This is a genomic window from Nocardiopsis suaedae (genome assembly GCF_027706745.1).
Lineage (GTDB): Bacteria > Actinomycetota > Actinomycetes > Streptosporangiales > Streptosporangiaceae > Nocardiopsis_A > Nocardiopsis_A suaedae.
In genome coordinates, this window is sequence record NZ_JAQFWP010000024.1 from 1 (window position 1) to 86,578 (window position 86,578).

An 86,578-nucleotide genomic window follows, 5' to 3' on the forward strand; every position below is an offset into this window, starting at 1 on the left:
GATTGTACTGCCTCGATGGTGTGGGGTGGGAGAGTAGGGTGCCGCCGCATTTTTTGTGGAGGGCGGGCCCCTGTGTGGGGTCCGCCCTTTTTTGTGCCCGGGCTTGTGAACATGTGAAATTCCGATGCGGATGCTTACCGACCGCACCGGGCCCTCAGGGGGCGTCGGCCGACTTCCGCGCCCGGAGGGCGCGGACCTTGGTCCGGTTCCCGCATCTCTCCATCGAGCACCAGCGGCGCTTCCCCGGTCGGGACAGGTCGACGAAGACGAGCATGCAGTTGTCGGCACCGCATTCCCTGATCCTCCCCGACCAAGGGCCGGTGAGCAGGTCGATGGCGCTCCTGGCGATATGCGAGGTGACCTGTGCGGCCTCGATGGGGGTCGCCCAGGCCGCCCGCGCCGCGTGGCCGGCCGCGGCGTCCGCGGTCTCCTCGGGGTCCCCGGGGACCCCGGTGGATTCCATGCGGGGAACGAGCGACGGCCGCGATGCGGCCTCGTTGACCGCTTCCAGGTCCCCTGGCTCGGCACGTCCGCGTCCAAGGCGCTCGTGGACGAGCCGCCATAGGGCGTCGCGCATGCGCCGTGCGTCCTCCACGTCGGCGGGGCCCGCCCGGATGTCGGCGGGCTCCAGGCGCAGACGCGTGCGGGAGAACCACGAGCGAAGGTCCTCAGGGGTGTTCAAGGACTCCCAGCGGGCGATGGGCCCCGGCCCTCCGGACAGCAGGAAGTCCAGGAACAGGGCCCCGGGGTCGAATCGGTAGGCGTGCCCGTCCCGGGGGACGAGGGTGACCCCGTTGGCGTTCTCGCTTGTGCCGCTGCTCATGTAACCACTATAACTGGTGACATCGAGGGTGGTCGGGCCGCCCTCCCCGATGCAGGCCGAGGGAGACGGACATGGACGGCGCGATGCCGATCAACTGGCAGCTCACGGTGGACAGCGCGGACCCGCACGCGCAGGCGGACTTCTGGGCGGAGGCGCTCGGGTACGTCGTCGAGGACCACGACGCGTTCATCGGGAGCCTGATCGACCAGGGCCTCGTGGCCGAGTCGGACTACAAGGTCAGGAACGGTCGACGGGTCTTCTGCAAGGGCGAGGGGATCCACCATCCCGCGGACCCGCCGGAGCGCGGAGCGCCCAAGCGCCGGATCCTGTTCGTGCGGGTCCCCGAGGCCAAGCAGGTGAAGAACCGGCTGCACATGGACCTCTCCGTCGGGCCGGAGCGCCGCGAGGCGGAGGTGAAGCGGATCGAAGGCCTCGGTGCGGCCATCCTCGCGAGGGTCGAGGAGCCCGAAGGCATCCACGTGACGATGGCCGACCCCGAGGGCAACGAGTTCTGCGTCCAGTGATGGCCCCCCGGGTAGGGGTGATGGCGGAGGTCGGCGGCAGGAGGTGCGCCGGACCCCGCGCCTCCCCGCTCGTTGCCGTCAGGCGGCCCAGGGTGGGCGGATGAGGGAGCCGTCCGCCATGACGGCGGCCAAGCCCGCGGACGCGGTCACCCACATCCGGGCGGGGGCGTCGCCCGGGTTGTCGAGCCGGATCCTCGACAGGGCGGGAACCAGGGCCACGTCGCCGGGCGCGAGCCGCTCGGCGCGGCCGTCGATGGTCAGGGCCGGCTCCCCGTCGAGGATGAGGAACACCTCCTCCCGTGTGACGGTGTGCTCGGCGCCTTCGGTGCCTCCGGGGACGTCGAGCTGCCAGGCGCGCAGTTCGGCGGCGCCGGTGGCGGAGTTCGCGAAGCCGGTGAATTCGGCGCCGTGGAGGCGGTGGACGCGCGCGTCGCCGGGGCGGATGAGGGGCATGGCGTCTCCAGATCGTGTCGTCGCCTCGTCGTGCGGGGGCGTGTGACCGTGTGTCGTGCACCCCTTTGGTCAAGTAGCTTGACCTAATGTCCCCCTCGTGGTCAAGAGTCTTGACCATTGCGCCAAGATGGACGCATGGACCCTTCTACGAACGAGGACGGCGTCGGCCTGGCCTTCGCGCTGCTGGCGTCGGCGGCCCGGATGGCCGAGCGGATCGACGAAGGGGTCGTGCGCCGCGGCTTCACCGGCCTGCGTCCCACCCACGGGTTCGCGTTCGCCTTCCTGGCCCCGGCCGGGGGGACGGTCACCGGGCTGGCCGCTCACCTGGGTGTGACCAAGCAGGCGGCGGCCCAGCTCGTGGACGAGCTGGAGGCCAAGGGGTACGTGCGGCGCGGCCCGCATCCGCACGACGCGCGCGCCCGGCTGGTCGAGCTGACCGAGGCCGGGCGCGCGTGCACGCGGGCGGCGGAGGCGGCGGCGGCCGAGGCGGCCGGGGCGTGGTCCGAGGCCATCGGGGCCGACCGGATGGGGCAGCTCCGGCGGGACTTGGAGCGGATGGCCGAAGGGGGCCCTATCCGTCCGACGTGGTGACCTGCGGCGCTTCTGGGGCGGTCCCCACGACGACGGTGCAGTCCCACTCCTCGCACGACTCCACGGCGGCCTCCAGTCCCGCGTCGGTGACCGCTGCGGCCGTCGTCTCCGCTTGGCGTCCGCTGGTCTCGATCAGCAGGCGGCCTCCTGGCGCGAGCCAGGCGGGCGCGCAGGCGGCGACGCGGCGCTGGACGTCGACGCCGTCGGGGCCTCCGTCGAGCGTGGGCAGGGGCTCGTGCAGCCGGGCCTCCGGAGGGAGGAGGGGGATCTCCGCCGACGGGACGTACGGGGCGTTGACCACGAGGAGGTCCACCCGCCCCCGGAGGCCGCCGGGAAGTGCGGAGTAGAGGTCGCCGGTGTGCACCCGACCGCCGTAGGGGGCGGTGTTCCGGCGTGCGTAGGCGACCGCGGCCGGGTCGGAGTCGGCCGCGTGCAGTTCGGCTCCGGGGAGCAGGGACGCGAGGGCGGCGCCGATGCCGCCCGCGCCGCAGCACAGGTCCACGACGACCGGCGGATGGGACCGGGGGGCGTGGTCGGCGGCGCGTTCCACGAGGAAGGTCGAGCGGGGGCGGGGGACGAACACCCCGGGGCCGACGGCGATCCGCAGACCGACGAACTCGGCCCAGCCGAGCAGGTGCTCCAGGGGGATGCCGTCGCATCGGCGCTCGACGAGGCGGGAGAGGTCACGGGGGTCGGCCGCGGCCTCGGCCAGGAGGTCGGCCTCGTCTTCGGCGAAGACGCAGCCGGCGGCGCGGAGCCGTCGCACGGCGTCGGCGACGACGGGGGAGGGGAGTGTCGAGGGCACGAACACCTTCCAGGGAGCGTGGGCGCTCGCCTAGGCAGGGCGGTACGGTCGCCGTCCGCCGTGCTCACCGGGGAGGAGCGCCCGGGCGTGTGCTGCGAGTACGGGGCTCACCTCCTCCGATGCGTCGTGTCCGTTCCGGCCGGGGCGTCCGGCCGGTGAATGCGCTGCCCGCCGACCGTACCTCAAGGGCGGGACCGGATCGGTCACCTGGGGGTTCGTCGGCGCGGACTTGGTAGGTGCGCGCGAGTGGTGCTACTCTGAACCTGTTTGAGACTTCCGCGCCCCTTCGGGGGTGGCGGTCTAGAGTTTCGGCGGTCATAGGTGGAGGGAAACACCCGGTCCCATTCCGAACCCGGTCGTTAAGCCTCCATTCGCCGATGGTACTGCCCCCATGGTGTGGGGTGGGAGAGTAGGTTGCCGCCGGACATTCTTCCGAAGAGGGGATCCGCGAGGATCCCCTCTTTCGTATTCTCAGGGGTGGACGGCCGCGGCCGTGCGGCACCAGCGGCTCGGCTGTGACCGACCGCTGAGAGGAGGTGGGCGACCATGGCTCTTCCTGCGTTGCATCCGCGTCCGGGGAACCTGAGAGAGGTCGCCGAGAGCATCGAGGCATCCACCGGACTACAGGTTGAGATCATCGGAGGCAGCCTCGTCATGTCGCCCACGCCTCCAGGGAAGCAGCCGGGACGATCCGGCGCCTGAGGGTCCGGATCGAACCGCTGCTGCCGTCGGGCCTCGCCCCGTACGAGGTCTCGTCGATCGCCCTTCCCGGCGACGAGGACGACTACGCCACCCCCGACCTGATGGTCCTTCCCATCGAGTGGGACGAGGACGATGCCTGGCTCGCCGACCCCCGGGACGTCGCTCTGGCGGTCGAGGTGATCTCGCAGTCGGAGACGTCCAGGGGCATCAGCGGTAAGAACGACTGGTACGCGCGAGCGGGTGTTGAGGCCCACCTCGTTCTTGATCCCCGTACCGGTGAGTGGAGCCTGTTCACCCGTCCGAAGGACGGGGAGTACCGGGGGCGGGTCAACGGTGTGTACGGCGAGGAGATCGAGCTGCCGTCCCCGCTTCCCTCGCCGGTCGGTACGGACGATCTGCCCCTCTACGGTTCCTGACGGGCCTCCGCGGCCCCTTCCCGGGCCGTCCCCTGTGACGGGGCGCCCCTCCTCCCCGCGCGTTCGACCGCCCACACCGCACCGACCACGACCGCGCACCCGGTGAGCTGAAGCGGCGACAGCCGCTCCCCCAGGAAGGCCGCGCCGACCGCGAGCGCCATGACCGGCGGCAGCACCATGACCGCCGCCCCCACGCCGGGTGCCAACCGCGGCAGCGCCGCGCCGACCAGCAGCCACGTCAGCACCTGCCCGAGCAGGGCCACGGCCGTCAGCCAGGCCCACCCCGAGGCGTCCAGCGCTCCGGGGTTCAACCCGGTCCACAGCCCCCCGATGGCGGCGGCGGACACGGCGGCCGCCGCCGTGGAGGTGCACACCGGCGTCGCCGTATGGCCCCGGCCGCCGCCGAGCCGGGACAGGAAGAGGTACCCGGCGTACGCGGTGCCCGCCCCCGCGCCGAACAGCGCCCCGACGACGGCGTCGGTGCCCCCGGACGGGGCGAGCGCCCCCGAGGCGAGGGCGAGCCCGGCCAGCATCGCCGCGGCGGCGAACCCGAACCCGCGCGGCGGGCGCTCGCCCGAGGCCACGCGGGCCAGCAGGGGGAACACGATGATCTGCACGTTCAGCAGGACGGTCGCCACGCCGGCGCCGAGCAGTTCGATGCTCGCCGCCCAGAGGACGAAGTCGGCGCCGAGGAGCAGGCCGGCCGCCGCGTCGGTGAGCACGAACCGCCGGGGGCGTGGGCCCACACGGCGCAGCTCGGCGGCGGAGAGCAGGGCCAGGGGCGGCAGGGCGAGGGCGCACCGCAGGAAGGCGGCGGTCCCGGCGTCGGCGCCCGAGGCCTTGACGAAGGGGGCCGACAGGGACGTGCAGGCCGCCCCGGCGAGGGCGAGCAGCACCGGGTCGATGCGGCGGAGGAGCATGCCTCCACTCTGGTGCCGGTGAGTCGGAAACAAAAGCGATGATTCGTGGCCATGATTCGGTAGCGTTGCTGATGTGTTCAGTACCGATCGCCTCCGCGCCCTGGCCGCGGTGGCCGAGCACGGCTCGGTGGCGGCGGCCGCGCGGGCCCTGCACGTGACCCCGTCGGGGGTGTCCCAGCAGTTGGCCAAGCTGGAGCGGGAGGCGGGCCGCCCGCTCCTCGAACCCGACGGCCGGACGGTGCGGCTGACCCAGGCCGGGCGGGTGCTGGCCGGGCACGCCGCACGGGTGGCCGAGCAGCTCCGGCGGGCCCGCGCCGACCTGGACGACCTGGGGGAGGAGGTGCTGGGGCCGCTGCGGCTGGCCGGTGTCGGGTCGGCGCTGCGCACGCTGGTCCCGGCCGCCCTGGCGTCGCTGCTCGCGCTGCACCCGAGGGTGGAGCCGTCCGCGTGCGACGGGGAGGCGGTGGAGCTGCTCCCGATGCTGATGCGCGGCGACCTGGACGTGCTGGTCGTGGAGAGCTGGTCGCCGCGCCCGCTGGCACTGCCCGCGGGGGCGGCCGTCGAGCGGCTGGTGCGCGAGGAGGTCCGGGTCGGTGTGGCGGAGGGCCACCCGCTCGCGGGACGGGAACGCGTGGGCCTGGAGGAGCTGGCCGGCGAGGCGTGGGCGAGCTGCGCGCCGGGGACGGAGCCGTACGAGAGCCTGGTGCAGGTGGCGCGCGCGTGCGGGTTCGATCCCCGCGTCCCCTACACGCTCACCGAGATGCCCACCCAGCTGGCCCTGGTGCGTGCGGGCCTCGCGGTCGCCCTGGTGCCGGAGCTGGCGCGGTTCCCGGAGACGCCGGGGGTGCGGTTCGTCCCGGTCGAACCGGGGCTGGCCCGCGAGATCACCGTCATCTGGCGCGAGGGTGCCGAGACCCCGCCGGTGCGCGCGTTCAAGGGCGTGCTCCGGGAGTCGCTTCAGCGGGTACCGGCGGAGGCGTAGGGGCGCGGCCGCTGCGTCAGCGGGGCGGCCGGGTCACTCCTCGGTGGCGAGGACGGAGATGGCGCGTTCCAGATAGGACTCGAACGCGCTGAGTTCGCCGTGTCCGAACTCGGCGGCCAGGGCGCCCTCGACCGCCAGCGCGGCACGGTCGGCCCGGGTGACGAGCGCGTGCCCGGAGTCGGAGATCCGGTTCACCGTGACCCGCTGGTGGAGTGCCGAGGGGACGCGCTCGATCAGCTCGGACCGTTCCAGGTTGGACAGCACCGTCGCCATGGTCTGCGGGGTGACCATGCACTCCCGCGCCAGTTGGGCCGCCGACATCCCCTCGGAGTCCGAGAGCAGCAGGAGCACGGCGTATTGGGGGACGGTCAGGCCGAACTCCTTGAGGGCCCGGGTCTTGCGGGCGATCAGCGCCTGCTCCGCCCGCTTGATCGTGTGCCCGAGCCGTCCGGCGCCGGCCTCGCCGCCCGGGGTGCCGTCCGCCATGTCACCGCTCCCGCCTGCGGCCCCGCCTTGTGGGCCCGCTCTTCGCCCGTTCGGCGTCTCGCCCGTTCGTCCTGTCGGCATCGATTATCCCGGTCCTCCGCCCCGGCGGCGGACCGGAGCCCCGTGATATACAGAAGTCTGGCTAATGACAGAGTTCTGTTATTCACATGCGCCGTCCTGCGGCGCGGAGAGGAGCACCGCCGTGCGGACACGGGAGATCGGCGCCACGGGGCGCCGGGTCGGCGCCATCGGGCTCGGCTGCATGGGAATGTCCTGGGGGTACGACCCCCTCGGCCGGGACGGGGAGGAGTCGGTCCGGGTCGTCCGCGAAGCACTGGAACTCGGGGCCGACCTGATCGACACCTCCGACCAGTACGGGCCCTACACCAACGAGGAACTCGTCGGTCAGGCCCTGCGCGGCGTCCGCGAGCACGCCTTCCTGGCCACCAAGGGCGGCCTCGTCGTCGATGACCCCGCCACCTTCGCCAGCCACCGGGACGGTCGGCCCGAACACCTGCGCGCCGCCGTCGACGGCAGCCTCCGGCGGCTCGGTGTGGACCGGATCGACCTCTACCAACTGCACCGGATCGACCCCGAGGTGCCTCTGGAGGAGAGCTGGGGCGCCCTCGCCGCACTGGTCGGGGAGGGCAAGGTCGGAGCGCTCGGGCTGTCCGAGGCGAGCGCGGAGCAGATCCGGACCGCCCACACCCTCCACCCCGTGTCCAGCGTCCAGTCCGAACTCTCCCTGTGGAGCAGGGAGCCGCTGTCCGACGGGGTCCTGGAGTGCTGCGCCCAGGAGGGGATCGCGTTCATCGCCTACTCTCCGCTGGGGCGCGGGTTCCTGGCCGGGGGGATCTCTTCGCCGGCCGACCTGCCCGAAGGGGACGGGCGCCACCGCACACCGCGCTTCCGACCCGAGGCGATCGAGGTGAACCGGCCGATCGTCGACCGGGTCCGGGACGTCGCCGCAGACACGGGCGCGACCGTTCCGCAGGTGTCCCTGGCCTGGGTCCTGGCCCAGGGGGAGCACGTCATCGCCATCCCGGGGACCAAGCGGCCCCGCCGTCTCCGGGAGAACGCGGCCGCGGCCGACCTCGTGCTGTCCGACGAGCACCTGGCTGTGCTGGACGGGGCTCCCGCCCCGGTCGGCACCCGCTACTGATCAGGAGGCGCCGTGCTGATCCTCGGCTTCCCCGCGGGGGAATTCGGAACCAACACCCGCGTCGTGGCCCCCGGCCCCGGGGCGGACTGCCTCCTCGTCGACCCCGGGAAGGAGGCGTTCGCGGGTCTGGCCGACCTGATCGGGCGGCACCGGCTGGACCCGGCGGCCGTCGTCCTCACCCACGGGCACATGGACCATACCTGGGACGCGGTCCCGGTGGCGGGGCATTACGGCGTTCCGGTGTACGTGCACGCCGCCGACCGCTTCATGGTCGGTGCGCCCGCCCGCGGGCTCCCGTCCGACTTCCCGGCGCACCTCCTCGACGGGCACCCCGGCACCGAGCCCGTCGACCTGCGCGAGTTCCACGGGGACCGGAACTCCCTGCGCGTCGGACGGCTGGCCGTAGAGGCGCTGCACACCGGAGGGCACACACCGGGATCGGTGCTCGTCCACGTGCGCGACGACGGGACGGGGGAGACCGCGCTGTTCACCGGGGACGCCCTGCTCCGCGGCGAGCTCGGGCGGACGGACGGCCCCGGCGGGGACGGGCGGCGGCTCCGGGCGTCCCTGGCCCGCCACTGCGCCGGCCTTCCGGACGACACCCCGGTCCTCCCCGGCCACGGAGGCGCCACGACTCTGGGAGGAGAGCGCCTGGTCCACCCGTGGCTCGCGGCCGCGTCGGCCCCGTGAGGACGAGGCGGCCTCCACCCCCAGGGGTGGAGGCCGTCGGGGGCCTCCACCGTGATCTCCACCCTTCGTCGGTGCCGCGGTGAGGCGCCGCGGAGCCAGGATCGCCTTCATGAACGAACGCGACGGGCGGACGAACGACCTGCTCTCGCTCCTCGTCGGCGCCACACGCGGGCGGCCGGGGAGCAGGGCCGGGCTCGTGCGTCTGCTGATCAAGGCGGTCCTGGACCGGAACGGAGGCAAGATGAACGGGAAGACCATCCTGGTGATCGCCGGGATCGGGGTCCTGGTCGTGCTGGGATTCCTGGCGTATCGCATGCTCATGATGCAGATGATCATGGGGCTGGCCGGAAACTGAGGCGGTGGTGCCGATCCGGAGCGCGGAGGGCGTGAAGCGGCTGTGGAGGGCCGCCGTGGGGCTGTGGGTCTCCGACGACCCGGAGACCGGAATGGTGATCCGGGTCGTCGCGACCGGGATCGTCCTGTGGGGGCTGCTGACCGGCGCGCCCGAGCACGCCTCGGTGTGGGTGTGGGCCGCCCTGGGGGCGAGCCTGACCTGCTGGCTGGTGTTCGCCGTCGGCGACCGGGCCGCACCGCGCACCGCGCTGGCCTGCCTCGCGCTGTCCACGGTCCTGGCGGCGGCCGTGGTCGGGCCGGCCGGCGGCGCGGCGACCATCCCGGTCTTCGTCGGCATGGGGACGTACGCGCTGCACCTGCGCCCTTCCGTGCGGAGCGTCCTGGCGCTGTTCGCGGTCGAGGTCGCCATCGCCCTGGTGAGCCTGTGGCCGGCCGAGCAGCGCGTCGAGCCGCTCCTGCTGCACGCGGCGCTGCAGACCGTCGTGCTGCTGTTCGGGCTGCGACGGCGGCAGTACCGGTTGCAGGCGCTGCAGACGGAGCGGCTCCTCGAACAGACCCGGGCCGCCCAGCAGGAGCGCGAGCGCTCGGCGGCCCTGGACGAGCGCGCCCGCATCGCCCGCGACCTGCACGATGTGCTGGCGCATTCGCTGGGTGCGCTCGGCGTCCAGTTGGACGTCGCCGAGTCGCTGCTGGCCCGGGGCGGTGACGTGGAGGGCGCCGCGGACCGGGTACGCAGGTCCCGGGCGATGGCCGCCGAAGGGCTCCGGGAGGCGCGCACCGTGATCGCCGCGCTGCGGGCGGACCCGCCGGCCTCGCTTCCCGAGTCGATCGAGGCGATCGCCGCGGCCCACCGGGGCGGCCACGGGGTGCGTGTGGACGTCGACGTCACGGGGGCGCCGCGCCCGCTGCGGCCCGCGGCGGAGCTCGCCCTCAGCGGCACGGCGCGCGAGGCGCTGACCAACGCGGCCCGGCACGCCCCGGGGGCGCCGACACGCGTCGTCCTCGCCTACACGGACGCGGGTGCCCGTCTGACCGTGGGCAACGGCCCCGCGGAGCGGCCGGGGGCCGTGGCCGGGGGCGGCGGGGGATTCGGCCTGGCCGGGATGGCCGAGCGGCTCGCCGCGGTCGGCGGTACGCTTCGGGCCGGTCCCCTGGGAGACGGCCCGGATGAGGGCGGCCCGGACGGGGACGGCGCGGCCGACGGTGCGTCCGGGGGCGGTAGGTCAGAGGGCGGTGCGGAGGCGGCCGACCAGCGCGGGGCCGTGTCGCGGGAATGGCGGGTGGTGGCGGAGGTGCCCGAGTGAGCGGTCCGATCCGAGTGGTCGTCGCCGACGACCAGCAGGTCATGCGCGAAGGCCTGGTCGCGCTTCTCGGGCTGATCGACGGCATCGAGGTGGTGGGCGACGCCGGTGACGGCGAAGGCGCCCTGCGTGCCACCGCGGAGCGGCGGCCGGACGTGGTGCTGATGGACCTGCGCATGCCGGGCACGGACGGAGTGGCGGCGACCGAGCGGATCGGCAGGGAGCACCCCGGTGTCGCGGTGCTGGTGCTGACCACCTACGACGATGACGAGTCCATCGCGGCGGCGCTGCGGGCGGGGGCGCACGGATACCTGACGAAGGACACCGGACGGGACGGCATCGCGGCGGCGGTCCGGGCGGCCGCGGCGGGGCAGGCCGCGTTCACACCGGGGGTGTCGCGCCGCCTGGCCGAGGCGATGGCCGTTCGGGGGGTGGCGCCGGAAGAGGCGCGGGACGAGCCGGAGGGGGCGGGCGGGGCGGAACCCGTGCAGGAGCCGCCGGACGGCCTCACCCGTCGCGAGGCCGAGGTGGTGGGCCTCATCGCCCGCGGTCTGAGCAACGCCGAGATCGGGGGGACCCTGTTCATCGCGGAGTCGACGGTGAAGACGCACGTGAACAACGCGTTCGCCAAGACCGGACTGCGCAACCGCACCGAAGCCGCCGCCTACGCACGTCGGAACAGGCTGGACCGCTGACCCGGGCCGTGCGGTGCCGTACTGGGCCATGCGGGCCATACGGTGCCGTGCCGGAGTGGTGCCGGAGTCGCGCCGTGCCGTGCCGTGAACGGTGCGCGGTCGGCAGGCTCACCCGGATGTGAGGCCTGCTGCCGCGTGGGCGATGACTCCGCACGGGAGGTATTCGCTGTCGACGCCGATCTCCCAGCCCCGCGCGCGGGCCAGGCAGGCCAGGGCGAGGATCCGGAGGTTGATGAGTCCGTCCACATCCTCAACGCTCTCCCCGACGCTGAACGCGTCCCTGTGCGCCTCAAGTGCGTCGGCCAGCGCCAGCGCGAAGCCGTCCCGGTCGTTCGCCACGAGCTGGGAGAGGAGGACGACGGGTGGAATGGCGATTCCGGGGATTGCGGGGCAAGAGTCGAGGTCGGCCAACGCCTGGTCCATGGCGGCGCGCGTCCTCTCGGAGGCGGGTTCTTCGGCACCGAACTCCGCTTGCTCCCCGAGGAAGGCGAGGAACACGTCGGCATAAGAGTCGAACACGGGCAGACCGCCCTTGTGGCCGCTCGGCGTGGCTATGTCGATGAGAAGCAGCAGCACTTGTCGATGGGTTCCGGAAGCGTCTGAAGCTTCCTGGCGCTGAACCGTGTCGATGAGTTCCGACAGCGCCGGTGCCCTCCTCGCCCCCGAGTGTGGCCGCCGCTCCCCGCACCTCAAGGTCGTTCGTCCTCGCTTCGCTGCGGGCGCTCCACCTTGACCTGCGGCGTCGCAGACGGCGGTGGGGGCGCCTGTCGAGGAAGGGCAAGGTGTGCCCCGTCTCATGCGGTGCTGTCAGGAGCCATCAACACGGCCCCACGACGAACAGGGGCGCTGTCGAAACTGATCGACAAACGCTGTCCACTCTCGCGAACAAAGCCACTCGGCGTGACCTCCGTGACCGTTGGGCTCAACAGGAAGTCGAGTGCTCTGCGGTATCCGGCGGAAAGCGCACACTCGATCGCGAACGTGAGCGTGCTCGTGGAGATGTCGCCCGTCATCGGAACACAGGGCATCGGCGCCGTGGTTCCGCCGATCGTCACCTCGACCGACTCCCCGTCGGAGACGGCGATGGCGAAAGCGGCCGCGGCCGCTTGCGAGGCGTTCACGAGCGCTTCGCCCTGGCGGCCGTCGTTCCCCTGCGGGTCGGCGAATGACCGGTACCGGAAGCGTCGGACCTCGTCCCTCGCGGTGTCCTGGAGGGCGCTCGACCGCATCCTGGGCAGGATCTCAGGGCGCCAGACCCCCGTCGGGCCCAGGTCCTCCTGGCACATCTCGTCCAGCGCGTCCAGAAGGCGGTCGAGGCCGGGCCTCTGGAACGCCTTCGGACGCTCCACTCGGAGAGGCCCTTGGGACAGCGCCTTCAGCGCACCCGCGTCCTTGCCCTCGCCGTAGGGGCCGACGCGCGCTCGGCTGTTCGCCTCTTCGCCCACGACCAAGCGCCTCGGCAGGTAGTCGGACACGAAGGGCGGATCCCAGCCCTCCGAACGCACGGCCATCGCAGCGAAAGCGATCTCGGGTAGAGGCAGGAGTGAGGCGGGGGAAGCCGCCGAGGCCTTCTCCCGGTGCTCCTCCAAGCGCGCTGCCATCAGGCCCCAGAAGAGCTCCGCGTCTCGGGAGAGCAGGGCGAACAGCAGCATGAGGTCGGTACGGGGCGGCCGGGACGGTGGAGATGGCGGGGACGGCGGAGCCTACGTAGCCCAGGATCTGTTCACGCGTGGCGCCGGTCTCGGGGAAGAGGTAGTAGGTGAGCCCGCGCGCGAGCACCTCGTTCTCGCCGAACAGGGAGGCGAGTGAGATGAACGCCCCGGAGTTGCCGTGGTGCACGTCGGCGACGACGCACGCGTAGAGCGCCCGGAGCCAGGCGGGGCTGCGCGGGGTCGCCAGGTCGGTGTTCCGCTCCCCGCCGCCACCGTTCCCGCGGTAGGACACCCCGGTCCCGGTGTAGGACAGGTGGACCGAGAAGGACGAGGATCGCGGGGCGCAGTCGAGCTTGACCGCGCCGATCAGCGCCTCCGCCGCCGAGTAGAGGGCGGAGAAGGCGTCCGTGTCGATGTCCGGGGCCGCCAGCGAGCGCGCGCCCGCGTACGCGAGCAGGTCGTCGGCGACGATCTCCCAGCCGATGCCGTCCCGGCCGGCCTCCGTCTGGAGGTCGACGGCCCGGCCGATCCGCGCCGTGAAGTCCGCCGTCGCCTCGGCCGCCGCCTTCTCCTGCACGCTGTGCCGGGCGATACGCCGCTCGGTGTGCACTGTCCGGATCCCCTTCCGCCCGCCGTCGAAGTCCGCAACGCCGTGCGGCCCCGAACCGGGGCCATCGGCACGGCGAAGTCTCACACGCCGTGGGGACAGGCGGGAACGTGAGGCGCTGCGCGACTGCAGGGCGTCGCGGGAGGCGGGGCCGCCGGGCGACGGGGCGTCGGGCGGCGGTCACCCTTCCCGGGTCTGACCGGCGCCTGTGCGCAGCAGGCCTCCGCCCAGGCGCCAGACCGTGTCGGCCGATGCCAGCCGCTCCGGGCGGTGGGTGACGATCACGACCGTGCCCGGGAAGTCGGCGATCACCTCGTCGATCACTCTGGCCGCCTCCGTGTCCAGGTGTGCGTCTGCCTCGTCGAGCAGCAGCACCCGCGGCCGGTTCAGCAGCGCCCGCGCCAGGGCCACGCGCTGGCGCTGCCCCGCCGACAGGCCGCCGCCGTTCTCCCGGACCGGCGTCTGCAGGCCCAGCGGGAGCTCGGCGATCAGCGAGTCCAGGCCGCCGGAGGCCACCGCCGCGCGGAAGCGCGCCCCGCCCACCCGGGGGTCGGCGTAGCGCACGTTCGACCCGACGGTCCCGCGCAGCAGCGGCAGGTCCGGACCGACCACCCCGATGGCGCGGCGCACCGACGCCGCCCGGCAGGTGTTCACGTCGCCGCCGTCCAGCAGTACCCGCCCGCCGTCGGGCGGCAGCAGCCCCGCCAGCACCGCCATCAGGGTGGACTTGCCGCTGCCGTTGGGCCCCGTCACGGCCACCACCGACCCGGCGGGCACATGGGCGGTGATCGGCGCGAAGACGCCGTCCACCCGTACGCCCTCCAGGTCCAGGGAGCCGCCGCCGTCCGGCAGCTCCGGCGCGCTCGTCCCCGGGCGGCGCCGCTTGGGCCGCGCCAGCTCGGTGCGGACCTGGCGCATCGCGACCGCGCACCCCGAGCGGTACTCGCTCACCCGGCTCAGGTCGCGCAGCGGGGTGACCATGATGCCGACGACCGCGATCGCCGCCGTGGCCTGGGCCGGACCCGTGCCCGCGACGGCGGCCGCCACCAGGGCCGCCGCGGTGGCCGCCAGCGTGGTCGCCTCCCCGACGGCGCGCACCGCGCCCACCGCGCGGGCGCGCCGGACCTGCTCCCGGGCCAGCTTCCGCGAGCGCCGCGCCAGCACCCGCCGCTCGGCCCGCTCCCGGCCGAAGGCCTGCACCACCGGTGTCTTGCCGATCCGCTCCACCACGTGCGCCGCGACCCGGCCCTGGCGCCGCCGGGCCGCCCTGTGGGCCGAGCGCAGCCACGGCGACAGCGCCACCGTCGCCGCCAGCCCCGCACCGGCGACCGCGCCCACGGCGGCGGCGACCGGCGGCGCGATGATCGTGAACGCCACAAGGCAGCCCGCCAGCAGCGGCACGGCGACCGCGAGGCGGGCCAGCCCCAGGCCCGCCCAACGGCGCAGCGCGCTGAGGTTGCCCATCATGCGCAGCGACGCGCCGCCGGTGGAGCGGCCCCGCCCGGGCTGGCGGGAGGGGGCGGCGGAGGCGCGCCGGAACAGGGCGGTGCGCACGTCCATCACCCACGACTGGCCCATGCGCTCGGCCAGCACCCGCTCGCCGAAGACGAGGGCGGCGGTGGCGGCGACCAGCCCGGCCGCCCACGGCAGCAGGGCGGTGATGGGGGCCGCTCCACCGGCGAGCCGGGACACCAGCGCGGCCCAGGCGACCGCCGCGCCCGCCTGCGCGAACCCGACGGCGACCAGCGCGGCGAAGAGCCACCGGCGGCGCCCGGCCAGCAGGCGCGGCGGCTCCTCGGGGCGCGTGTCCAGGGCGGTCGTGGCGGTGGCGGCTCCGGCGTTCACGGAGTTCCCCGTGGTTGCGGTGTTCCCTGTGGTCCTGGTGGTTCCGTCGGCGGCGGCCGCCGCCGACGGGTGCACGGCGGTGGTCACGCCGTCCGCCCCTGCACGGCCCCCACCAGGGGGTGCGCGGTCAGTCCGGCGGCGACCGCGGGGTCGGCGAGCTCGTCGCGGCCCAGGACCGGGACGTCCATGAGGGCGGTGGCCTCGCGCGCGGCCAGCGGGGAGGCGGTGAACCGTCCGGCGACCCCCACCACCGGAAGCCCAGCGGTGCGCAGCCGCTCGCGGCCGTACAGGGCCCCGGCGGCGTCCCCGGCGGCGAACACCCAGCCGTCCACGCGCGAGCGCAGGGCGCCGTCGCACAGCAGCGCCGCCGTCTCGGGCTGCATCAGACCGTCGGCGACCTCCAGCACAACCGCCTGCGCCCCGGCGGCGGTGAGGCGGTCGTGCAGCGCGGCCGCCCCGCGCGCCACGCGCTCGGCGGGCACCCGGTAGGTGGTGGCCAGGCCGTCGTCGGTGAAGTCGAGGACGGTGTCGGCGCCCGCGTCGTGGAACATCCACCGGTCGCCCCCGGCCCCGGTGCCGGTGACCTTGGCGGCGCCGACCCGGTAGCCCGCCGCCGCCAGGCCGCGGACCAGGTGGGCCACGGTGGTGGTCTTCCCGGCGTTCATGGAGGTCCCGACGACCGCGATGGTGGGGACGCCGTGCAGCGGGGCGGGCGGCGCCGGGGCGGCGAGGTCGGCCATGGTGACGCGGCGCCCGTCGGCGTCGGCGGCGAGCCCGACCGGGATCAGGCGGGTCGGCTCGGGGACGTTCTCGTGGGCGCTGGACACCAGGCCCGCGATTCCGCCCGCGGCGACCAGGTCGCACGGGCCCAGGTCCGTCGGCGCCTCGGCCTCGAACTGGTCGGGGGCGTAGCGGGCGCCGTAGGCCACCAGCACCTCGTCGCCGGGGAAGAGGTGGCGGCGGCGCCCCTGCGCCGACTCCAGGCGGGTGTGGCGGCCGATCCCGGCGACGGAGGCGACGACGAGGTCACCCGGGCGCGGGCGCACGTCCGGCCCGCTGAGCACGTGCGCCGGGCGCTCGGCGTCGAGGGCGCGCGCCGTGTAGGAGACCTTGAGGGCGGCGCGCCGGGAGGGGGTGAGCTCGGTGAGGGAGGAAGCGGGCATGAGGTGTACGTCTCCCGATCGTCGGTGGAAGCGGTGGTCCGTGTCCGAACCACTGGAAATCCTCCGGGACGGGGATGAGCCCCTTCTGAGCACGCCATGAGGAAACCTTCATGCCGGTGGAGAGGGGCGGCCGGCGCCCCGCTCCGGGGCAGCCGCCTGGGGCCCACGAGCACCCCGAGGCCGTCCTGCGTCATGAAATCGCCACTTTCAGGCCGATCAGGTGTCGATTCCACCACGGTCGCCGGAGCCCCCATCCGACGCCCGATATGCCCGGAATGCGCCCCCTCCGCGATGATCTCGACGAAAGTGCTGCCAAAATCGCCACAATGGCAGCACTTTCGTCGAGATCATCGCGGACAAGGGCGCACCGGCCCGCGCCGTCCATCCGCGCGCCCGCTGCCCCGCCCATCCGTGGGCGACAGCGCGGGGCGTCGGGGAGCCCGAGGCACTGACCGCCCGGCCGGGCGGTCAGTGCCTCGGGCTCCGCACATCGGTCGGGAACGTCAGGGTGAACCGGGCGCCCTCGCCGGGGGAGGACCGCACGTCAACGGTCCCGTGGTGGGCGTCGGTGATCGCGCGGACGATCGCCAGCCCCAGCCCGGCGCCGCCGCGGGAGCCGCCGCCCCCGGCCCCCCGGGCGAACCGGTCGAAGATGCGCTCCTGCTCCTCAAGGGGGATCCCCGGGCCGGTGTCGTCCACCCAGAACTCCACCGTCCGGCCGTCCTCGGCGACCGACGATCCCACGCGGATCTCGTCGTCCGGACCGGTGTGCCGCACCGCGTTCGACGCCAGCTGCACCATGGCCTGGGTGACCCGCTGCGGGTCCAGGCGCACCGGCCCCTCGCCGATGCCCTCCAGGCGCCAGTTCCGGTCCCCCAGGGTGCGCACCTTGGCGTCGATGTCGCTGGTCAGCTCCTCCACCGGGACCGAGACCGGGTGCAGGAAGTCCGGCCGCTGCGCCTTGGCGAGCAGCAGCAGGTCCTCCACGATCCGCGCCATGCGGTCCAGCTCGTCGGTGACCAGCCGCAGCACCTCGCGCCGCTCCTCGGGGTCGTCGCCCATCACCTCCAGGTGCCCCCGGACGATGGTGATGGGGGTGCGCAGCTCGTGCCCGGCGTCGTCGACGAAGCGCCGCTGGATGGAGAAGGCCTCCTCCAGGCGGTCGAGCATGCCGTTGAACTGCTCGGCCAGCGCCGCCACGTCGTCCTTCCCGGACACGTCGATGCGCCGGGTGAGGTCCTCCTCGGTGATCTGCGCGGCGGTCTGGCGCACCAGCCGGATCGGGGCCAGGATCTGGCCCGCCACCCACCACGCGGCGGCGCCGGCCAGGATCAGGCCGGTGAGGCTGACCAGCACCAGGGTCCGGGCGGTGCGGTCGATCCCGGCCATGTCGGCGTCGGCGAAGTAGCCGATGACGAACCAGCCGCCGGGGTTGGCCTCCGATTCGCCGCCGGGCGGGTTCACCCGGACCTTCTCCCAGCGCAGCGGCCCCTCGGGGGTGTCGGTGACGCCGCGGGCGTCCGGGTTGTCGAGGATGGCGCCGCGCACCGGCCCGTCGGCGGAGGCGTCGAAGAGGGGCTTCTGCCCCTGGCGGACCCGGCCGGTGGGGACGGCCGCCCCGGCGGTCTCGTCGACGTGGCCGAAGATGATCTCGTGCCGGTCCGGGTGCTGGCCGCCCACGTGCGACCGGAACAGGGCGTCGAGGTCGGGGAAGCGCCGCCCGGTCGAGGGGTCGGTGCCGTCCCGGGCGACCTCCAGGAACTCGTCGATCTCCTGGGACAGGGCGCGGTCGATGCGCTCGTCGACCTCGGTGCGCAGAGCCTGCCAGGTGACGATGTTGACCAGCGCGAGAGTGGCGGTCATCAGCAGCACCACCCACGCGGTGATGCGCGCCCGCGCCGGAACGCGGCCGCGCAGGCGCCCTTCGGCCTCGGGCGCGGGCCCATCCCCCTCCGCCGGGCGGGGGCCGGGGTCCGTGTCCACGGGGTCGAGGGGGGCCGTGGGGTCAGTCGTCATCGTCGTCCCAGTCGTCGTCATCGTCATCGTCGTCGTCACCGGTGACGGCGGGGGGTGGGGGGACGATGTCATCATCATCGTCGTCATCGTCATCGTCGCTGCTCGGGGAGGGCGACGGCGACGCGGTCGGCTCGGTCGGCGCGGACGGGCTGTGCGACTCGCCCACGGTGACGTCGCGCGCCGGACGCGGATCGGGCTCCCCGCGTCCGGTGCCCCACGCCACCGCGGCCGCGCCGAGGACGATCAGCGCCGCCACCCCGATGATGAGGTTGCGGTACAGGGCTCTCATGCCCCCGATCCTCCTCCCGGACGGCTCCCATGGAGGTGAAACGCAGATGAGGGAGTCTTCATACGGATCGGCCCCGCGGTGCGCGCCCTCCAGGGCACAGGGCTTGAAGCGGCGGTGCCGTCGGCGCTAGGTTTCCCGCTGCCCGGTGACGAGGAGGAGCCCACGATGACCATCGACGCCGACACACCCCCTCCCGGCTCGCGCCTCGACCGCGCCGCCGGTGTGCTGCTCGGGGCGGCCTGCGGCGACGCTCTGGGCGTTCCTTACGAGTTCGCGGCGCGGCTGGACGAGTCGCGCACGCCCGAGATGGTCGGCGGCGGACTCGGACCCTACGCGCCGGGGGAGTACTCCGACGATACCCAGATGGCCGTCTGCCTGGCCGAGGCGGCCCTGAAGCACACGGACATGGCGGGGGAGGCGGCCCGCCGCCGGGTCGCCGAGGCGTTCCTGCGCTGGCGGCGCGAGGGCGCCACCGACATCGGCATGCAGACCTCCGCCGTGCTCGACGCGGCCGCCCCGGCGAGCGGCACACCCGAGGTGGCCGAGGCGATGTTCACGGCCGCGAGGCGGCGTTACGAGTCCGGGGTGCCGAGCGCGGGCAACGGCTCCCTGATGAGGACGGCCCCGCTCGCGCTGTCCTTTCTGGACGACCCCGAAGGGCTGGCCGCAGCGGCGGCGCTGTACAGCGACATCACCCACGCCGACCCGCTGGCCGAGGAGGCCTGCGTGCTGTGGTGCGAGGGCATCCGCCACGCCGTCGTCCACGGCGGCTTCGGGGGCGTGCGGGAGGGCCTGCGGCTGCTGCCCGAGGATCACCGTGCGCGCTGGGCGGGGTGGCTCGACGAGGCGGAGTCCCGGCCGCCGCACGCCTTCGAGAACAACGGGTTCGTCGTGATGGCGCTCCAGGCGGCGTGGTCCGCCGTCGCCCGAACACAGGAGCCCGAGGGGCGGCCGGAGGAGCACTTCCGGCTCGCCTTGGAGGCGGCCGTGCGGGCGGGCAACGACACCGACACCGTCGCGGCCATCGCCGGAGGCCTCCTCGGTGCGCGCTGGGGCGCCTCGGCCGTGCCGCCGGACTTCCGCTCCGCCGTCCACGGCTGGCCCGGGCTGACGGGGGCCGATCTGGCGGCGATGGCCGTGCGCATCGCGACGGGGGAGGGGCAGGCTCCGGACCCCCGTCGCTGAGCCGGGTACTCAGTCCGGGGGCATGTCGGTGAGTTCGCGTCGGAGCGCGTCGGCGGCCCAGCCGGTCCACTCGTCCGCCGTCCACCCGCGGCCGCCGGTGAGCAGGGTGTACACCTCAGGGCTCAAGACCGCCAGTGCGATGTCGGCGGCCTTGTCCGGGGTGAGGCCGTCGCGAAGGGCGCCTTTGTCGGCCAAGGCGCCGGCGAACACCCGCTGCACGGCCAGGCGCTGTTCGGTGTTGATCCGCCACACCTCCTCCAGGTCCGGGTCCGCCGGGGCGGCGCTGCGCACCACCTCCAGCAGAGGGGCCACCCGGGCGAAGACGGCGGCGGCCCCTTCGGCCTGTCGTCGGAGCTGTTCACCTGGGGCGGCGGCCAGCGCCTCGTGTACCCATGGACGGTCGAGAGTGGGCACGGGCTCGTCGTCCCCGGCGACCGCCAGGTCCAGCGCGGCCGTGAGCACCGCCGACTTCGTCGTGAACGTGTAGTAGACGGTCTGCGCGGCGACCCCCGCACGCGCGGCGATGGCCTGGACGCTCGTGGCCGTGTAGCCCGATTCGACGAAGAGGCCGGCGGCGGCGCGGGCGACCCGGGTGCGCGTGGCGCGGGAGCGGGCCGTGCGGCCGTCCTCGGCGGCCGGGTGTGATCGCGGACTCATGACTTGACTATAGCGCCACTCTAAATACATTTTTGGAGTATGACTACAAATAGTTTCCTGCGGGCGTCCGGTGCCGTGCCCACGGCCCCGGCGGGTGACCGGCCATGAAGGCCCTGGTGCTCGGCGGGTACGGCGCCGTGGGCGCCCTGGTCGTCCGCTTCCTCCGCGAGTACGGTCACACGGCGATCGCGGCCGGTCGCGACCCCGCGCGCGCGGACGTGCGCGTCGACCTGCGCGAGAGGGGCCTACGCAGCTACCGGGAAGCGGTGGCACGCGCCGACGTGGTGGTGAACGCCGCCGGAACCGAGGACCCCGAGCTCATCGCCGCCGCGACCGGGCAGGGCGCGGCCTTCGTCGACGCCACTGCAACCGCCTCCTACATCGACGCCGTCGAGCGGCTCGACCCGAAGGCGCCCGTGCTGCTCAGCGTCGGGCTGGCTCCCGGGCTGACCAACCTGCTGGCCGCCGACCTGGCGGCGTCGGCGCCACGGCCGGACCCGATCGACCTCGCCGTGCTGCTGGGTGCCGGAGAGGCGCACGGGAAGGCGGCGGAGGAGTGGTCGTTCGGTCTGATCGGCGCGGACTTCCCCGATCCGGTCTCCGGCGCCCCGGTGCGCAACTTCACCGCGCCACGGGCCTTCCGGCTCCCCGGCCTGGGGCGCCGCCGCCTCTACCGCGCGGACTTCTCCGACCAGCACACGCTCAGCCGCGACCTCGGGGTGCCGGTGCGCACCTGGTTCGGCCTGGACTCGCGGGCCGCGACCAGGGCCCTGGCCGCCCTCACCCGCCTACCCGCCGCGCTCCGCCCCCGCGTCCCGGCCGGGCTGCACCTGCCCGGCTCCGACGCGTGGACCGTGTTCGCGCGGTCCGCCCACGGCTCGGTGTCCGCCTCCGGTCGGGGCCAGTCGCGCGGAACGGCGGGCATGGCGGCGCTCGCCGCCGAAGTGGCCGTCGACCTGGAACCCGGGGTGCACCACCTGCACCGGGCCCTGTCCCTCGCCGACGCGGCGGGCCTGCCGTGCGTCGAGGTGGAGCGCGCCGTCCTCGATGTCGGCGGGCGCCACTAGCTTGGGGCCCCCGCCTGGCGGTGGTGCCTCCGTCCAGGCGGGTCTCCCGCTATGACTTTCTGAAAGGCCCCCCATCCCATGTCCACTGACCTCTTCGGCGTCCGCGTCCTCGACCTCGACCCCGATCGGCGGCGCGTGCGCTTCCGCGTCTTCGTCGTCTACTACGAGCCCGCCTGGGGCACCGGCGACCTGCTGCCCGACCACCCGACCTTCTTCTGCCGACTGCTGTGGGAGGCCGCGGAGCACTTCACCCCGCACCGCTTCGGTCCGATGACCGACGTCGTCACCCTCGATGAGTTCCTGGACGAGTGGTGGGTGGAGTGCAACACGCACCGCTTCGTCGCCGGCGTAGAGCGGGTGGCCGAGCGCAACCACCCGGTCGGCGACGAGGACTTCGACCGGCTGGCGACGTTCTATTACGAGCGCGACGGCGGATGGCAGGACGAGGAGCGGCTCGCCCAGGCTGACTACGACGTCCACGTCACCGACGCCCGCTGGATCGAGTCGCTGCGCATCGGCCAGAGCTGGGGCACGACCAGCTACTCCGGCGGCATAGGCGGACTCGCGGACGGCCATGGCGTCGACTGGGCGGAGTGGGAAGAGGAGTGCGCCGAACGCGCCGAAGACGACCCGCACGCGCGCTTCGTCCTGGGATGGGTGCGCCAGGCGCGCGGCGACACCGAGGGCGCCGCGGAGGCGTACCGGCGGCTGGTGGAGGCGCGCGACCGCCGACTGCACGGCAAGGCCCTGCTCTACCTGGGCGCGCTGCACGAGGCCCAGGGCGAGGACGAGAGCGCCTGCGAGCTGTACCGGCAGGCCGAGCAGAGCAGGAAGCACGAGCGCTACGCCCAGCGCTACCGGTCCCGGGCAGCGCTGCGGCTGGGCGCCCTGTTGCGCCGCCTCGGCCGTGAGGAGGAGGCGCAGGCCGCGTTCGCCCGCGCCACCGAAAGGGGCGAGGAGGACCGCGACAGCAGCGTGCTCGCGGAGGTGCGGCGGCTCACCGGCGCCGAGTCCCCGGCGGAGGCCGCCGACCGCCTCTACGCGAGAGGAGACCGGGAGGGCGCCGCCGCGGCGATCGCCGAGCACTACGGGGCGGCCGCCGCCGAGCTCGCCGACCGGGTGCTCGCCGGTGACACGGAGGCCGCCGGGGCCGCCGTCAGCGCGCTCGACGATACCGATCGCGTCGCCGCCGCCACCGTCCTCGTCGACCTCGCCATGACCTGGGCGCAGGAGCGGGACGGCGACGCGGCGGTGGCGAAGGCGGCGGAACTGGCGGCGGCCACCGGCCGCGCGGTCGAGGGGTACCTCGGCGTCGTCGAGCGGGACGGCTTCGTGGCCGCGTCCGGATCCGACGACGCGGTGGAGCGGTTGCTGACGTACCTGTCCGACGCGAACGACGAGGAGGCGGTCATCGCACTGGCGACGGCGGCCGTGCGCGCCCACCCGTCGGTGGCCAGGGAGGGCGTGAGCCGGTCCGGGCGAGCGGCGGGCGACCGAGGTGACCACGCGGCGGCCGCGCGGTGGTTCGCGCGCGGCGCCGAGATCGAGGGCATCGGCGAGGAGTCCCGCGCCGCCTGCCGCTACGATCTCGGCCTCGCCCTGCGGGAGCTCGGAGAGACGGAGCGGGCCAGGGAAGCGTTCGCGCGGGCCGAGTCGGAATTCACCATCTGGGAGAACGCCGGCGCGGCCGCGCGGCGGCGAGCCGAGGCGGCGCACGCCCAGGGCGAATCGACGGCGGCCTACGAGGACTGGGTGCGCGCCGCGGTGTACAAGACCCGGGCCGACCACGACGGGAAGACGGCCGTCCGGGCCGTCCGCCTGCTCGCCGACCTCCTCGGTGAGGTGGGCGCCGAGGCCCTGGTGCGGTATGTGGCCACGGCCGTGCGGCAGATGGGCGACCAGGACTTCCAGCGCGCGGTCGACGCGTGCACCGACGTCCGGGCCAGGGGCGACCGGCTGTTCGCCGTGTTCCACTTCGCCCACTGGGTGCTGGAGGCCGAGGGCGACGGCGGGGAGCTGGGGCCGGTCCTGTTGGAGAAGGCCGCCGAAGGCCTGGGGGAGTTCGCCGCCGGCGCGGCCGTCACGTTGGGCGCCCGGGCGCACTACGGCGGCGACAACGCCACGGCGCGCGAGTGGTGGCGGCGCGCCCTGGAAAAGGGGAACAAGAAGATGTCCCACAGGGCCGTCACCAACCTCGGCCAGGTCGCCAAGTTGGAGCGCGACCTTCCCGAGCTGCTGGAACATTACGGTCCGGTCGCCGAGTCCGACCACAAGGACGGGCCGATGTTCGCCGCGCACATCGGCGAGCTGCAGTACTGGCTGGAGGACTGGGACGAGGCGGTGCGCTGGTACCGGCGCACCCTGGACGGCACGGACGCCCCGGAACTGGTGAGCGAGGCCGGGTACCGGGTGGGCGAGATCCTGCTCGGCGGCGAGGAGCACGAGGCCGCCCTCGCTTGCCTGCGGCGCGCCGCGGACAGCGGTTACGCCCCCTTCGCCGAGCAGGCCCAGGAGCTGCTGTCCCGGGAGGAGTGACCGGCGCCCACGGGAGCGACTGCGACCGGAACCGAGACCCGGAAACGGAGACGGGGCCCCACACAGAGTGTGGGGCCCCTTCTGACCTGCGGAGGATGAGGGATTCGAACCCTCGATCGGGTTGCCCCGAAACCGCATTAGCAGTCTTGTACGCCCCTTGATTGGCTGTGTTTGGCAATCTTGGGTTCGTATCGAAACTGCAGGTCATCGGCCATATACGAAGGTATGTAGTAGTGGGTCGGAGTTGGCACTTTACGGACCCATTGGCCTCACAATGGCCTCACATCCGGGAGGAGTCTTCGCAGGTCTCCCTCCCCGAAGCTCCATTCTGAAGTCTACCCGGCAAGGCCCGTCAGGCCGAGGAACCGACCCCCTTGCCCGGCAGACAAAAGCGGCCCTCGGACGAGCGACTCCACCGCTCGCCAAGGGCCTGACCCGAACCCCTGACTACACCAGGAGTCGAGCTGTGACGACCCTACCCAAGGGGCGCGCGCCCTTCCCGCTGCCCGCGGCTGCTGGCCTCGGCATCGCCGCCGGACTCGCCGTCGTCAGCTACCGGCACGCCTACGCCTTCGCGCTCAAGGCCGGAGCCACGTTCTACGAAGCCCTCATCATCGCTGCCACCGTTGATGGGGTGATCGTCATGTGCCTGGCGACCATCGCCCTCGCCCGCCGCTACGGCCAGGCGCCGCCGAAGGTGGCGAAGATCGGCCTCCTCCTCGGCATCATCGCCACCGGCGGGGCGAACCTCGTGTACGGACTGACCCACGTCTGGGTCGGCGTGGCCGTGGCGATCTGGGTTCCCCTCGTGGCCGAAGTCGCCTACCTCGTGGCCATGGCCGCGCTCCGCATCACCCAGGCGGCCGCGGCCGCCGCCGAGGAGCGGCCGGTCGTGTGTGGCCGGTCGGTGCCTGTGGAGGCGGTCATGGCCCGTGTCCGCGCGGCCGAGGAGGCGGGCGCGGGGGCGGGCGCCGAGGAGTCCCTGGCGACCGCGCCCCCGGTCGTGTCCGCGCCGCGTCCGGTCATCTGCGGAGCGGTCGTGCCGGTGGCCGCCGTGGTGGCCGGTGTCCGCCGCCCGGCCGCTGCTCGTCCGGTCGCGCCCCGGCGCCAGGAGGAGCCGGTGGCCGAGGTGTCCGACCGGCTGTCCGCCGGGGCGGCCGCCGCCCGCGCGGCCCTGCCCGCCGACGTGGCCGAGCGCCTCGGCGCGCTGCCCGGCCTCGACGAGCGTGACCGGGCCGTGGCCGCCCTGGTGGCCGCTGACCGGGTGGCCACTGGCGCCGAGGTGGCCGCGCTGACCGGATCCTCAGAGCGCACCGGCCGCCGTGTCCTCCGCCGAGTGACCGCGGCCCTGGAGCTGGCCGGGGCCCGCCCGGCCCCCGCCGCCGAGCGGCCCGTGGCCGCGTACCAGGGCGCGCTCGTGGCCGCGGTCACCTGACCGGACACGGCCGCCCCGCCGCCGTCTGTCCGCCCGGCCGTGCACCATAGGGCACGGCCGGGCCTTACCCCATGAGGAGACCGAATGGCAGACCTTCACCCGAGGCACCCGAGGTGGGAGATGGGCGGGGTGCGGATCCGCCTCGCCGCCGCGATGTGGGACTGGGAGCTACAGGAGATCCTGACCGCCCTGGAGACCCCTGAAGGCGTTGCGGGGCTGCGCCGGGAGATCGAGTGGACCCGGCGCGACCAGGCGGCGCTCGAACGCTCCCGAGCGAATGTCCGCGCCCAGTGCGCGGGCAAGTCGGACACCGACATCCGCGCCGAGGTCACCCAGCAGAAGCAGGCCGTCATGATCGGGTCAGCCGCTCAGATGGCCAGCCGGGCCGAGCGCGAGCGGATTGCCCTGATGATGGAGGCGACCGGCATGCAGTGGTACGAGGAGGCGCGGGACCCGGGCGTAGGCCGCAGCCGCGTGACCGGAACCGGCGGCTAGGCGGACGGACCTGCGCCCCGTACCATGGGCGCGGGATGTTTCTGGTGAAACACGAGGACGGCCCCGGCACGGCGTGCCGGGGCCGTCTTTGTTCGTGGAGTATCAGAGTCGGTCGTGCTTCACGTCGGTGAGGAACGCCTTCCACTCCACACCGGGGAACAGCAGGTGCCCCCGTTCGGGGTTCTGGCTGTCGCGCACGGCGGCCGCGGCGGGGGCGTCGGCGACCTCGACGCAGTTCTGGGTGGTGGCTCCGCTGTAGCTGGACTTGCGGAACACCAGGTGGCGGGATGTCTCCATGGTGAATGCCTTCTCAGAGGGCAGCCCGGCGGCGCTCGATCAGGTCCCGGGAGTCAGACACGGACAGCGCCTCGGCCTGCACATAGTCGTATAGGTGCTGGTACCGGGAGATCTCCTCGTCCTTCTCCAGGTAGATCTCCTCTGACAGACACTCTAGGTACACCACCGGCTGATCAGGCGCGGGGAAGTCGAGGAGAACGAACTGCCCCGTCATGGCAGCGTGAGGGCCGCGGCCGGCGGGGAGGATCTGAATCCCGACGTTCGGACGCGTTCCCATCTCCAGGAGATAGTCGAGCTGCCCGACCAGGTCCGGGGTGATGCGCATTAGTGCCAGCTCGTCGATCACCGCCCAGTAGGTGAGTGGGCGGGCGCGGCTGAACACGCTCTTGCGGAACATGCGGGCGTCCACGCGCTGTCCCAGCTCGTGTTCGTCGGTGACCTGACCGCTCGCGCTGATCAACGCGCGGGCGTACTCCGGTGTCTGGAGGAGGCCGGGGATCGTCACCGACTCGAACGTCCGGATGCGGGACGCCTCGGACTCCAGGCCGACGAACTGACCGGACCCGAGCACGTCACCGAATGAAGCCCACCAGCCCTGTTGATTGGCCTCGCGGGCGAGTGTGGCGTAGGCGGCGCGCTGCTCCTCGTCGGTGACCTCGTAGATGTCGAGGAGGACCAGGACGTCGTCGGCGCGGACGCGCTTCCACTCGGCGCCCTCCAACCGGGTGAGCTTGGAGGCGGACCAGCCGCGGGCGCGGCCGGAGCGCTTCTTCGCCTCTGCGGCGACGGTGCCAGCGGTGAGCCCCTTTTCCTCTCGGAGCTCGCGTAGCAGGCGCGACAGGCGGCGCCGCCGGAGCGTGGGGCTGACCACGTCTCGCCTCCTCGGTTCAGTCGGGTTCCTCGATCCTACGGTTCGGCGCTGAGATTCGGACATTCTACGCACCACCCATCTGGTGACTGGCACTCCGTAGTCAGACTCTTGCACAGTCTTCAAATGGGTATTGCAAATCATCGCTGACGTGGCGAGGATGGAGGCTCACCAGAAGCACCCGCCGGGCCTCCCACCCGGCGCACTTCCTAGGAGCCACGTATGGGCCTGTCCGTAAAGGAGCAATCTCCCGAGCAGCGGGTCGCGCGCCCGCAGCCTCCGCCTCCGTCGGCGCCGAGGCGGCCGGGGCGTCACGCTGCCGCCCGTGATCGCGGCTACCGCGATCGGATTCCGAACTTCGGCCGGTTCTGCGAGGTCGCGTCGCGCCACCGCGGGGACTGGTGGATCACCTACGACCACGGGTCCCCGACCCCGTACCGGGCGCAGAACCGCCGCGCCGAAGACGTCGTCATCACCACCAGCGACGTGGACGTCCTCGACGACGCGCTGACCGCGTTGAGCGGCGTGGCCTACGCCCGTCCCTACGTTCCCGCCACCGAAGCAGACGCCGCCGAGCCGCGCCAACTCAGCGCGACGGTCCGGGAGGTGGCATAGATGCCGACCACCGAACAGCAGTGCGGCCAGCGCCGCCCCGGCTGGGGCCCCGGCGTCGGACGCCACCGCCTCCCCTGCACCCTGCCCCCGGAACACCAGGGCGACCACCGCGACGCCCTCGCCCAGACGTGGGGGCCGGAGTGGGTGGACGACACCCCGCGCGCCCCCGAGATGCTCACCGCCCGGCAGGCCGCCGACCGGCTCGGCGTCACCCCGGCCACCGTCCGGCGCCGGGTGCGGTCCGGCCGCCTGGCCGGGTGGCGGTCCGAGCGGACCGGCCGGTACTGGGTCACCGCCGAGATGGGGAGGGCGGCGTGATGACGCGGCAGCTCTACCCCCGGCCGACCCCCGCCGAGCCTGTCGACGTCACCCCGATGCCGGACGCGGGTGTGGTGTGGGCCTACCTCGATGCCGACACCGGCGACCTGGTGCTCACCCTGACCGACGACGCGCGCGGAACCCTCCGGCTCCGCCCCGGCTGCGACGAGCACGAGGTGGTGCTGCTCGCCGTCCTCGGCGCCGCGATGGCCGGTGCCCGCACCGCTGAGGACGAGGACACCCGGGCGTGGTGGGCCGCCGTGGCCCGGCAGGGCGAGGCGGTCCTGGACCACATGCGCGGCATCGGGCACCTGCCGCGTGTGTCGCGGGAGGACCCGTGAGGGGCGGGGTGTCCACGGGCCGGTGGTGGGGGATGATCCCCGGACACCGCCTGGTCAGCGCCCCAACGCGCGAGGCGTTGGGGCTGCTCGTCGACTCCCTCCTGTACACGCGACGCGAGGTGGCTGGGCGAAGACATATCGCCGCCGCCCCCGCCGAAGCGTGGGGCGGCCACTACATGGCCCAGCACGCAGCGTCCCGGGGGATCACATGTCAGCGCGCCGCGACCGCCGCAAGGAGCGGCGGATGCAGGTGAACATCCGCATGACCGAGGACCAGGAGGCCGCGTTCCGCGTCGAGCACGGCCTGGAGCACAGCGACTCCACACGCGAGCGCCTCGCCACCATGCTCGCCGACGAGCTCGGCGGGCTCGGCGCCGAGTACGGCTGGTGGGACGCCGACGCCGTCCACGTCACCTAGGCCGCTGGCCTCGGGCCTGAGAGGGGGACCGGGGCCGGCACCAGAACCGGGGGCCGGGCGTTGCTTCCCCGCGCCCGGCCCCCGGCACCAACCCCGGGCGGAAGCGCACCCGCCGTACCATCACGCCCCGCCCCCACGGCCGGGCGGTGCGGCAGGCAAGCCACCGCACACGAGACCAACAACGCGCCGTTCGTGGCTGGCGGCGCCCCCTCGCGGCCGCCCCGGGTGAAGGGGATCCCCGGGGGGGCCGCCCCACCCCCGCCGCTGGAAGGACCCCCCGTGTCCGAGATCGTGACGACCCGTCAGCAAACCCCCGGTGACCTGCAAAGACTGGACGAAGCGCCCACCCCGGCCGAGTACCTTGGGCGCATGCTCTCCGACCGCCCCGCCCTCCGCATCGGCACCCGCACATCCCCCATGGCCATGGCCCAGGCCGGCACCGTGCAGCGGCTCCTCGACGAACGCGCCGGCGTCGCGTCCGAGATCGTCGGCATCTCCACCTCTGGCGACCAGTGGATGGGCGACCTGAGCAAGCTCGGCGGGAAGGGCGCGTTCCTCAAGCAGATCGAACGAGCGTTGGTGATGGGGCACGTCGACATCGCAGTGCACGCGATGAAGGACGTGCCCGGCGACGTACCCCTCGCCGAGGGAACCGCCCTCGCCGCCTACCTTCCGCGCGAAGACGTGCACGACGTCCTCGTCGTCCGCGAAGGATCCAAGTACCGGTCCCTCGACGAGATGCCGCCCGGCACCCGCATCGGCACCTCGGCGGTCCGCCGCAAGGCCCAGCTCCTCAAGCACCGGCCGGACCTTCACGTGGACCGGCTCAGGGGCAACGTGAACTCGAGGATCGCGAAGCTCGACGCCGAGGCCCAGTTCGAGGCGATCGTGCTCAACGCCAGCGGGCTCCGCCGGACCGGCCTGGAGCACCGGGCCACCGAGGTCCTGTCCACCGACATCATGTGCCCGCCCGTGGGGTCCGGTGTCGTAGGCGTCCAGTGCCGCACCGCCGATACCGCCATCGCCGAGGCGCTCCGCCTCCTCGACGACCCCATGACGCGCACCCTGATCACCGCCGAGCGGACCATGCTCCACGGGCTCCAGGGCCACTGCAATTCGCCGATCGCTGGGCACGCGACCATGACCGGCGACGGGCAACTCTCCTTGAAGGGGATGGTGTTCACCCGGGAGGGCGGGAAGTTCGCCTACGCCCAGGAGTGGGACGCCCCCGACCGCGCCGCCGAGCTCGGCGCATACGTCGCCGCCGTCCTCCTCCGCAAGGGCGCCCGCGGCATCATCGACGGCATCCCGCACTAAGCGTGAGCTGCTCCCCGCTATGCGGGGCCGCTGGTTTTCCACAGGCGGTGAATCCGTCCGCCGCTGCGGCGCCGCCGCGCTCACCCTGGCGGCATGTACGTCGTCTGGGACGCCGACCGCGGCGCCGTGATCAGCTCCGGCCACCCCACCGCCGAGGCGGCCGCCGCCCTGGCCCACAGGGTCCTCGCCGACGTCGCCCGCCACGACCCCGACGGTGAACTCCTGCTGTTCCTGGAGGTGCACGACGAGAACGGCAACCTCGTCGCCGACCCGCCCCCTCTCCCGTAACCTCAGACCCACCCCGCTCGGTCCGACCGACCTCTCTCCCCCCGTTATGTTTTTCGTGGTCCTGCAAGAGGGCCGCCGGCCTCCGGGCCCGGCATGACTGAGTCCCCCTGTCGAAGAAATGACCCGGGGGGTGGTGTCACCGGGCCCGAGAGGTGCCGTCACAGACGCTGATGAGAGGCCCGACCACCGCCCGGCCGGGCGCAACGCCCGGCCCTACCAGGGCGGCAGGTCTGCATAACGTGGATGCGCGAGCACGGCACCCGCGCCGAGGCCGGCACCGCACGGACACCACCCGGGAGGACAGGGTGTACGACATCGACGACGTGGGCGTCTTCCTCGGACTGGACGTGGGCAAGAGCGCCCACCACGGCCACGGGCTCACCCCGGCGGGCAAGAAGGTCCTCGACAAGCCCCTGCCCAACGGCGAGGCCAAGCTCCGGGCCGTCTTCGACAAGCTCACCGCCAAGTTCGGCACCGTCCTGGTCATCGTGGACCAGCCCGCCTCCATCGGAGCCCTCCCGCTGGCCGTGGCCAGGGACGCGGGCTGCAGGGTCGCCTACCTTCCGGGACTGGCCATGCGCCGCATCGCCGACCTCTACCCGGGCGAGGCCAAGACCGACGCCAGAGACGCGGCCGTGATCGCGGACGCGGCCCGCACCATGCCGCACACCCTGCGCTCGCTCCAAGCGGGCGACGAGACCGCCGCCGAGCTGGGCGTGCTCGTCGGGTTCGACCAGGACCTGGCGGCCGAGGCCACCCGCACCTCCAACCGGATCCGCGGCCTGCTCGCCCAGTTCCACCCCTCCCTCGAGCGGGTCCTGGGCCCCCGGCTGGACCACGCGGCCGTCACCCACCTGCTCCAGTGCTACGGTTCCCCGGCCGCGCTGCGCAGGGCCGGTCGCCGCAGACTCGTCGAGCTCATCCGGCCCAGGGCCCCGCGCATGGCCCAAAGGCTCATCGACGACGTCTTCGCCGCGCTGGACGAGCAGACCGTCGTGGTGCCCGGCACGGCCACCCTGGACACCGTGGTCCCCTCGCTGGCCCGCTCGCTGGCGGCCGTCCACGACCAGCGCCGGGCCCTGGAAGCGCAGATCGAGGACCTGCTGGAGGCCCACCCTCTTTCCCCGGTCCTGACCTCGATGCCGGGCATCGGGGCCAGGACCGCCGCCGTCCTGCTGGTGACCGTGGGCGATGGCACCGGCTTTGCCACCGCCGCCCACCTGGCCTCCTACGCCGGCCTGGCCCCGGCCACGAAGGCCTCGGGGACCTCGATCCACGGCGAGCACGCCCCCAGGACAGGAAACCGCCAGCTCAAACGCGCGATGTTCCTCTCCGCCTTCGCCGCCCTGCACGATCGGGCCTCCCGCGCCTACTACGACAAGTGCCGGGCCAGGGGCAAGACCCATACCCAGGCCCTGCTCCGCCTGGCCCGCCATCGTGTCAGTGTCCTGTTCGCGATGCTGCGCGACGGCACCCTCTACGAGCATCGGGCCCCGCGTCCGGCTTGACGAAAGACATAGAGGCACCCCCCCCGGAGGGCCCCATGTCGTATCCGCCGTATGCGGGGCGCCGCCCCGACACCTCCGCCGCCGCGATCGTCGCCCTGGTGCTGGGGATCGTCGGCGGCCTGGCCACGCCTGCCTTCGGGCTCTTCACGGTGATCCCGGCCGCCGCCGCGATCGTCGGAGCCGTCGCACTGCGCCGCATCCACACCCACCGGCAGCGCGGCCGGACGCTGGCCCTGTGGGGATTCTGGCTCGGCGCCGCGTTCTTCCTCCTCGACTTCGCCCTGCTGATGATCGCCGCGATCGCCACACACCTCGGCCTCTGACCCCGGGCACGACGAAGGCGCCCCCGCCCCACCGTGATGGTGAGACGGGGGCGCGGTGCGTCCAGGGCGGGGCTTCCCCTCCCCGCCTATCGAACGCGTGTGCGATCGTAGCAGGTCAGGGGAACAAGCCCTCGCCGCCCGGGTCCTCGCCCGGCGGCACCGGCCGCGGCGTGTGCGGCGCCAGGTACGCGGCCGCAGCGGCGACCAGCGTGACGGCCGCAGCCGCGACGGTCTCGGGAACCTCAACCCCGAACTGGGCGGCGAGGAACACCACCACGGTCACGGCCGCGGCGCTGACCGCCGACGCGGCCACCTTCTTCTCGACGCGCATGCTGCGCCCCTCCTTCTCGTATCTGCGGTGGACCATCAGTGCCCCTGCGCCTGCGCGAACGCCGCCATGATCTGGGCGGCGGCCCAGCCGGTGATCCGGTCGCCGAAGTCCTGTTCTGACCCCTGCGACTTCCGCGCGGCCAGCACGGCGGCCGCCGTCTCGTCGCCGAAGTGGCCGTCCGCCCCGAACTCGGGCAGGTCGAACCCGGCCTTCATGAGGATGACCTGCAGGTACTTGACGCGCTCTCCGGTGTCGCCCTTGGCCAGTCCGACCATGTCGTCTCCTTCGCTGATGTCGTCGGCGGGCATCCCGGCACGCACCCACGCGGCCAGGTCATCGCCAGGGCACGAGGTCTGGTTCAGGTCCCGGTGGCCCGTCTTGTCGAGGGTGCGCCCGGCGCGGCGGTTGGCCTCGTCGTACAGCGCGCGGATGGTCGCCTTGGCCGCCGGCGTGGCGTCGCCGTCGCGGCCGATGAAGCAGATGCCGATGTGGGAGGTGTTGTAGGGGGACGCGTGGGCGCCGACGACCAGCCAGCCGCGGCCCTCATAGGCCGTGCCGGAGCGGTCGACCAGGAAGTTGTAGCCGATGTCGGCCCACCCGTTTCCGTCCATGTGGAAGTCCTGGATGGAGCGGACGGACTGGCCCGGCGGCCCTGCCGAGTAGTGGACGGTGACCCCGCGCCGCTGCGACCACGAGGTGGTCGACCGGGAGCGGGGCGCCCGCGCGCCCCATCCGGAGCGCGGGACGATCGAGACCATGCATGCCTCCTGAAATGGGAAAGCCCCGGCCGGGCGGCCGGGGCGGTGTCTTGTAGGCGATCAGCCGAGGTACTGGAGGACCGCGGCGACGAGCGCGGCCAGGCCGCCGACGAGAGCGCCGAGGGACGCGAGCGGCCACCGGGCACGCCACTGCTCCAGGCTGCGGATGCGCTGCTCGTGCTCGTCGCCGGTCTCGCGCAGCTCGGCAATGTCAGCGCGGACCTGCCGCATCTCCCCGGCGGTGGTGCGCATCTCGCCGCGCATCTCTTGCACGGCGCCATAGACGTCCCGCGCGGTGACCACGCCGTTGAACGGGTCACCCATCACGCCACCCTCTTCGCCAGCAGGTACGACCCGGCGGCCAGGGTGGTCGGCGAGGAGCTGGAGGTGATCTGCGCCCACCGCAGCGTCACCGTGCCGGGGCCCTCCACCGTGATCTCCTCACGGGCGTAGGACCGGAGGGAGGAGGTGGCGGTGTTGCCGTAGGTGATGTCGGTGGTGTCCCCGTGCACCGCTGACCGCATGAGCTGGGCGTTGCGGTCGGTCGCCCCTGACTCCGGGCCCTGGACGCGGCGGATCGCGTGCACCGTCGCACCGCCGGATAGGTTCCAGTCCACGCGCAGCCCGCCGGAGCCGGACTCGCCGGCGTAGTCCAGGCTGGCCTCGATGCGCCAGACGCCGTCGGCGACATTGAGGGTCAGGTTGGGGTCGTCGGCCGGGGTGGACGTCGACGTGCGCTCCTCGTCGGAGCCCTTCAGCACGAACACCGGGTTGTGTTCGTTGAGCCGGTCGGCGGTCACCCGCATCCCGGCCAACCATGGGAACGGCATCGCCCGCCCCCTTTCTAGAGTGCGATGGTCATGGGGTGGGCGATCCGCACATCCGCCCCCGCCGGATGCGGTTTCACGATCCCGTTGGTGGAGCGCTCAACGACGAACGACTGCGGGGCGGCATTGCCGTCCCCGATGATCTGGGTGACGCGCATGACCTCCCCGCCCACCACGACGTCGAAGGGGAAATCGTCCGGGAAGTCGTCCGAGGTGATCCACGGCGGGACCGCGGTGGTGTCCACGGCCAGCGTCGTCTCGGCCGAGTCGACGGCGAACCGCAGCTCGGCCCCGGCGGTGTCGGCCCGGTCCGCCGCGTCGGGTACGGACACGGCGTCGGCGAAGGTGAACGTGATGTCGTCGATCCACGCCCGGTCCTCACCGGAGGACGCCGAGGCGTCCTTGGCGTAGCGGAACACCACCTCGGCCGCCCCCTCGACGTCGAGGGTGAGCGGCGCCCACTCCCGATACCCGGAGAAGGCGAACACCTCGCTGGTGTCGACGAGCACGCGCAGCTCGTCGAAGTTCTCCTCGCTGGAGACTCGGTACCAGAACCGCAGCGTCCGGGCGCCGGCAGGAACCGCCACGACCGCGTCCGAGGTCTGGCCGTGGGAGATCGGCCCCGAGACCAGCGACCAGAACCCGCCGTGCGCCTGGGCCGTGGTGCGCTCCCACGGGGCGTCACCACCAGCGGTAACGGGGATCGTGTAATCGGAGTCCTCGAACCCCTCACTGATCGTGCGGAGCTCGGGCACCGCCCCCACCGTCCACGGGGACGCCGGTGTACAGGTCAGCTCCACCTCCCACCGGTGCGTGCCGATGGTCTCGGTGTAGCCCTGCACGATCAGGTCCGCCCCGCCCGGCGGCATCCACGCGGGCAGGTTCACAATGCGCACCCGGTCGCCGGCGTCGATCGCCAGCACCTCCTCCAGGCGCTCGCGCATCCGCGGGTTGGCCAGGTTCAGCCGGACCGTGGGGTAGCGCACCTCGTCCACGGTGCCCAGGTGCAGCCGCCACCCGGCCTGCCCGGGTAGCTGGGTGTCCTCGGCGACGTCGAGGGTCACCGACTCCTCGTAGCGGCCGACCCCGTCCGGCGGGTCGGCGACCGACAGCGGACCGGTCTCCTGCACCGCCCGGAACTCGGATCCGCCGTCGCGTTTGGCGGTGATGTCGTTCGCCAGCGCCTGGTCGTCCTCGACGGGCTCGAACGGCGCACCGATCACGCCCTCGGTGTAGTCGAGGATCAGCGTGGGCTCCTGGTTGTACAGCGACTCCCGGGCCCGGAACCGCAAACCGGCCCGGTCACGCTGCTCGTCGAGGATGCCCATGTCCGCCTCGGAGGCCGACTCCGCCGCGTCGAGGAACCCCCGGCCGGCAGACAGCGCCCCGACCGGGGTGGCGCCGGCGCCGACGGCCAGCAGCGGCACACCCTCGACGGCGGCCAGACGCGCGATCCGCGACCGGGCCGTCTCGCCCCGGAACCCCCCGAACGCGTCGTAGTACGCGACCGGGCCGCGAACCCCCCATAGGGACAGGTGGCCGATCGCCATGCCCTCCAAGTTGTCGTTGAAGGCGGCGGTGGTGGTGGAGATCCGCGTGACCCGCCCCACCTGGCCGGCGAACGCTCCGCCGTTTCCCCAGTTGTTGTCGTCCTGGTCGAGCCAATCCACCCGCCACCGCACGTCGGCGCCGTCCTGCCACGCCTCCATGCGGAACCGGCGCCACTGGCCGCTGAACGCCACCCCCGCCCCGTCCAGGATGGTGTTCTGCAGGGCCAGCACGCCGCCGTCGGCGTCGAGCGCCACCACACGCAGCCGCCGCACCCCGTCGGTGCTGCTGGTGTAGAGCATGACCACCCACCGCGCAGCGGTCCCGCTGGTGGCCCAGTCCAGCATCACCGCGGCATCGTCGGGGTAGTCGCTGTCGGGGAGCAGGTAGAGCATGTTCAGCGACCACACCCCGGTGTCGGAATGGGGCAGCGTCTGCGACGTGAACCGCGCACCGGGCCCCAGCGTGGGCAGCGGCAGCGACGAAGGCAGCGACTCCTCCTCGCCGAACGCCATGTCACGCACGGTCAGCGGCGCCACCCCTCCCACCGCCGAGGCCGCGCGGGTCGCCGTTGCCCCGTCCTCCAGGGGCCAGTACGCCAGCGGGTACGCGCCGACGATGGTCCGCCGCAGCGGGGAGTGTCCCGGCGGGGACCCCTGGCCGAGGCGGCGCAGGAGGCCCGACCCCTCGATGGGCACCCACACGTCGGCCCCGGCCAGGTCCCACCGGGCCGGCCACGCTGACACCTCGCCTGAGAACCTCACCACCGGCTGCGGCACCGCCGCCTCGCGCGCGGTTACCTCGCCGAAGCGCACCATCACCGGGAGCGGGGTGTCCACGGCCGAAGACGACACGTTGCCTGACAGCGACACGTACCCGCCGGAGGTGACCACGTCGTCGTGCGCCTGGGCGTGCCACACCATCGGCTCGTCCGCGCCATCGGCCCATACCCGCATACGGATCTCTGGGCCCACCGCCCGCACCCGCACACGCAGCAGCTCACCGGGGGCATAGGTCAGGCCGGTGACGGTCTGCAGCCCGGTCAGCGGCTCGTTGCCGTCGGGGTGGGCGCGGCTGATGCTAGCCGTAACGCGCAGCCCGGCGCCGGTGGCCACCCGGTAGCCGAGGCTGCACAGGTAGGCGCCCTCGACGCCGTCGCGCACCGCTACCGCGGCGAACACGGCCCCGCCCGCGAACCCCTGCGGGGCCTGGGACACCGAGGCGGTGAACACCAGGTCGACATCGGCGGGGATGGACGGGTCGAAGATCCGCATCAAACGCCGGTCCTCGATCGCGCTCAGGGTCAGGTGCGCTCCGGCCGCGTCCACCGAGTAGTCCGAGGCGGCGGTGCCGAGGCGCTCCCACTCCTGGCCGGTGTCGGCGGTGCCCCACCCGTCGGTCACGGTCCGGTCGAAGGCATCGGCCACGATCGGGACGTTCGGTGGGAGCTGGTCGCCGACGCGCACCCGGATCGGGGTGTTGCGGCCGATCCGCCCGTAGTACGGCGACACGGGATTGCGCGGGGAGTAGCGGCCGTGGCGGTTGTTGAGCAGCAACGACAACTTCCCCGGGTCCGCGCTCGACGCCTCGTCGGCCCGCCCCCGGGTGATGGACACATCAGAGCTCGTGCGCACGTCCCCGGTGATGTCCTCCCAGGCCTCGCCGGTGTGGAGCTCCACCATCAGGGTGGGCGGCCACTCGATCGGCACGGTGAAGTCCTCGACCCCGGCCACACCGACCGTCCGCACCGGGGCGGCCTCGGCGGCGACCATGCCGTTCTTGGTGTCCAGGGCGGCCCCGGCTGCGGACACGCTGCCCGCGGCGGCCACGGTCACCGACTTCGACGCCGTCGCGGTTCCGCCGGCGGGCGCGGACCCCATGGCGGTAGCCACCGGCCCCTCGGCCGCAGAAGTGGAGGCCTGCCCGGACACAGAGGCGGCGCCGGCGGCGGCCAGCGTGACGTCCACCTGGGCGGGCCCGATCACGGTGGCTGTGTCGTCGACGGCCAGGTGCGAGAGCCACAGCGGCGGCGGGGTCGGGTCGGCCTGCTCCAGCTGCACCATCAGGTCCAGGGCGGCGCCGGTCTCGGGGCCGACCTCGCCGTCGACCGGCAACAGCCCGAAGGCGTTCTGGAAGTCGGTGACCGCGTCGGTGGTCTCCTGCCCGTAGTCCCCGTCCGCGCCGAAGTTCGGCAGGATGTTCGGATCCCACACCAGGAGTTGGTTCTGCCGGTCCTCGACCGGGGTGCCCGACAGGTTCGCGTCGTTGTCCCCGGGCTGGAGGAGGACGCCGTCGCGAAACCGGTACCCGGTCAGCGCCAGCACGGAGCCGGTGATGGTGAGCCCGGTGAACTGGTAGGTGATCGCCGCCGTGGTCTGCCCGACCTCGTAGACGCGGGCCTCCAGGTCCGTACCGTCGTAGGACAGCTCGACCCGCAGCACCTGGGCGATCTGCGGAGCCGTCCCCGTGAACGAAGCAGGGCCGATCGTCGAGGAGGCCAGTCCCCACGGCTTGACCCTGAGCTGGATGTTGCCGGAGGAGCTCTCCCGCACGAGCAGCCCGTGGGAGTCGCCTAGCCGCAGCAGCCACCGCACCTCGTCGGTGCCGTGGCCAGCGACCTGGAGCCCCGGGACGCGGGTGTACACCCGGATGGTCCACGGCGCGGACGGCAGGGCGGCGAGCAGCCGCGGCGTGGCGATGCCCTCCCCGCTGGTGCCGCCCTGCCGGTGGTGCCCGGTGGCGGCCTCGACCGTGGTGCGGCCCACCACCTGGACCGTGTCGTCGTAGACCGCGCGGGTGCCCGCGTCCGCCACGGTGACCGTGCCCGCCCCCGCCGAGGAGGCGAGGGAGGTGTCGGTGACCGGGTTCCCGGTGGGCCCGTCGAGGCGGTTGTCGACCGTCAGCACGCGCCCCTCCTTCTATGTCAGTTGGTGAGGGAGATGGTGGTCGGCGACACCGTCAGCTGCCCGGCCCCGGAGAACGACTCCGGCGAGGCGAACTCGATGGACCCGCGCCAGACCCCGCCGGCGGCCCACAGGCCCAGGTGCGAAACGGTGGTGGAGGCAGGCACGTCGAACACGATCGGCGCGGCCGCCGCCACGGACGCCCCCGACGCGGGCTCCCAGGTGACCGCCTGCCGCGTGTAGGACCCGCCGGCGACCTCGGATGCCCCGGTGCCGCCGGGGTCGGCGGTGTGCAGACTCGCCTCGACGACGTCGCCTCCGGCGGCGTCGAGCATGACGTTGAACAGGCCGTTCTCGAAGGCCATCTATCTACTCCTCGTTCCGAATGCGTTCTGCACGTCACCGCGGCCGTCGACCCGCACCATGCGGCGGATGAGGCGCTTCATCTCCTCGTCGGCGCCGGTCACGTCGATCACCACGCGCGGACTGCTGGCGGCGGCCACCCCGCGCCCGGCGGTACCCACCGATTCGGGTATGGACGCGGTGACCCCGCCGAGGGTGGCTCGCACCCCGCGGGCGCCGGTGGTGATGCCCTTCTCCAGGCCGGTCATGATGTCCTGCCCGGCGGGCTCCAGCAGCCGCAGGTCGACCGTGGCCGGGCCCTTCCAGTCGGGGATCATCCCGGTGATCTCGTTGAACTTGCTGCGCAGCGAACCGATCATGTTCTGCACGCCGTTGATCAGGCCGCGGATGATGTTCTTACCGGCGTTGACCAGCCACGAAGCGGCATTCGACACCGCGTTCTTGACCTTGCCGGGGATCGAGGTGACCAGGTCCATCATCCGGCCGACGCCGTTGGAGACGGCGTTCTTGATGTTGTTCCAGGCCTGCCGGGTGAGCATCTTGGCCATCAGCCACGCCCGCTTGATGTGCAGCTTGGCCAGCAGGAACTTCTTCAGGATGAAGCTCACGACGCCCTGGACGAGGCCGCTGACCGTGTCCTTGATCCAGGTCCAGGCGGCTGCCGCCGTAGCCTTGATCTGGTCCCAGTACTTGATGATCAGCGCGATCGCCAGCCCGATCGGACCCGTCAGCACGCCGAGGATCAGCTGCCAGTTGTTCTTGACGAAGTTGATGACCGCGTTGACGGCTGTCATGAACAGGCTCTTGATCGACTCCCAGGCGGCGGAGAGGGCCTGCTTGATCAGCTCCCAGGCCGCCTTCGTCGCGGCCACGATCTCGTCCCAGTAGACGATGATCAGCACGATCACGGCGATCAGCGCGATGATCCCGGCGATGATCCACGTGATCGGATTGGCCCAGAACGCGGCGTTGAGCAGCCACTGGATCGCAGTCCACACGATCGTGGCCGCGCGGACCACGAGCATGATCGCGTTGTAGGCGGCCAGAGCGACCTTCGCCGCGACGATCGCCGCGGTCACCGCGCCGACCACGGCCGCCACCGAATTCAGCGCCGCTTGGTTCTGGTTCAGCCACGTCAGTGTCTGCACAAGCGCGTTCACCAGGGAGAACGCGCCATTGACGATCGTGTTGAAGAGGCTGGACCCCTCCATGCTGTTGAACAGGTCGGTCAGGTTCGCGCCCAGCTCTCGGATCTGGGGGCCCAGGTCGTCGGCGAGCTGGCCGACGACGTCGTTGAAGACCCCCGTCGCCGCGTCGATTGTTGGCCCCCACGACTCGAAGGCCCCCAGCACCGATTCGGAGAGCGCGGTGAGGGTGGGCGCCATCGACTCGAAGGAGGCGCCCAGGTTGGGCGAGAGCGCGTCGAACGTCGACTGCAGGTCCCCGGCGACCGACATCAGAGTGGCTTCGAGCGGCGTCGCCATTTCCTTCAACTTGGCGGCCACGTTGGTCTTGAGCTGGGAGAAGCGCTCCTGCACCTCCTCGGACTGGGCCGCGGCGGCCAGCCCGACGCCAGCGATCCCGGCCCCGAACCCGACGGCCATCCCGGTCCCGGCGACGGTGGCCACTGCTGGCAGGCTGACCATCGCCGCGCCGATACCCGTCGAGGCCACAGCGGTCCGGGTCGCCAGCCGGTCGACCCGCTGCCCGATGGTCTCGAATGCCTTGTCGGCGTCCTTCGCGGACTTGTTGAGTCCCTTGTCGAGGTCGTCGGCGTCGACCCCGATCCGCACGAGGAGTTCCTGGAGGGTGGCCACGGCTCACCCCCTCAGGCGTCTACGTGGAGTTGTTCAAGCGCTCGGCGATCGAACGGGCCTGGTCGAGGTCCAGCCCGGTCCATTCGGTGGCCTCGGTGGTGGTGTCCACGACGGTCGGCAGCCCGCCGTCATCACGCACCTCGTAGCGGCCAGACGACGGCGCTGGGGCGGTGGCCGCTGCCCGCTGTTCACGGCGCCGCTGGGCGGCCCTGTGGGAGGCCTCGAAGGCGACCTGGGCGCGGCGGGCGGCCTGCAGCATCTCCTCGGGAGACTGCTTGCGGCGGCGCTTGCCGCCCCACTTGACGACGTGGTCTTCGAACTTGGGCGTCGTGCCCTTCTTCATGTGCGGGGCGACGGTGTCCATACCGAGCCGGGCGAACAGCGTGTCGAACCGCTCGGGTCCGAGCTGGCCGTAGAGCTTCTCGTAGGCGACCAAGTGCGCCAGATCCGGGTCGGTGAAGCGCTCCAGCACCTCCGAAGGGGGGATCTGGTAGGTCACCGACAGGCGGTAGAGCAGCCTCAGCTCTGGTCGCCGCTGGAGTTTCCCTCCGCGTCCTTGACCTGCTGATCGAAGGTGCGGTCCATCCCCGAAAGCGACTGGACGAGGACGAACAGGCCGTTAACCACCCCGGCGTTCTTCTGCGCAAGCATGGGGGCGTCGGAGTCCTCGAAGATCCGACGATCGGTGTCCGGGTCGAACAGCGCCTGGACGACGAGCTTGGCGCGCTGGGAGCGCATCTCCAGCTCGACGTCGCCGCCGCGCTGGGACTTCATCCGCATCGCGGTCGTACCGGCCTGGTAGGCGCCGATCTGCGCGTCCGACAGGCCCTTGACCCGCACGGTGATGCCGCCCCACTCGGGGATGTCGATGTCCTCCTGCTTGGTGTCCTCAGCAGCGAGGATGGCTTCCTTCAGTGATTCCACGAGGGGTCCTCTCTATTCTCAGGCGGTGCCGAAGGTCGGCGGGCCGGACACCTTGAAGGTGGCGGTCATTTCGAGCTTGTCGTCGTGCGGAGCCGCGGGCTCGTAGCCCACGAGCCCGGCCTTGAAGGACCACACGGTGGCGGCGTCGTCGGGCCAGACGATCCGGTACCCCCTGGGCTTGGACGAGCCCAGGTCGTCCAGGAGCGCGTCGTGCTCGGGCGGGTCGTAGTTGACCTCGATCTCGACCTCACCGCTGCGCTTGATGCCGAACACGAACTCCTCCCACTGGTCGGGGGAGTCGTGCGCGGTCACGTCGATCTGCTCGCGCTCGATCGAGGGGCCACTGAGGCTGGTAATGCTCTTGATCGGCTCGTAGGTGCCGCCGCCGGGTGTGGTCTCGCGTTCGAGGACCACCCCGAACCCGTCGTTGCCGGCCATAGGTCAGGCCTCCTGTTCTGTCTCGGTGGTGATGCGGAACCGCATCGCGACGTGCCGGATCCGGTCGTCTTCGTCGGGCACGTTCTGGCCGAACTCGAACCGCACCGCAACGACACGGTGGCCGGGCACGGTCATGGGCTGGTGGTCGACCAGCTGCACGATGCGGTCGGCGATGTCGTTGGCCTCGTCCCAGGACCGCTGCGTGGACCACGCGTGCACATAGATCGTGGTGTCGCGGCCGAGCATGTCGTGGGCGTTGTTGGGGGCCTCAGTCGAGATCTCGCCGATGCTGACGTAGGGGTGCGGCAGCTGCTCGTCGACGTGGTCGCGCACCTGCGCGCCCAGCCCGGCGAGGGCGCTGTCGCCGGAGAGGCGTTGGAACAGGGCGGTTTGGATTCCGCGTGCGGGCCGGCGGGCCACGAGCGCCACGGGCCACCCCCTATTCGGTGAGGTTGTCCAAGTGCTTGCCGATGTGGCGCGTGAGCCGTTCCGGGTAGCGCGGCTTCTCGGCCTCGGCGGCTGGCTGGGCGAAGGGCTGCGCCGGCGTCTTGGACGTGCCGAACTCCACCAGGGCGCCCCACCACGCGCGCTTGCGCCCGAAGATCCCGACCCTGCCCCGCAGCGCGCCCGAGACGCGTTTGCCGATCGCCCCGCGCAGCATCCCCGAGTTCCGGGGCACGTTCTCGCGCATGTCCTTGTAGACCGCCTCCACCGACTCGGTGGTGGCCTCCTTTGCGCCCGCGTGGATCTCGTCGGGCAGCTCCTTCAGCTTCTTCTCCAGGGCCTTCAGCCCGTGCACGGACACACCCCGCCCCATCAGCGCCGCCCCCTTCGCAGCTCCTTGCGGATCTCCCGGGTCTCCGAGACCAGCTCCATCACCGCGTTCGCGATGGACAGCTGGGCCAGAGCCGCGGCCTTGGCCGCATGGGCCGTCAGTACTTCGGCCGGCACCTCACCGATCGGCACCGCCTTCAGTGCGCAGATCGCGTCGTCGTGGGTCTGCTGTGCGCGTGCCAGCGCGGGATCTTCGGCCGCGGGGCTCACCACGGCAGCCTCACCAGCGCGTACTCGACCCCGGTCTCGGCGTCCAGGGACAGCGCCGCCCGCCGGGTCGAGGAGTCGCGGTACACCTCCCTCAGCGGCACCACCGCCACGTCCCCGGCGGCTACCCCGACAGTCACGTCTTCCAGCCCGATCCCGTCGACCGTCCCCGGGGTGACCACGGTCAGGGTGTGGGAAGCGGTGTCGGTGTTGTTGACGAGCAGCACCAGGTCCCGCCCGGTGGGCGCCTCGTCCCCGCCGGCGGCCGCCGCGGTCCACACGACAGCGGCCAGCCCCGACACCGGCGCCTCCTGCACAGACAAGGTTGCCATCAGGTCTCATCTCCTTCTGCCTGGATGAGTTCGCAGTCCGCGCGGAGGTAGACCCGCTCGGACGGGTAGATCACGGCGGTCACCCGCCACGCCTCGCCGGTGGCCGCATCGCGCAGTTCGTCGCCCCGGCGCACGTCCGCCGACGGGGAGACGTAGACCGGCTGGGTGTGCTTGGCGCCCTGCTGCCGGGCGGCCACCCGCTCCGCGGCGCTGGGTTGGGAGACCCGGCACCGCACGGCGCCGAGCTCCACCCACACCGACGTGTGCCCCCCGGACTCGGTGGGGGTGTCCACGCGCCGGCGGTGGGCGAGGGGCCGGTTCAGCATGTGCCCGATGCCGCGCCTCACCGCGACCCCACCACCACGGCACCGCCGCCGAATCGGGCGGCCAGGCGGCGGCGAAGCCGGTCGGACAGCTCCAGCTCGGTCACGCCGCCGTCGTCGCCGTAGGTCACCGAGTAGTCGCCGATCCGCTCGGACCGCACGTCCCGGGCCGCCAAGCCCTCGCCGCCGAGGCCAGAGCGGTAGGCGACCAGGGTCTGCGCGGCGATGCGGCACACCAGGTCCACGATGTCGGCCGGAACCGGGTCCAGGCCGTGCGTGTAGGTGACCTCCACCTGCGAGGGCTCCTCGCACACCGTCTGCCACCCGGTCCGGCGCCACAGGTCCGTGGTGCGCACCCGGTAGTCGGTGACCTCCTCGCCGTCGAGGAGCACCTGAGACACGGCCACCACGGGCGGGGCGGGCAGGCGCAGCCACGCGCCCGTGCGGCCCTCCAGGGTGATGGTGGAGGTGGTCTGGCTGATCGGCGCCCCGGCGGCCTCGCGCACCGCGGCCGAGGCCGAGGCCAGGTAGACCTCCAGCAGCGGGGCCTCCTCGGCGGTGACGGTCAGGCCGCGGGTCTCGCAGTCGGCCACCGTCGCCAACGATGCAAGCACGGTGGCCTCCCGCTACTGGTCGCCGCCGGAAGCCCCGGCGCTCTTCGGCTTCGGCTTGGGCTCGTGCAGCTTGGTGACGCTCTTGATGTCGCCCCGCCGCTGCTGGACCTTCAGGTACTCGTGCCGTTCGCCGTTCTCCTCCAGCCGCAGCCCCACGGTCTTGCCGGAGTTGTTGACGACCTTCACGTCGATCATCGGCTTGGCCATGATCAGACCTCCTTAGGTAGGCGTGCCGGTGGTGACGTCGACGTCCATGACCGCCAGCGCCTCCGGGCGCACGACCCGCGACCCGTACAGGTGCAGCCCCTTGATCGCGTCGGAGAAGCTGGACTCGGGGCGGTAGGCCTCGGTCTTGTTGATCTGGTCGGCGAAGGTCGTGGCGATGCCGTGGCCGGCCACCACGAAGTTCGACACCGCCGGGGCGGTGCCTGCCGTGCCCTCGGGCAGGTTCAGCGACACCATCACCGAGAACCCGAGGATGGTGCCGACCTCACCGTTGCGGATCGGCGCGGTGGAGCCGTACCGGGAGGCGTCGATGAACCGCGGGTCCTGCAGGATCAGCGCGTAGAAGTCCGGGGAGACGATCAGGAACCGGCTCTCCGAAGGCACTCGCGCCTTGTCCAGGGCCAGCCGCAGCCCCAGCACGATCATGTACGCCTCGTCCGCGGTGGTGGCCGAACCGGCGCTGAGCACATTGCCCGCGCCTGTGGTCATCAGCCCGGCGACGAACTGGTCGGCGGTGTCGCGCAGCCCGTCGGCCGCTTCCATCGCCGCCTTCGACAGCAGCTGACCGCCGTCGCGCGCCTGCCGCGCGTCCACATCGTCGACCTCGAACGCGAAGTATTTCGCCTGGTCGATCAGCAGCGTCTGATCCGTGGTGGTCAGGGTCTCGGGGTTGATGGTCGTGGAGTTCTTGGTGTAGGTCGCGATCGTGGGCGCGGCCAGGGTGCCGATGTGCACCGTGTCGCCGAACTGCGAGATGTCGCCCTCGTAGTCGCGGTTGATCACGCCGGCCTGCCCGAAGACGTAGCGCTTCTTCAGCGACACGAGCAGCTCGGCGTTCCACACCTCCGGGATGAAGGTGTCCACTGCCATGGTTCTTCTCCGTTCTCAGGGTTACCGCTTGATGCCGAGCGCGTCGTCGAGGCGGCCTTCGGCCTTGGCCTTGACGATCTGCTCGTCGCTCATCCGCTTCAGGTCGTCGCGGGTGAGCTGGGTGGGGCGGCTCTTGCCCTTGCGGGCGCCGCCCTCGGCTGTGCCCTGGAACCGGCGGCCTTGCGCGGCCAGGTAGGGCTTCCGCTTCAACAGGTCGTCGATCGCCTCGGCGATCTCCTCGCCGTCGACCTCGCCGTCCTCACCGACTTCGAAGGCGTCGGTGTCGAGGTGGGCCAGAGCGTCGGCGGGGTCGGCGAGCTTGCCGGCCGCGGCCGCGCGCACTTCCGAGCGCACGACGCGCTTGTTGGCCTTGGCGGTGGCGGCCCGCTCGGCTTCGCGCCGCACCGCCTCGGCGTCGTCGCCGTCGCCGCCCTGGGTCCCGTTGCGGAGCTTCTCCAGTTCGGCTTCGGCTTCGCGTCGTTTCTGCCGTTCGCTCTTCCACTTCTGCTTGGTGGCGTCGAGGGCCCGCTTCCCGGCATCGCCCAGTGCCTCGGCGCCTTCCGGGTCGCTCTCGTCCTCGTCGTCGCCACCCTGGTCGTCGTCGGGGCCCTGGTCGTCGGAGGCGTCCTGCTCGTCGTTGCCGTCGCCCTCCTCGTTGGGGGCGCCGCCGAGTACGGGCCAGACGGGGCGGCCGCCGACGATGCCCAGTGCGGGCAGGCCGGTGACCGGGTGGACAGGGAGCTCGGACGGGGTGTTGTGCATGGTGGTCTCCCATTGCGGGTGGGTGGTCGCGCGTTGCGCGCGGACGAGTGGGTCAGGACAGGTAGCCGTGTTCGCGCAGCAGCTCGATCGCCTCGTCCCGGGTTCGGGCCTCGCGCATGATGACCTCGGGCATCAGCCGCGGCCGGGACGATCGGCGGTACCGGCCCGCCCCGGAGGTCAGGTCGCCCAGGCGGCGCCCGGCGATGCCGCGGGGGGTGGTGCCCTCGGTGGTGTACCGGCCGCGGTTCCGCGCGGCCGCCGACTGCATCCCGCGCCGCGCGTTGACCACCTGGGCCAGATCGGCGCCCTCGCGGATCGCCTCGGCGCCGCCGGGACCGAACCGGCGCGCCTGCTCGGCCGGGCTCATGTCCTCGAACAGCTCGCGCGCGTTGATACCGGGCCGGGTCTCGCCGGGGCGCATGGGCACCATGCCGCAGTCGCACTGCGGATGCCGCTGGAACCCCGTGCTCCACGGGTAGGTGCGCCCGGCGAGGATGATGCACCGCGCGCACGCGGGCAGCTCCACCACCCGGGTGTAGGCCACGCAGGACGGCCGCGCGGCCATGCCGACGTGATCCGCCGCCCGCGCGGTGTCGGACACCTGGGTGCGGGTGATCGTCTCCAACTGCAACAGGCCGGCGGCCAGCGCCCGTGAGGGCGACTCGCCCCGGTCGATCCGGGAGAGCACGGTGATCATGGGCTGAGCCAGCAGCGTCGCCAGGTCCCGGCCGTCCGACGCGGTCCCCGACAGCGCCCCGGGCACCACCTCGGCGACCGGCGGTGCAGCCTCCCCCAGCAACTCCGCCAGGTAGGACCGGGACAGAGCCGCCGCCGCTGCCTGAGTCGCCACCACGAGCCGAACCAGCCGCGGTAACAGTCCCGCCCACGAACCGGTCAGGTCATCGGGGTCGACCTCGGACCACACCTCCCGGACCCCGCGACCGGCCTGCGTGCTCAACCGCTCCTGTTCGGTCTGGTGGGCGCGGGCGACCGCGGGCACACTCACTCCGGACCGCCCCCGGGCGCACCCTCTTCAGGCGGCTCGTCCTCGTCGGCCGGGGCCGCCCGGTTCACCTCCGCAGCGATCGCGCCGATCGGGTCGGCGAGCTGCTCGCGTTCCTTCATCGCGACCACATCGGCGACCTCGGTCGGCATCAGCCCGTACCGGGACGCGAGCCACTCGAACGGGAACCCGATCGCCTTCAACTTCTGCAAGGCGTCGGCGACCTGGGCCTGGGACCGGGACTGGGCATCAGCCCACAGCACCGACCCCCCGGCCACCGCCCGAGCCCGGTCGTCGTCGTTCATGGCCAGAGCGACCAGCCGGAACATCTCCCGCAGCGCCTGGCCGTACCAGAGCTGCTTCTCCTCGACCCGCTTGACCAGCCCGGTCTCGGCGGCGATCAGCGCGTCCCCGGACAGGTTGGCCATCTTTCCGATGAGGTAGTGCTGCGGGGTGCGGGTCTGGGCGGCGATGTGCCCGACTGCGACCTCGATCACCGAGGTGTAGGCCTCCAGGTTCGCCGCCGACCACTCCGTGGTCCGGGTCGACTCGTCGCCGTCGATCCACAGGATGCGGTCGACCGCGAACTTCTCCAGGTCCACGGGCCGCTCGCCGGTGACGTTGCCGTTCTGGTCGAGGATGGGGATGGTGGGCCGCTCCGCGCCGAGCACGATCCGCTGCGGGAACGAGGCGTAGTCCGAGGCGGTGAACAGCTGCGCCCACAGCAGGTTGACCGCGTCCTGCATGGCCACGACACCGCGCACGTCCGAGATCGGGTCGTCGGCCAGCAGCGGCCGGTTCGGCAGCTCCACGACCGGCACGACTCCCAGCGGGTTGCGCTGCGGGTTGGGCTCGTCCCCCATGTCCCGCGGCTCCCACGAGGCGATCTCCTCGTCGGCCTGCGTCATGTTCGCCGACTTGTCCTGGCGCGGCAGCGCCCGCTCGAACTTCCACACCTCGTCGGGCAGGTACAGCACGGCCATGTCGGTGTAGCCGTCCTGCCACCGCCGCAGCGCGGCGCGGCGCCGCCGGCGGCTGCCCGGCTCGTAGGCCACCACACAGGATGTGGCGTCCTCGAAGGTCACTGCCGGGGTCTCGGGGTCGGACGGGTTGCCCCACACCAGCACGTAGGAACGGGCGGCGATCACCGACCCCTGAAACCCGAGCTGGCTGTCGGCGTCGAGGCCGTTGGCCTGCCACACCCGCCACAGCTCCGCATCGGCCCGCTCGGTCCCGGCCGGCTTGACGCCGTTCACCGTCAGCCGCTCGACCGGGGAGTCGGCCACGACCTGCACCCAGTTGTCGGAGAACCCCCGGTAGCGGTCGCCGTGGTACTTGCGGAACTCCTCGGAGGCGAACTTCAGCGGCTGCTCGCCCTTGTAGTAGCGGGTGTGCTGGTCGACCTCGCCCCATCGGGTCGCCAGCTCGGACTCCAGCACGTCGACGAGTCGGCGCGCCTCCTCCACCGAGGCCACAGCCCACCCCCTTCTTCACGCGGTGTAGACGTAGGTGCGGCGCTTGCGCGCGGCCCCGGCGGCGATGACGTCGCCGGCGGCCTCGTGCGCCAGCACGGACGTCACGGCGGCGTCGATCTTCTGGGCGTCGCTGGCCTTGCGGAGCACGTACCGGTCGCCCGGACGCGCCGCGGTCCTGGTGTTCGCAACATGGTCGGCGGTCAGCGGGCAGCCGTCGTGCGACCAGGTCGTGTCCTTCTTCAGCACGTCGGTGCGCAGCCGCTCGGCCGCGGCGTGCATCTGCACCACACGGCGGGTCTGCCACCGGATGACCCGACGGTCGCCGTAGGCGTCGACCCACGCATCGACCTCCGACTCCCAGTACGGCGGGTCGGCGTACAGCCGCACCACGTCAAAGCGGCGCATCAGCTCATCCATCGCCGCAGCGACCTCCAGCCGCGGCACCTGCCCGTCCGGGTAGTCGGCCGGGTTCCAGACCGTCGGCTTGCGGTCCGGCCCGTAGACCGGCGTGAACTGGTACCCGTCGAGGGTCTCGGCGCGGATGGCCGTGTGGTCGTCAATGTCGGAGCCGTCGAACCCGAGCACGACCCGGGAGTGCGGCCGCACCGCGCGGGGCGCCGCCCGCTTCTCCCACGCGGCCCCGTCCAACCAACTCGCGGTGCCAGAGACGACCCGGTTGCCGAAGAACCGCTCGGCCTGGGCCGGATCGCGCTCCAGCAGCTCGGCGGCCTCGGCCTCGATCCCGTCGAGGTCGACGTGCGAGCTTCCCGCGTAGACGTAGCGGTGGATCCGCCGCCGCTGCCGCTTGTCCGTGTACGAGAGCCCCTTGGGCGCCTGCGGGTGGTACCGGAAGATGTCCGGCCGCCGAGACTGCGCGGTGCGCTGCGCCACGCTGTCCTCTGAGGGGTCCCACGAGTTCGTCGTCTCGATCGCCCGACCGCCCATGCCCGCCAGACCGCGACGCTGCGTATCGGCCGTCTTCGTCATCTTGTTCGTCGGAGTCCAGATCCCCGTCTCGTCCTGCAGCGCCATCGTGATCGGCTGCCCCAGGCGGGACGTCGCCGAGGACGTGACAACGTCGATCCGGCCGCCGCCGGGCAACCGGATGAACTCCTCGCCGGCCTTCGGCAGCACCTCGGCGAGCGGGCCCTGACGGATCATCGACCGCAGCGGCCGGTACACGTTGTCGGTCTGGTCCTCCGACGTCGCGGTGAGCTGGATCAGCGGCGTCGGCCACGGCCGCCCCATCGGCTCGCCCGGCCGGTACTCGTACCACCAACCGCACCCGCACCCGTGGGCGGCGCACCGGTACACTTCGCCGCCGCCCGCCCAGTCGGCGAACACGACCGGCCCGACCGCCTCGGCGAGGATCAAGGTGGCGCTCCACGGGCCCTTGCCGGTCTTCTGCGGCGCGACCACCTGGGAGCGCCGGTAGGCGAACGCGGTCGCGAGCTGGCCCGGCTTGGCCTCCGGCTTCACCCGGTAGTGGTTGACCGTGCACCACAGCTGCCACGGGTAGAGCTCCATGGTCTCGCCCGCGCGGAACCCGTCCGGCACCGGGCAGTGCCGCTCGATCCAGTCGGGGACGATCCACAGGGTGGGGAAGTCGACAACGAACTCGGCCGCCGGGTTAGGCGCCTTCGCCATCGGTCACGACCTTCAACCGGTCGCGCGCGGAACGCCGCTGAGGCTTCGCCCCCGTCGGGGCCGGCGCCTCCTCGCCCGCGGGCTGCTCGTCAGGGGCGTCGGCGACCTTCCACCGGTTGCGGAGCATCCCCTGCACCGTCAGCCCGAGCGAGTCCATGTACTGGCGCACGACCTTCTGCACGTCGGCCCGGGCGCCGGGCTGCTCGGCCTCGCCGAGGTTGCGCACCAGCAGCGCCACCTCGTAGGTCTGGCCCATCTCCTCCCACATCACCGCCTGCGGGCGCGACCACAGGTCCCGCCACAGGTCCCACTCGCGCGGCTGCACATCGGTCAGCGGCCACGCCGGCGGCGCGCCGGTGCGGCTCGGCGGGAGCGTCTTCCATCCGGCGGAGTCGCCGGGGCGGGTGCGGCGGAGCGCGTTGGGATCCGGCGGCGGGCCGGACGTGACGCGGGCGCCTCCTCGGGGCATCGGTCATCAACTCCTCGCCGCCGCGTTGCGCGGCACGATCGGCCGCCACGTTGCGTGACGGCGGTGACCCTATGAACATGACGGACTTTTCAGCGCCCTCCCCGGCGCCCCAGGAGAACCCCCTCCCAGGGGGTCATCCCCCACCAGTTTTTTTGTTCGCCCTGGTCAGGGGTCTCTGTCGTTCCATCCGCCGGGCTGCTCAACAGCAGTGATCCTGCTGTGGCAGGCACGTGTGAGCGCCTGGAGGTTGTCCCAGTCGTGGCCGCGCGGACCGGACGGGCCGAGGCCGTCGCGGTGGTGGACGTGCTCGGCCAAGGGCCGCACGAGCGCGGGCTGGGCTGCGTGCTCGTCGCACTCGCAGTAGGGGTGCGCCTCCAGGTAGGCCCTACGGGTGCGCCTCCACTGGGGGGTGGCATAGGCCCGGGTGCGGGGGGTGCGCTCCCGGCGGGCGGTCTGCTGGCACCCCCCGCACCGGCCCCCTGGGGTGAGGTTCGGGCAGCCCGGTGTGGGGCAGGTTTGTAGGGCTCTGCGGCGTGTGCTCATGGGACGCGCTCGTGCTTGGAAGGTTGACGGCGTGGCCTGTCGTGGCCAGTCGGCCCGGTGGGGCTGATGGGACGTTTACCGTTTGGGCGAATCCCCACGAATCCCCCTTTGGAGGACGCATGGCCGAGGAGCTGCGCCCGGATATCCAGGCCGCGAAGGACCGGATGAGCAGCCGGATCGGCGCGAATCGGGAGATGCGCAAGCTGGTCGAGTACCTGTGGCACGGCGAGCAGGTGACGCACCTGGTGAGCGGGGCCTACGGCGGCGGGGTCGGCTTGGTGGTGCTGACCGATCGGCGGATGCTGTTCTTGAAGGACGGGTGGACGTCGCAGACGGTCGAGTCGTTCCCGTTCGAGAAGGTCTCGTCGGTGCAGTGGTCGGGCGGCATGATGATGGGCAAGATCATCGTGTTCGCCTCGGGCAACAAGGCCGAGATCACCCAGGTCCCCAAGCCCGACGGCAAGGCGATGGTGGACGCTCTGAACAACGTCCTCGCCGGAGCGCCGCAGCCCGCCGCGCCGCCGGCACCGTCTCCGGCCCCCCAACCGCCGGCGCCTCAGGTTCCTCCGGTGCCGCCGTCGTTCCAGCAGGCGGCGGTCCCCGCTCAGGACCCGCTCGGGGCCGTGCCGTCGTTCGAGCTGGTGCGCGCGCTGCGAGACCGGGGCGTCGTGACGCCCGACGAGTTCGCGTTCATCGCCCAGCGGCTGTAGTTGGGCGCGTGCCCGCCCCCGGCGTTGGACCCCCAGCCGTTGGCCGGGGGCGGGCACGCAGAAGGCCCCGGGAGCGTGTGATCGCTCGACCGGGGCCTCCTAGTTCCACCAGATCGCGAGTCCGACAGTGTTGCCCGAGATGACATGGTGTCGTTCGACCAAAGACGCCAGTGAGCCAGATTCGTCCTGGCCGCTCAGATGTACTGCCCGGACGTTTTCTTCACGCTCCGCGCACCAGTCCTCGAGTTGCTGGCGATCTTGTTCTGTTGACTCCGGAGCAACCGCGTACCTTCCTGTAGCGGTCTCGCCTTCGTCGAGCAACTTACTGAGGTTCGAGATCTTGTGCGGGTCGCTTGTCTCGCCTTCGATAAGGTTCATGGCCTAATAGTGAGCGCCGCCACGCCCTGCATGGGGGTTCGACACGCACCGATCCTAGGAGCGTGTCGCTCAACCGGGGCTTCCGCATATGGACATAGCTCCGCTGTGGCCTTTGATCTTTCACCACTTTATCATCACGCGCCTCCTAGCCCGCAACGGCTAGCGGGGACGGACCGCCTTGGCGAGGGCGCGGTCGAGGGGGCGGCGCACGGCCTCCCAGGTCGCGATGAGCAACCGGGCGGGGATGCTCCGGTCGCCGGGCGCCTGGCGCTGCTCGTGGTCGAGCCAGTCGACGTAGACCCAGATGAGGAGAGTAAGGGCGGCCCCGCCGTAGATGAACTCCATGGGGTCATTCTCCTCGGCTGGCCCGGCGGGCGGGGTGGATTCGGCGGGCGGCCTCGGTGGCGAACACGTCCGACAGCCAGTACCTCTTCGGCCGGCGGGCGCCGGGGATGGGGGCGAGGTGGCCTCGGTGTACCCAGGTGTCGATCGTGGCGCGGGTGACGCCGACCTGGGCGGCGGCCTCGGCGGCGGTGACCGCCACGTCCCCTTCGACCTTGTGCACCTCGGGGTCGACATGGTCGCCGTCTGCCGCGGCCTCTACCTCCCGAATCATGTGGAGGTCGACCTCCACATGATGCTGACCTGCTGATTTCTTCATCACACCGCCTCCTGGCCGATCAGGTCGCTCGGGCGCCATGCGTGACGGCGCCCGTCGGCACAGCGGCACAGGTTCTCGCCGCACCGGCACGCAGCGTTGAAGCACGTGATGAGGTCCCGCTCAGTGTCCAGGCGCAGGGACAGCGCGGAGCAGACGGGGCACCGCATGGCGGTGATGCGGACGAGCGGAGTGGTGTCGCCCAGGGCGGCGCTGGCCCTCCAGGTGAGCCGGCGGAGTTCGGAGTGCACGTGGTCTTCCAGGTCGCTGAGGAGGGAAGCGAGGGGCAGCAGGTCTGCGATCCGGCGTGTGAGCCGCTCGCGGGAGGGCGGGGCGAGGGTGGGGGCGACCCGGTCGGCGATCGCGCGTTCGAGGGCTGCCAGGTCGAGGAGGATGTCCCGGTGGGTGTCGAGCAGGGCCAGGTCGAGCGGAGCCTTCCCGGCTCCGATGGGTGCGAGGCCGCGGGCGGCCATGGCCTGGGCGTCCCAGCGTTCGGCGGCGGCGAGAGCGCCGCGGGCGGCGAGCTGGACCGAGGTGGGCGCCTGGGCGGGGCGTTGGGCGCGGTCGCCGGTGTGCAGGGCGGCGCGCAGGGCGATCAGGCGCCGGTCGAGAACGGCCAGGAGGCCGGCGGTGGCGGTGAGCTCGGTCTGCATTGTGTCCCCCCGGGCTTGTGGTCGGTGATTCCTGGCGGTGTGGATGGTTGCGGGGCCCGGCGGGGCACGGCCTGGCCCCCGCTGTCATCGCCGGGGTGCGGCTGGCGGCCGCTGGCCCGGACCGCTGGCCCTGGTGGCCGAGAAGGGCTTGGTCATGCGGCCTCCTTGCTGCTCAGGTGCCACCCTGAGCACCATTCGCAGGGGTAGGCGCGGTGCGGGATGACGCGGGTGCGCGGGGCGGCAGCGATCTCGGCGAGGCGGGCCGCCGCAGCCTGCTGCGTCGGGAACCGTCGCTTGGTCCGGCAGGCGCGGGGACGGCTGGGGCGGAGGTAGCGGTACCGGTTGGCCATGGCGTCCTCTCATCGGGGCCCTGTCACCCACGTAATGCCTCCCGAAGGCGGCGAGCGGTGACGGGGCATCCGGCATTCCCACCGCGCCTACCGGACGGAGGGTCAGGGGCAACCGAAGACCGGCCATCAGCGCACCTGGATGAACGCTTCGCGGAGCACCTCGTCGGGGTAGGTGTTGATCTCGCCGTATACGGCGGAGTGCACCTTGATCGGCTCCTGCCCGCGGCTGCGCAGGAGCGCGGACGCGCAGATACCCACGCGGCGCAGGTAGGCGGCTTCGGTGCTGTGCCCGTTCCGCTTGGCGTAGCCGAGCGCGCTCGTCCACCCATGGCCCTCCTCCAGGGCGTCCACGCGGGCTTCGACGGTGTTCTGTCGGGTCTCCAGCTCGTTCATGCGCTGCTCGTGCGCGATGGCGACGTCGACCTGGTCGCGGAGGAGTTCGAGCGTGGACTTGGACCGGGTGTACGCGCCGGTGCGGCGGATGGCGGGGAGGACTTCGGAGGTCACCCACTTCTTGAAGCGTTTGGCCTCGGGCTTGCGGCTGCGCAGGATCAGCGAGTAGAGGCCGGACTCGTTGACGACCCACGGGTGACGTCCGCCAGGAGCAACATCGATAGTGTCGACGTTGCCGTTGACCTGCTGCTTTTCGTCTTCGTCCAGTGATCGCGCGGCGTCGCTGGTGTTACCGATCTCCAGAGCTCGGCACACGTCGGCGAGGACGAACCAGGGGGCGCCGTCGATGAGGACGTGGCGGATGGCGCCGAACTCGGGGTGCTCCAGGGCGGTCAGCTCGACGGTCATCTCGGTCTCCTTCTCGGTTCGGAACGGTGCGGGGGCGGTGAGGACAAGCCGGGTGGGGGAGGGCGGGTACGCCTGTGTACCCGCCCTCCTTGTGGGGCGCCTGGATCACTGCTGCGCCGAGTCGGGCGGGACGCGGCGGGTGGGGCACCCCTCGTGGTGGGCCTGGACGGCGGCCCACTCGATGCGGCCGCCGCGGAGCGCGAGGTGGATGCCGTGGCCCTCGCCGCATTCGGAGCAGCGGCCGGCGGTCGCCGCCGAGAGGATCTCGTCGGGGAAGACGAAGGCTTCCGGCGTCGCGGGGCCGGTGGCGCTGGCGAGGTCGGCGACGTTGCGCTCGAAGGTCGTGCGGATGTGGTCGAGCCGGTCGGTGATGGCGTTCTGGTCCATGCCGGTGTCCTTCCGTTTCGGGTCAGCGGTCGGCCTTGGCGGCGAGGTAGTCGATGGCCTCCTTCATGGAGGGCTCGTAGCCGAGGGCGGCCGAGACCTCCTTGCGGATCCGGGTTCCGCGCTTCGCCCACTCGCGGGGCCAGGTCATGGTTGCGGTGGCGGCCTGGCGGTCCCATTCGGCCTTCACGACGTCGGTGGGAAGGCCTGTCAGGAGCGCGACGGCTCGGTGGGAGAGCATCGGTTCGCCGTTGACCAGGGTGTAGAGCGGTTCGCCGGTCATGGGGCACCTCCGGTAGGGCAGGGGGCGGGGGCGACCGACAAGGTGTCGGTCACGGCACCGGCGGGGGAGGGCGGCCGGGGATTGCAAGAGCCGCTGGCCTTGGCCGGGGCGTGCGGGAGGTTCATCGCGGGGCCCGCTTCCGGTCGGTGACCAGCCGCATGACCTCGGCGGCGTGGCGCTGGCAGATCTGGATGGCCTTGGGGTCGGGGTCGAGGGCCTCGCCGGTGCAGCGTTTGCCACGGGCGGTGAGCACGCGGCAGGTCGTCCTCGGTGCGGTGGTGGCGTTCATCGGTCGATCCCTTCCTGTGGTGCGTCTCGGGACGGTGGGGGCCTGCTTCAGCGGGTGGTGTCGGTGAGGTGGTCGAGGACCTGTTCGGCGCGGGGGCGCACGTCCTCAGGGACGTGTTCGCGGGCCAGGAGTCGGCGGGCGGCTGTCTGGGTTCGGGTCTCGGCGAGTACGACCGCGGCCACGAGCAGGGCCTTGCGGTCGAGGCTTCCGCCGGGGTGGTCGGCGGCGCGTTGCCGGAGCGCGGCGGCGAGCTGCCGGTTGCCGGGGGCATCGGCGGCAGGGGGCCGCGGTGGTGCGTTCATGCGGCGGGCCCCCGAGTCCTTCTTGGAGGGGAGCAGGCGGGCGTGGTGTCCATGAAGGCTCCTGTGGTTGTGGGGGGCGTCGGCAGCCGCATGGGGCGTGTGCGATGCCTGCGCAAGGCGCGCACGCACGCATGGGCTTATAGGTGCCCATGCGTGCGTGCGCGCCTTTGCGCGTTGGCCCCGCGCAGAGTGCGCACGCGGGGCGCATGCGCGGCATGCGCGCAGGTCATTCGGCATTTCCGCCCCCCTCGGGCTCGGTGTTGACCCACAGGGCAGCGAAGCCGTCCGTACCGGCTTCACGCGCATGACCTGCGCGCATGAGTTTCGTCAGCGCATCCTGGATCGTGCGCTTCTTCAGAGGGGGCCCGGCGGCCGTGTCGGCGGCGAGCTGGTCGCCGATCGCCAGGACCGTCAGCGGCCCCGACGCGGACGCGAGAACCTTCTTGATCCGCCGCTGGGAGGGTGACATCCCGTCATCGGGTGTATCGTCGTCCTCGCCTTGGTCGTCGGACTTCTCGATGCTGTACTTGAGCGGACTGGTGAGGTCGGTGGGGTCTTGGGCCACGACCCGCCGGACGAGGTTCACGTCGGTCTCGGGGATCTCGTCGCCCTTGAAGCTCCACTTGAGCCGCACCGTCGTTTCGGTGGTCTGCGGGTCGGTGCGGGCGTTGAGTACGGACACGGCGATCAGGACGCGCCCCCAGGCGCCGGGGCCGACTCCGCTTGAGCGGTGGTGTCCCTTCCCTTCGCCGGTCTTGTTCCAGTGGTGGGCGAGCAGCAGGCTCGCACTGTTCGCCTGCGCGACCGCCTGGATGCTGCCGAGCATGGCGCCCATGGCGTAGAGGTCGGCCCCGTTGGCGCCCCCGGCAGCCAGGTACAGCGGGTCGATGATGCAGAGGGCAGGGCTGTACTCGTCGAGGTCCGCGGCGATCAGGCTGAGGTGCGCCTTGTCGTTGAGCTGGGGCGCCCGGAAGCACAGCCGGATCGGTAGCGCGTCGACCTGCTCTCGCGTGAGCCCCTTGTGCATGCCGATGGCCCGGATCCGGCGCAGCATCTTGGCGTCGCTGCCTTCCCCGAGGAACACCAGGACCCCGCCCGGCGCGCGACAAGGGAACTGCCCCTGCCAGTCCAGCCCGGAGGCGCACGAGACGGCGGCGTCGAGGATGGCCCAGGTCTTGCCCGCCTTGTCCTCGGCCGCCAGGACCCCGTAGTCACCGGCGACCCACACCGGTTCGAAGAGGAACGGGCGGGGCGGCCGGGAGTCGACGTCGGCGGCCACCTCGGCCAGGCTCCGGATGACGAGCCCGCCGAGGTCCGGTGCCGCTTGCGGCTGGGCGGCATCGGGGCCGTCCGGTGGCTCCTCGGGGGTGTGCGGAACCTCCAGGCCGTGCTGGGCGTACACGCCGCGCAGTAGCTCCTCGGAGACGTCGGTGCTCACCTGCCCCCCTTGCGCAGGCCGGAGCCGATGGTGCCGTTGTGGGGTCCGGTGCCGATCTCCCGCAGCGGGAGGCCGGTGTGCTGGGCGGCGGCCGCTAGGGCGTCGTAGGCGACCTGTTCGGTGATCTCGCCGCGGGCGACCATCTCTCCGGCCTTGCAGGCGGCCCAGTGCAGGGCGGCGTTGCGGCCGCCTTCCTGGCTGTCGAGCACGGTGTCGACGAGGCCGCGCAGGCGCCGGTGGGAGATGTGGTCGAAGTCCCGCGGGTCGGCCTCGGGGCGGGGCTGCTCCGGCGGGCGGATGATCTTCAACAGGCCGGGGTGAACCTCGTCGCGCGGCGCGGTGGGGAAGTCGAACCGCCAGGTGTAGGGCTGCCCGGTGCGCGGGTGGGCCGAAGGGGCGGCGACGATGTAGCCGCCGTCGGCCTTGACGTCGACCTTGTGCCCGGCCCGCCCGGCGCCGGAGGGGACGTAGCCGCCCGGGTGGCGGTAGCACAGGTGCCACCCGCCCGATCCGGTGCGCTGGGCTCTGGTCTCCCGGAGGATGCCCGCCTCCATCATCTGCGCCATGGTCTCCAGGCCCTCGGGCGGGTCGACGTCGATGACGACGAGGTCGGACACGGCGCCGGTGCGGATGGCCAGCAGCCCGTCGGGGTTCTGGGCGAGCATGGCGTCGACGCGGTCCATGTCGTCGGTGGCGGCGTAGAGGCCGTGGCAGGTCAGGCAGGTGCACGCCTCCATCTCCTCGGGCGTGCGGTGCCCTTCCCGGCAGGGGCGGCAGTTCGCCAGGGGCGCCTTGCCGGGGCCGAGCACGAACACCTTCTCCCCGTTGTCGATGTAGGTGATCGCGTAGTCGCGGCGCGATGCTGGGTTCTCGGGGATCACTGCGCACCCCCCGACTCCAGGCCGCCCGTGTCGGCCATGCGGCGGCGGGCCGCTTCGCGGATCCGGCGGTGCTCGGCGTCGTGGGCGCGGAACTCTCGTCCTTGGCGGGCGGCCAGGCGCACGTGCTCGGAGAGGCCGGCCACGGCCTTGCCCCCGGCGATCACCGTGATGTCGGTGGCCTCGGCGAGGTGGTCGGCGAGCGGGACGAGCGCCCAGGGGGCGACGTAGTCGACGTTGCCCCGGAACAGGAGCGTGACCGGCGCCCCGGGCAGGGCGTGGTCCATGGAGAGCGCCGCCCGGCGTGCGGCCCGGTCGTCGAGGATCCCGTCGGCGCAGACGTGGATCTCGACCAGGTAGTGGCTGTTGATGGTCAGGTCGTCCATCGGATTCCCCCTGTGGTGTCGCGGTCGGTCAGCCGGACGGGGCCGCCGAAGCGCAGGGCTTCGGCGGCCCCAGGGGGTCACCCGGTGGCGGCCGGGGTGCGGTCGTGGCGCCTGTACTCGGCGATGACCTCGGGGGCGGCGCGTTCTGCGGCCGCGATGACCTCGTCCAGGTCGGTGTCGGGGCCGATCATGGTCACGATGTACTCGTGCCAGGTGCCGTCCGGGGCCAGGGCGCTGCCGTAGCCGAACCGCCAGAAGTCGCTGGTCTCCTCGTCGTCCCAGCGGTCGGCGCCGGGCACCAGGCCCAGCAGGAGGCGTTGCCCGCAGGCCAGGTCGAGGATCCCGACGTGGCCGCTGGCGTGTTCGGACCAGTCGATGGGGTGATCCACCACGGTGAAGGGGCCGGAGAGGGTCGTCGGGGTCATCGGACGACCTCCTCGAACGCCTGGGCGAGCACGTCCGCCGGATAGGTGTTGACCGAGCCGAAGGTCGCGTCCTGCCGCTTGACGGGCTCCTCGCCGCGGGAGCGCAGGATCCTGCCCGCCACGGCTCCGACCCTCTGCAGGTGAGGGCGGTTGGTGGGGCGACCGTTGAGCTTGGCGTAGCCCAGGGCGGTGAACCAGTCGTGCTTGCCTTCGATCGCGGCGACCTTGGCTTCGGTGACGTCCTGGCGGCCTTCGACGGCGACGATGCGCTGCCGGTCCTCGCGAAGCCGGTCGATCATCCCCTGCAGGACGTCGAGGTCGTCCCCGGTCGGCTTCTGCTCGGCGACCTCGGCTTCGCGGGTGCGGACCGCGAAGTACGCCTGTGCGGCGGCGACCTCGGGCTTGTTGGGGTCGCCGTTCATCGCCACCAGGTAGGCCGCGAACCGGGTCAGCTTGAAGTCTTGCCGCCGCTGGCCGAGGTTTCGGGATCCCGAAACCTCATTGGCCTCCCGGAACGCATCATCGGTGTCGACGCCCTGGTTTCGGGCCGACGCCATGGCGCGCTCGATCGCGGGCTTGAGGTTCTTCCACTGGGCGTAGGCCATGAGGGCCTGGAGCTTGCGGGCGCGCCAGATCTCGGCGCCGTCGGCGTCGACCTCCTTGATCGAGTCGAACGGCGTAGCGCCGGGCGCGGGAATGGTGATGGTGCTGGACATGCTGCTTCCCCCCGGAAGTCAGATGTGCGAAGCCGCCGCTCGGCGCTGTGGGCGCGATGGGCGGCTGGGGAGAGCAGGCGGCGGGCGCCTGCGGCGGCGGCTCGGGGCCGCATGGCAGGCGTCAGGCGGAGGCGCGGTCGAGGGAGCGCTGCTCCTCGATGTAGGCCACGACCTCGCTGCGGTAGGCCACGATGCGGCGGTTCATGCGGAACAGGTAGGGCGCGCGGCCCTGGTTCCGCAGCCAGCGCAGGGAGGCTTCGGAGGTGCGCATGAGCTCAGCGACCTCGGGGAGCAGCAGGAGCCGGTCGTCGACACGGTTGTTCGAGGTCACGGCGGGTCCGCCTGAATGCGGTTGGGGTGCTCCTGTAGCCTGGGTGCGCATACCCGGACTCCAATCATTGCCTGGCGAGGCGGTTGGTGGGTTGTGCATCGGGCCCCGCGGCTGCCACTGCGGGGCCCTTTCTTGTACGCCAGGGGGTCTGCCAACCACCCCGGCTAGGTCGCTGCGAGGCGCCATCTTGGGGCCTCACGGAACGACCATAACCCACGTCAACCCCACCCGCCACGCCAAGGTGGCAGCGTGGCGTTCAATAGCTTGGGCAGTGGTGTGCAGGTAGCTGTCTGACCTGCATGTTCGAGCTTCCGTAAGGATTTTCGACTGATCTGACGTGCTGGAACGCCGGGCGTGTCGCGGATGTGCGCTTCTGTTGCACTCGCCCGATCTTTGGCTGGCCCTCGGCCTGGCGGCCCCCTGTGCATAGATTGGACCTAACTTGGCTCTGCCTTGCACATAGTTGCCCAACGCTGCACACTGTTGCAGAGGGATACTGAGGGCTGCTGGCCTCTGCTCCTCGCTGCGCTTCGATGCAGCCCGACTCCTTGAGAGGAACCCCATGGCAAGCTCCATCGGCGCTCTACTGCGCGAGCGTCGGCAAGAGATCAACGTGAGCCAGAGCGATCTGGCCTGGCTGGCGCGCGTCTCTCGCGGCACCGTCTCCAACCTTGAACGCGAGAAGGGGGAGGCAGTCAGCTACATCGCCACGAGCAAGGTCGCTTCCGCTCTGGGGGTGCACAACGAGGGGTGGCGTCCTGAGGGGGGCAGCTTGGAGCCCACCGTCGAAGCCCAACTCCTACGACGGATGATCGCCTGCATCCTTGAGATCCGCGACGGCGTCGAGGGGGCCGAGGGAGACCGGCATGCTGCTCGCCGTATCGCCGATGCCCTCACTAAGTTCGTAGACCGCTTTGAAGACGAAGACGTTTTTGATGTGGATGATGAAGCGCGATATGCCAGGGATGAGCTCGCGAATGCCGTGGCGATCAGGCTTGATGAACGCAGGCCAGCCGATGCGGCGGTCATCTCATTCTTCGAGGACCTTGGGTGGTCTCCAGACGACCGTCTTCTCCCTCAGGCGGAATACGTACTGGAAAATGCGGCGTCTAGGACTCCGGAGTCCACGTTCGACGTAAAGCGCCAGGGTGCGTTGCGCCCGGAGAGGAGCTCATCGAGTCAATCAGCTATCTACGAGATGCTCAAGCATGTTCAGCAGCGTATCGACCAGCTCACCGAGCAACACATGAAGGTTGTCGGTGCTTTCCAACGGCTCCCGTTGCGCGTCCAACATGAGATCATGAACGGAACTGTCGCTGACTCAAGCGTTACCGACATTGCCGGTGGAACGGCGGTGCAGCTCTTCATGCGAAAGGATGAGACCGGAGTAGATCTCGTTCATACAATCCTTGACCTGAAATCGTGGGAGCAGATATCCACGCTGACTCAAGACGTGTTTGAAGCGGCCAATAAGAGGGGTGTGGATCTTTTGACCGACCCTGTTGCCGTTTTTGATGTCGTGCAGATGCTTCTTCTGGATTATGCCACTTCCCCCGATGCTCGTGACCGATTGAAGCAGGATAATCCTGAGCGGTATGAGTACCTGAAGAAGCAGTATCCCGACAAGTTCCCGGACTAGTCTGGGAATGCAGGAGGTTGCTGATGGCGAGACCGAGTAGCGGCCAGGCGGTCAAGCGCTGCGCGTGCCGCGACCCCGAGACCGGCAAGCAGCTCGGCACCCGGTGCCCAGAGCTGTCGAAGCGGGGCCACGGCAAGTGGTGGGGTCGCTACACAGCCCCCGCTGGCCCCAATGGCAAACGGCGCCGCCCCTGGGTCGGCCCGTTCGACACCAAGACCCAGGCCCTGGAGAAGGTGCGCGACGCCCTCACCGACGCCGACGCCATCGGCTTCGTCCCCGACCGCAACGTCACAGTGACCGCCTACCTGCGCGGCTGGCTCGACTCCAAGAAGAAGCTCAAGGCCTCCACCCTGGACTCCTACCGCGAGGCCGTCGAGCTCTACTACATCCCCGCCCTGGGCCACCTGAAGCTGATCGACCTGCGCGACCACCACCTGGCCGAGCTCTACCGCGCCATTGGGCAGATCAACCGGCCCATGGAGGACGGTGAGCAGCCCTCGGAGGTACTACGGCGCCTCGTGGCCGCCAGGGCCCTCTCGAAGAGGAAGCTTGCCGAGGGCGAGAAGCCGTCCCTGAAGCGTCAGCGTCCGTTGTCCGCGGCGCGTATCCGCCGGATCCACGCCGTCATCTCCTCGGCGCTGGGCACCGCCAAGAAGCGCAAGCTGATCTCGGTGAACCCCGCCGACTTCGTCGAACTGCCCCGCGTGGCCAAGACCAAGCCGCAGGTGTGGACCAACGAGCGCGTCACCCGCTGGCAGCAGACCGGCAAGCGCCCCGCCCGGGTGATGGTGTGGACCCCCCAGCTCGCAGGCGCCTTCCTGGACTTCTGCGAGCAGCGCGAGGACCGCCTGTACCCGCTGCTCCACCTGGTGGCCACGCGCGGCCTGCGCCGCGGCGAGGTGGCCTCGGCGCTGTGGGTCGACACCGACCTGGACGGCGCCAAGACCATGAGCGTGCTCGCCGGCCCCGAGGACGACGACGAAGGGCCCAAGACGGAGAAGTCGGTGCGCACCTTCAGCCTGGACGAGGCGAACATCGCTCTGCTGCGGCGCTGGCGCAAGCAGCAGGAGGCCGAGCGCTCGGCGGCCGGCGAGGACTGGATCGACTCGGGGCGGATCTTCACCCGCCCCGACGGCTCCCCGCTGCGCGAGGACTACCTGTCGCGGCACTTCCTACACCTGGTGGAGGCGGCGGGGCTCCCGCCGATCCGCTTCCACGACCTCAGGCACTGCTCGGCGAGCTTCGCCCTGGCGGCCGGGGTGGACATGAAGGTGGTCTCGGCGACGCTGGGGCACGCCCGGTACAGCTTCACCGCGGACACTTACACGAGCGTGGTCCCCGAGGTGGCGGCGGCCGCCGCCGAGGCGACCACGGCGATCATCCCGCGGGGACCCCGTTGAGACCGAATGGACTCACGTCGGACTCACACAGCCACCGCTACACAAGGAAGGGGCCCGGCGCTGCGCACCGGACCCCTTCTGACCTGCGGAGGATGAGGGATTCGAACCCTCGATCGGGTTGCCCCGAAACCGCATTAGCAGTGCGGCGCCCTAGGCCTCTAGGCGAATCCTCCTCGGCGGAACAAGACTACAGACTCCGATGACAGACGTGCAAAACGAATCGGAGGAGGGCGTGCCGGGTCGGCCCCGGAACCGAGGCGGAGGGTGGGCGGCCGCCTGTGCGCGTTCACGTCGTGGCGCGGGCGATCGTCAGGTCCGCGTCCTCCCGCAGCTTCCGGACCGCCCGGGACACCGTGCTCTTCACCGTGCCGATCGTCACCCCCAGCCGGTCGGCGATCTGCGCCTCGGTCAGGTCGTCGTAGTACCGCAGCCGCACGATCTGCCGCTGCCGGTCCGGCAGCCGTTCGATCGCCCTGTTCACCGTGTCCGCCAGGTCCGAGCGCCCCGTCGGGTCGTCCACCCGCTGCTCGGGGATCTCGTCGGTCGGGTACACCTCCAGGCGGTTCCGCCGCCACTCCGAGATCTGCGTGTTCACCATCGCCCGCCGCACGTACCCGTCGCGGGCCTTCGGCGTGGAGATGCGGTCCCAGGCGAAGAACGTCTTCAGCAGGGCCGCCTGCAGCAGGTCCTCGGCGTCGGCGTGCCCCGGCGTCAGTGAGCGCGCCATCCGCAGCAGGGCCGGACCCCGGTCGTTGACGTAGGCGGTGAACTCCTCGTATCGCGTTCGCCGCACCGTCTCGGCCATAGGATCACCGGCCCATTCGTTCGCGTACGTGCTTTGTGTCACATCTGCGCCTTGATCACCACTTTTCCACGGTCGGGGCAATCCGCAGCAAACGCCGCCGCCATGATCTGGCAAACCGGATCGCCCGCGGACGCCGGGATCGCCTGCCACTCTGGGGTTCGCGGTGCGCACGCGGAGCGTGGGCGCACGAGGGCCGCGCGTGTCGGCCGCGCCGTCGCGCATCCGACGGTGAGAATGGAAACGGGCGCTGCGGGCACTCGGGGCGAGGAGGGGCGATGTCAGTAGATGTCCAGGAGCGGCGGAGGTTCACCGCCGCGCTGCTGGGGGAGGACGCGGCCCCGCCGCCGAGCGGTCCCGCGCCCCAGGTGGTGCGGGGCGTGGCCGTGCACATCACCGCGCACATGCTCACCGTCGCCACGCTCGACGGCGAGGAGCGCTTCCTCTTCGAGCGCACCACGTCCTTCTGGCGCGGCCGGGACGTCGGCCCCGAGGACGTCCGCGTCGGCGACGACGTCCTGGTCCGCTGCGGCGGGACCGGCCGCTGGGTGGTCGACCGGCTCTGGGCGCAGCTCGGCCGGGTCACCGGCACCATCGTCTCGGCCGATGAGGACGCGGTGGTGGTCGACCCCGGGCACGGGCGCCCACGGGCCGTCGCGGTGATCCCGTACCGCTCGTCGGGCCGGATGGCGGTGCGCCACCCCGTCCTCGAACCGGGCTACCTGTTCGACGCGGTGGGCGTGCGCGAGCGCGGCACCGTGCACACCACGGTGCCGGTCACCACGCAGCCTCCCCGGCCCGCCGCCCGCATGCCCCGGCGCCCGCCCGCGCGCCGCGTCCCGAGCGCGCAATCGGGCATCGTCACCTGGTACGACCCGGCGTTCGGGCGCGCGGCGCACACCGACCCGCGCGCGCACGCCTGCGGCGCCGCCTACCCCGCCCTCGACCCCGGCTCGGACTGCGGGCCGGCCTGCGACCGGTCCGAGCCGTGCCTGCCGCTCCCGCTGCTGTCCCTGGGGGCGACGGTGGCGGTGCGCAACGACGACACCGGCGTGTCCGGCGTGTACCCGGTCCTGAACTGCGCCTCGGCGGCCGCCCGCTTCTGCGACCGCTGCCGCGAGGCCTCCGGTGACGCGAGCGGCCGCCTGGCCGAGCTGACCCTGCCGGCCTTCACCGCCCTCGGAGGGCGCCCGGAGGTCGGCTGCTTCGCCGCGACCATGGAGGCGGGATGACCCCGGCCGAACTGATCCAGATCCAGCCGCCGCTCGTCGCCCTGCTGCTGCTCCTGGGGGCCGCCGCCAAGGCGGTCGACCGGACGGGCGGCGGGGGGCCGGTGTCGCTGCTGCCCGGCGCCCTGCACCGGCCCGCGTCGGCGGCCACCGCCCTGCTGGAGGCGGCGCTGGCCGTGCTCCTGCTGTCGGCGGCCGGGCCGGTCGGCGCCGCGGCGGGGTGGGCGGCCGCCGGGCTGTTCGCCTTCTCGGCGGTGCTGCTGGCCGTGGTGCGGCGGCGGGACCCGCAGATGAACTGCGGCTGCTTCGGCGGCCTGAGCACCGAGCCGGTGGGGTGGCGCACCATCGCACGGGCCGCCGTGCTGGCCGTGGCCGCCGTCGGGGCGGCCGTGGCGGGCGGCGGCGGTCTCCAGGCGCTGGCCGGCCTGACGGGCGCCCAGGCTGCGGTCGGCGCCGCCGAGCTGGCCGTGCTGGCGGTGCTCTCTCCGGAGCTGCGGGAGGCGGCGGTGCGCGTGTTCGGCCGGGAGGCGTGCGCGGTGCGCCGGGTGCCGGTGCGGCGCAGCCTGGCCCGGTTGCGCCGCAGCGAGGTGTGGCGGGCGAACCGGGTGGTGGTCGACGGCACTGATCCGGTGGACGTGTGGCGGCACGGATGCTGGCGGCTGATGCGCTTCACCGGCCGCCGCAACGGCCGCCCGGTGGACGCGGTGTTCGCCGTCGAGCTGCGCGGGCGCCGTCCGCGGGTGCGCGCCGCGGTGAGCGACGCCGAGACCCGGGTGACGCTGGCCGTGCTCGGCGAGGTGGCCGAGGAGGGCGGCGCGCCGCTTCCGCGCACCACCGGCGGGGCGCCCCAGGCGACCGGCACCGTGGTGCCGACCGGCCCACCGGCCGTTCCGGCCCCGTCGGAGGGGGCCGGGGACGAGGGGGCCGAGCAGGAGCGCGGGGGCGGTCCCGAGGGCGCGGAGGAGCCCGGCGGGCCGCGCGTCCCCCGGGCCAGGGTCGGGGCCCACAGGGCCGGGGGTCAGGCGTCCGGGCCGTCCGCGGGGATCTCCACCGGGAACGGTGCCGGGGCCTCCAAGGCCTCCTCCAGCGACCGGTAGAAGGCCGCCGCCGAAGGGGCTCCCCAGTCGACCCGGCGGAGCAGGTGCCGGTCGCCCGGCGGGGGAGCGGGCCGGTCGGCCCGGTGCTGTGGGAGGCGGGGGGCACCGGCGGTGCGCCGGTGCGTGCGACGTTCCAGGTTGTGCGCTGCCCTCGACATCGTCCCCCGCCCCCTTACCCATACCCTCTCGAACACCTGTTCGATCCGGGACCGATCCTACAGGACCTTCTCCTCCCGCTCCACCGCCGACGCGGCGAATCCGGAGAGGAGTTCCCCGTAGTCCCCCTTCTCGTCCGGGCCCAGGACGGTGGCCGCCCCCAGGTGGCCGCCGTTCCGGTAGACGACGCTGTACATCCACACCGTGTCGCCCCCGGTCTCGGTCTTGACGGCGAACGCCCGCGACGCGTCGCCCACCGGGTCCATGTCGACCTCCGAGACGGAGTAGGAGGACGTGGAGCCGTCCTCCATCGTCGCCTTGTACGACGCGCACTCCTTCTCCGGTGTGACCGTCTGCAGCGCCTCGTCCGCCACGCCCTCGGGCACCTTCAGCAGGGTGTGCGAGACCGTGTCGTCCCCGCGCGCGAAGACCGCCACCGACGCGGGGGCCTTGCGCACCTCCGGGAGGCTGCCCCAGGAGGTGGCCGCGTCCATGCACTCGGGTTTGTCCAGGTCGGTGGAGGAGCGCAGCTCTTCGGTGCGCTCGACGCCCGACAGCTTCCCGTAGGTTCCGCGCTCGCCCGCCTCGGGGACGACCTTGGCGTCCTCGTACTGGACCAGCTGCGCCTCGCCCAGCCTCTCGGCGGCCTCGGCTCCGGGGCCGCGCTCCTCGCCCTGGCCGCCTCCGCCGCCCCCGCAGGCGGCGAGCGCCGCGACCAGGACCGCCGCGGCGGGGGCCGCGACCGCCGCCGTGCGCGCTGCTCGGGGGTGCTCCATGGTGCCTTTTCCTGTTCTGTGCGATATTGCCGCTGAGGTCCTGGGCCGCCCCGGCGAGGGCTTTCCACGCTGGGTAGCCTTGACCTTGCACAGAGTATCGAGGAAGGACAATGGTGTCGGAGCGGAATTCGCCATATTTCCGGGCTGTCCTCGACCAGGTCCCCGGCTACAAGCCCGGGCGCACGGCCGTGGGCCCCGACGGGCGCTCGTTCAAGCTCTCGTCCAACGAGAACCCCTACGACCCGCTGCCCTCGGTCGTCTCCGCGATCTCCGCGGCCGCCGCGGAGGCCAACCGCTACCCGGACGCCGGGGTCACCGGCCTGACCGAGGCCCTGGCGCGCCGCTTCGGGGTGCCCGCCGACCACGTCGCCACCGGGGCCGGGTCGGTCGGGGTGCTCCAGCAGCTCCTGCAGGCGGTGGCCGAGCCGGGGGCCGAGGTGGTCTACGCCTGGCGCTCGTTCGAGGCCTACCCGCTGCTGACCGCCCTGTCCGGGGCGACCGCGGTGACCGTGCCGCTCACCGGCGAGGCGCACGACCTGGACGCCCTGCTCGCCGCGGTCACCGACCGCACCCGCATGGTGCTGGTGTGCAACCCGAACAACCCCACCGGCACCGCGGTGCGCGAGGAGGAGCTCACCGCCTTCCTCGACCGCGTGCCCGACCACGTGCTGGTCGTCCTGGACGAGGCCTACCGCGAGTACGTGCGCGACCCCGCCGTCCCCGACGGCCTGGACCTGTACCGGGACCGCCCGAACGTGGCCGTGCTGCGCACCTTCTCCAAGGCCTACGGCCTGGCCGCGCTGCGCGTGGGCTTCCTCATCGGGCACCCGCACGTGGCCTCGGCGGTGCGCAAGACGCTGGTCCCCTTCGCCGTGAACCACCTGGCCCAGGCCGCCGCCGTCGCGTCGCTGGCCGCCGAGGACGAGCTGGCCGAACGGGTCGAGCGCACCGTCAAGGAGCGCACCCGGGTGCGCGACGCGCTGCTCGCCGACGGCTGGGAGGTCCCGCCGACCGAGGCCAACTTCGTGTGGCTGCGCCTGGGCGGCGACACCGACGCCTTCGCGGAGGCCTGCGCCGCCGAGGGCCTCGCGGTGCGGCCCTTCTCCGGCGAGGGCGTGCGGATCAGCATCGGCGCCCCGGAGGAGAACGACGCGCTGCTGGCCGCCGCGCACGCCTTCCCGCGCCGCAACACCGGCTGACACCTTGTTGTCGACCTCGGGAAAAACGCCCCTACCAGCGAGGTTCTAGCGTCGCTTCTCCCGAGATCAACGCGGCTTGGGCAGGCCCCTGATACGCCGAAGGGCCCCGCACCCGCGGGGCCCTTCGCGCGCCGGGCTACTTGCCCGCCTTGTCCTTGTCGAGCTTCTCGACGATGAGCCGGTACAGCTGGCGCGGGCGCCCGGGCTGCAGCGTCCGGTTCGGCGGCAGGGGCCAGGCCAGCCCCTCCTCGACCAGGGTGCGCAACAGCCGCCGGGCGGTGCGCGGGGTGACCCCCAGCATCCGTCCGGCGTTCTCGGCGTCGACGACCAGCGGCCCGTCCTCCTCGGCGATCCGCTCCGACAGCCGCATCAGGGTCTCGCGGCCCTTGGTGCGCAGGGGCTCGGGCGTCTGCTGGCGCTGGGGCGCGCGCTGAGCGGGCACCAGCGAGCGGCCCTCCCGGTCCACCGCGAAGCTCTGCCGGGTCGCCTGTGCGCGGCTGAGCGCCGCACGCGCGTGCGTCTCGGCGTCCTGGGTGGTGCGCCCCATGCCGATGCCCACCTCGATGGCGATGCCCAGCTCGGCCTTGATCCGCTCGACGAACGGGGGCTGACGGAACCCCTCGGTCGCCGAGACGAGCGAGCCGCGGGTGGCGGTGACCATGAAGGTGTGGTCGTCCACTGGGTGGGCGGTGGCGTTGATCCGGTGCGCCTCCTGCAGCAGCAGCCGGTGCAGGGCCAGGCGGAGCTCGTCGCGCCAGTACCGGGGGGTGGAGCGGCGGCTGGAGTCGCGGAGCGTGGGCACGTCCACGACCACCACCCCCAGCTGCGCCTCCTCCAGCCGGTGGTGCGCGCCGAGCAGGCCGGCGGTCTGCAGGGCGCTGCGCACCCCCGCGTTGGTGGGGCGCAGGCGCATCACGGGGACCCCGATGGCCTCCAGCCGCTCGGCCACCCCGCGCACGCAGGTGATGGCCATGCGGGTGGCCTTGCGCCGCCACAGCCCCTCGTGGAAGGAGGTGAGCTGGGCGGTGCTGGTGAGCTCCTCGTGCACGTGGATGCCGTCGACGGGCAGGTCCACCTCGGAGTAGGCCTCCACGACATCGGCCCGGCCGAGCACGTCCAGGCTGGCCCGGGTGGGGTCGTATCTCTCGTCCAGGGTGCCCCGCAGCAGGGCCTCGTGCAGGCTCGCCCCGCCGAGCGGCACGTAGGTGGCGGGCATGGTCAGCACACCCGCCTTGCGTGCGAACTCGTAGGGGACGGGACTGGCGAACAGATACGCGTCGATAGCCGACCCAAGGCGCAGGACCTTGTCGGTGGCCTCTTGCTCGTCTCGATAGGCGGCGGCGATGAGTCTGGCGTTGAGGGGGCCTGTCGACCCCGGGCCCATCAGCATGACGCGCTCGACGACCTCATGCGGGCCGATGACACCAATAGTCAAATCGCCAGTACGCTGCGCACTCACCTCGGGCTGCTCCCCGCTACCATTCCACGTTCTTCACTATGTGCGCCCACTGGTTCCCGAACCTGTTTCTGTCACGGCATGATTGCCGCGATCGTACCCATTGTGCGGGGCCAATGATGATCGTTTCACGCAGAAGACCGAAAGCCGAGGCGGGAGCGCCGTCGCCGTGCGCCTCCCACCCCGGCCTGAACTGGGGTGACGCGGTCTCAGGCGAGGTGCTCGCGCGTGACGTCGGCGCCCAAAGCGGCCAGGCGCGACGCGAACTGGGCGTGTCCCCGGTCGACCAGGTACCCCGGCGCCACCACGGTCTCGCCCTCGGCCACCAGGCCGGCCAGCACCAGCGAGGCGCCGGTGCGCAGGTCGTGCGCGGCCACCTCGGCGCCGCGCAGCTCGGTGGGGCCGTGCACGATCGCCCGGGTGCCCTCCACCTCGATCTTGGCGCCCATCTTGTTGAGCTCGTCGGCCAGCGCGAAGCGGCCGTCGTAGATGTTCTCGTGCAGGTAGCTCTCGCCCTCGGCCAGGGTGGCCAGCGCCATCAGCGGCGACTGCAGGTCGGTGGCGAAGCCCGGGTAGGGGGAGGTGACCGCGTTGATCGGGCGCATCGGCACCGACGGGTCGCGGCGCACGTGCAGCACCGCGCCCTGCTGGGAGAACTCCACGCCCATCTGGTCCAGCTTCCAGCGCGCGACGCCCAGGTGCTCCAGGTTGGCGCCGACCAGGCTGACGTCGCCGCCGGCGGCCGCGGTCGCCATGGCGAACACGCCGGCGTCGATGCGGTCGCTCATGATGGTGTGCTCGACCGCGGTGAGCTCCTCGACGCCCTCCACGGTGATGAACCCGGTGCCGCCGCCGCTGATCTTGGCGCCCATCGCGCGCAGGAACTCGATGACGTCGATGACCTCGGGCTCCAGCGCGGCGTGCTCGATGACCGTGGTCCCGCGGGCGAGCACGGCGGCCATGATGAGGTTCTCGGTGCCGGTGTGCGAGGGCGTGTCCAGGTACAGGTGGCCGCCGCGCAGGGACGGGGCGTCGATGGTGATGTGGTTGCGCTCCTCGTCCTCGACCACCTCGGCGCCCAGACGGGCGAAGCCGCGGTAGTGGAAGTCGAGTTTGCGGCTGCCGAGGTTGCAGCCGCCGACGCCCTCGATGCGGGCGCGGCCCATGCGGTGCATGAGGGCGGGGACGAACAGCACCGAGCCGCGGAAGCGGGCGGCGATGTCGGCCGGAAGGACGGCGCGCTCCGGGTCGCCCAGGCGGGAGGCGTCGATGACCGCCGTACGCTCGGCCTCGTGGAACTCGACCTTGGCGCCGACGTGCTCGGCCAGCTCCAGGGCGCGCCGCACGTCCTCGATGTTGGGGACGTTGCGCAGGACGGTGCGTCCCTTGCTCGCGAGCAGGGCGGCGCCGATCATCGGCAGCACGGCGTTCTTCGCGCCCTGGATGAACGCCGTCCCGTTGAGGGGACGGCCGCCGCGGACGCGGTAGCGAACCTCCTGGCCCATGCTCATGTGCTCCTTCGTGAGGCGGATGTGAAAGATCTCGACTTCGACGCGCCTACGCGGTGAGACGCGCTCTTTTCCCGGCTCGTTCCCGCCGTTATGCCGCGAACCCGGCGCGGCTAACGCGGTGCAGGTCGGAGGGATCGCATGGGCCGCCGTAACGGCGGATGATGTGGGAAGGTCCCATGCGTGCGCCGGTGGCCGCACCCCGGCAAAGGACGCGTTCCACTGTAAGCGCTCCGCGCGGCTGCCGGTGCCATCGTGCGCGGGATCACGGGCGCGGGGCGGGCTCCCGGCGTGTCGCGGCGGCCGGGGCCCGCGCCCGCGGTCAGCGCCCGTGGTCAGCCCACCGGGGCCGGTGAGCCCGTGAGCCGCTCGTAGACCTCCAGGTAGCGGTCCCGGGTGCGGTCGACGACGTCCTGGGGCAGCGGTGGGGGCGGCTCCTCGGAGGCCCGGTCCCACCCGGAGGCGGGGGAGGTCAGCCAGTCGCGGAGGACCTGCTTGTCGAACGACGGCTGGGGGCGCCCCGGCTCCCACCCGTCGGCCGGCCAGAACCGCGAGGAGTCGGGGGTGAACACCTCGTCGGCCAGCACCAGTGTCCCGTCGGCGTCCCGTCCGAACTCGAACTTGGTGTCGGCCAGCAGGATGCCGCGCTCCTCGGCCAGCTCCCGGCCGCGGCGGTACAGCGCCAGGGTCGCGGTGCGCAGCTCCTCGGCGAGGGCGGCGCCGTGGACGGCGGCCACCCGCTCGAACGAGACGTTCTCGTCGTGCTCGCCCACCTCGGCCTTGGTGGCCGGGGTGAAGATCGGCTCCTCCAGGCGCGACCCGTCCTGGAGGCCGTCGGGGAGCGCGACGCCGCACACCGTGCCGTCCGCCTGGTACTCGGCCAGGCCCGACCCGGCCAGGTAGCCGCGGGCCACGCACTCCACCGGGACCATGTCCAGGCGGCGGCAGACCAGGGTGCGGCCGCGCCAGTCCTCCGGAGCGCCCGGCGGGGGCGTGTCCGAGAGCACGTGCGCGGGGGCGATGTCGGCCAGCCGGTCGAACCACCACAGCGACAGCGCGGTCAGCAGCCGCCCCTTGTCGGGGATCTCGGTGGGCAGCACCCAGTCGTAGGCCGACACCCGGTCGCTGGCCACCATCACCAGGTCCCCGGAGGCGGTGGCGTAGAGGTCGCGCACCTTGCCGGTGTGCAGGTGCGTCAGCCCCGGGACCTCCACGGGGACGGGCCGCACGGTGAAGCCGCTCACGCCAGCTTCTCCAGCCGCTCGAACACGCCCGCCAGGCGCTCGGTGAAGCGCTCGGGGCGGCAGACCTCGTCCAGCCGGGCCTCGTCCAGCGTGATGCCGCGGGATCCGGCCTCCTCGCGCAGGGTCTGCCGGAACGGTGTGCCGGTGTCCCACGTGCGCATGGCGGCGCCCTGCACGACGGCGTAGACGTCCTCGCGCGACAGCCCGGTCTCGATCAGCTCGGAGACCACGGTGGAGGAGTAGATCAGGCCGTGCGTGGCGTCCAGGTTGGCCAGCATCCGGTCGCTGTCCACGACCAGGCCCGTGACCAGCTTCGTGGTCAGGTTGAGCAGGTAGTCGGTGGCGATGGCCGCGTCCGGCAGGCTGATGCGCTCGGTGGAGGAGTGCGAGATGTCGCGCTCGTGCCAGAGCGGGATGCCCTCCATGACCGGGACGATCTGCGCGCGAACGTTGCGCGCCATGCCGCAGATCCGCTCCGACATGATCGGGTTCTTCTTGTGCGGCATGGCGCTGGAGCCCTTCTGTCCCTTGCCGAAGGGCTCCCAGAGCTCGCGCACCTCCGTGCGCTGGCCGTGCCGCACCTCTAGGGCGACGGCCTCGCACACGGTCGCCATGATCGCCAGGCAGGAGACCCACTCGGAGATGCCGTCGCGCAGCACCACCTGGGTGGACACGTCGGCGGGGCGCAGGCCCAGCTTCTCGGCGACGTAAGCCTCGACCTCGGGGTCGATGTTGGAGTAGGTGCCCACCGGGCCCGAGATCGCCATCACCCCGACCGCCTCGCGCGCGCGGCGCAGGCGGTCCCGGGAGCGCGCCATGCCGAAGGCGAAGTCGGCGACGCGGTGCCCCCACACGTCCGGCTCGCCGTGGATGCCGTGCGTCCGGCCGACGCGCAGCGTGCCCCGGTGCGCCAGGGCGTGGTCGCGCAGCGCCGCCACCAGGGCGTCGGCCTTGGCGAGCAGGATGTCGGTGGCCTCGACGAGCTGGGCGGCCAGCGCGGTGTCGAGCAGGTCGGAGGAGGTCATGCCGAAGTGGACCCACTTGGCGGCCTCACGGGGCTCGGTGTTGTCGGCCCAGGCGGTGAGGAAGGCGATGACGTCGTGCTGGGTCACCGCCTCGATCTCGGCCACCCGCTCCGGGGTGGGCGGCGGCGCCTGGCGCACCGGCTCGACCGAGTCGGCCGGGATGGTGCCCGCCTCGGCGTGGGCCTCCATCACCAGGGTCTCGACCCGGCACCAGAGCTCGTACTTGTGGGCGTCGCTGAAGACGCGCCCGATTTCCGGAAGGGTGTAGCGCTCGATCACGACTACATTTTTGCAGGCATCGGGAGCCCGGGCGTGTTGTGTGGGTCACGGCCTCCTGCGCGATGGCCATGACCCGCGCGGCACACCCCCAGGCGCGGCCGGGCCGCGTCAGGCCCCGCTCTCCTTGGCGGCGGCCTCTTCTGCGATGTCGGTGCGGTGGAACGAGCCGCGCAGCTCGATCTTGGAGAGCGCCTCGTAGGCGCGCCCGCGCGCGGCCGCCAGGGAGTCGCCGGTGCCCACGACGTTCAGCACCCGGCCGCCGCTGGACACGATGGTCCGGTCGGGCCCCCAGGCGGTTCCGGCGTGCAGGACGTAGGCCCCGTCGACCGCGTCCGCCTCCGCCAGGCCGCCGACGGTGTCGCCCTTGGCGGGGGATCCCGGGTAGCCCTCAGAGGCCAGCACCACGGTGACCGCAGCGCCGTTGCGCCACTCAAGGGACGTGATGCTCCCCAGGCCGCCGGTGTCGGCGGCCTGCAGCAGCGTCCCCACCGGGGTGGCCAGGCGGTCCAACACCACCTGCGCCTCGGGGTCGCCGAAGCGGGCGTTGAACTCCACCACCTTGGGGCCCCCAGAGGTCAGCGCCAGGCCGACGTAGAGCAGCCCCTGGTACCGGTGGCCGCGCTTGGCCATCTCCCGGATGGTGGGGCCGACCACCTCGTTCATGACCTGCTCGGTGAGCCCGTCCGGGGCCCAGCCCAGCGGGGCGTAGGCGCCCATGCCGCCGGTGTTGGGGCCGGTGCCGCCCTCGTGGGCGCGCTTGAAGTCCTGGGCGGCGGGCAGCGGGATGGCGTGCACCCCGTCGCTGAGCACGAACAGCGACACCTCGGGGCCGTCCAGGTACTCCTCGACGACGACGCGCCCGCACTCGCGGGCGTGCCGCTCGGCCTCGGCGCGGTCCTCGGTGACCACCACGCCCTTGCCCGCGGCCAGGCCGTCGTCCTTGACCACGTAGGGCGGGCCGAAGGCGTCCAGGGCCTCGGCGGCCTGCGCGGGGGTGCGGCAGATCCGCGCCCGTGCGGTGGGCACCCCCGCGGCCTGCATGACCTCCTTGGCGAAGGCCTTGGACCCCTCGATCCGCGCGGCCTCGCGGTCCGGCCCGAAGACCGGGATGCCGCGGTCGCGCAGGGCGTCGGCGACCCCGGCCACCAGCGGGGCTTCCGGCCCGATGACCACCAGCTCGGCCCGGATGCGGGCGGCCAGCTCGGTCACGGCCAGGCCGTCCACGGGGTTGATCACGTGGTTGTCGGCCAGGGCCGAGATGCCCGGGTTGCCGGGAGCGCAGTGCAGCTCGGTGACACCCGGGTCGAGGGAGAGGGCTCGGACGAGGGCGTGCTCGCGGCCTCCGCCGCCGAGTACCAGGGCTTTCACGTAACGGACCCTTTGTGTGTCGTGGGGATCGAGGGGACGCGTGCGGGCCGGGTCAGACCAGGGAGCGCAGCTCCAGCGTCTGGTCGCGCCCGGGACCGACGCCGATGGCCGAGATCGGGGCCCCGGACATCTCCTCCAGGGTACGCACGTAGTCCTGAGCGTTCTTGGGAAGTTCGCCGAAGGACCGCGCCCCGGTGATGTCCTCGCTCCACCCGTCCAGGTGCTCGTAGACCGGCACCGCGTGGTGGAAGTCGGTCTGGGTCATCGGGATCTCGTCGTGGCGGACCCCGTCCACGTCGTAGCCGACGCACACCGGGATGCGGTCCAGGCCGGTGAGGACGTCCAGCTTGGTCAGGAAGAAGTCGGTGATGCCGTTGACCCGGGTGGCGTAGCGGGCGATGGGCGCGTCGAACCAGCCGCAGCGGCGGTTGCGCCCGGTGGTCACGCCGAACTCGTGGCCCTGGGCGCGCAGCCAGTCGCCCCACTCGTCGTGCAGCTCGGTCGGGAAGGGGCCCGACCCCACGCGGGTGGTGTAGGCCTTCAGGATGCCCACCACCTTGGTGATGCGGGTGGGGCCGATGCCCGCGCCGGCGCACGCCCCGCCGGAGGTCGGCGAGGAGGAGGTGACGAAGGGGTAGGTGCCGTGGTCGATGTCGAGCAGGGTGCCCTGGGATCCCTCCAGGTACACGTTCTTGCCCTCGTCGAGCGCCTTGTTGAGCACCAGGGAGGTGTCGGTGACGTGGGGGCGCAGCCGCTCGGCGTAGCCCAGGTACTCGTCGATGACGCGCTCGGGGTCCATGCCGCGCCGGTTGAAGACCTTGGTGAGGACCTGGTTCTTGTCGTTGAGCGCCAGCTCGACCTTCTTGCGCAGGATCTTGGCGTCGAACATGTCCTGCACGCGCACGCCCTGGCGGGAGATCTTGTCGGCGTAGGTGGGGCCGATGCCGCGCCCGGTGGTGCCGATCCGGCCCTTGCCCAGGAACCGCTCGCTGACCTTGTCGAGCTCCCGGTGGTAGGGCATGATCAGGTGCGCGTTGGCCGAGATCAGCAGGCGCGAGGTGTCCACACCGCGCTCGTTCAGGCCGCCCAGCTCCTCGAAGAGCACCGCCGGGTCGATGACGACGCCGTTGGCGATGACCGGGACGACGTCCGGCGAGAGGATGCCGGAGGGCAGCAGGTGCAGGGCGTACTTCTGGTCGCCGATGACGACCGTGTGCCCGGCGTTGTTGCCGCCCTGGTAGCGGACCACGTAGTCGACGCGGTCGCCCACCAGGTCGGTGGCCTTGCCCTTGCCCTCGTCGCCCCACTGGGCCCCAACGAGCGTGATCGCCGGCATGCGGGTCTACCCCTTCAATCGTTCGGACCGTTGCCCGGACATGGGTAAGCCCCTGGCGCAAGCAAGCGACAGGGGCCCTTGCGTCTAGAGCGTACACGACCAGGGCGCGCGCGTTAAGCACGGAATTGCCCGGTCAGTGCCGGTCGGCGCAGGCGGGTGCGGGCGGGGTCGGCGGGCGGCCCGCACCCGGCCCGCACCCGGTTCAGGACAGCGCTTCGGCGGCCTCGGCGCTGCTCTCCCGCAGGAACGTGGAGCAGCGCTCCTCCTCCTCGGACTCGCCGATCTCCCCGGCGGCGCGGGCGAGCGCGTTCAGGGCGCGCAGGAAGCCCTGGTTGGGTTCGTGGTCCCACGGGACCGGGCCGTGCCCCTTCCAGCCCGCGCGGCGGAGCTGGTCCAGCCCGCGGTGGTAGCCGGTGCGGGCGTAGGCGTAGGCGGTCACCGGGTCCCCGGCCTCCAGCGCGCGCTCGGCGAGCGCGGCCCAGGCGGCCGAGTACGTCGGGGTGCGCGCGGCGACCTCGGAGGGGTCGGTGCCGGAGGCCAGCGCCTCGCGCGCCTCGGGCTGGTCGGGGAGGCGGGTGGCCGGCGGCTCCCCGAGGAGATTCGCATGCAGGTCCATGGCCCCATCCTGCCAGGGGGCGCGCGCCCGGCCGACGCGTCCGCCCATGGATGTCAGGCGGCCGGGCGCGCTGCGGCCCCCGAATCCGCTGGGAACCGGGGGCCGGCCCAGGGGCGCACCCGCAGGGCGCGCTCCCACGGGCAGATTAGTTCATCTTCTGCCCTGCGGACTTCAACTGGCGGCACCCGTCGACGACGCGCTCGGCCATCCCGGCCTCGGCGGCCTTGCCGTAGGAGCGCGGGTCGTACTGCTTCTTGTTGCCGACCTCGCCGTCGACCTTGAGCACGCCCTCGTAGTTGCGCAGCATGTGGTCGGCGATGGGGCGGGTGAAGGCGTACTGGGTGTCGGTGTCGATGTTCATCTTCACCACGCCGTAGTCGATGGCGGCGTGGATCTCCTCCAGGGTGGAGCCGGAGCCGCCGTGGAAGACGAAGTCGAACGGCTTGGTGCGGCCGTACTTGTCGCCCACCGCGTCCTGGGCCTCCTTGAGGACCTCGGGGCGCAGCTTGACGTGCCCCGGCTTGTAGACGCCGTGCACGTTGCCGAAGGTGAGGGCGGTCATGTAGTAGCCCTTGTCGCCCAGGCCCAGCGCCTCGGCCGTGCGCAGGGCGTCCTCGGGGGTGGTGTACAGCTTCTCGTTGATCTCGCCGACGATGCCGTCCTCCTCGCCGCCGACGACGCCGACCTCGATCTCCAGGATCGTGCGGGCGGCGTTCGACTTGGCGAGCAGCTCCTCGGCGATCGTGAGGTTCTCCTCCAGCGGCACGGCCGAGCCGTCCCACATGTGGGACTGGAAGAGCGGCTGCATCCCCTTCTCCACCCGCTCCTCGGACAGCTTCAGCAGGGGGCGGACGAACCCGTCCAGCTTGTCCTTGGGGCAGTGGTCGGTGTGCAGGGCGATGTTCACCGGGTACTTGTCGGCGACCACGCGGGCGTACTCGGCGAAGGCCACGGAACCGGTGACCATGTCCTTGACGGTCGCGCCGGAGAGGAACTCGGCTCCCCCCGTGGAGATCTGGACGATGCCGTCGCTCTCCGCCTCGGCGAAGCCGCGCAGGGCGGCGTGCAGGGTCTGGCTGGAGGTCACGTTGATCGCGGGGTAGGCGAAGCCCTGGGACTTCGCGCGGCCCAGCATCTCCGTGTAGACCTCCGGGGTCGCGATGGGCATGGTGTGACTCCCTGGTTGGCCTGGAGTGATCCGGTTGCGGCGCCCCCGGTCGCACGGGGGTCCTGCGCCCCAGTATCGCGAACGTGGAAAGCCCGCGAAAAGGTCTAGACCAAATGTACGGAATGGGCGGGTGACAGACCTGGTGTCCGGGTCGGGGCCGGATCCGGCCGGAAGGGGCGAATCCGGGACCCTGTGTAGGGCCGTGGTGGCGGTACGTAGGAATTCCGGGGATATTCGCCGCTGCGTCCCCCCGGGTCTCGAATGCCCCGCGTGATTCACGCTACATTCACACCCGTGGGACGACATCGCAATGACCCTCGGGGCATCGGGCAGGTGCTGGGCATCGCCGCCGCGATCGCCGTCTTCGTCGTGCTCGTGGGCCTCGGGGTGTTCTTCCTCTACAACTCCCTGCCGGGGCAGGCGTCCGCGCCCTCCACGGCCACCCCTCCGGCCGCCGCCGAGGAGGCGGGCGAGGCCGACGACAGCATGCTCTACATCAAGGTCGTGGGCGAGGCCAGCGACGTCCTCGTTCGCGTGCCCGGCGGCGAGGTGCTCACCGACGCCACCATGACCCAGGGGCAGTTCCTCAGCTACGACCACGCGGAACTCGAAGTCACTCTGGGTGATCCGGAGGCCGTGGAGGTGTACGTCAACGGTGAGCTGAAGGACCTCTCCGAGGCCGGGGACGGCTACTCCTTCATGGCTGAAGCGGCCTGACCTGCACTTTCAGTGGAGGGGCGACTTTCGCGGCACGGGGGCGCGGTCGTTGCTTTCGGGTGGTATCTCCTTACTCTGAGTGATTGTCCGGTGGTCGGGGGTGGCCCGAGACCACGGTCGACGAACCTCGCAAGGAGACGCCCATGTCCATTGCACGCAACGCCGGCGCCGCGGCGCTGATCGGCGGGCTCGCCGGAGCGATGCTGCTCCCCTTCCCGGCCGCGGCGGCCGACGACGACCCGCACGAGGTCGAGTACGTCTACCTGGAGAACCGGATCGAGGCCTACGACGGCGACGAGCTCGTCGGCTTCGTCGAAGTGGACGGCAAGGAGCGGCTGCACGTCGAGGACGAGCGCTGCGACGACTACAGCCCGCACGCCGAGGTCGACGCCGAACCCGGGACCGAGTACTGGGACGACGAGGGGTGCTTCGGCGACGGCGAGTGGCACGAGGCGCCGCGCTCCTACCACTTCCGTCTGAGCATCGTGGGGCAGAACCACTCGGAGTGGCACCCGATCACGTGAACCGGGCCCGCGGCCGCGCTCACACGTCCAGGTCGGACAGCTCGAACACGGCGCGGTACTCCAGGCCCTCGCCGACGACCTTCTCCCGGGCGCCGCGGTCCACGATCACCGCCACGCCGACCACCTCCGCGCCGGCCTCGCGCAGCGCCTCCACCGCGGTCAGCACCGACCCGCCGGTGGTGGAGGTGTCCTCGACCGCGAGCACCCGCCGCCCGGCCACGTCCGGCCCCTCGATCCGCCGCTGCAGGCCGTGCGCCTTGCCGGCCTTGCGCACCACGAACGCGTCCAGGGCGCGCCCCTGCGCGGCCGCCGCGTGCAGCATCGCCGTGCCGACCGGGTCGGCCCCCAGGGTCAGCCCGCCCACGGCCTCGTAGTCCAGGTCGGCGGTGGCCTCCAGCATGGCCCGCCCGACCAGCGGGGCGCTCCGCCCGTCCAGGGTCACCCGGCGCAGGTCGACGTAGTGGTCGGCCTCCCGGCCCGAGGAGAGGGTGACGCGGCCGTGCACCACGGCCTTATCGTTGACGTGTCGCAGCAGTTCTTCGCGGTCGCTCATGCCTCATGAGCCTAGACCGGCCGGATCACCACCCTGAGCAGCGGAGGAAGCATGGAGCGGGACGCCGGGCACGTGCGTGTGGAGACCACCGCGGCCGACCGGAAGGGCGCCGAGGAGCTGGCCCGCTCGGTGGTCGAGCACCGGCTGGCCGCCTGCGCCCAGGTGTCCGGGCCGATCACCAGCTTCTTCCGGTGGGAGGAGGCGGTCCAGGCCGAAGAGGAGTGGATCGTGGTGATGAAGACCGCCGCCGACCGCCTCGACGCCCTGACCGCGCACCTCAACGAAGTGCACCCCTACGACGTCCCCGAGATCGTGGCCGTCCCGGTGCGGGGCGGCTCCGCCGACTACCTGGAGTGGGTCACCGACGAGACCCGCCCCGTCCGTTGAGGCCCGGCCGCCCGCTGCTGCTGAGCGCCTGGCCCGGCCTCGCCGAGGCCCTGGAGGACCACGGCCTGGCGCCCGTCAGCGCCTGCCCCGACCCCGCCGCGGGGCCGCCGTACGCGGCGTCCTACGTGGCGGCCGCCTCCCTGGCCGCCGCCGCGCAGGCGCCGGCCGCGCCCCTGATCATCGCCGTCGGCGAGGCGGCGCCCCTGGCCGCGGCCGTCGGCGCCGCCCAGCGCGCGGCCCGCCGCCCACCGTCCGGGTACGTGATCGCCGACGGCCTCATGCCCCAACCGGGCACGCCCGCCCGCGCCGACCTGAGGCGGGCCCAGAACCCCGCCCTCGAACCGGCCCCGGGCGACGGTGGGGCCCCTTCCGGTGACGGCGCGCCTCCTTCCGGGTACGACACCGCGCCCTCTTCCGGCTACGACGCCGAACTCCCTCCCGGGTACGACACCGAACCCCTGCCCGCGACCCAGGACTGGCCCGATGCTCCGTGCGGGTACCTGTACACGCGGGCCCACCACGCCCCTTGCGCCCGCCTGGCCTCCCTCCGGGGGTGGCCGGTAAAGGACGCCACAGGGGCCGCGACCCCGGCGGACCTGGCCGAGGCGCTGCTGTCCCTGGTCGAAGAGATGTAGAGCGCCGTTCCACCTGCGGCGTTGTCGGGTGGCGGGTGTGTGGATGGTCGCCGTAGTGGGCGGCGACGGCGACAGCGGGCCTGTTCCCCGGGCCTGCTTGCCGTGAATCCGCCCCCTCTCGGTCCATGCAGGTGGCGGCTCGGCCGGTGCCCCGCTCCCGGGCTCTGGCCGGGTGGCGGGCGGCCGGGATGCAAGGTGACCAGCAGCACCGACGGGGCCAGCAGGTACCCCGCTCCGGACCCCGGCCGGGCGGCGGGCTGCCGGGGTGTGGGGTGGGGGCGGCGACGACGGAGGCCGGCGCCCCTACCTGCCGGTCGGTCGGCCGCCGGGTGTGTGTGCGTGGTCACCGTTCTTGGCGGCGACGGCAAGAGCCGTCCGATTCCCCGGCCCTGCCTGCCGTCCGCCCGGCCCCTCGCGGTCCAGGCGGGCGCCGTCTCGACCAACGTGCACCCCTCCGTCGGAAAGCTCCCGCATGGTGAGACGTGGGGGCCGGGGTTCGCCCTCTCCGACACCCGGACCCGCCCCCGCCGGGCCCGCCGTGTACCCGGCAGGGCCATGACCTGGGCGAACACTCCCTGTTAAGGGGTGAGAGGGCCGGAAAGCGCGCTCACCGACACCCGCGCGGGCCCCGGGCGTGCGAAGTCGGCGATTCCAGAACAGGTTCTGGAATCGGAATGCCCGATTCGTGCCCGTGTGGGGTGCTCGCCTCGCGCGTCGGAGCGGGATCAGGGGTACCTGGGCGCCCCCGCCGGACCCCCGGGGTCCCCTCCGGGCCGATATCGGCTACCCACGGTGATGGTGAGAGCGGTAAACGGGCCTGCTGTGCTGTTTGGGGCACTTCTGGAGGCAGAACGTGTTCTGGAATCGCGATGACCGCGCACCCCCGCCGCTCGCGGGCCCGCCCCGGGCGCCGATCAGGGCGAGGGAGGGGCCCCGGCGCCCCGGGAACCGGGCGAACCGGACACCTGGCGGGTAGCGGCCGGGCCGGAACCCGCCTTCCGGACGCCACGGACGGCCCGAGGTCGTCCCGCGCGGCGAAAGGGGCGCTTTGAGCGTGACCGCGCGGCGGATCCGCCACGCGGGATCGCCGAACCCTCCCCGCCGCACCCGGTATGCCCGGAATGTTCGGCCCCGAGGTTCCCCATCGTGCGTTCAACGCGCCCCCGGGGCAACGAGTGTGCGCTTTCGACCACTCCCACGCGCCCAGTGTGCACTCTTCTGCACACTCGATGCCCGGCAACCCGCCTCGTGTCCGGGATGCCCGGAATGCGGTGCCCGTTCACCCGCCACGGGCGCGGGCGAGCATCCGCCCACCCCACGGCGCCGCCTTCCCGGGGCGCGAGGAACCCGCCGCTCGGCAAGCAGCCCCGGGGAACCGCCCCCGCTCACGCCGTCGCCGCCATCTACCTGGCACTCCGACCGCCCGGCGCCCGGCTAGGGCCCGTCAGTGGGGCACCCGCCGAGCCGCCCACCCCACCTGCACCGCGAGGAACCCGGCGGACGGCAGGCAGGGCCGGGGAACCGCCCCCGCTCACGCCGTCGCCGCCATCTACCTGGCACTCCGACCGCCCGGCGCCCGGCTAGGGCCCGTCAGGGGGGCACCCGCCGAGCCGCCCACCCCACCTGCACCGCGAGGAACCCGGCGGACGGCAGGCAGGGCCGGGGAACCGCCCCCGCTCACGCCGTCGCCGCCAAACACCGCGACCACGCACACGCCGCCACCCGACAGCGTTACCGCAAGGGGCGCTGACCTGCGTCGTCGCCCCGCCCCCACTCCATGCAAGGGGAGGCGCGCCCGCCTCCCCTTGCGGACGCGCCTCCTTCGGAGGGAACGCCGTACGGCGTTCCCTCGGTTACCGGTCGGTTCGGGGGGTCGTCCCCGCCGGGGACCAGAGGACCCTCCCGCTCGACGGGCCGGTAACCCTTCACCGGGACGGAACCCGGTGGCGGCCGGTCCGCGCGCTCCCGCCCCCTCAAACGGGGCGCCGCGGTCCGGCCTGCCGCCGTTGCCGGGCCCCGCCCCCTCTACGGGGCCGCGTGCACCGGCGGCGCCTGGGATCAGTCGGCGGCCATGGCGCACCTCGCCTCGGTGCCGGACGGTGCCGTGGACACGGGCCTTGCGTGCGGCCTGACGCGCATGCGCAGTCTCGACCGTGTGCACATTGCGCACGGCGCGCACGGCTCGGACCGGTGGGCGGGGACGGGGTCGGGAACGGTGGGGGAGGTCATGTGGAGAGCGGCCTTCCGATGTCGTCCAACAGGGCGCGCGCTTCGCGCTCGGTCTCCGGGAGCGGGACGGTCCACAGCTCCGCGCCGTGCTCCCGGCAGAGGTTCTCGCGCAGGTGGCGGGCGTGCTCGGCCAGCTCCGGGCCGCCCGGGGCCAGTACCGCCAGCCGGGTCCTGCTCAGCAGCGCCAGGGACTCCCCCGCGCTGAAGGACCGGCTCAGCTCGTGTCCGAGCACGATGAGCTGGGCGGTGCGCCGCCACGGGTCGGCCCGCTGCTCCAGGGCGACCACCACCAGCCGGTGCCGTCCCGCGGCCCCGGCCCCCGCCTCTGCGCCCCGGTACAGCTCGCCGATCCGGGTGTGCAGGTAGGAGGCGGTCGCCAGCCCGGTCAGCGGGTCCTGGCAGTCGTCGGGCGACCGCCCGCCGTCCACCCAGCCCTCGGCCAGCGCCCGCAGCAGCGGCATCGGCACGCCGTTCCAGCCGAGCACCTCGCCCAGCGACGCCAGGTCGGCCATGGCCGCGCCGATGCCCACCCCCGAGCGGGCCCGCGCCTGGCCGAACCGGAAGCACCCCGGCGCCAGGTCGTCCCCGCCCGCCGCCGCCTCGCAGATCTGGTCCACCACCGGGGTCCACCAGTCGTCCGGCGGGTCCCAGCCGTTCTCCCGGCTCCTGCGGCTCCACAGGGTGCGCAGCCTGCGGCGCTCGGCCGCGTCGCGCACCCGTTCGGGGCCGTCCCGTCCACATGCCTCCATCGCTGAAGCTCCCATCGTCGTCCGCGTTCCGGCGCCGTCCGGCAGGGCCCACGCCCCCGTTGCGGTGGGCCCCACCGGTGCGCCTTCACCCCTAATCACGGACTCGGGTGGCGGCTATGACGCGATTGCGGGATATTTTTTTCGGCTTTCTTTCGCGGGGCGGTCCGCGGGGAGGGGGCGCGGCGGAGGGGCCGCGCCGGACCGCCCGCCCCGCGGGCGATGCACGGAATACGCGTACGCCGGGGACCGGCGGGAGGGGCGGGTGCATGGCGGACGCTCGGGGTGAGCACACCGAGTTGCTGGCCGGGGACGATGAGTTGCTCGACCGCGTGCGAGCAGGCGATACCGGCGCCTTCGGCACGCTGTGGGAGCGGCACGTCGACGCCGCGCGCGGTCTGGCGCGCCAGCTCGTCCGGGGCGAGGCCGAGGTGGACGACGCGGTCGCCGACGCCTTCGCCCGGGTCCTGGACGTGCTGCAGCGCGGCGGCGGCCCCTCCGCGGGGTTCCGGCCGTACCTGCTCACCGCGCTGCGGCACTGCGTCTACGACCGGGGCCGCAAGGACAAGCGCCAGGTCGTCACCGACGACATGGAGCGCTTCGACAGCGGTGAGCCCTTCGTCGACCCGGCGCTGGAGGGGCTGGAGCGGTCGCTGATCGCGCGGGCGTTCCTGTCGCTGCGCCCGGACTGGCAGTCGGTGCTCTGGTACACCGAGATCGAGGGCCTGGGCCCGGCCGAGGCCGCCGGGTACCTGGGCAAGGACCCGGGCAGCGTGGCCGCCATGGCCTACCGGGCCCGCGAGGGGCTGCGCCGCGCCTACCTCCAGATGCACCTGGCGGGCGGCGCACCGGCGGAGAGCTGCCGCCCGGCCCTGGAGCTGCTCGGCGGCTACGTGCGCGGCGGGCTGGCCAAGCGGGACACCGCGGTGGTCGAGCGCCACCTGGACGACTGCGCGCAGTGCCGCGAGGTCTGCGCGGAGCTGATGGACGTCAACGTCGGGCTGCGCGGGCTGGTGCTGCCGCTCATCGCGGGCCCGGCCGCCGCCGGGTACCTGGCGAGCCTGCCCTCCGGCGCCCTGGCGGGCGGCTGGTGGACCCGGATGTCCAAGGGGCAGCAGCAGGCCACCGCCGCCGGGACGGCCGCGACCGCCGTCGCCGCGGCGGTCGCCCTGGCCCTGGTGGGCGCCGAGGAGCCGCTGCCGCCGCCCGGGTCGCCGCCCCCGGCCGCGGCTCCGCCCGCGGAGGATCCCCCGCAGGAGGCCCCGCCCGCCGACGACCCGCCGCAGGACCCGCCGGCCGACCCGCCCGCGGACCCTCCGGCCGAGGAGGACCCGCCGCGGGACCCGGACGAGCCCGACCCCGAGGAGGAGCCCGCACCCGGCGAACCCGAACCGGACGACCCCGAGGACCCGCCGGCCCCGGAGGAGCCGGGCCGTCCCGCGTTCGCCGCCCAGGTCGACCCGGTCGGGTCGCTGGTGCCGGGCCGCCCCGGCATCGTGGTGATGAGCGTGGCCAACGAGGGCGACCCGGCCGAGGACGACGTGATCGCGGACATCCTGCTGCCGCAGGGGGTGTCCTTCGGCGAGGGCGGCGGCCCCGGCAGCACGGTCCCGTTCGCGCCCGGCGAGGACGGGTGGAGCTGCACGCCCAGCGACCAGGGCGCACGCTGTGTGCGTTCGGGCCTGGACGCCGGGGAGAGCACCACCGAGTACCTCGATGTCGACGTGGACGGGGGCGCCCCGGCCGGGAGCCCGCCCCGGATCCGGGTGTCGTCCGGCGGCGAGAGCGTGTCGGCGGGCGGGACCTACGGCGTCGACCCGGAGGGGACGCCCGCGCGCTACGCCACCGCCGGGCGCGTGCGGGTGGAGAGCGTCGGCAACGCGCTGCTGACGTGTGAGGACCCGGAGCCGCCCGAGGACGACCACGATCACGACCATGACCACGGGCACGACCACGACGACTGGCCCTGGTGGCCCGGCGTGGTCGGAGGCGGCCACGGGCATGGCCACGGGCATGGCCACGGGCATGGCCACGGGCACGGGCACGGCCACGAAGGCGGCCAGGGCCACCAGGCCGCCGCGTCCCCTGCCGACGAGCGCCCGGCGCCCGTCGCCCTCGACCTCCCGGACGCCCCCGACGGCCCGGAGGGGG

General features: G+C 72.6%; 99 protein-coding genes, 1 tRNA gene and 1 rRNA gene. 34 read left to right on the top strand and 67 right to left on the bottom strand.

Going from position 1 to position 86,578, the window contains the following annotated elements; translation table 11 throughout:
* Positions 1-154: 154 nt before the first annotated feature.
* Positions 155-823: a CGNR zinc finger domain-containing protein gene (locus tag O4U47_RS14150; RefSeq protein ID WP_270678310.1), complete on the bottom strand. Its 669-nt coding sequence runs from the start codon at positions 821-823 to the stop codon at positions 155-157.
* A 71-nt stretch (positions 824-894) separates the two neighbouring features.
* On the opposite strand from O4U47_RS14150, the gene O4U47_RS14155 reads away from it, so the two are divergent.
* On the top strand, positions 895-1,347 hold the full coding sequence (locus O4U47_RS14155; RefSeq protein WP_270678311.1) for a VOC family protein: 453 nt from the start codon (positions 895-897) through the stop codon (positions 1,345-1,347).
* Between the two features lie 78 nt (positions 1,348-1,425).
* On the opposite strand, the gene O4U47_RS14160 is transcribed toward O4U47_RS14155, so the two are convergent.
* The gene (locus O4U47_RS14160; protein ID WP_270678312.1) at positions 1,426-1,800 is read right to left on the bottom strand and encodes a cupin domain-containing protein; all 375 of its coding nucleotides are present in this window, start codon (positions 1,798-1,800) and stop codon (positions 1,426-1,428) included.
* Between the two features lie 135 nt (positions 1,801-1,935).
* On the opposite strand from O4U47_RS14160, the gene O4U47_RS14165 reads away from it, so the two are divergent.
* Entirely contained in the window at positions 1,936-2,391 is a 456-nt protein-coding gene (locus O4U47_RS14165) for a MarR family winged helix-turn-helix transcriptional regulator (RefSeq protein ID WP_270678313.1), read from the top strand.
* Here O4U47_RS14165 and O4U47_RS14170 read toward each other — a convergent pair.
* The gene (locus O4U47_RS14170; RefSeq protein WP_270678314.1) at positions 2,372-3,202 is read right to left on the bottom strand and encodes a putative protein N(5)-glutamine methyltransferase; all 831 of its coding nucleotides are present in this window, start codon (positions 3,200-3,202) and stop codon (positions 2,372-2,374) included. The two genes, O4U47_RS14165 and O4U47_RS14170, sit on opposite strands and share 20 nt — an antisense overlap.
* A 301-nt stretch (positions 3,203-3,503) precedes the next feature.
* On the opposite strand from O4U47_RS14170, the gene rrf reads away from it, so the two are divergent.
* Positions 3,504-3,622, top strand: a 5S ribosomal RNA gene (gene rrf, locus O4U47_RS14175).
* 377 nt (positions 3,623-3,999) lie between these two features.
* On the top strand, positions 4,000-4,314 hold the full coding sequence (locus tag O4U47_RS14180; protein ID WP_270678315.1) for a Uma2 family endonuclease: 315 nt from the start codon (positions 4,000-4,002) through the stop codon (positions 4,312-4,314).
* Here the strand turns inward: O4U47_RS14180 and O4U47_RS14185 are convergent.
* Positions 4,302-5,234, bottom strand: a complete 933-nt coding sequence (locus O4U47_RS14185) for a DMT family transporter (RefSeq protein WP_270678316.1) — start codon at positions 5,232-5,234, stop codon at positions 4,302-4,304. The two genes, O4U47_RS14180 and O4U47_RS14185, sit on opposite strands and share 13 nt — an antisense overlap.
* Before the next feature lie 73 nt (positions 5,235-5,307).
* Here O4U47_RS14185 and O4U47_RS14190 point away from each other — a divergent pair, with 73 nt between their 5' ends.
* Complete coding sequence (locus tag O4U47_RS14190) at positions 5,308-6,216, top strand: LysR family transcriptional regulator (protein ID WP_270678317.1); 909 nt, start codon at positions 5,308-5,310, stop codon at positions 6,214-6,216.
* A 33-nt stretch (positions 6,217-6,249) separates the two neighbouring features.
* Here the strand turns inward: O4U47_RS14190 and O4U47_RS14195 are convergent, their stop codons facing one another.
* Positions 6,250-6,702, bottom strand: coding sequence for a MarR family winged helix-turn-helix transcriptional regulator (locus O4U47_RS14195; RefSeq protein WP_270678318.1), 453 nt, complete (start codon positions 6,700-6,702; stop codon positions 6,250-6,252).
* A 202-nt stretch (positions 6,703-6,904) separates the two neighbouring features.
* Between O4U47_RS14195 and O4U47_RS14200 the strand changes: the two genes are divergently transcribed.
* The 5 genes from O4U47_RS14200 (at position 6,905) to O4U47_RS14220 (ending at position 10,904) form a co-directional block, all read left to right on the top strand.
* On the top strand, positions 6,905-7,864 hold the full coding sequence (locus O4U47_RS14200) for an aldo/keto reductase (RefSeq protein ID WP_270678319.1): 960 nt from the start codon (positions 6,905-6,907) through the stop codon (positions 7,862-7,864).
* 12 nt (positions 7,865-7,876) lie between these two features.
* A complete protein-coding gene (locus O4U47_RS14205; protein WP_270678320.1) occupies positions 7,877-8,554 on the top strand; it encodes an MBL fold metallo-hydrolase in 678 nt (225 codons plus the stop codon).
* A gap of 109 nt (positions 8,555-8,663) precedes the next feature.
* Entirely contained in the window at positions 8,664-8,909 is a 246-nt protein-coding gene (locus O4U47_RS14210; RefSeq protein WP_270678321.1) for a hypothetical protein, read from the top strand.
* Between the two features lie 4 nt (positions 8,910-8,913).
* Complete coding sequence (locus O4U47_RS14215; protein ID WP_270678322.1) at positions 8,914-10,212, top strand: sensor histidine kinase; 1,299 nt, start codon at positions 8,914-8,916, stop codon at positions 10,210-10,212.
* Positions 10,209-10,904 carry a response regulator transcription factor gene (locus tag O4U47_RS14220; protein ID WP_270678323.1) on the top strand — a complete coding sequence of 232 codons (696 nt, stop codon included), beginning with the start codon at positions 10,209-10,211 and terminating at the stop codon, positions 10,902-10,904. Before O4U47_RS14215 ends, O4U47_RS14220 begins: the two co-directional genes overlap by 4 nt.
* A 108-nt stretch (positions 10,905-11,012) precedes the next feature.
* On the opposite strand, the gene O4U47_RS14225 is transcribed toward O4U47_RS14220, so the two are convergent.
* The 6 genes from O4U47_RS14225 to O4U47_RS14250 form a co-directional block, all read right to left on the bottom strand.
* Complete coding sequence (locus O4U47_RS14225; RefSeq protein WP_270678324.1) at positions 11,013-11,480, bottom strand: immunity 49 family protein; 468 nt, start codon at positions 11,478-11,480, stop codon at positions 11,013-11,015.
* Positions 11,481-11,698: 218 nt separating this feature from the next.
* Entirely contained in the window at positions 11,699-12,556 is an 858-nt protein-coding gene (locus O4U47_RS14230; RefSeq protein WP_270678325.1) for an Imm49 family immunity protein, read from the bottom strand.
* A gap of 787 nt (positions 12,557-13,343) precedes the next feature.
* Positions 13,344-15,008, bottom strand: a complete 1,665-nt coding sequence (locus tag O4U47_RS14235) for an ATP-binding cassette domain-containing protein (protein WP_270678326.1) — start codon at positions 15,006-15,008, stop codon at positions 13,344-13,346.
* An 83-nt stretch (positions 15,009-15,091) separates the two neighbouring features.
* Entirely contained in the window at positions 15,092-16,171 is a 1,080-nt protein-coding gene (locus tag O4U47_RS14240; RefSeq protein ID WP_270678327.1) for a molybdopterin-guanine dinucleotide biosynthesis protein MobB, read from the bottom strand.
* A 468-nt stretch (positions 16,172-16,639) separates the two neighbouring features.
* Positions 16,640-18,187 carry a sensor histidine kinase gene (locus tag O4U47_RS14245; RefSeq protein WP_270678328.1) on the bottom strand — a complete coding sequence of 516 codons (1,548 nt, stop codon included), beginning with the start codon at positions 18,185-18,187 and terminating at the stop codon, positions 16,640-16,642.
* Entirely contained in the window at positions 18,177-18,476 is a 300-nt protein-coding gene (locus tag O4U47_RS14250) for a hypothetical protein (protein WP_270678329.1), read from the bottom strand. The genes O4U47_RS14245 and O4U47_RS14250 overlap by 11 nt, the downstream gene beginning before the upstream one ends.
* A gap of 165 nt (positions 18,477-18,641) precedes the next feature.
* On the opposite strand from O4U47_RS14250, the gene O4U47_RS14255 reads away from it, so the two are divergent.
* The gene (locus tag O4U47_RS14255) at positions 18,642-19,661 is read left to right on the top strand and encodes an ADP-ribosylglycohydrolase family protein (RefSeq protein WP_270678330.1); all 1,020 of its coding nucleotides are present in this window, start codon (positions 18,642-18,644) and stop codon (positions 19,659-19,661) included.
* A 9-nt stretch (positions 19,662-19,670) separates the two neighbouring features.
* Here O4U47_RS14255 and O4U47_RS14260 read toward each other — a convergent pair whose 3' ends face one another.
* Positions 19,671-20,318: a TetR/AcrR family transcriptional regulator gene (locus tag O4U47_RS14260; protein WP_270678331.1), complete on the bottom strand. Its 648-nt coding sequence runs from the start codon at positions 20,316-20,318 to the stop codon at positions 19,671-19,673.
* A gap of 104 nt (positions 20,319-20,422) precedes the next feature.
* Between O4U47_RS14260 and O4U47_RS14265 the strand changes: the two genes are divergently transcribed.
* The 4 genes from O4U47_RS14265 to O4U47_RS14280 all read left to right on the top strand — a co-directional run bounded on the left by O4U47_RS14265 (position 20,423) and on the right by O4U47_RS14280 (position 25,850).
* Positions 20,423-21,385, top strand: a complete 963-nt coding sequence (locus O4U47_RS14265) for an NAD-dependent epimerase/dehydratase family protein (RefSeq protein WP_270678332.1) — start codon at positions 20,423-20,425, stop codon at positions 21,383-21,385.
* Positions 21,386-21,463: 78 nt separating this feature from the next.
* Positions 21,464-23,920 carry a tetratricopeptide repeat protein gene (locus O4U47_RS14270; protein WP_270678333.1) on the top strand — a complete coding sequence of 819 codons (2,457 nt, stop codon included), beginning with the start codon at positions 21,464-21,466 and terminating at the stop codon, positions 23,918-23,920.
* A gap of 466 nt (positions 23,921-24,386) precedes the next feature.
* Complete coding sequence (locus O4U47_RS14275; protein ID WP_270678334.1) at positions 24,387-25,355, top strand: DUF2637 domain-containing protein; 969 nt, start codon at positions 24,387-24,389, stop codon at positions 25,353-25,355.
* A gap of 84 nt (positions 25,356-25,439) precedes the next feature.
* Positions 25,440-25,850 (top strand): hypothetical protein, encoded by a 411-nt coding sequence (locus O4U47_RS14280; protein WP_270678335.1) that lies wholly within the window; start codon positions 25,440-25,442, stop codon positions 25,848-25,850.
* Positions 25,851-25,952: 102 nt separating this feature from the next.
* Here the strand turns inward: O4U47_RS14280 and O4U47_RS14285 are convergent, their stop codons facing one another.
* Both O4U47_RS14285 and O4U47_RS14290 read right to left on the bottom strand, forming a co-directional pair.
* A complete protein-coding gene (locus tag O4U47_RS14285; protein WP_270678336.1) occupies positions 25,953-26,147 on the bottom strand; it encodes a DUF397 domain-containing protein in 195 nt (64 codons plus the stop codon).
* Between the two features lie 13 nt (positions 26,148-26,160).
* Positions 26,161-27,018: a helix-turn-helix domain-containing protein gene (locus tag O4U47_RS14290; RefSeq protein ID WP_270678337.1), complete on the bottom strand. Its 858-nt coding sequence runs from the start codon at positions 27,016-27,018 to the stop codon at positions 26,161-26,163.
* A gap of 219 nt (positions 27,019-27,237) precedes the next feature.
* On the opposite strand from O4U47_RS14290, the gene O4U47_RS14295 reads away from it, so the two are divergent.
* From O4U47_RS14295 to O4U47_RS14330, 8 genes are all read left to right on the top strand, one after another.
* Positions 27,238-27,630: a hypothetical protein gene (locus O4U47_RS14295; protein ID WP_270678338.1), complete on the top strand. Its 393-nt coding sequence runs from the start codon at positions 27,238-27,240 to the stop codon at positions 27,628-27,630.
* A complete protein-coding gene (locus O4U47_RS14300; protein WP_270678339.1) occupies positions 27,631-27,948 on the top strand; it encodes a helix-turn-helix domain-containing protein in 318 nt (105 codons plus the stop codon).
* Positions 27,948-28,289 carry a hypothetical protein gene (locus O4U47_RS14305; protein ID WP_270678340.1) on the top strand — a complete coding sequence of 114 codons (342 nt, stop codon included), beginning with the start codon at positions 27,948-27,950 and terminating at the stop codon, positions 28,287-28,289. The genes O4U47_RS14300 and O4U47_RS14305 overlap by 1 nt, the downstream gene beginning before the upstream one ends.
* Before the next feature lie 208 nt (positions 28,290-28,497).
* Positions 28,498-28,707, top strand: coding sequence for a hypothetical protein (locus tag O4U47_RS14310; RefSeq protein ID WP_270678341.1), 210 nt, complete (start codon positions 28,498-28,500; stop codon positions 28,705-28,707).
* A 279-nt stretch (positions 28,708-28,986) separates the two neighbouring features.
* Positions 28,987-30,024, top strand: coding sequence for a hydroxymethylbilane synthase (gene hemC / locus O4U47_RS14315; protein WP_270678342.1), 1,038 nt, complete (start codon positions 28,987-28,989; stop codon positions 30,022-30,024).
* Positions 30,025-30,117: 93 nt separating this feature from the next.
* Positions 30,118-30,312: a hypothetical protein gene (locus O4U47_RS14320; RefSeq protein WP_270678343.1), complete on the top strand. Its 195-nt coding sequence runs from the start codon at positions 30,118-30,120 to the stop codon at positions 30,310-30,312.
* Positions 30,313-30,617: 305 nt separating this feature from the next.
* A complete protein-coding gene (locus O4U47_RS14325) occupies positions 30,618-31,820 on the top strand; it encodes an IS110 family RNA-guided transposase (protein ID WP_270678344.1) in 1,203 nt (400 codons plus the stop codon).
* 35 nt (positions 31,821-31,855) lie between these two features.
* Complete coding sequence (locus tag O4U47_RS14330; protein WP_270678345.1) at positions 31,856-32,143, top strand: DUF4190 domain-containing protein; 288 nt, start codon at positions 31,856-31,858, stop codon at positions 32,141-32,143.
* A 115-nt stretch (positions 32,144-32,258) separates the two neighbouring features.
* Here the strand turns inward: O4U47_RS14330 and O4U47_RS14335 are convergent, their stop codons facing one another.
* The 24 genes from O4U47_RS14335 to O4U47_RS14450 all read right to left on the bottom strand — a co-directional run bounded on the left by O4U47_RS14335 (position 32,259) and on the right by O4U47_RS14450 (position 51,356).
* Positions 32,259-32,474 (bottom strand): hypothetical protein, encoded by a 216-nt coding sequence (locus O4U47_RS14335; protein ID WP_270678346.1) that lies wholly within the window; start codon positions 32,472-32,474, stop codon positions 32,259-32,261.
* Between the two features lie 35 nt (positions 32,475-32,509).
* Positions 32,510-33,232 (bottom strand): peptidoglycan recognition protein family protein, encoded by a 723-nt coding sequence (locus O4U47_RS14340; protein ID WP_270678347.1) that lies wholly within the window; start codon positions 33,230-33,232, stop codon positions 32,510-32,512.
* 60 nt (positions 33,233-33,292) lie between these two features.
* Complete coding sequence (locus O4U47_RS14345) at positions 33,293-33,556, bottom strand: hypothetical protein (RefSeq protein ID WP_270678348.1); 264 nt, start codon at positions 33,554-33,556, stop codon at positions 33,293-33,295.
* Complete coding sequence (locus O4U47_RS14350) at positions 33,556-34,062, bottom strand: hypothetical protein (protein WP_270678349.1); 507 nt, start codon at positions 34,060-34,062, stop codon at positions 33,556-33,558. Before O4U47_RS14350 ends, O4U47_RS14345 begins: the two co-directional genes overlap by 1 nt.
* Before the next feature lie 14 nt (positions 34,063-34,076).
* Positions 34,077-38,513, bottom strand: a complete 4,437-nt coding sequence (locus O4U47_RS14355; RefSeq protein WP_270678350.1) for a peptidoglycan-binding domain-containing protein — start codon at positions 38,511-38,513, stop codon at positions 34,077-34,079.
* Positions 38,514-38,530: 17 nt separating this feature from the next.
* Positions 38,531-38,875 (bottom strand): phage tail fiber protein, encoded by a 345-nt coding sequence (locus tag O4U47_RS14360; protein ID WP_270678351.1) that lies wholly within the window; start codon positions 38,873-38,875, stop codon positions 38,531-38,533.
* The gene (locus tag O4U47_RS14365) at positions 38,876-40,690 is read right to left on the bottom strand and encodes a phage tail protein (RefSeq protein WP_270678352.1); all 1,815 of its coding nucleotides are present in this window, start codon (positions 40,688-40,690) and stop codon (positions 38,876-38,878) included.
* A gap of 19 nt (positions 40,691-40,709) precedes the next feature.
* Positions 40,710-41,189: a phage tail assembly protein T gene (locus O4U47_RS14370; protein WP_270678353.1), complete on the bottom strand. Its 480-nt coding sequence runs from the start codon at positions 41,187-41,189 to the stop codon at positions 40,710-40,712.
* Between the two features lie 20 nt (positions 41,190-41,209).
* Positions 41,210-41,614 (bottom strand): hypothetical protein, encoded by a 405-nt coding sequence (locus tag O4U47_RS14375; RefSeq protein WP_270678354.1) that lies wholly within the window; start codon positions 41,612-41,614, stop codon positions 41,210-41,212.
* 18 nt (positions 41,615-41,632) lie between these two features.
* Complete coding sequence (locus tag O4U47_RS14380) at positions 41,633-42,052, bottom strand: phage tail tube protein (protein WP_270678355.1); 420 nt, start codon at positions 42,050-42,052, stop codon at positions 41,633-41,635.
* A 3-nt stretch (positions 42,053-42,055) separates the two neighbouring features.
* Positions 42,056-42,481, bottom strand: coding sequence for a DUF3168 domain-containing protein (locus O4U47_RS14385; protein WP_270678356.1), 426 nt, complete (start codon positions 42,479-42,481; stop codon positions 42,056-42,058).
* A 10-nt stretch (positions 42,482-42,491) separates the two neighbouring features.
* A complete protein-coding gene (locus O4U47_RS14390; protein ID WP_270678357.1) occupies positions 42,492-42,851 on the bottom strand; it encodes an HK97-gp10 family putative phage morphogenesis protein in 360 nt (119 codons plus the stop codon).
* 17 nt (positions 42,852-42,868) lie between these two features.
* On the bottom strand, positions 42,869-43,096 hold the full coding sequence (locus O4U47_RS14395; RefSeq protein ID WP_270678358.1) for a hypothetical protein: 228 nt from the start codon (positions 43,094-43,096) through the stop codon (positions 42,869-42,871).
* On the bottom strand, positions 43,093-43,425 hold the full coding sequence (locus O4U47_RS14400; protein ID WP_270678359.1) for a hypothetical protein: 333 nt from the start codon (positions 43,423-43,425) through the stop codon (positions 43,093-43,095). The genes O4U47_RS14395 and O4U47_RS14400 overlap by 4 nt, the downstream gene beginning before the upstream one ends.
* Positions 43,425-43,751 (bottom strand): head-tail adaptor protein, encoded by a 327-nt coding sequence (locus tag O4U47_RS14405; protein ID WP_270678360.1) that lies wholly within the window; start codon positions 43,749-43,751, stop codon positions 43,425-43,427. The genes O4U47_RS14400 and O4U47_RS14405 overlap by 1 nt, the downstream gene beginning before the upstream one ends.
* Before the next feature lie 17 nt (positions 43,752-43,768).
* The gene (locus O4U47_RS14410; protein WP_270678361.1) at positions 43,769-44,362 is read right to left on the bottom strand and encodes a hypothetical protein; all 594 of its coding nucleotides are present in this window, start codon (positions 44,360-44,362) and stop codon (positions 43,769-43,771) included.
* A 12-nt stretch (positions 44,363-44,374) separates the two neighbouring features.
* Positions 44,375-44,569, bottom strand: coding sequence for a hypothetical protein (locus O4U47_RS14415; protein ID WP_270678362.1), 195 nt, complete (start codon positions 44,567-44,569; stop codon positions 44,375-44,377).
* A 12-nt stretch (positions 44,570-44,581) separates the two neighbouring features.
* Positions 44,582-45,457: a N4-gp56 family major capsid protein gene (locus tag O4U47_RS14420; RefSeq protein ID WP_270678363.1), complete on the bottom strand. Its 876-nt coding sequence runs from the start codon at positions 45,455-45,457 to the stop codon at positions 44,582-44,584.
* Positions 45,458-45,478: 21 nt separating this feature from the next.
* On the bottom strand, positions 45,479-46,219 hold the full coding sequence (locus O4U47_RS14425) for a hypothetical protein (RefSeq protein WP_270678364.1): 741 nt from the start codon (positions 46,217-46,219) through the stop codon (positions 45,479-45,481).
* A gap of 52 nt (positions 46,220-46,271) precedes the next feature.
* On the bottom strand, positions 46,272-47,219 hold the full coding sequence (locus tag O4U47_RS14430) for a VG15 protein (RefSeq protein ID WP_270678365.1): 948 nt from the start codon (positions 47,217-47,219) through the stop codon (positions 46,272-46,274).
* 2 nt (positions 47,220-47,221) lie between these two features.
* Entirely contained in the window at positions 47,222-48,697 is a 1,476-nt protein-coding gene (locus O4U47_RS14435; protein WP_270678366.1) for a phage portal protein, read from the bottom strand.
* 15 nt (positions 48,698-48,712) lie between these two features.
* Positions 48,713-50,344 carry a hypothetical protein gene (locus O4U47_RS14440; protein ID WP_270678367.1) on the bottom strand — a complete coding sequence of 544 codons (1,632 nt, stop codon included), beginning with the start codon at positions 50,342-50,344 and terminating at the stop codon, positions 48,713-48,715.
* On the bottom strand, positions 50,328-50,813 hold the full coding sequence (locus O4U47_RS14445; RefSeq protein WP_270678368.1) for a thioredoxin domain-containing protein: 486 nt from the start codon (positions 50,811-50,813) through the stop codon (positions 50,328-50,330). The genes O4U47_RS14440 and O4U47_RS14445 overlap by 17 nt, the downstream gene beginning before the upstream one ends.
* Positions 50,814-50,978: 165 nt before the next feature.
* Complete coding sequence (locus tag O4U47_RS14450; protein ID WP_270678369.1) at positions 50,979-51,356, bottom strand: HNH endonuclease signature motif containing protein; 378 nt, start codon at positions 51,354-51,356, stop codon at positions 50,979-50,981.
* A gap of 119 nt (positions 51,357-51,475) precedes the next feature.
* On the opposite strand from O4U47_RS14450, the gene O4U47_RS14455 reads away from it, so the two are divergent.
* Positions 51,476-52,066 (top strand): PH domain-containing protein, encoded by a 591-nt coding sequence (locus tag O4U47_RS14455; protein ID WP_270678370.1) that lies wholly within the window; start codon positions 51,476-51,478, stop codon positions 52,064-52,066.
* A 99-nt stretch (positions 52,067-52,165) separates the two neighbouring features.
* Here the strand turns inward: O4U47_RS14455 and O4U47_RS14460 are convergent, their stop codons facing one another.
* From O4U47_RS14460 to O4U47_RS14535, 16 genes are all read right to left on the bottom strand, one after another.
* Positions 52,166-52,444, bottom strand: a complete 279-nt coding sequence (locus O4U47_RS14460) for a hypothetical protein (protein ID WP_270678371.1) — start codon at positions 52,442-52,444, stop codon at positions 52,166-52,168.
* 159 nt (positions 52,445-52,603) lie between these two features.
* Positions 52,604-52,789: a hypothetical protein gene (locus tag O4U47_RS14465; RefSeq protein WP_270678372.1), complete on the bottom strand. Its 186-nt coding sequence runs from the start codon at positions 52,787-52,789 to the stop codon at positions 52,604-52,606.
* Between the two features lie 4 nt (positions 52,790-52,793).
* On the bottom strand, positions 52,794-53,060 hold the full coding sequence (locus O4U47_RS14470) for a hypothetical protein (protein ID WP_270678373.1): 267 nt from the start codon (positions 53,058-53,060) through the stop codon (positions 52,794-52,796).
* 44 nt (positions 53,061-53,104) lie between these two features.
* A complete protein-coding gene (locus O4U47_RS14475; RefSeq protein WP_270678374.1) occupies positions 53,105-53,755 on the bottom strand; it encodes a hypothetical protein in 651 nt (216 codons plus the stop codon).
* Between the two features lie 152 nt (positions 53,756-53,907).
* Positions 53,908-54,105, bottom strand: coding sequence for a hypothetical protein (locus O4U47_RS14480; protein WP_270678375.1), 198 nt, complete (start codon positions 54,103-54,105; stop codon positions 53,908-53,910).
* Positions 54,106-54,231: 126 nt separating this feature from the next.
* A complete protein-coding gene (locus tag O4U47_RS14485) occupies positions 54,232-54,906 on the bottom strand; it encodes a BRO-N domain-containing protein (RefSeq protein ID WP_270678376.1) in 675 nt (224 codons plus the stop codon).
* Between the two features lie 105 nt (positions 54,907-55,011).
* Positions 55,012-55,293, bottom strand: a complete 282-nt coding sequence (locus tag O4U47_RS14490) for a hypothetical protein (RefSeq protein WP_270678377.1) — start codon at positions 55,291-55,293, stop codon at positions 55,012-55,014.
* Between the two features lie 22 nt (positions 55,294-55,315).
* Positions 55,316-55,573, bottom strand: coding sequence for a hypothetical protein (locus O4U47_RS14495; protein WP_270678378.1), 258 nt, complete (start codon positions 55,571-55,573; stop codon positions 55,316-55,318).
* Between the two features lie 121 nt (positions 55,574-55,694).
* A complete protein-coding gene (locus O4U47_RS14500) occupies positions 55,695-55,862 on the bottom strand; it encodes a hypothetical protein (RefSeq protein ID WP_270678379.1) in 168 nt (55 codons plus the stop codon).
* Positions 55,863-55,909: 47 nt separating this feature from the next.
* On the bottom strand, positions 55,910-56,164 hold the full coding sequence (locus tag O4U47_RS14505; RefSeq protein ID WP_270678380.1) for a hypothetical protein: 255 nt from the start codon (positions 56,162-56,164) through the stop codon (positions 55,910-55,912).
* A gap of 226 nt (positions 56,165-56,390) precedes the next feature.
* Positions 56,391-57,602 (bottom strand): AAA family ATPase, encoded by a 1,212-nt coding sequence (locus tag O4U47_RS14510; protein ID WP_270678381.1) that lies wholly within the window; start codon positions 57,600-57,602, stop codon positions 56,391-56,393.
* Entirely contained in the window at positions 57,599-58,483 is an 885-nt protein-coding gene (locus O4U47_RS14515; protein WP_270678382.1) for a bifunctional DNA primase/polymerase, read from the bottom strand. Before O4U47_RS14515 ends, O4U47_RS14510 begins: the two co-directional genes overlap by 4 nt.
* Positions 58,480-58,866 (bottom strand): hypothetical protein, encoded by a 387-nt coding sequence (locus O4U47_RS14520; RefSeq protein WP_270678383.1) that lies wholly within the window; start codon positions 58,864-58,866, stop codon positions 58,480-58,482. The genes O4U47_RS14515 and O4U47_RS14520 overlap by 4 nt, the downstream gene beginning before the upstream one ends.
* 77 nt (positions 58,867-58,943) lie before the next feature.
* Entirely contained in the window at positions 58,944-59,291 is a 348-nt protein-coding gene (locus O4U47_RS14525) for a hypothetical protein (RefSeq protein WP_270678384.1), read from the bottom strand.
* Positions 59,288-60,007: a hypothetical protein gene (locus O4U47_RS14530; RefSeq protein WP_270678385.1), complete on the bottom strand. Its 720-nt coding sequence runs from the start codon at positions 60,005-60,007 to the stop codon at positions 59,288-59,290. Before O4U47_RS14530 ends, O4U47_RS14525 begins: the two co-directional genes overlap by 4 nt.
* Before the next feature lie 121 nt (positions 60,008-60,128).
* Positions 60,129-60,338 carry a helix-turn-helix transcriptional regulator gene (locus O4U47_RS14535; RefSeq protein ID WP_270678386.1) on the bottom strand — a complete coding sequence of 70 codons (210 nt, stop codon included), beginning with the start codon at positions 60,336-60,338 and terminating at the stop codon, positions 60,129-60,131.
* Positions 60,339-60,900: 562 nt separating this feature from the next.
* On the opposite strand from O4U47_RS14535, the gene O4U47_RS14540 reads away from it, so the two are divergent.
* Both O4U47_RS14540 and O4U47_RS14545 read left to right on the top strand, forming a co-directional pair.
* Positions 60,901-61,977 carry a helix-turn-helix transcriptional regulator gene (locus tag O4U47_RS14540; protein ID WP_270678387.1) on the top strand — a complete coding sequence of 359 codons (1,077 nt, stop codon included), beginning with the start codon at positions 60,901-60,903 and terminating at the stop codon, positions 61,975-61,977.
* A gap of 23 nt (positions 61,978-62,000) precedes the next feature.
* Positions 62,001-63,377, top strand: coding sequence for a tyrosine-type recombinase/integrase (locus O4U47_RS14545; RefSeq protein ID WP_270678388.1), 1,377 nt, complete (start codon positions 62,001-62,003; stop codon positions 63,375-63,377).
* Between the two features lie 86 nt (positions 63,378-63,463).
* Here the strand turns inward: O4U47_RS14545 and O4U47_RS14550 are convergent.
* Positions 63,464-63,550 (bottom strand) — tRNA-Ser (locus O4U47_RS14550).
* Positions 63,551-63,663: 113 nt separating this feature from the next.
* Positions 63,664-64,182 (bottom strand): SigE family RNA polymerase sigma factor, encoded by a 519-nt coding sequence (locus O4U47_RS14555; protein ID WP_270678406.1) that lies wholly within the window; start codon positions 64,180-64,182, stop codon positions 63,664-63,666.
* Between the two features lie 275 nt (positions 64,183-64,457).
* Between O4U47_RS14555 and O4U47_RS14560 the strand changes: the two genes are divergently transcribed.
* Both O4U47_RS14560 and O4U47_RS14565 read left to right on the top strand, forming a co-directional pair.
* The gene (locus O4U47_RS14560) at positions 64,458-65,411 is read left to right on the top strand and encodes a hypothetical protein (RefSeq protein WP_270678389.1); all 954 of its coding nucleotides are present in this window, start codon (positions 64,458-64,460) and stop codon (positions 65,409-65,411) included.
* Complete coding sequence (locus O4U47_RS14565; protein ID WP_270678390.1) at positions 65,408-66,505, top strand: MauE/DoxX family redox-associated membrane protein; 1,098 nt, start codon at positions 65,408-65,410, stop codon at positions 66,503-66,505. The genes O4U47_RS14560 and O4U47_RS14565 overlap by 4 nt, the downstream gene beginning before the upstream one ends.
* Positions 66,506-66,720: 215 nt before the next feature.
* Here the strand turns inward: O4U47_RS14565 and O4U47_RS14570 are convergent, their stop codons facing one another.
* Positions 66,721-67,437 (bottom strand): hypothetical protein, encoded by a 717-nt coding sequence (locus O4U47_RS14570; RefSeq protein ID WP_270678391.1) that lies wholly within the window; start codon positions 67,435-67,437, stop codon positions 66,721-66,723.
* Positions 67,438-67,547: 110 nt separating this feature from the next.
* Here O4U47_RS14570 and hisC point away from each other — a divergent pair, with 110 nt between their 5' ends.
* Positions 67,548-68,636, top strand: a complete 1,089-nt coding sequence (gene hisC / locus O4U47_RS14575; RefSeq protein ID WP_270678392.1) for a histidinol-phosphate transaminase — start codon at positions 67,548-67,550, stop codon at positions 68,634-68,636.
* A gap of 136 nt (positions 68,637-68,772) precedes the next feature.
* Here hisC and O4U47_RS14580 read toward each other — a convergent pair whose 3' ends face one another.
* From O4U47_RS14580 to fbaA, 8 genes are all read right to left on the bottom strand, one after another.
* On the bottom strand, positions 68,773-70,026 hold the full coding sequence (locus tag O4U47_RS14580) for a transcriptional regulator (RefSeq protein WP_270678407.1): 1,254 nt from the start codon (positions 70,024-70,026) through the stop codon (positions 68,773-68,775).
* A gap of 275 nt (positions 70,027-70,301) precedes the next feature.
* On the bottom strand, positions 70,302-71,603 hold the full coding sequence (gene murA / locus O4U47_RS14585; protein WP_270678393.1) for a UDP-N-acetylglucosamine 1-carboxyvinyltransferase: 1,302 nt from the start codon (positions 71,601-71,603) through the stop codon (positions 70,302-70,304).
* 332 nt (positions 71,604-71,935) lie between these two features.
* Entirely contained in the window at positions 71,936-72,844 is a 909-nt protein-coding gene (locus O4U47_RS14590) for a phosphoribosylaminoimidazolesuccinocarboxamide synthase (protein WP_270678394.1), read from the bottom strand.
* A complete protein-coding gene (gene purB / locus O4U47_RS14595) occupies positions 72,841-74,148 on the bottom strand; it encodes an adenylosuccinate lyase (RefSeq protein ID WP_270678395.1) in 1,308 nt (435 codons plus the stop codon). Before purB ends, O4U47_RS14590 begins: the two co-directional genes overlap by 4 nt.
* A gap of 108 nt (positions 74,149-74,256) precedes the next feature.
* Positions 74,257-75,516, bottom strand: coding sequence for a phosphoribosylamine--glycine ligase (gene purD, locus O4U47_RS14600; RefSeq protein ID WP_270678396.1), 1,260 nt, complete (start codon positions 75,514-75,516; stop codon positions 74,257-74,259).
* A 52-nt stretch (positions 75,517-75,568) separates the two neighbouring features.
* Positions 75,569-76,852, bottom strand: a complete 1,284-nt coding sequence (locus O4U47_RS14605) for an adenylosuccinate synthase (RefSeq protein WP_270678397.1) — start codon at positions 76,850-76,852, stop codon at positions 75,569-75,571.
* A gap of 202 nt (positions 76,853-77,054) precedes the next feature.
* A complete protein-coding gene (locus tag O4U47_RS14610; protein ID WP_270678398.1) occupies positions 77,055-77,468 on the bottom strand; it encodes a DUF3151 domain-containing protein in 414 nt (137 codons plus the stop codon).
* A gap of 145 nt (positions 77,469-77,613) precedes the next feature.
* A complete protein-coding gene (gene fbaA, locus O4U47_RS14615; protein ID WP_270678399.1) occupies positions 77,614-78,636 on the bottom strand; it encodes a class II fructose-bisphosphate aldolase in 1,023 nt (340 codons plus the stop codon).
* 333 nt (positions 78,637-78,969) lie between these two features.
* Between fbaA and O4U47_RS14620 the strand changes: the two genes are divergently transcribed.
* Both O4U47_RS14620 and O4U47_RS14625 read left to right on the top strand, forming a co-directional pair.
* Entirely contained in the window at positions 78,970-79,353 is a 384-nt protein-coding gene (locus tag O4U47_RS14620; RefSeq protein WP_270678408.1) for a RodZ domain-containing protein, read from the top strand.
* 143 nt (positions 79,354-79,496) lie between these two features.
* The gene (locus O4U47_RS14625; protein ID WP_270678400.1) at positions 79,497-79,877 is read left to right on the top strand and encodes a hypothetical protein; all 381 of its coding nucleotides are present in this window, start codon (positions 79,497-79,499) and stop codon (positions 79,875-79,877) included.
* A gap of 19 nt (positions 79,878-79,896) precedes the next feature.
* Here O4U47_RS14625 and pyrE read toward each other — a convergent pair whose 3' ends face one another.
* Positions 79,897-80,430: an orotate phosphoribosyltransferase gene (gene pyrE / locus O4U47_RS14630; RefSeq protein ID WP_270678401.1), complete on the bottom strand. Its 534-nt coding sequence runs from the start codon at positions 80,428-80,430 to the stop codon at positions 79,897-79,899.
* 51 nt (positions 80,431-80,481) lie between these two features.
* Here pyrE and cutA point away from each other — a divergent pair, with 51 nt between their 5' ends.
* Positions 80,482-80,817: a divalent-cation tolerance protein CutA gene (gene cutA / locus O4U47_RS14635; RefSeq protein ID WP_270678402.1), complete on the top strand. Its 336-nt coding sequence runs from the start codon at positions 80,482-80,484 to the stop codon at positions 80,815-80,817.
* Positions 80,814-81,452: a hypothetical protein gene (locus O4U47_RS14640; protein WP_270678403.1), complete on the top strand. Its 639-nt coding sequence runs from the start codon at positions 80,814-80,816 to the stop codon at positions 81,450-81,452. The genes cutA and O4U47_RS14640 overlap by 4 nt, the downstream gene beginning before the upstream one ends.
* A 2,225-nt stretch (positions 81,453-83,677) precedes the next feature.
* Here the strand turns inward: O4U47_RS14640 and O4U47_RS14645 are convergent.
* Complete coding sequence (locus tag O4U47_RS14645) at positions 83,678-84,430, bottom strand: hypothetical protein (RefSeq protein ID WP_270678404.1); 753 nt, start codon at positions 84,428-84,430, stop codon at positions 83,678-83,680.
* Between the two features lie 266 nt (positions 84,431-84,696).
* Here O4U47_RS14645 and O4U47_RS14650 point away from each other — a divergent pair.
* On the top strand, positions 84,697-86,578 hold a 1,882-nt coding region (locus O4U47_RS14650; RefSeq protein WP_270678405.1), incomplete at its 3' end, for a sigma-70 family RNA polymerase sigma factor.

Excerpts from the sequence above, each read along its gene's own strand:
- O4U47_RS14150 (WP_270678310.1), bottom strand. The coding sequence starts at position 823 with ATGAGCAGCGGCACAAGCGAGAACGCCAACGGGGTCACCCTCGTCCCC.
- O4U47_RS14155 (WP_270678311.1), top strand. The coding sequence starts at position 895 with ATGGACGGCGCGATGCCGATCAACTGGCAGCTCACGGTGGACAGCGCG.
- O4U47_RS14160 (WP_270678312.1), bottom strand. The coding sequence starts at position 1,800 with ATGCCCCTCATCCGCCCCGGCGACGCGCGCGTCCACCGCCTCCACGGC.
- O4U47_RS14165 (WP_270678313.1), top strand. The coding sequence starts at position 1,936 with ATGGACCCTTCTACGAACGAGGACGGCGTCGGCCTGGCCTTCGCGCTG.
- O4U47_RS14180 (WP_270678315.1), top strand. The coding sequence starts at position 4,000 with ATGGTCCTTCCCATCGAGTGGGACGAGGACGATGCCTGGCTCGCCGAC.
- O4U47_RS14185 (WP_270678316.1), bottom strand. The coding sequence starts at position 5,234 with ATGCTCCTCCGCCGCATCGACCCGGTGCTGCTCGCCCTCGCCGGGGCG.
- O4U47_RS14195 (WP_270678318.1), bottom strand. The coding sequence starts at position 6,702 with ATGGCGGACGGCACCCCGGGCGGCGAGGCCGGCGCCGGACGGCTCGGG.
- O4U47_RS14210 (WP_270678321.1), top strand. The coding sequence starts at position 8,664 with ATGAACGAACGCGACGGGCGGACGAACGACCTGCTCTCGCTCCTCGTC.
- O4U47_RS14230 (WP_270678325.1), bottom strand. The coding sequence starts at position 12,556 with ATGCTGCTGTTCGCCCTGCTCTCCCGAGACGCGGAGCTCTTCTGGGGC.
- O4U47_RS14240 (WP_270678327.1), bottom strand. The coding sequence starts at position 16,171 with ATGCCCGCTTCCTCCCTCACCGAGCTCACCCCCTCCCGGCGCGCCGCC.
- O4U47_RS14245 (WP_270678328.1), bottom strand. The coding sequence starts at position 18,187 with ATGACGACTGACCCCACGGCCCCCCTCGACCCCGTGGACACGGACCCC.
- O4U47_RS14250 (WP_270678329.1), bottom strand. The coding sequence starts at position 18,476 with ATGAGAGCCCTGTACCGCAACCTCATCATCGGGGTGGCGGCGCTGATC.
- O4U47_RS14255 (WP_270678330.1), top strand. The coding sequence starts at position 18,642 with ATGACCATCGACGCCGACACACCCCCTCCCGGCTCGCGCCTCGACCGC.
- O4U47_RS14260 (WP_270678331.1), bottom strand. The coding sequence starts at position 20,318 with ATGAGTCCGCGATCACACCCGGCCGCCGAGGACGGCCGCACGGCCCGC.
- O4U47_RS14265 (WP_270678332.1), top strand. The coding sequence starts at position 20,423 with ATGAAGGCCCTGGTGCTCGGCGGGTACGGCGCCGTGGGCGCCCTGGTC.
- O4U47_RS14270 (WP_270678333.1), top strand. The coding sequence starts at position 21,464 with ATGTCCACTGACCTCTTCGGCGTCCGCGTCCTCGACCTCGACCCCGAT.
- O4U47_RS14280 (WP_270678335.1), top strand. The coding sequence starts at position 25,440 with ATGGCAGACCTTCACCCGAGGCACCCGAGGTGGGAGATGGGCGGGGTG.
- O4U47_RS14285 (WP_270678336.1), bottom strand. The coding sequence starts at position 26,147 with ATGGAGACATCCCGCCACCTGGTGTTCCGCAAGTCCAGCTACAGCGGA.
- O4U47_RS14295 (WP_270678338.1), top strand. The coding sequence starts at position 27,238 with ATGGGCCTGTCCGTAAAGGAGCAATCTCCCGAGCAGCGGGTCGCGCGC.
- O4U47_RS14300 (WP_270678339.1), top strand. The coding sequence starts at position 27,631 with ATGCCGACCACCGAACAGCAGTGCGGCCAGCGCCGCCCCGGCTGGGGC.
- O4U47_RS14305 (WP_270678340.1), top strand. The coding sequence starts at position 27,948 with ATGACGCGGCAGCTCTACCCCCGGCCGACCCCCGCCGAGCCTGTCGAC.
- O4U47_RS14310 (WP_270678341.1), top strand. The coding sequence starts at position 28,498 with ATGTCAGCGCGCCGCGACCGCCGCAAGGAGCGGCGGATGCAGGTGAAC.
- O4U47_RS14320 (WP_270678343.1), top strand. The coding sequence starts at position 30,118 with ATGTACGTCGTCTGGGACGCCGACCGCGGCGCCGTGATCAGCTCCGGC.
- O4U47_RS14330 (WP_270678345.1), top strand. The coding sequence starts at position 31,856 with ATGTCGTATCCGCCGTATGCGGGGCGCCGCCCCGACACCTCCGCCGCC.
- O4U47_RS14335 (WP_270678346.1), bottom strand. The coding sequence starts at position 32,474 with ATGCGCGTCGAGAAGAAGGTGGCCGCGTCGGCGGTCAGCGCCGCGGCC.
- O4U47_RS14340 (WP_270678347.1), bottom strand. The coding sequence starts at position 33,232 with ATGGTCTCGATCGTCCCGCGCTCCGGATGGGGCGCGCGGGCGCCCCGC.
- O4U47_RS14345 (WP_270678348.1), bottom strand. The coding sequence starts at position 33,556 with ATGGGTGACCCGTTCAACGGCGTGGTCACCGCGCGGGACGTCTATGGC.
- O4U47_RS14350 (WP_270678349.1), bottom strand. The coding sequence starts at position 34,062 with ATGCCGTTCCCATGGTTGGCCGGGATGCGGGTGACCGCCGACCGGCTC.
- O4U47_RS14360 (WP_270678351.1), bottom strand. The coding sequence starts at position 38,875 with ATGGCCTTCGAGAACGGCCTGTTCAACGTCATGCTCGACGCCGCCGGA.
- O4U47_RS14380 (WP_270678355.1), bottom strand. The coding sequence starts at position 42,052 with ATGGCCGGCAACGACGGGTTCGGGGTGGTCCTCGAACGCGAGACCACA.
- O4U47_RS14400 (WP_270678359.1), bottom strand. The coding sequence starts at position 43,425 with ATGGCAACCTTGTCTGTGCAGGAGGCGCCGGTGTCGGGGCTGGCCGCT.
- O4U47_RS14405 (WP_270678360.1), bottom strand. The coding sequence starts at position 43,751 with ATGCTGAACCGGCCCCTCGCCCACCGCCGGCGCGTGGACACCCCCACC.
- O4U47_RS14415 (WP_270678362.1), bottom strand. The coding sequence starts at position 44,569 with ATGGCCAAGCCGATGATCGACGTGAAGGTCGTCAACAACTCCGGCAAG.
- O4U47_RS14420 (WP_270678363.1), bottom strand. The coding sequence starts at position 45,457 with ATGGCAGTGGACACCTTCATCCCGGAGGTGTGGAACGCCGAGCTGCTC.
- O4U47_RS14425 (WP_270678364.1), bottom strand. The coding sequence starts at position 46,219 with ATGCACAACACCCCGTCCGAGCTCCCTGTCCACCCGGTCACCGGCCTG.
- O4U47_RS14440 (WP_270678367.1), bottom strand. The coding sequence starts at position 50,344 with ATGGCGAAGGCGCCTAACCCGGCGGCCGAGTTCGTTGTCGACTTCCCC.
- O4U47_RS14445 (WP_270678368.1), bottom strand. The coding sequence starts at position 50,813 with ATGCCCCGAGGAGGCGCCCGCGTCACGTCCGGCCCGCCGCCGGATCCC.
- O4U47_RS14450 (WP_270678369.1), bottom strand. The coding sequence starts at position 51,356 with ATGAGCACACGCCGCAGAGCCCTACAAACCTGCCCCACACCGGGCTGC.
- O4U47_RS14455 (WP_270678370.1), top strand. The coding sequence starts at position 51,476 with ATGGCCGAGGAGCTGCGCCCGGATATCCAGGCCGCGAAGGACCGGATG.
- O4U47_RS14460 (WP_270678371.1), bottom strand. The coding sequence starts at position 52,444 with ATGAACCTTATCGAAGGCGAGACAAGCGACCCGCACAAGATCTCGAAC.
- O4U47_RS14465 (WP_270678372.1), bottom strand. The coding sequence starts at position 52,789 with ATGGAGTTCATCTACGGCGGGGCCGCCCTTACTCTCCTCATCTGGGTC.
- O4U47_RS14470 (WP_270678373.1), bottom strand. The coding sequence starts at position 53,060 with ATGATTCGGGAGGTAGAGGCCGCGGCAGACGGCGACCATGTCGACCCC.
- O4U47_RS14475 (WP_270678374.1), bottom strand. The coding sequence starts at position 53,755 with ATGCAGACCGAGCTCACCGCCACCGCCGGCCTCCTGGCCGTTCTCGAC.
- O4U47_RS14480 (WP_270678375.1), bottom strand. The coding sequence starts at position 54,105 with ATGGCCAACCGGTACCGCTACCTCCGCCCCAGCCGTCCCCGCGCCTGC.
- O4U47_RS14485 (WP_270678376.1), bottom strand. The coding sequence starts at position 54,906 with ATGACCGTCGAGCTGACCGCCCTGGAGCACCCCGAGTTCGGCGCCATC.
- O4U47_RS14490 (WP_270678377.1), bottom strand. The coding sequence starts at position 55,293 with ATGGACCAGAACGCCATCACCGACCGGCTCGACCACATCCGCACGACC.
- O4U47_RS14495 (WP_270678378.1), bottom strand. The coding sequence starts at position 55,573 with ATGACCGGCGAACCGCTCTACACCCTGGTCAACGGCGAACCGATGCTC.
- O4U47_RS14500 (WP_270678379.1), bottom strand. The coding sequence starts at position 55,862 with ATGAACGCCACCACCGCACCGAGGACGACCTGCCGCGTGCTCACCGCC.
- O4U47_RS14505 (WP_270678380.1), bottom strand. The coding sequence starts at position 56,164 with ATGAACGCACCACCGCGGCCCCCTGCCGCCGATGCCCCCGGCAACCGG.
- O4U47_RS14520 (WP_270678383.1), bottom strand. The coding sequence starts at position 58,866 with ATGGACGACCTGACCATCAACAGCCACTACCTGGTCGAGATCCACGTC.
- O4U47_RS14525 (WP_270678384.1), bottom strand. The coding sequence starts at position 59,291 with ATGACCCCGACGACCCTCTCCGGCCCCTTCACCGTGGTGGATCACCCC.
- O4U47_RS14530 (WP_270678385.1), bottom strand. The coding sequence starts at position 60,007 with ATGTCCAGCACCATCACCATTCCCGCGCCCGGCGCTACGCCGTTCGAC.
- O4U47_RS14540 (WP_270678387.1), top strand. The coding sequence starts at position 60,901 with ATGGCAAGCTCCATCGGCGCTCTACTGCGCGAGCGTCGGCAAGAGATC.
- O4U47_RS14545 (WP_270678388.1), top strand. The coding sequence starts at position 62,001 with ATGGCGAGACCGAGTAGCGGCCAGGCGGTCAAGCGCTGCGCGTGCCGC.
- O4U47_RS14555 (WP_270678406.1), bottom strand. The coding sequence starts at position 64,182 with ATGGCCGAGACGGTGCGGCGAACGCGATACGAGGAGTTCACCGCCTAC.
- O4U47_RS14560 (WP_270678389.1), top strand. The coding sequence starts at position 64,458 with ATGTCAGTAGATGTCCAGGAGCGGCGGAGGTTCACCGCCGCGCTGCTG.
- O4U47_RS14565 (WP_270678390.1), top strand. The coding sequence starts at position 65,408 with ATGACCCCGGCCGAACTGATCCAGATCCAGCCGCCGCTCGTCGCCCTG.
- O4U47_RS14570 (WP_270678391.1), bottom strand. The coding sequence starts at position 67,437 with ATGGAGCACCCCCGAGCAGCGCGCACGGCGGCGGTCGCGGCCCCCGCC.
- hisC (WP_270678392.1), top strand. The coding sequence starts at position 67,548 with ATGGTGTCGGAGCGGAATTCGCCATATTTCCGGGCTGTCCTCGACCAG.
- O4U47_RS14580 (WP_270678407.1), bottom strand. The coding sequence starts at position 70,026 with ATGCTGATGGGCCCGGGGTCGACAGGCCCCCTCAACGCCAGACTCATC.
- murA (WP_270678393.1), bottom strand. The coding sequence starts at position 71,603 with ATGAGCATGGGCCAGGAGGTTCGCTACCGCGTCCGCGGCGGCCGTCCC.
- O4U47_RS14605 (WP_270678397.1), bottom strand. The coding sequence starts at position 76,852 with ATGCCGGCGATCACGCTCGTTGGGGCCCAGTGGGGCGACGAGGGCAAG.
- O4U47_RS14610 (WP_270678398.1), bottom strand. The coding sequence starts at position 77,468 with ATGGACCTGCATGCGAATCTCCTCGGGGAGCCGCCGGCCACCCGCCTC.
- fbaA (WP_270678399.1), bottom strand. The coding sequence starts at position 78,636 with ATGCCCATCGCGACCCCGGAGGTCTACACGGAGATGCTGGGCCGCGCG.
- O4U47_RS14625 (WP_270678400.1), top strand. The coding sequence starts at position 79,497 with ATGTCCATTGCACGCAACGCCGGCGCCGCGGCGCTGATCGGCGGGCTC.
- pyrE (WP_270678401.1), bottom strand. The coding sequence starts at position 80,430 with ATGAGCGACCGCGAAGAACTGCTGCGACACGTCAACGATAAGGCCGTG.
- cutA (WP_270678402.1), top strand. The coding sequence starts at position 80,482 with ATGGAGCGGGACGCCGGGCACGTGCGTGTGGAGACCACCGCGGCCGAC.
- O4U47_RS14645 (WP_270678404.1), bottom strand. The coding sequence starts at position 84,430 with ATGGAGGCATGTGGACGGGACGGCCCCGAACGGGTGCGCGACGCGGCC.